The organism is Rossellomorea sp. ABR4_012 (assembly GCF_056159545.1).
Genome location: NZ_JBSWVK010000003.1, coordinates 56,982 through 168,492 on the forward strand (window position 1 = coordinate 56,982; position 111,511 = coordinate 168,492).

154 protein-coding genes (2 of these 154 only partly in view) are annotated in these 111,511 nt (G+C 34.2%); 101 read left to right on the top strand and 53 right to left on the bottom strand.

Features of this window, described 5'->3' with window-relative positions:
- Together ACXAFV_RS12980 and ACXAFV_RS12985 are read left to right on the top strand one after the other, a co-directional pair.
- On the top strand, positions 1-835 hold the 3' portion of the coding sequence (locus ACXAFV_RS12980) for an undecaprenyldiphospho-muramoylpentapeptide beta-N-acetylglucosaminyltransferase (RefSeq protein WP_475127039.1). Its footprint begins 239 nt before the window's first position; the window shows 835 of its 1,074 coding nt (coding positions 240-1,074); the start codon falls outside the window, past its left edge; it ends in the stop codon at positions 833-835.
- Positions 836-891: 56 nt separating this feature from the next.
- Positions 892-1,041 (top strand): DUF2639 domain-containing protein, encoded by a 150-nt coding sequence (locus ACXAFV_RS12985; RefSeq protein ID WP_175991323.1) that lies wholly within the window; start codon positions 892-894, stop codon positions 1,039-1,041.
- Positions 1,042-1,186: 145 nt separating this feature from the next.
- Here ACXAFV_RS12985 and ACXAFV_RS12990 read toward each other — a convergent pair whose 3' ends face one another.
- From ACXAFV_RS12990 to ACXAFV_RS13005, 4 genes are all read right to left on the bottom strand, one after another.
- On the bottom strand, positions 1,187-1,741 hold the full coding sequence (locus tag ACXAFV_RS12990; protein ID WP_475127040.1) for a GNAT family N-acetyltransferase: 555 nt from the start codon (positions 1,739-1,741) through the stop codon (positions 1,187-1,189).
- 282 nt (positions 1,742-2,023) lie between these two features.
- Positions 2,024-3,154 (bottom strand): amidohydrolase, encoded by a 1,131-nt coding sequence (locus ACXAFV_RS12995; RefSeq protein ID WP_475127042.1) that lies wholly within the window; start codon positions 3,152-3,154, stop codon positions 2,024-2,026.
- A 69-nt stretch (positions 3,155-3,223) separates the two neighbouring features.
- A complete protein-coding gene (gene uptA, locus ACXAFV_RS13000; protein WP_475127044.1) occupies positions 3,224-3,823 on the bottom strand; it encodes an undecaprenyl phosphate transporter UptA in 600 nt (199 codons plus the stop codon).
- Positions 3,824-3,833: 10 nt separating this feature from the next.
- Positions 3,834-4,613, bottom strand: coding sequence for an undecaprenyl-diphosphate phosphatase (locus tag ACXAFV_RS13005; protein WP_475127045.1), 780 nt, complete (start codon positions 4,611-4,613; stop codon positions 3,834-3,836).
- A 188-nt stretch (positions 4,614-4,801) separates the two neighbouring features.
- Here ACXAFV_RS13005 and ACXAFV_RS13010 point away from each other — a divergent pair, with 188 nt between their 5' ends.
- The 9 genes from ACXAFV_RS13010 (at position 4,802) to ACXAFV_RS13050 (ending at position 11,448) form a co-directional block, all read left to right on the top strand.
- Positions 4,802-5,125: a DUF4870 domain-containing protein gene (locus tag ACXAFV_RS13010; protein WP_475127047.1), complete on the top strand. Its 324-nt coding sequence runs from the start codon at positions 4,802-4,804 to the stop codon at positions 5,123-5,125.
- Between the two features lie 593 nt (positions 5,126-5,718).
- Positions 5,719-6,711, top strand: coding sequence for a helix-turn-helix transcriptional regulator (locus ACXAFV_RS13015; RefSeq protein ID WP_475127049.1), 993 nt, complete (start codon positions 5,719-5,721; stop codon positions 6,709-6,711).
- 193 nt (positions 6,712-6,904) lie between these two features.
- On the top strand, positions 6,905-7,120 hold the full coding sequence (locus ACXAFV_RS13020; RefSeq protein WP_475127050.1) for a PLDc N-terminal domain-containing protein: 216 nt from the start codon (positions 6,905-6,907) through the stop codon (positions 7,118-7,120).
- A complete protein-coding gene (locus tag ACXAFV_RS13025) occupies positions 7,117-8,016 on the top strand; it encodes an ABC transporter ATP-binding protein (RefSeq protein ID WP_475127052.1) in 900 nt (299 codons plus the stop codon). Before ACXAFV_RS13020 ends, ACXAFV_RS13025 begins: the two co-directional genes overlap by 4 nt.
- Positions 8,017-8,793: an ABC transporter permease gene (locus ACXAFV_RS13030; protein WP_475127053.1), complete on the top strand. Its 777-nt coding sequence runs from the start codon at positions 8,017-8,019 to the stop codon at positions 8,791-8,793. It abuts the gene before it with no gap.
- Positions 8,794-8,982: 189 nt separating this feature from the next.
- A complete protein-coding gene (locus tag ACXAFV_RS13035) occupies positions 8,983-9,390 on the top strand; it encodes an NUDIX domain-containing protein (RefSeq protein ID WP_475127055.1) in 408 nt (135 codons plus the stop codon).
- Complete coding sequence (locus ACXAFV_RS13040) at positions 9,383-10,264, top strand: patatin-like phospholipase family protein (protein ID WP_475127917.1); 882 nt, start codon at positions 9,383-9,385, stop codon at positions 10,262-10,264. The genes ACXAFV_RS13035 and ACXAFV_RS13040 overlap by 8 nt, the downstream gene beginning before the upstream one ends.
- Before the next feature lie 116 nt (positions 10,265-10,380).
- Positions 10,381-11,079: a hypothetical protein gene (locus ACXAFV_RS13045; protein WP_475127056.1), complete on the top strand. Its 699-nt coding sequence runs from the start codon at positions 10,381-10,383 to the stop codon at positions 11,077-11,079.
- Positions 11,080-11,130: 51 nt separating this feature from the next.
- Positions 11,131-11,448 carry a four-helix bundle copper-binding protein gene (locus tag ACXAFV_RS13050; RefSeq protein ID WP_475127057.1) on the top strand — a complete coding sequence of 106 codons (318 nt, stop codon included), beginning with the start codon at positions 11,131-11,133 and terminating at the stop codon, positions 11,446-11,448.
- Positions 11,449-11,806: 358 nt separating this feature from the next.
- Here the strand turns inward: ACXAFV_RS13050 and ACXAFV_RS13055 are convergent, their stop codons facing one another.
- Together ACXAFV_RS13055 and ACXAFV_RS13060 are read right to left on the bottom strand one after the other, a co-directional pair.
- Positions 11,807-12,913 (bottom strand): site-specific integrase, encoded by a 1,107-nt coding sequence (locus ACXAFV_RS13055; RefSeq protein WP_475127059.1) that lies wholly within the window; start codon positions 12,911-12,913, stop codon positions 11,807-11,809.
- Positions 12,913-13,122 (bottom strand): helix-turn-helix domain-containing protein, encoded by a 210-nt coding sequence (locus ACXAFV_RS13060; RefSeq protein WP_475127060.1) that lies wholly within the window; start codon positions 13,120-13,122, stop codon positions 12,913-12,915. Before ACXAFV_RS13060 ends, ACXAFV_RS13055 begins: the two co-directional genes overlap by 1 nt.
- A gap of 125 nt (positions 13,123-13,247) precedes the next feature.
- Here ACXAFV_RS13060 and ACXAFV_RS13065 point away from each other — a divergent pair, with 125 nt between their 5' ends.
- Entirely contained in the window at positions 13,248-13,559 is a 312-nt protein-coding gene (locus tag ACXAFV_RS13065) for a recombinase zinc ribbon domain-containing protein (RefSeq protein ID WP_475127061.1), read from the top strand.
- Between the two features lie 37 nt (positions 13,560-13,596).
- A complete protein-coding gene (locus ACXAFV_RS13070) occupies positions 13,597-13,740 on the top strand; it encodes a hypothetical protein (protein WP_475127062.1) in 144 nt (47 codons plus the stop codon).
- A 127-nt stretch (positions 13,741-13,867) separates the two neighbouring features.
- On the opposite strand, the gene ACXAFV_RS13075 is transcribed toward ACXAFV_RS13070, so the two are convergent.
- From ACXAFV_RS13075 to ACXAFV_RS13280, 42 genes are all read right to left on the bottom strand, one after another.
- On the bottom strand, positions 13,868-14,953 hold the full coding sequence (locus ACXAFV_RS13075) for a hypothetical protein (protein WP_475127064.1): 1,086 nt from the start codon (positions 14,951-14,953) through the stop codon (positions 13,868-13,870).
- Between the two features lie 34 nt (positions 14,954-14,987).
- Positions 14,988-15,185, bottom strand: coding sequence for a DUF5659 domain-containing protein (locus ACXAFV_RS13080; RefSeq protein ID WP_475127065.1), 198 nt, complete (start codon positions 15,183-15,185; stop codon positions 14,988-14,990).
- A gap of 347 nt (positions 15,186-15,532) precedes the next feature.
- Positions 15,533-17,350: a hypothetical protein gene (locus ACXAFV_RS13085; protein ID WP_475127067.1), complete on the bottom strand. Its 1,818-nt coding sequence runs from the start codon at positions 17,348-17,350 to the stop codon at positions 15,533-15,535.
- Between the two features lie 40 nt (positions 17,351-17,390).
- The gene (locus ACXAFV_RS13090) at positions 17,391-17,651 is read right to left on the bottom strand and encodes a hypothetical protein (RefSeq protein WP_475127068.1); all 261 of its coding nucleotides are present in this window, start codon (positions 17,649-17,651) and stop codon (positions 17,391-17,393) included.
- Positions 17,652-18,028: 377 nt separating this feature from the next.
- Positions 18,029-18,361 carry a phage holin, LLH family gene (locus ACXAFV_RS13095; protein ID WP_475127069.1) on the bottom strand — a complete coding sequence of 111 codons (333 nt, stop codon included), beginning with the start codon at positions 18,359-18,361 and terminating at the stop codon, positions 18,029-18,031.
- Between the two features lie 20 nt (positions 18,362-18,381).
- A complete protein-coding gene (locus ACXAFV_RS13100) occupies positions 18,382-19,662 on the bottom strand; it encodes a peptidoglycan recognition protein family protein (protein ID WP_475127070.1) in 1,281 nt (426 codons plus the stop codon).
- 25 nt (positions 19,663-19,687) lie between these two features.
- Positions 19,688-20,071 (bottom strand): hypothetical protein, encoded by a 384-nt coding sequence (locus ACXAFV_RS13105; RefSeq protein WP_475127071.1) that lies wholly within the window; start codon positions 20,069-20,071, stop codon positions 19,688-19,690.
- Between the two features lie 337 nt (positions 20,072-20,408).
- A complete protein-coding gene (locus ACXAFV_RS13110) occupies positions 20,409-21,944 on the bottom strand; it encodes a GDSL-type esterase/lipase family protein (protein ID WP_475127072.1) in 1,536 nt (511 codons plus the stop codon).
- Between the two features lie 77 nt (positions 21,945-22,021).
- Positions 22,022-24,595 carry a right-handed parallel beta-helix repeat-containing protein gene (locus tag ACXAFV_RS13115; protein WP_475127074.1) on the bottom strand — a complete coding sequence of 858 codons (2,574 nt, stop codon included), beginning with the start codon at positions 24,593-24,595 and terminating at the stop codon, positions 22,022-22,024.
- A gap of 42 nt (positions 24,596-24,637) precedes the next feature.
- Positions 24,638-24,817, bottom strand: a complete 180-nt coding sequence (locus tag ACXAFV_RS13120; RefSeq protein ID WP_475127075.1) for a hypothetical protein — start codon at positions 24,815-24,817, stop codon at positions 24,638-24,640.
- 9 nt (positions 24,818-24,826) lie between these two features.
- Positions 24,827-28,006 (bottom strand): phage tail protein, encoded by a 3,180-nt coding sequence (locus ACXAFV_RS13125; RefSeq protein ID WP_475127077.1) that lies wholly within the window; start codon positions 28,004-28,006, stop codon positions 24,827-24,829.
- 18 nt (positions 28,007-28,024) lie between these two features.
- Positions 28,025-28,789: a phage distal tail protein gene (locus ACXAFV_RS13130; RefSeq protein WP_475127078.1), complete on the bottom strand. Its 765-nt coding sequence runs from the start codon at positions 28,787-28,789 to the stop codon at positions 28,025-28,027.
- Positions 28,786-33,837 carry a glucosaminidase domain-containing protein gene (locus ACXAFV_RS13135; RefSeq protein ID WP_475127079.1) on the bottom strand — a complete coding sequence of 1,684 codons (5,052 nt, stop codon included), beginning with the start codon at positions 33,835-33,837 and terminating at the stop codon, positions 28,786-28,788. Before ACXAFV_RS13135 ends, ACXAFV_RS13130 begins: the two co-directional genes overlap by 4 nt.
- Before the next feature lie 251 nt (positions 33,838-34,088).
- On the bottom strand, positions 34,089-35,585 hold the full coding sequence (locus ACXAFV_RS13140) for a phage tail tape measure protein (RefSeq protein WP_475127080.1): 1,497 nt from the start codon (positions 35,583-35,585) through the stop codon (positions 34,089-34,091).
- Between the two features lie 49 nt (positions 35,586-35,634).
- Complete coding sequence (locus tag ACXAFV_RS13145; protein WP_475127081.1) at positions 35,635-36,321, bottom strand: hypothetical protein; 687 nt, start codon at positions 36,319-36,321, stop codon at positions 35,635-35,637.
- 64 nt (positions 36,322-36,385) lie between these two features.
- The gene (locus ACXAFV_RS13150) at positions 36,386-37,642 is read right to left on the bottom strand and encodes a PDDEXK family nuclease (protein ID WP_475127083.1); all 1,257 of its coding nucleotides are present in this window, start codon (positions 37,640-37,642) and stop codon (positions 36,386-36,388) included.
- Positions 37,643-37,876: 234 nt separating this feature from the next.
- On the bottom strand, positions 37,877-38,905 hold the full coding sequence (locus tag ACXAFV_RS13155) for a tyrosine-type recombinase/integrase (protein WP_475127084.1): 1,029 nt from the start codon (positions 38,903-38,905) through the stop codon (positions 37,877-37,879).
- A gap of 17 nt (positions 38,906-38,922) precedes the next feature.
- A complete protein-coding gene (locus ACXAFV_RS13160) occupies positions 38,923-39,369 on the bottom strand; it encodes a hypothetical protein (protein WP_475127085.1) in 447 nt (148 codons plus the stop codon).
- A 17-nt stretch (positions 39,370-39,386) separates the two neighbouring features.
- Positions 39,387-39,929 carry a hypothetical protein gene (locus ACXAFV_RS13165; protein ID WP_475127087.1) on the bottom strand — a complete coding sequence of 181 codons (543 nt, stop codon included), beginning with the start codon at positions 39,927-39,929 and terminating at the stop codon, positions 39,387-39,389.
- A gap of 89 nt (positions 39,930-40,018) precedes the next feature.
- Entirely contained in the window at positions 40,019-40,255 is a 237-nt protein-coding gene (locus tag ACXAFV_RS13170; protein WP_475127088.1) for a hypothetical protein, read from the bottom strand.
- 21 nt (positions 40,256-40,276) lie between these two features.
- Positions 40,277-40,927, bottom strand: a complete 651-nt coding sequence (locus ACXAFV_RS13175) for a hypothetical protein (protein ID WP_475127089.1) — start codon at positions 40,925-40,927, stop codon at positions 40,277-40,279.
- Positions 40,928-41,156: 229 nt separating this feature from the next.
- The gene (locus tag ACXAFV_RS13180; protein ID WP_475127091.1) at positions 41,157-41,315 is read right to left on the bottom strand and encodes a hypothetical protein; all 159 of its coding nucleotides are present in this window, start codon (positions 41,313-41,315) and stop codon (positions 41,157-41,159) included.
- Positions 41,316-41,334: 19 nt separating this feature from the next.
- Entirely contained in the window at positions 41,335-42,066 is a 732-nt protein-coding gene (locus tag ACXAFV_RS13185) for a hypothetical protein (RefSeq protein ID WP_475127092.1), read from the bottom strand.
- A 12-nt stretch (positions 42,067-42,078) separates the two neighbouring features.
- Positions 42,079-42,591, bottom strand: a complete 513-nt coding sequence (locus ACXAFV_RS13190) for a hypothetical protein (RefSeq protein WP_475127094.1) — start codon at positions 42,589-42,591, stop codon at positions 42,079-42,081.
- Positions 42,588-43,223 carry a hypothetical protein gene (locus ACXAFV_RS13195; RefSeq protein ID WP_475127095.1) on the bottom strand — a complete coding sequence of 212 codons (636 nt, stop codon included), beginning with the start codon at positions 43,221-43,223 and terminating at the stop codon, positions 42,588-42,590. Before ACXAFV_RS13195 ends, ACXAFV_RS13190 begins: the two co-directional genes overlap by 4 nt.
- Entirely contained in the window at positions 43,210-43,458 is a 249-nt protein-coding gene (locus ACXAFV_RS13200) for a hypothetical protein (protein ID WP_475127096.1), read from the bottom strand. Before ACXAFV_RS13200 ends, ACXAFV_RS13195 begins: the two co-directional genes overlap by 14 nt.
- The gene (locus ACXAFV_RS13205; RefSeq protein WP_475127098.1) at positions 43,455-43,850 is read right to left on the bottom strand and encodes a hypothetical protein; all 396 of its coding nucleotides are present in this window, start codon (positions 43,848-43,850) and stop codon (positions 43,455-43,457) included. The genes ACXAFV_RS13200 and ACXAFV_RS13205 overlap by 4 nt, the downstream gene beginning before the upstream one ends.
- Positions 43,851-43,861: 11 nt before the next feature.
- Positions 43,862-44,326, bottom strand: coding sequence for a hypothetical protein (locus ACXAFV_RS13210; protein WP_475127099.1), 465 nt, complete (start codon positions 44,324-44,326; stop codon positions 43,862-43,864).
- Between the two features lie 74 nt (positions 44,327-44,400).
- Positions 44,401-45,417: a hypothetical protein gene (locus tag ACXAFV_RS13215; protein WP_475127100.1), complete on the bottom strand. Its 1,017-nt coding sequence runs from the start codon at positions 45,415-45,417 to the stop codon at positions 44,401-44,403.
- A gap of 46 nt (positions 45,418-45,463) precedes the next feature.
- Positions 45,464-45,994, bottom strand: coding sequence for a hypothetical protein (locus tag ACXAFV_RS13220; RefSeq protein ID WP_475127102.1), 531 nt, complete (start codon positions 45,992-45,994; stop codon positions 45,464-45,466).
- A gap of 31 nt (positions 45,995-46,025) precedes the next feature.
- A complete protein-coding gene (locus ACXAFV_RS13225) occupies positions 46,026-47,495 on the bottom strand; it encodes a hypothetical protein (protein WP_475127103.1) in 1,470 nt (489 codons plus the stop codon).
- A 34-nt stretch (positions 47,496-47,529) separates the two neighbouring features.
- Complete coding sequence (locus ACXAFV_RS13230; protein ID WP_475127918.1) at positions 47,530-49,002, bottom strand: hypothetical protein; 1,473 nt, start codon at positions 49,000-49,002, stop codon at positions 47,530-47,532.
- Positions 49,003-49,081: 79 nt separating this feature from the next.
- Positions 49,082-50,866, bottom strand: a complete 1,785-nt coding sequence (locus ACXAFV_RS13235) for a terminase large subunit domain-containing protein (protein ID WP_475127105.1) — start codon at positions 50,864-50,866, stop codon at positions 49,082-49,084.
- A 2-nt stretch (positions 50,867-50,868) separates the two neighbouring features.
- Positions 50,869-51,714 (bottom strand): hypothetical protein, encoded by an 846-nt coding sequence (locus tag ACXAFV_RS13240; protein ID WP_475127107.1) that lies wholly within the window; start codon positions 51,712-51,714, stop codon positions 50,869-50,871.
- A 112-nt stretch (positions 51,715-51,826) separates the two neighbouring features.
- Positions 51,827-52,405, bottom strand: coding sequence for an ATP-dependent Clp protease proteolytic subunit (locus tag ACXAFV_RS13245; RefSeq protein WP_475127108.1), 579 nt, complete (start codon positions 52,403-52,405; stop codon positions 51,827-51,829).
- 96 nt (positions 52,406-52,501) lie between these two features.
- Positions 52,502-53,719 carry a hypothetical protein gene (locus ACXAFV_RS13250; protein WP_475127110.1) on the bottom strand — a complete coding sequence of 406 codons (1,218 nt, stop codon included), beginning with the start codon at positions 53,717-53,719 and terminating at the stop codon, positions 52,502-52,504.
- A 3-nt stretch (positions 53,720-53,722) separates the two neighbouring features.
- Entirely contained in the window at positions 53,723-53,929 is a 207-nt protein-coding gene (locus ACXAFV_RS13255) for a hypothetical protein (RefSeq protein ID WP_475127111.1), read from the bottom strand.
- 89 nt (positions 53,930-54,018) lie between these two features.
- Positions 54,019-55,314: a PhoH family protein gene (locus ACXAFV_RS13260; protein ID WP_475127112.1), complete on the bottom strand. Its 1,296-nt coding sequence runs from the start codon at positions 55,312-55,314 to the stop codon at positions 54,019-54,021.
- Positions 55,315-55,468: 154 nt separating this feature from the next.
- A complete protein-coding gene (locus ACXAFV_RS13265; RefSeq protein WP_475127114.1) occupies positions 55,469-55,756 on the bottom strand; it encodes an HU family DNA-binding protein in 288 nt (95 codons plus the stop codon).
- Between the two features lie 132 nt (positions 55,757-55,888).
- Complete coding sequence (locus tag ACXAFV_RS13270) at positions 55,889-58,498, bottom strand: RNA dependent RNA polymerase (protein WP_475127115.1); 2,610 nt, start codon at positions 58,496-58,498, stop codon at positions 55,889-55,891.
- Positions 58,488-59,564, bottom strand: coding sequence for a zinc-ribbon domain-containing protein (locus ACXAFV_RS13275; RefSeq protein ID WP_475127117.1), 1,077 nt, complete (start codon positions 59,562-59,564; stop codon positions 58,488-58,490). Before ACXAFV_RS13275 ends, ACXAFV_RS13270 begins: the two co-directional genes overlap by 11 nt.
- A 44-nt stretch (positions 59,565-59,608) precedes the next feature.
- Positions 59,609-59,782, bottom strand: a complete 174-nt coding sequence (locus tag ACXAFV_RS13280; protein WP_475127118.1) for a hypothetical protein — start codon at positions 59,780-59,782, stop codon at positions 59,609-59,611.
- Positions 59,783-60,048: 266 nt separating this feature from the next.
- On the opposite strand from ACXAFV_RS13280, the gene ACXAFV_RS13285 reads away from it, so the two are divergent.
- A complete protein-coding gene (locus ACXAFV_RS13285) occupies positions 60,049-60,318 on the top strand; it encodes a hypothetical protein (protein ID WP_475127120.1) in 270 nt (89 codons plus the stop codon).
- A complete protein-coding gene (locus tag ACXAFV_RS13290) occupies positions 60,319-61,398 on the top strand; it encodes an FtsZ/tubulin family protein (RefSeq protein ID WP_475127121.1) in 1,080 nt (359 codons plus the stop codon).
- A 188-nt stretch (positions 61,399-61,586) separates the two neighbouring features.
- Here ACXAFV_RS13290 and ACXAFV_RS13295 read toward each other — a convergent pair whose 3' ends face one another.
- Entirely contained in the window at positions 61,587-62,972 is a 1,386-nt protein-coding gene (locus tag ACXAFV_RS13295; RefSeq protein ID WP_475127123.1) for a zinc-ribbon domain-containing protein, read from the bottom strand.
- A gap of 18 nt (positions 62,973-62,990) precedes the next feature.
- The gene (locus tag ACXAFV_RS13300; protein WP_475127124.1) at positions 62,991-63,191 is read right to left on the bottom strand and encodes a helix-turn-helix transcriptional regulator; all 201 of its coding nucleotides are present in this window, start codon (positions 63,189-63,191) and stop codon (positions 62,991-62,993) included.
- Positions 63,192-63,331: 140 nt separating this feature from the next.
- Here ACXAFV_RS13300 and ACXAFV_RS13305 point away from each other — a divergent pair, with 140 nt between their 5' ends.
- The 46 genes from ACXAFV_RS13305 to ACXAFV_RS13530 all read left to right on the top strand — a co-directional run bounded on the left by ACXAFV_RS13305 (position 63,332) and on the right by ACXAFV_RS13530 (position 91,198).
- Positions 63,332-63,910: a M23 family metallopeptidase gene (locus ACXAFV_RS13305; protein WP_475127125.1), complete on the top strand. Its 579-nt coding sequence runs from the start codon at positions 63,332-63,334 to the stop codon at positions 63,908-63,910.
- 225 nt (positions 63,911-64,135) lie between these two features.
- Entirely contained in the window at positions 64,136-64,570 is a 435-nt protein-coding gene (locus ACXAFV_RS13310) for a helix-turn-helix domain-containing protein (protein ID WP_475127126.1), read from the top strand.
- A gap of 101 nt (positions 64,571-64,671) precedes the next feature.
- Entirely contained in the window at positions 64,672-64,839 is a 168-nt protein-coding gene (locus ACXAFV_RS13315; RefSeq protein WP_475127128.1) for a DUF7394 family protein, read from the top strand.
- Positions 64,787-65,311: a hypothetical protein gene (locus tag ACXAFV_RS13320; protein ID WP_475127130.1), complete on the top strand. Its 525-nt coding sequence runs from the start codon at positions 64,787-64,789 to the stop codon at positions 65,309-65,311. Before ACXAFV_RS13315 ends, ACXAFV_RS13320 begins: the two co-directional genes overlap by 53 nt.
- A gap of 179 nt (positions 65,312-65,490) precedes the next feature.
- On the top strand, positions 65,491-66,423 hold the full coding sequence (locus ACXAFV_RS13325; RefSeq protein ID WP_475127132.1) for a hypothetical protein: 933 nt from the start codon (positions 65,491-65,493) through the stop codon (positions 66,421-66,423).
- Between the two features lie 12 nt (positions 66,424-66,435).
- Entirely contained in the window at positions 66,436-68,718 is a 2,283-nt protein-coding gene (locus ACXAFV_RS13330; protein ID WP_475127133.1) for an FtsK/SpoIIIE domain-containing protein, read from the top strand.
- The gene (locus ACXAFV_RS13335; RefSeq protein WP_475127135.1) at positions 68,711-68,860 is read left to right on the top strand and encodes a hypothetical protein; all 150 of its coding nucleotides are present in this window, start codon (positions 68,711-68,713) and stop codon (positions 68,858-68,860) included. Before ACXAFV_RS13330 ends, ACXAFV_RS13335 begins: the two co-directional genes overlap by 8 nt.
- 232 nt (positions 68,861-69,092) lie before the next feature.
- On the top strand, positions 69,093-69,266 hold the full coding sequence (locus ACXAFV_RS13340; RefSeq protein WP_475127137.1) for a helix-turn-helix domain-containing protein: 174 nt from the start codon (positions 69,093-69,095) through the stop codon (positions 69,264-69,266).
- A 27-nt stretch (positions 69,267-69,293) separates the two neighbouring features.
- Positions 69,294-71,528: an AAA family ATPase gene (locus ACXAFV_RS13345; protein WP_475127138.1), complete on the top strand. Its 2,235-nt coding sequence runs from the start codon at positions 69,294-69,296 to the stop codon at positions 71,526-71,528.
- Entirely contained in the window at positions 71,525-72,307 is a 783-nt protein-coding gene (locus ACXAFV_RS13350; RefSeq protein WP_475127139.1) for a hypothetical protein, read from the top strand. Before ACXAFV_RS13345 ends, ACXAFV_RS13350 begins: the two co-directional genes overlap by 4 nt.
- 149 nt (positions 72,308-72,456) lie before the next feature.
- Positions 72,457-73,419, top strand: a complete 963-nt coding sequence (locus tag ACXAFV_RS13355) for a hypothetical protein (protein WP_475127141.1) — start codon at positions 72,457-72,459, stop codon at positions 73,417-73,419.
- Between the two features lie 1,366 nt (positions 73,420-74,785).
- A complete protein-coding gene (locus ACXAFV_RS13360; RefSeq protein ID WP_475127142.1) occupies positions 74,786-75,016 on the top strand; it encodes a hypothetical protein in 231 nt (76 codons plus the stop codon).
- Positions 75,017-75,296: 280 nt separating this feature from the next.
- The gene (locus ACXAFV_RS13365; protein WP_475127144.1) at positions 75,297-75,536 is read left to right on the top strand and encodes a hypothetical protein; all 240 of its coding nucleotides are present in this window, start codon (positions 75,297-75,299) and stop codon (positions 75,534-75,536) included.
- A 418-nt stretch (positions 75,537-75,954) separates the two neighbouring features.
- Entirely contained in the window at positions 75,955-76,161 is a 207-nt protein-coding gene (locus ACXAFV_RS13370; protein WP_475127146.1) for a hypothetical protein, read from the top strand.
- Positions 76,162-76,321: 160 nt separating this feature from the next.
- Positions 76,322-76,633: a hypothetical protein gene (locus tag ACXAFV_RS13375; protein WP_475127147.1), complete on the top strand. Its 312-nt coding sequence runs from the start codon at positions 76,322-76,324 to the stop codon at positions 76,631-76,633.
- Positions 76,634-76,794: 161 nt separating this feature from the next.
- Positions 76,795-76,980 carry a hypothetical protein gene (locus ACXAFV_RS13380; RefSeq protein WP_475127148.1) on the top strand — a complete coding sequence of 62 codons (186 nt, stop codon included), beginning with the start codon at positions 76,795-76,797 and terminating at the stop codon, positions 76,978-76,980.
- 35 nt (positions 76,981-77,015) lie between these two features.
- Positions 77,016-78,128: a hypothetical protein gene (locus ACXAFV_RS13385; protein WP_475127149.1), complete on the top strand. Its 1,113-nt coding sequence runs from the start codon at positions 77,016-77,018 to the stop codon at positions 78,126-78,128.
- A gap of 410 nt (positions 78,129-78,538) precedes the next feature.
- Positions 78,539-78,853 carry a hypothetical protein gene (locus ACXAFV_RS13390; RefSeq protein ID WP_475127150.1) on the top strand — a complete coding sequence of 105 codons (315 nt, stop codon included), beginning with the start codon at positions 78,539-78,541 and terminating at the stop codon, positions 78,851-78,853.
- 212 nt (positions 78,854-79,065) lie between these two features.
- Entirely contained in the window at positions 79,066-79,371 is a 306-nt protein-coding gene (locus ACXAFV_RS13395) for a hypothetical protein (protein WP_475127151.1), read from the top strand.
- A 230-nt stretch (positions 79,372-79,601) separates the two neighbouring features.
- Positions 79,602-79,898, top strand: a complete 297-nt coding sequence (locus ACXAFV_RS13400; protein WP_475127153.1) for a hypothetical protein — start codon at positions 79,602-79,604, stop codon at positions 79,896-79,898.
- Positions 79,899-79,958: 60 nt separating this feature from the next.
- On the top strand, positions 79,959-80,234 hold the full coding sequence (locus ACXAFV_RS13405) for a hypothetical protein (protein WP_475127155.1): 276 nt from the start codon (positions 79,959-79,961) through the stop codon (positions 80,232-80,234).
- A gap of 135 nt (positions 80,235-80,369) precedes the next feature.
- A complete protein-coding gene (locus ACXAFV_RS13410; protein ID WP_475127157.1) occupies positions 80,370-80,615 on the top strand; it encodes a hypothetical protein in 246 nt (81 codons plus the stop codon).
- A 29-nt stretch (positions 80,616-80,644) separates the two neighbouring features.
- Positions 80,645-80,899, top strand: a complete 255-nt coding sequence (locus ACXAFV_RS13415) for a hypothetical protein (RefSeq protein ID WP_475127158.1) — start codon at positions 80,645-80,647, stop codon at positions 80,897-80,899.
- A gap of 139 nt (positions 80,900-81,038) precedes the next feature.
- Entirely contained in the window at positions 81,039-82,922 is a 1,884-nt protein-coding gene (locus tag ACXAFV_RS13420; protein ID WP_475127160.1) for an LPD29 domain-containing protein, read from the top strand.
- Positions 82,923-83,009: 87 nt separating this feature from the next.
- A complete protein-coding gene (locus tag ACXAFV_RS13425; RefSeq protein ID WP_475127162.1) occupies positions 83,010-84,611 on the top strand; it encodes a DUF4942 domain-containing protein in 1,602 nt (533 codons plus the stop codon).
- 486 nt (positions 84,612-85,097) lie between these two features.
- Positions 85,098-85,301: a hypothetical protein gene (locus ACXAFV_RS13430; RefSeq protein ID WP_475127164.1), complete on the top strand. Its 204-nt coding sequence runs from the start codon at positions 85,098-85,100 to the stop codon at positions 85,299-85,301.
- Between the two features lie 85 nt (positions 85,302-85,386).
- Positions 85,387-85,821: a YopX family protein gene (locus ACXAFV_RS13435; RefSeq protein WP_475127165.1), complete on the top strand. Its 435-nt coding sequence runs from the start codon at positions 85,387-85,389 to the stop codon at positions 85,819-85,821.
- A gap of 21 nt (positions 85,822-85,842) precedes the next feature.
- Positions 85,843-86,064 (top strand): hypothetical protein, encoded by a 222-nt coding sequence (locus ACXAFV_RS13440; protein ID WP_475127167.1) that lies wholly within the window; start codon positions 85,843-85,845, stop codon positions 86,062-86,064.
- A gap of 64 nt (positions 86,065-86,128) precedes the next feature.
- Positions 86,129-86,359: a hypothetical protein gene (locus tag ACXAFV_RS13445; RefSeq protein WP_475127169.1), complete on the top strand. Its 231-nt coding sequence runs from the start codon at positions 86,129-86,131 to the stop codon at positions 86,357-86,359.
- 127 nt (positions 86,360-86,486) lie between these two features.
- Positions 86,487-86,720 carry a hypothetical protein gene (locus tag ACXAFV_RS13450; RefSeq protein WP_475127171.1) on the top strand — a complete coding sequence of 78 codons (234 nt, stop codon included), beginning with the start codon at positions 86,487-86,489 and terminating at the stop codon, positions 86,718-86,720.
- A gap of 188 nt (positions 86,721-86,908) precedes the next feature.
- Positions 86,909-87,172 carry a hypothetical protein gene (locus tag ACXAFV_RS13455; protein ID WP_475127172.1) on the top strand — a complete coding sequence of 88 codons (264 nt, stop codon included), beginning with the start codon at positions 86,909-86,911 and terminating at the stop codon, positions 87,170-87,172.
- A 34-nt stretch (positions 87,173-87,206) separates the two neighbouring features.
- Positions 87,207-87,434 (top strand): hypothetical protein, encoded by a 228-nt coding sequence (locus tag ACXAFV_RS13460; RefSeq protein ID WP_475127174.1) that lies wholly within the window; start codon positions 87,207-87,209, stop codon positions 87,432-87,434.
- 29 nt (positions 87,435-87,463) lie between these two features.
- Entirely contained in the window at positions 87,464-87,679 is a 216-nt protein-coding gene (locus ACXAFV_RS13465; protein ID WP_475127176.1) for a hypothetical protein, read from the top strand.
- A gap of 10 nt (positions 87,680-87,689) precedes the next feature.
- Positions 87,690-87,830: a hypothetical protein gene (locus tag ACXAFV_RS13470; RefSeq protein ID WP_475127178.1), complete on the top strand. Its 141-nt coding sequence runs from the start codon at positions 87,690-87,692 to the stop codon at positions 87,828-87,830.
- A gap of 29 nt (positions 87,831-87,859) precedes the next feature.
- Complete coding sequence (locus ACXAFV_RS13475) at positions 87,860-88,135, top strand: hypothetical protein (RefSeq protein WP_475127179.1); 276 nt, start codon at positions 87,860-87,862, stop codon at positions 88,133-88,135.
- A gap of 30 nt (positions 88,136-88,165) precedes the next feature.
- Positions 88,166-88,375: a hypothetical protein gene (locus ACXAFV_RS13480; RefSeq protein ID WP_475127181.1), complete on the top strand. Its 210-nt coding sequence runs from the start codon at positions 88,166-88,168 to the stop codon at positions 88,373-88,375.
- Positions 88,376-88,401: 26 nt separating this feature from the next.
- A complete protein-coding gene (locus ACXAFV_RS13485) occupies positions 88,402-88,560 on the top strand; it encodes an LIM domain-containing protein (RefSeq protein ID WP_475127183.1) in 159 nt (52 codons plus the stop codon).
- Positions 88,561-88,621: 61 nt separating this feature from the next.
- Positions 88,622-88,759, top strand: coding sequence for a hypothetical protein (locus tag ACXAFV_RS13490; RefSeq protein ID WP_475127184.1), 138 nt, complete (start codon positions 88,622-88,624; stop codon positions 88,757-88,759).
- Between the two features lie 27 nt (positions 88,760-88,786).
- Positions 88,787-88,984: a hypothetical protein gene (locus tag ACXAFV_RS13495; protein ID WP_475127186.1), complete on the top strand. Its 198-nt coding sequence runs from the start codon at positions 88,787-88,789 to the stop codon at positions 88,982-88,984.
- Positions 88,985-89,052: 68 nt separating this feature from the next.
- The gene (locus ACXAFV_RS13500; RefSeq protein WP_475127188.1) at positions 89,053-89,403 is read left to right on the top strand and encodes a hypothetical protein; all 351 of its coding nucleotides are present in this window, start codon (positions 89,053-89,055) and stop codon (positions 89,401-89,403) included.
- A gap of 43 nt (positions 89,404-89,446) precedes the next feature.
- Positions 89,447-89,599, top strand: coding sequence for a hypothetical protein (locus ACXAFV_RS13505; protein WP_475127189.1), 153 nt, complete (start codon positions 89,447-89,449; stop codon positions 89,597-89,599).
- A 40-nt stretch (positions 89,600-89,639) separates the two neighbouring features.
- The gene (locus ACXAFV_RS13510) at positions 89,640-89,828 is read left to right on the top strand and encodes a hypothetical protein (RefSeq protein ID WP_475127191.1); all 189 of its coding nucleotides are present in this window, start codon (positions 89,640-89,642) and stop codon (positions 89,826-89,828) included.
- A gap of 135 nt (positions 89,829-89,963) precedes the next feature.
- The gene (locus tag ACXAFV_RS13515; protein ID WP_475127193.1) at positions 89,964-90,179 is read left to right on the top strand and encodes a hypothetical protein; all 216 of its coding nucleotides are present in this window, start codon (positions 89,964-89,966) and stop codon (positions 90,177-90,179) included.
- 85 nt (positions 90,180-90,264) lie between these two features.
- Positions 90,265-90,432, top strand: coding sequence for a hypothetical protein (locus ACXAFV_RS13520; RefSeq protein ID WP_475127194.1), 168 nt, complete (start codon positions 90,265-90,267; stop codon positions 90,430-90,432).
- 67 nt (positions 90,433-90,499) lie between these two features.
- Positions 90,500-90,883: a hypothetical protein gene (locus ACXAFV_RS13525; RefSeq protein WP_475127196.1), complete on the top strand. Its 384-nt coding sequence runs from the start codon at positions 90,500-90,502 to the stop codon at positions 90,881-90,883.
- A 9-nt stretch (positions 90,884-90,892) separates the two neighbouring features.
- Complete coding sequence (locus tag ACXAFV_RS13530; RefSeq protein ID WP_475127920.1) at positions 90,893-91,198, top strand: HNH endonuclease; 306 nt, start codon at positions 90,893-90,895, stop codon at positions 91,196-91,198.
- 37 nt (positions 91,199-91,235) lie between these two features.
- Here the strand turns inward: ACXAFV_RS13530 and ACXAFV_RS13535 are convergent, their stop codons facing one another.
- Positions 91,236-91,433, bottom strand: a complete 198-nt coding sequence (locus ACXAFV_RS13535; RefSeq protein WP_475127198.1) for a hypothetical protein — start codon at positions 91,431-91,433, stop codon at positions 91,236-91,238.
- 144 nt (positions 91,434-91,577) lie between these two features.
- Between ACXAFV_RS13535 and ACXAFV_RS13540 the strand changes: the two genes are divergently transcribed.
- The 17 genes from ACXAFV_RS13540 (at position 91,578) to ACXAFV_RS13620 (ending at position 98,698) form a co-directional block, all read left to right on the top strand.
- On the top strand, positions 91,578-92,213 hold the full coding sequence (locus ACXAFV_RS13540; protein WP_475127199.1) for a helix-turn-helix domain-containing protein: 636 nt from the start codon (positions 91,578-91,580) through the stop codon (positions 92,211-92,213).
- Positions 92,214-92,298: 85 nt separating this feature from the next.
- The gene (locus ACXAFV_RS13545; RefSeq protein ID WP_475127200.1) at positions 92,299-92,460 is read left to right on the top strand and encodes a hypothetical protein; all 162 of its coding nucleotides are present in this window, start codon (positions 92,299-92,301) and stop codon (positions 92,458-92,460) included.
- A 119-nt stretch (positions 92,461-92,579) separates the two neighbouring features.
- Complete coding sequence (locus ACXAFV_RS13550; protein WP_475127202.1) at positions 92,580-93,755, top strand: AimR family lysis-lysogeny pheromone receptor; 1,176 nt, start codon at positions 92,580-92,582, stop codon at positions 93,753-93,755.
- A 28-nt stretch (positions 93,756-93,783) separates the two neighbouring features.
- Positions 93,784-93,939, top strand: a complete 156-nt coding sequence (locus tag ACXAFV_RS13555; protein ID WP_475127203.1) for a hypothetical protein — start codon at positions 93,784-93,786, stop codon at positions 93,937-93,939.
- 231 nt (positions 93,940-94,170) lie between these two features.
- Complete coding sequence (locus ACXAFV_RS13560) at positions 94,171-94,344, top strand: hypothetical protein (protein WP_475127205.1); 174 nt, start codon at positions 94,171-94,173, stop codon at positions 94,342-94,344.
- A 517-nt stretch (positions 94,345-94,861) separates the two neighbouring features.
- Positions 94,862-95,029 carry a hypothetical protein gene (locus ACXAFV_RS13565; RefSeq protein WP_475127207.1) on the top strand — a complete coding sequence of 56 codons (168 nt, stop codon included), beginning with the start codon at positions 94,862-94,864 and terminating at the stop codon, positions 95,027-95,029.
- 51 nt (positions 95,030-95,080) lie between these two features.
- The gene (locus tag ACXAFV_RS13570; protein ID WP_475127210.1) at positions 95,081-95,272 is read left to right on the top strand and encodes a hypothetical protein; all 192 of its coding nucleotides are present in this window, start codon (positions 95,081-95,083) and stop codon (positions 95,270-95,272) included.
- A 5-nt stretch (positions 95,273-95,277) separates the two neighbouring features.
- Positions 95,278-95,436, top strand: coding sequence for a hypothetical protein (locus ACXAFV_RS13575; protein ID WP_475127211.1), 159 nt, complete (start codon positions 95,278-95,280; stop codon positions 95,434-95,436).
- A gap of 43 nt (positions 95,437-95,479) precedes the next feature.
- On the top strand, positions 95,480-95,635 hold the full coding sequence (locus ACXAFV_RS13580; protein ID WP_475127213.1) for a hypothetical protein: 156 nt from the start codon (positions 95,480-95,482) through the stop codon (positions 95,633-95,635).
- 25 nt (positions 95,636-95,660) lie between these two features.
- Positions 95,661-95,840: a hypothetical protein gene (locus tag ACXAFV_RS13585; RefSeq protein WP_475127214.1), complete on the top strand. Its 180-nt coding sequence runs from the start codon at positions 95,661-95,663 to the stop codon at positions 95,838-95,840.
- 103 nt (positions 95,841-95,943) lie between these two features.
- Positions 95,944-96,492: a hypothetical protein gene (locus ACXAFV_RS13590; RefSeq protein ID WP_475127215.1), complete on the top strand. Its 549-nt coding sequence runs from the start codon at positions 95,944-95,946 to the stop codon at positions 96,490-96,492.
- 32 nt (positions 96,493-96,524) lie between these two features.
- Complete coding sequence (locus ACXAFV_RS13595; protein WP_475127217.1) at positions 96,525-96,752, top strand: hypothetical protein; 228 nt, start codon at positions 96,525-96,527, stop codon at positions 96,750-96,752.
- 217 nt (positions 96,753-96,969) lie between these two features.
- The gene (locus tag ACXAFV_RS13600; RefSeq protein ID WP_475127219.1) at positions 96,970-97,335 is read left to right on the top strand and encodes a YopX family protein; all 366 of its coding nucleotides are present in this window, start codon (positions 96,970-96,972) and stop codon (positions 97,333-97,335) included.
- Between the two features lie 34 nt (positions 97,336-97,369).
- On the top strand, positions 97,370-97,642 hold the full coding sequence (locus ACXAFV_RS13605; protein ID WP_475127221.1) for a hypothetical protein: 273 nt from the start codon (positions 97,370-97,372) through the stop codon (positions 97,640-97,642).
- A gap of 36 nt (positions 97,643-97,678) precedes the next feature.
- Positions 97,679-98,140 (top strand): hypothetical protein, encoded by a 462-nt coding sequence (locus ACXAFV_RS13610; protein WP_475127223.1) that lies wholly within the window; start codon positions 97,679-97,681, stop codon positions 98,138-98,140.
- 16 nt (positions 98,141-98,156) lie between these two features.
- Positions 98,157-98,429 carry a hypothetical protein gene (locus tag ACXAFV_RS13615; RefSeq protein WP_475127225.1) on the top strand — a complete coding sequence of 91 codons (273 nt, stop codon included), beginning with the start codon at positions 98,157-98,159 and terminating at the stop codon, positions 98,427-98,429.
- Positions 98,426-98,698: a hypothetical protein gene (locus tag ACXAFV_RS13620; RefSeq protein WP_475127226.1), complete on the top strand. Its 273-nt coding sequence runs from the start codon at positions 98,426-98,428 to the stop codon at positions 98,696-98,698. The genes ACXAFV_RS13615 and ACXAFV_RS13620 overlap by 4 nt, the downstream gene beginning before the upstream one ends.
- 32 nt (positions 98,699-98,730) lie before the next feature.
- Here the strand turns inward: ACXAFV_RS13620 and ACXAFV_RS13625 are convergent, their stop codons facing one another.
- Positions 98,731-98,976 carry an alpha/beta-type small acid-soluble spore protein gene (locus ACXAFV_RS13625; protein WP_475127227.1) on the bottom strand — a complete coding sequence of 82 codons (246 nt, stop codon included), beginning with the start codon at positions 98,974-98,976 and terminating at the stop codon, positions 98,731-98,733.
- Between the two features lie 328 nt (positions 98,977-99,304).
- Here ACXAFV_RS13625 and ACXAFV_RS13630 point away from each other — a divergent pair, with 328 nt between their 5' ends.
- The 7 genes from ACXAFV_RS13630 (at position 99,305) to ACXAFV_RS13660 (ending at position 104,313) form a co-directional block, all read left to right on the top strand.
- Entirely contained in the window at positions 99,305-99,490 is a 186-nt protein-coding gene (locus ACXAFV_RS13630) for a hypothetical protein (RefSeq protein WP_475127228.1), read from the top strand.
- 38 nt (positions 99,491-99,528) lie between these two features.
- Positions 99,529-99,825, top strand: coding sequence for a hypothetical protein (locus tag ACXAFV_RS13635; protein ID WP_475127229.1), 297 nt, complete (start codon positions 99,529-99,531; stop codon positions 99,823-99,825).
- Between the two features lie 71 nt (positions 99,826-99,896).
- Positions 99,897-100,106 carry a hypothetical protein gene (locus tag ACXAFV_RS13640; RefSeq protein WP_475127230.1) on the top strand — a complete coding sequence of 70 codons (210 nt, stop codon included), beginning with the start codon at positions 99,897-99,899 and terminating at the stop codon, positions 100,104-100,106.
- A 556-nt stretch (positions 100,107-100,662) separates the two neighbouring features.
- A complete protein-coding gene (locus ACXAFV_RS13645) occupies positions 100,663-100,809 on the top strand; it encodes a hypothetical protein (protein WP_475127232.1) in 147 nt (48 codons plus the stop codon).
- A complete protein-coding gene (locus tag ACXAFV_RS13650; protein WP_475127234.1) occupies positions 100,799-101,830 on the top strand; it encodes a tyrosine-type recombinase/integrase in 1,032 nt (343 codons plus the stop codon). Before ACXAFV_RS13645 ends, ACXAFV_RS13650 begins: the two co-directional genes overlap by 11 nt.
- 135 nt (positions 101,831-101,965) lie before the next feature.
- Complete coding sequence (locus ACXAFV_RS13655) at positions 101,966-103,318, top strand: DNA sulfur modification protein DndB (protein WP_475127236.1); 1,353 nt, start codon at positions 101,966-101,968, stop codon at positions 103,316-103,318.
- A 2-nt stretch (positions 103,319-103,320) separates the two neighbouring features.
- Positions 103,321-104,313, top strand: coding sequence for a phage lytic cycle repressor MrpR family protein (locus ACXAFV_RS13660; protein ID WP_475127237.1), 993 nt, complete (start codon positions 103,321-103,323; stop codon positions 104,311-104,313).
- 327 nt (positions 104,314-104,640) lie between these two features.
- Here the strand turns inward: ACXAFV_RS13660 and ACXAFV_RS13665 are convergent, their stop codons facing one another.
- On the bottom strand, positions 104,641-104,850 hold the full coding sequence (locus ACXAFV_RS13665; protein WP_475127238.1) for a helix-turn-helix transcriptional regulator: 210 nt from the start codon (positions 104,848-104,850) through the stop codon (positions 104,641-104,643).
- Between the two features lie 227 nt (positions 104,851-105,077).
- On the opposite strand from ACXAFV_RS13665, the gene ACXAFV_RS13670 reads away from it, so the two are divergent.
- From ACXAFV_RS13670 to ACXAFV_RS13745, 16 genes are all read left to right on the top strand, one after another.
- The gene (locus ACXAFV_RS13670) at positions 105,078-105,287 is read left to right on the top strand and encodes a hypothetical protein (RefSeq protein ID WP_475127240.1); all 210 of its coding nucleotides are present in this window, start codon (positions 105,078-105,080) and stop codon (positions 105,285-105,287) included.
- A gap of 293 nt (positions 105,288-105,580) precedes the next feature.
- The gene (locus ACXAFV_RS13675; protein ID WP_475127241.1) at positions 105,581-105,763 is read left to right on the top strand and encodes a hypothetical protein; all 183 of its coding nucleotides are present in this window, start codon (positions 105,581-105,583) and stop codon (positions 105,761-105,763) included.
- A gap of 1 nt (position 105,764) precedes the next feature.
- Positions 105,765-106,172, top strand: coding sequence for a hypothetical protein (locus tag ACXAFV_RS13680; RefSeq protein ID WP_475127242.1), 408 nt, complete (start codon positions 105,765-105,767; stop codon positions 106,170-106,172).
- Complete coding sequence (locus ACXAFV_RS13685; protein WP_475127243.1) at positions 106,169-106,855, top strand: DUF3603 family protein; 687 nt, start codon at positions 106,169-106,171, stop codon at positions 106,853-106,855. The genes ACXAFV_RS13680 and ACXAFV_RS13685 overlap by 4 nt, the downstream gene beginning before the upstream one ends.
- Positions 106,856-107,065: 210 nt before the next feature.
- Positions 107,066-107,272, top strand: a complete 207-nt coding sequence (locus tag ACXAFV_RS13690; RefSeq protein ID WP_475127245.1) for a hypothetical protein — start codon at positions 107,066-107,068, stop codon at positions 107,270-107,272.
- 12 nt (positions 107,273-107,284) lie between these two features.
- Positions 107,285-107,470: a hypothetical protein gene (locus ACXAFV_RS13695; RefSeq protein WP_475127247.1), complete on the top strand. Its 186-nt coding sequence runs from the start codon at positions 107,285-107,287 to the stop codon at positions 107,468-107,470.
- Positions 107,471-107,735: 265 nt separating this feature from the next.
- Entirely contained in the window at positions 107,736-108,047 is a 312-nt protein-coding gene (locus ACXAFV_RS13700) for a hypothetical protein (protein WP_475127249.1), read from the top strand.
- Between the two features lie 48 nt (positions 108,048-108,095).
- Positions 108,096-108,788 carry a hypothetical protein gene (locus ACXAFV_RS13705; protein ID WP_475127250.1) on the top strand — a complete coding sequence of 231 codons (693 nt, stop codon included), beginning with the start codon at positions 108,096-108,098 and terminating at the stop codon, positions 108,786-108,788.
- Between the two features lie 83 nt (positions 108,789-108,871).
- Entirely contained in the window at positions 108,872-109,282 is a 411-nt protein-coding gene (locus ACXAFV_RS13710) for a hypothetical protein (protein WP_475127251.1), read from the top strand.
- Entirely contained in the window at positions 109,279-109,830 is a 552-nt protein-coding gene (locus tag ACXAFV_RS13715; RefSeq protein WP_475127252.1) for a hypothetical protein, read from the top strand. Before ACXAFV_RS13710 ends, ACXAFV_RS13715 begins: the two co-directional genes overlap by 4 nt.
- Before the next feature lies 1 nt (position 109,831).
- Positions 109,832-110,092: a helix-turn-helix domain-containing protein gene (locus tag ACXAFV_RS13720; protein ID WP_475127253.1), complete on the top strand. Its 261-nt coding sequence runs from the start codon at positions 109,832-109,834 to the stop codon at positions 110,090-110,092.
- Between the two features lie 36 nt (positions 110,093-110,128).
- The gene (locus tag ACXAFV_RS13725) at positions 110,129-110,311 is read left to right on the top strand and encodes a hypothetical protein (protein ID WP_475127254.1); all 183 of its coding nucleotides are present in this window, start codon (positions 110,129-110,131) and stop codon (positions 110,309-110,311) included.
- 30 nt (positions 110,312-110,341) lie between these two features.
- A complete protein-coding gene (locus ACXAFV_RS13730) occupies positions 110,342-110,728 on the top strand; it encodes a hypothetical protein (RefSeq protein ID WP_475127256.1) in 387 nt (128 codons plus the stop codon).
- A 23-nt stretch (positions 110,729-110,751) separates the two neighbouring features.
- A complete protein-coding gene (locus tag ACXAFV_RS13735) occupies positions 110,752-110,973 on the top strand; it encodes a hypothetical protein (protein WP_475127258.1) in 222 nt (73 codons plus the stop codon).
- A 16-nt stretch (positions 110,974-110,989) separates the two neighbouring features.
- Positions 110,990-111,322, top strand: coding sequence for a hypothetical protein (locus ACXAFV_RS13740; RefSeq protein WP_475127260.1), 333 nt, complete (start codon positions 110,990-110,992; stop codon positions 111,320-111,322).
- 169 nt (positions 111,323-111,491) lie between these two features.
- A protein-coding gene (locus tag ACXAFV_RS13745) for a hypothetical protein (protein ID WP_475127261.1) crosses the window boundary here: on the top strand, positions 111,492-111,511 show its start. Its footprint extends 124 nt past the window's final position; only the first 20 of its 144 coding nucleotides appear in the window; the start codon lies at positions 111,492-111,494; its stop codon lies off the right edge, out of view.

A 111,511-nucleotide genomic window follows, 5' to 3' on the forward strand; every position in this document is an offset into this window, starting at 1 on the left:
GAAAGGAGTAATCGAGGCTTTATCCGTTATCCGTAAGACAAAACCGGATATAATATTTTCTAAAGGCGGTTTTGTATCTGTGCCTGTCGTGATGGCTGCTAAAATGGCGAAAGTGCCTGTTGCAATCCATGAATCGGATGTCACACCAGGTTTAGCCAATAAATTGGCAGTTCCTTTCGCAACCAAAATATTTACGACCTTCCCTGAAACAGTAAAGACACTTCCGGAAGAAAAATCTCTTTGTGCCGGGGCCATCATTCGTGAAGAATTATTCAAAGGTGATGCGTCAGAAGGAAAAAGACTGTCAGGGTTTTACGAAGAGAAGCCTGTCCTAATGATCATGGGAGGAAGTCTTGGGGCAAGAAAGATCAATGAAGCTGTAAGAGGAAACCTTGATGATCTTTTAGCACTATTCCAAATCATCCATATTTGCGGTAAAGGGAATATAGAAGATCGATATACGCAAAAAGGATATAAGCAATATGAATTTATAAAAGCGGATCTCCCTCATTTTCTAGCTATGACCAATTATGTCATTTCACGTGCGGGGTCAAACTCCATTTTCGAATTTCTGGCATTGAAGAAGCCTATGCTGCTCATCCCGCTTTCAAGAGAAGCAAGCAGGGGCGATCAAATCTTGAATGCCGACTCTTTTGTAAAGCATGGGTATGCAATAAAACTGGAAGAGGAAGAACTAACGAAGGAAAGCTTCCTGAATAAAGTGAATGAGCTGAAAGGAAGCGGGGAGACGATTCTTTCAAACATGAGAAATGGTCAAAAGGCGTATACTATAAAGGATATGTATCAAGAGCTTGCGGCCATGGCAAAAGAATAACTGAATATCCCCTTCGCCGCATATAGTGTAGAAACAGGTGAAGGGGAGAGGATCGGATGGCTTATCAATATTCAAAAGGATGGTATATTCAAGAGCTGAAAAAAATGGGATTCAATTATCATCCAGTAGAGAAACGCAAGCTTGAAAACTACAAAACCTTTGTTGTAAGAAATCTTTACTTTGAAAAATTAAATAAAAAGAAATAGTGAAAAATCCGGCTTGTATGGTTGCAGTGAGATCATAGAGCCGGATTTTTTATAATGGACGCTGTAACCGAATGGCCCTCTCCAATAAAAAATCGACTGCCGAAAATGGCAATCGATTGATGGGCTTATCTTATTTAGAGCCGTTTTAAGCTTCCATTGCCTGCTCTTCCTGTTCCTCGGCTGTCTGATACAGATAAAGCGTGTATAAATCCTTCGGAATTTCGTAAAGATCATATACTTCCTCTACAGCATTTAACTGCTCATAAATCGCTTTTCTTGTTTCATTGGCACATACGACGTATGGCAATTTCTGTGCTGCTTTCAGAGAACGTGTGTTGATTTTACGAATCCTCATGAAAATGGTTTCCATGCCAAGTTCATAAAAAAGTTCATGGAAAAATGCATCTTTAGCCGGCTTATTATATCCTTTGCCATGAAAAGGTTTACCGATCCAGGTGCCTAGAAAGCCTGCATTTTCCTGGATATCGAATAAATTGATGGTACCTATGGCGTTACCCCATTCATCAATAATGGTACGGGAGATCAGCTCTCCTCTTTCTTCTGCTTCGATCGTTTGCTTTGTTAGGAAAAGAAACTCATCGTACGAGTTTGCTTTTTGACGCACAAAAGGGAAGACATCCGGGTGCACCATCAGGTCATAAAGAGTATGACACTCATGTAAATCACGTTTCTTGATCATAGTAGACCCTCCTTGAGGGCAGTCTTCATGCGTACGAATCCACCCTCGAAATTTTTAAAAGTTAACTAAAAAATTTCGGGGTGGGAATCGAACCCACTAAGACCAGTCAAGAAACTGGTGGCGCACCTTTTGCCTTCCCTCCATTACAATCGCTCTATTATAAATAGATCGCGCGTAAGAACAATGTAATCGGAAATATATATCCTTCTGTATCATATATGAATTTTTATAAAAAGGGAATAGGGAAAAAGATTAATTTCGCTAAAATTTTATACCAAATTTCTACAAATTCTGATAGACGATCTCACCATTTACAAACGTTATGGAAGGCTTGGCCATAAAGTGGAATGGATGATGGCTCCATAAGACCAAGTCCGCATCTTTCCCTGCTTCGAGAGAGCCGATTCGATCGTCCACTCCAAGGTTTCTGGCTGGCAGAATCGTAATTCCTTCCAATGCCTTCTGCTCTTCAAGACCTTCACGGACGGCAATTGCAGCACACATATTCAGATACTGAATCGGAGTGTATGGGTGATCGGTGGTAATAGACACTTCCACGCCTGCTTCTGTCAATTTTTGATAGGTGATCCAGCTTTTGTTTTTCAGTTCTACTTTTGAACGGCGAGTAAACGTCGGGCCGACGGATACCATTAATTTCTTCCCATTAAATTCATTGGCAATAAGATGCCCTTCTGTACAATGCTCGATTCGCAAATCCAGATTGAACTCTTCTGCAAAGCGGATGGCTGAAAGGATATCATCTGCACGGTGAGCGTGAATCCTTACCGGAATCTCCCTTTTCAAAGCGGAAACCAATGGAGCTACTCTCAATTCTTCAGGCTGGTCACAATACTTAGCTGAGAAAAATGCTTCGCGCAGCATTCCCATGATTCCCATCCTTGTAATCGAGTCATTATTTCCATTGCTGTGAATGCGTTTGGGGTTCTCTCCCAATGCCAATTTCAACCCGGATGTTTCCTTGATCATCATGGAGCGGATGGAGGAGCCATGGGTCTTGATGACGGATGTGGTCCCCCCGATCACATTGGCACTTCCCGGCATTACATTCACTGCAGTCACCCCATATTTAAGTGAATCAGTAAAACCGGGGTCAAGAGGATAAACCCCGTCGAACGCACGGATATGAGGGGTCATCGGTTCAATCGTTTCGTTTGCATCATTCCCGGCCCAGCCCGTTCCTTCATCATATAATCCCAAGTGGGTGTGAGCATCGATGAATCCAGGGAAAAGATACTTACCACGGCAATCAATCACTCTGATATTAGGCGGAGCATCGACTTTATGGTTATAAATTTGCTTGATCTTCCCGTCTGTAATAAAGACTGAACCATTTGGGATAGGTGGTGAAGTGATCGGATAGATGGCGGCATTTATTAGAAGTATCGAATTCATAGTAAATCCTTTCATTTTACTCGTTAGTTTATTACTTCTATTTTAATCATTTTCCTGTAAAAAAAGAAGTCAAGCTTGCTTTTTATTTCGAAAATAAGAGAACATCAGAAACATACAAGTTGCAGAAATCGCAATGATGCTTAGAGGCTTTATGTATCTGACCGCGATGACCTCTATATGTTCCCAATGGGTTCCAAGCTCCATCCCGATGACCATGAATAACAGTGTCCATGGTAGCATGGCTGCAAACGTATAAAGTGTGAACGCAGTAAAGGACATTCGGCTGATCCCCGCCGGGATACTGATGGCGTGACGTACGATCGGTATGAATCGTGCCGTGAAAACGACGATCGTACCGTACCGGTCAAACCAAGATTCTGCTGATTCGATATGTTTTTCAGAAATGAATAAATACTTCCCGTATTTCTTGAAAAAAGGCCGCCCTCCATAATATCCAAGCCAATATAGAAAAAGTTGAGCGGCAGTGCCGCCAATTACTCCTCCAAGAAAAGCCCCGATAAAGGAGAGTTTCCCCGAGCTGACCATGAAACCGGCATAGCTTAACACCAGCTCGCTTGGAATGATCTCGATCATCAGTGCCAGGGCTATACCTATATACCCCAAATCCGTCAGTACCGTCAATATTGTGACTAACCATTCGTGATTCATTTGTGTCCTCCTACATTGCGCCTGAATATTGAAGGATAAGGATCAAAATCCCCAGAGCCCAAACATAATAAGAAAATAGTTTCAACGAGTGTTTCTTTAGGAAATTCACCATCGAGACAATCGCCAAGTATCCAAAGACAGCTGCTGTGACGGTCCCGACTGCCATACTGGAAAAAGAGATCGCTTCGACATGTCCGCTGATCATTTCTTTTCCCTGAAAGACAATTCCCCCAAGAATGGCTGGTGTAGAGAGGAGAAAGGAAAAATATGCAGCTGTTTCCCTATCGAGTTTCCTGAAAAGCCCTGCTGCAATGGTCAAACCTGACCGCGAGAGAGCGGGGAAAATAGCGGCAGCCTGAAAGCTTCCGATAACAAGGGCATCTGTATATTTGATATCCTCCAATTTCTTGTGACCATTTTTTACCCCATCTGCCATGAACATAATCAATCCTGTAGCCAGAAACTCCCAACCTATTGTAGATCCGGTTTTGGAAATCGAATCAAAAAAATCCTCAAATAACAATCCGATGATAACTGCAGGGATCGTACCGATCACCAATATCCATGAAAGTCTACTGAATGGATGTTTGATCATGTAGAGAAGTTCTTTTTGGTAATAAACTAACACGGCAACGAGTGTACCGATATGCAGCATTGTATCAAGAAATAAACCGGCTTCTTGAAGTCCAAAGGCAAATCTCCCCAGGAATAAGTGACCTGTACTTGAAATGGGAAGGAACTCGGTCAACCCCTGAATGATTCCCAGAATAAAAGCTTCAAATTTATCCATTTTGCATCGAACCTTTCATTTAGAATACTTCGGACAAACCTCCTCACTTAACGTATATTCATCCTTGCTGCATTTCATGAAAAAGTTCACTGATTGGAATTTATTTTTCAAGGAAGTTGAAACTTTATCAGCTGTATAACGTAATAATAGAAGAGGTGTTTTAAAAAGGTTGTATGAGGAGGAAGAATATGCCGACGAAAGATGAAAAATTCATGGCTGCACTTATTTATGTATTAAGCTTTTTTACCGCTTTTATCGGACCGATCATCATCTGGCTTCTGAAAAAAGATGAATCCGAATTTGTGGATTATCACGGTAAGGAATATCTTAACTTTTTGATTTCATATACCATTTATGGAATCGTCAGTTCAATCCTCATGATTGTACTAATTGGATTCATCATAGCTCCAATCGTAGGTCTCCTGGCTTTGATCTTTACAATCCTTGCCGCCATCAAAGCGTACGAGGGAGAACATTATCGCATCCCGACCGTGATTCGTTTTTTTAGATAAAGCCGTAAATAATCCTAATCGAAGGCTGTATTCTATTAGAGGTTAGCATAAAAGTGTATACTCTATTTAAAGCCCGAACTAATTCTCCCTCTAGGTGGAAAATCAGTTCGGGTTTTTAGTTTTGTTTGAAAATGTAGAATTAGATGATAAATCTTTTCAGCGGTTGATTGGAGTGCAAGATGAAGACTCCTGCGGGAAAAGCGTGTTAGGTGAGACCTGTCCAGCTCTGGCGGTTAGAGGCTCGAGACATAAGCCATGTCATCCAAAAAGGCAAAAAGCGCCTTTGTGGCTGCCCTGTCTTATGCTAGTCGCCTCTGAGCAAGCCGCCTCCGCTTTTCTTCCCGCAGGGAGGTACGACTGAGGAGGCTCACCAACCGCCCGCGGAAAGCGAAGTCTTGCACGGAAATCATTAGCGGTATATTGAGTCTATTCTCAAATTTTGCATCTATATTTTTTAGTTTTTTCCAGCCAATTACTTTTTTATTTGGAATTCTATTGACAATCGTCTCTTAAACTTGATAGTTTATATAAAAATAACTTCTCAAATACATAAATTGATAGATGCCATGATGGAGGAAGAGGGGAAACAAAAAATGACGAGGATTGATAATAAAGAAAGACTGCTTAGATTAATGACCATCTTCACTCAAGAAACAGATGAAGATCATGAACTGAGTTTAGATGATATCATAACTCGTTTTAAACAGATTTACGGACCTGACGTAAAACTCAATAAGAATTCATTGAAAGATGATATCGATCATTTAATCAATCATTCATTTGACGTCACCATCAATCAGGAAAAAGACGGGCTTCCTAAGTTTTACAGCCATCAGTACCGACTCTTTGAATTATATGAACTCCGTATGCTGGTCGACGTAGTCGTATCGGCGAAATTCATTACGAAACAAGAAACCCGTCAATTGATCGGGAAAATCAGAAAACTGACGAGTACCCATCAAGGGAAAAAACTTCAGAATGAGATTCAGGTGGATTCATCCATAAAGAGTGAAAGCCCTTTTATCAGATTAGCGATTCACGACCTTCATCAGGCGATATCTGAACGCCGGATCATAACCTTTCAATATGGACGATATGATATCAATAAGAATTTCAATCTCAGCCACGATGGCAGCCTGTACAAAGTGAAACCGTACGCTCTGACATGGGCAAATGATTTCTACTATCTGATTGCCTACTATTATGAGGCTGGTGAAATCCGTCATTACCGGGTTGATCGGCTGCGCAATGTATCCATGTTGGATGAATCATTTCCGTATGAATCGTTTGATGTCTCTAAATACGTTCAGTCCACCTTCCATATGTTTGCCGGCGATGAAGAGTGGATCAAAGTTAAATTCCATAATCAATTGATCAATGTCATCATCGACAAATTTGGTAAGGATGTAGATATCCGAAAGCATGACGAGAATCATTTCATCTTATCTACCAAAGCACGGATCAGCGGGGGATTGGTCAATTGGATCCTCAATTTTGGATCCAAAGCCAAAGTGATATCACCCGTTTCGTTATTGGATACGGTTAAAGAAGAAGTCTCAAATATGAACAAACTATATGAGTCATGAAGAATGAGCTGGGACATAATTATCTTTGTCTAAATATACCCGAACTGATTTGCCTTCTAGAGCAAATCAGTTCGGGTTTTTAGTTTTGCCGCAGCCTCTTTTATGTTGAAAATATAAATATTTTCATAAAAATTTTGAACGTTTTTTGATCTTCTGCGTCTTATCTATAGAAAATCAAAGGAGGAAAAACAACATGCAGGAATTACAACAAGTTTTGCAATCAATAAACTGGGGGCTGATCGCCCCGCTTATCCTCATCCAATTGATTCTGACGGTGATTGCAGTCATTGACCTCATAAGGATAAAACATACAAATGGCCCTAAGTGGGTTTGGTTATTGGTTGTTTTATTACTCAATGTAATCGGTCCGATCATTTACTTTATTTTCGGAAGGAGACAAAATGGATGAATGTCTTGGAAGTTACTTCTCTGGAAAAGAAATATAAAGAAAAGCATGCGGTCAAAGAGGTTTCTTTCCACTTGGAAAGAGGAAAGTGTACAGCACTGATTGGTCCGAATGGAGCTGGGAAAACGACCACATTGAACATGCTCGCGGGTTTGATAACACCGACAAACGGCAGTATCGAAACACCAGGACATATCGGGGATATCCGCTCGATTATAGGATATCTTCCTCAATATCCATCGTTCTTTGAATGGATGACCGGGATGGAATATTTAATCTTCTCAGGGGAGATTACCGGTTTATCAAGAAATGAATCAAGAAAACGCGCTGAGGAATTGATCGAGCTTGTCAACTTATCTGAGGGTAAGGCCAGGAGGATTCATCAATACTCAGGTGGCATGAAGCAGAGATTGGGGATTGCCCAGGCTTTGATCCATAAGCCTAAGCTTGTCATTCTGGATGAGCCTGTTTCTGCACTTGATCCTTTCGGGCGCAGAGAGGTACTCAATCTCCTGAATAAATTGAAAGAACATACGACGATCCTTTTTTCGACTCATATTTTGAATGATGCAGAACAAGTCTGTGATGATGTCCTTTTCCTTTATCACGGTAAATTGATCGAACAAGGGTCTTTGGCTGACATCAAGGCAAGGCATCACACTTCCTCATTAAAACTAACTTTCGAAGTGGATTCGCTGCCTTATAGAGAAGTCCTGGAGGGATTATCATGGATAAAACAGTTGAAAGCGGATAAAGAGGCACTGTCTCTTGAAGTAGAAGAGATAAAAAGGGATAGAAGCCGGTTGTTCAAGCTTATATCAGAGGGAGACTGGCCGGTTTCAAAACTTGAAAGCAGTGAAAAAAGTTTAGAGGATCTTTTTATGAAGGTGATGAGATAAATGAAAATAGCATGGGTGCTAGTTAAAAAAGAACTGTTGGAATCAGCCCGTAATTTTAAGTGGCTATGGATGCCTATTGTCTTTATATTGTTTGGATTAACTGAACCTCTGACAGCCTATTATCTGCCTGATATCTTGAAATCTGTAGGTGATTTACCAGAAGGCGCGGTAATAGAAATTCCTCCTCCGTCGTCAGAAGAGGTGCTTATGTCCACAATCAGTCAGTTTAATATGTTAGGGGTGCTCGTGATCGTCCTTGGCTTCATGGGGATCGTTTCAGGGGAAAGGAAAAGCGGTACGGCAGCGATGGTACTTGTCAAACAGGTATCGTATAACGCTTATATTTACTCGAAATGGGCAGCGGCCCTCATTCTTATATGGACTTCATATATTCTGGGCATGCTTTCAAGCTGGTATTATATAAATTTATTATTTGATAATATATCCCCTTCCGTATTCTTTCAGACATTGGCCGTCTACGGAATGTGGCTAACTTTCCTATTGACGCTGCTGTTGTTTTTCAGCTCGCTCGTTAAAGCATCCGGGGTTGCTGCTTTTTCTACCATCGCCGTCTCGATTGTCCTTAGTTTTATTTCAGGATCATTGCCGGAAAAGCTGAAGTGGTCTCCCTCACGGCTTTCATCTTATATTACTGAAATTTTAAGCGGACAGGGATGGAGCAGTGACCTTACCTTCGCCATATTGTTCACTGCAATGATATGCTTGCTTCTGCTGATCACTACACCTTATCTATTTAGGAAAAAAGAACTTACTTAATTAACAAAAAAGCTGATTGGCAAACATCAGCTTTTTTGTTTTTAGCAAGTTTTGTTATCGCAAAAAATGTGACAGGGTTTATGGGGCTCTATGTCGAATTATACATAGATATAAGTATTTCAAGTCTTAGCATGAGTTCAGATTAAGTGATTAAAGAATACGAATTAGGGAACAAAAGGAGATTGCCTGATGAGGAATCGAGCAGGAATTCTCATAATAGAAGACAATAAATTAGCAGTCATTAAAAGGATAAAAGATGGACATGAGTATTATGTCATTCCTGGCGGTGGAGTTGAAAAAGGTGAGTCTTTTCAAGAAGCTGCTGAACGTGAAGCAAAAGAGGAGCTTGGAATCGGAGTAGAGAAACTTAAATTGGGAATCGAATTTGAGCAAAAAGGTACACAACGATATTATTTTGCGGGAAAATATAGCGGTAGAGTGGGCGAAGGGACGGGAGAAGAATATCGGTCAGGTGAAGGAGTCTATCTTCCTGACTGGATTGATCTGCACGAGCTTTACGATAAGGAACTCTATCCAGAAGAAGTAAAATCAATGTTGCTACAACTGATGTTAGGAGGCAGTATTCATGATGAATGATCGTACAGGGCTTGTCCTTGAAGGCGGAGGGATGAGAGGCATATATACTGCCGGTGTCCTTGAATATTTTCTGGAAAATGATATACATTTTCCATACGTAGTTGGCGTTTCTGCAGGGGCGTGCAACGCAGCTTCCTACATTTCGAGGCAGACGGGGAGAAATAAAAAGGTGAATATCGATTTCATACGTGATCCCAAATATTTGAGCTGGCGGAATTATTGGAAGACCGGGGAATTATTCGGTATGGATTATGTATTTGACGAAATCCCAAATAAACTGGTGCCCTACGATTATAAAGCCTTTCAATCAAGCGAAACCGAGTTTGTCATCGGGACGACCGATTGTCACAGCGGGAAGCCCCGTTACTTTTCCAGGAAAGATTACGGCGAAGATATATTGACGATCATTAGGGCGTCCAGTTCGCTTCCATTTTTTGCACCGATCGTGGAATACGGATCGAATCATCTACTTGATGGAGGGATAAGCGATCCGATACCAATTGAAAAAGCGGTAAGAGACGGTTTGAAAAAGAATGTTGTGGTTCTGACCAGAAATAGGGGATATTTCAAAAAACCATCCCGTTTCTCGTTCTTTATTAAAAGAAAATATCCTCACTATCCAGAGCTGCACAAAACCTTGATGAACCGATATCTGGTTTACAACCAGACGGTGAAAGAGCTCGAGGAAAGAGAAAAAGAAGGAAGAGTCATCATCATCCAGCCTCAGCAGCCTTTAAAGGTAGGCCGAATTGAAAAGAACCCTGAAAAGCTTGATGATCTTTATAAACAGGGATACGACGATGCAAAGAGCAGGCATGAAGAAATTATGGAATGGGCAAGTGCAGGCCAAATTGCCTCAGGTATGGAATCTTGATTATAGGAAAGTAGTAGTTTTTTACTCAGTTTTCCGAGAGATCCTTTTGTAAAGGGTCTTTTTTTTATATTCCAAACATAGATATGATAATGATTCGTGGAAAGGACGAGCATTTCATGAACCTATATCATATCTATAGAAACGAACAACATACATTGCTTTATCATGGTATCATGTATCTCTTGATGGGAGTCGGGATGCTGCTTGTTGTGAAAGCACTCTATTATTTCCCCCTTCTATTATTCATACCTGCTGTGTCCAATCTCTATCTAAGCCATTGCATCAAAAAAGAAATCAGGAAAGCAACTCGCTTATTTTATGAAAATATTCCAGTTTCAAGCCATTCATTGATAGGCGTCAAGACAAAAGAAGGCTTTTTTTACTTGAAATCGAATGGCTGGGCCAGCTATTCGCTTCAAAGGACTTCATTAATCAATAATCCAAAGCATTATGTCTTTCATCGAAAAGACAAATTGCCGCTCACATTATGTAAGTGGAGCAGTCGGATTGTCATAGCACATGAAAAAACTAAATTTGAATATAAACTGAAATACCACAGCACGACTGCCATCGAATGGAGAAATGAAGAAAATGGTGATACGGTTCTTCTTTATAAAGGGAATAAGCGTTGGGTGTTGAATTATAAGGGAGTCAACCGGCTTTCCTTGCAAAAAGGATTCCTCCCGCAAAGCTTTCAAAATCTGTTCGATAGTCATCACAGCCATATTACTTTTTTTGAAGCCTACTCAGAGGCTGATGACTGGCTTCTCATTTTTTTATGGCTTGTCGATTCTGATTATTTTCTTACATCCTAGTCATCCTTTTTTGGGTATGGGGAACCCTAAAAAGGTACTGGAGGTGAGGAGATGAACGCAACGTATAAGGAATGCCTGGATGCATTGGAAAAATGTTTGGTGGCATGCAATATCTGCTACCATGCTTCATTGAAAGAAGAGCAGCGATTGATGCAGTGCATAGAGCTTGACCGGGAATGCGCCGATATTTGTTCTTATGCGATCAATGCCATTCAGAGAAGCAGCAAGTTTGTGCCCGGAATCCTTTCCCTTTGCGCTGACATATGCGATGCATGCGGGAAAGAGTGTGATTCACACGACCACAGGCACTGCAAAGATTGTGCAGAGGCATGCTTTCGATGTGCAGAGGAGTGCAGAAAGGTAATATGAAGAAGGGGAATGCTTCTTGGAGGGAGCATTCTTTTATTTATTCTATGAGTAAATGATAAAACACATATTTTAACATGATGAGTGTGTGTAAAAAGTATCCTGATAAAGGGAGCCATTTGGTCCAAACGGTTCAAATTTTTTTTGAGCGAAAATCTTGCGTGAACTCTTTGGGAAAACTATGATAGAATAATAATAATCGAATAGGTTTCCTTCGGGGCAGTAAGCACCTTCAACTATAAAAAGAACCTCTTGAACGTTGATATAATAACATTCTTGAGGTTCTTTTATTTGTTTGGTAGGGATATTGGTAGGGAACTCAAGATAACGGTAGGGAATTAAAGAGTATTTGGTAGGGTTATCAGTTCAACAAACTCTCCAAAGTGTCTGCAGCTTCAGCTTGCATATTGGGCATTAGATGGCTATATTTATCCAATGTTACCCTAATACTTGAATGACCAAGTAACTCTTGAACAACTTTAGGGTGAACTCCTGCACTCAACAAGAGGGAAGCACATGTGTGCCTTAGATCATGAAAACGAATGTATCTCATGTCAGTATTCTTAATCACAGTTTTCCACATACGAGTAAAGTTTCCTACTGAAATATGTCTGCCATTTCTTTGACATATTACCAAATCGAAATCATCATAATCAGTAGCCATTTGCTTCTCTTCTTGTATCATTTCATAATGACGTTCTATTTCACTTTTTACATAGTCCGAGAAGGTGATTGACCGATAACCAGATGAAGTTTTCACACTGTTTGTTAGTTTCCGTTTTGGACGTAATGAATTACTCACATATATCTGTCTGCTCTCAAGGTCAATATCTTTCCATCTTAATCCTAAAATTTCCCCTCTACGCATTCCACAGTAAATTGCCAAAACAAATAATAATTTTTGTCTATGTTGCAACCGACTAAAGAATACCTTCACTTCTTCCCTAGTCCAATAATCAATTTTAGGTTTACTTACTCTTGGTTTATCTCCTGCATCCATCAAATCAAAAGGATTCTTAGCGATAATCTCTTTCCTCTGAGCAGTTTTAAAGCACGTTTGCATGAGATTGAATATCTTCCTGATGGTAGAGTCAGCAATTCCTTTAGTCTTTAATTTGCCTATAAATGCCTCTATATGACCGACATTAACATCCTGTAGCTTGATATTCCCCAACTCAGGTATGATATGATTTCTCAGATGTCCCTCATTAGTATGACGAGTTTCTGGTGTAATATCATTCTTATTCACTAACCATTGAGTAATATATTCACCAAACTTCATTTTAGAAGGATCTATATATAAACCGGATTCCCACTCAACTCTTCTTTCAGCTTCAGCAAGTCGAGCTTCTTTTTTAGTCTTGAATCCACGCTTCTTTAATGTCTTACGTTTACCATTCTTCTCCTTAACTTCAAAGGCATAATAATAATGAGTCTTACCACTCTTTTGATATTCGTATATAGGCATTACTCATCACTACCTTTCCATTCGATAATAGAAGAAGGTTGGACTTGAAAATGGTTACACAGTCTGTCCACAATCTGAAGTGAAACATATTGATCCTTACCCATTTTTGCAATAGTTGCAGGGGATAAACCTACAGTTTGCTTCAATTCTGATTTGGTTATATCCTTATCTAAAAGTAATTTCCATAAAGGCTTGTACGATATTGCCATATATTCACCTACTTGAATTTTATGACTCTATTCTAAAAGAAAATCTTCACGAATGCAAACATATATTTCGTGAGAGTGAATATAATGGTATGATGAACTTAGATAAATACATAAGGGAGAGTATTATGAGAAAGCCAAGTTTATTTAGAGGTAAAATTTTTTGCACTCACTGCTCAGGAGGATATAAGAAGCGTAAAAACAGAAATCAACCTGTCTATGTTTGTTCACGCACAGATAATTATGGTGATTGCAAAAGAGTAATTATTAATGAGAATAGATTACTGGAGATTATCCAAAACAGATATGATGAAGAATTAACAAATGATGAGTTAGCAGCTAAAGTTGTAAAGATGATAGTAGAAGAAGAATTACTTTTCACAATAGAGTTAGTTGATCAAGAACCAATTGTTTACAGTAGAAACAAGATTATCTTCTAGATTGTGGAATTTTATAGTTAGGGTAGCAGTAGAGTGAATGGGTAAATTTGAGGTAGGTTACTTGAAGGAGTCTGAAGTATTGTTATTGAGGAGTTTTATGGAATTGTTAGGGTGGCATGAAACAGCCAACAATGAAGACAATGGAAGGGGGTTTGGGGGAATGCCAATGCGTAAAGTTTAGAGTGGGTTTTGCTCTAAACTGTCGCTTCCCCCAAGGTATTATTTCAACATAAAAAACGACCATTCTCAAACATCCTATAGTATATAATATTATTAATATAGTAGGTTTGAAATTGGTCGTTTTTTAATTATCCAATTAGCTCTTCAAATGATGATATAAAATCAGGTTCATCAATAGCTAAATCTTTATTATCTACCTGCACCTTCTTAACTTCTTCAACAAAATTCCCAGTGTCTTTGTCAACTAGCAGTACAGACAATTTTCTAATATCGTCCACATAGTTGCTCTTGAATCTATATTGCCCCATCTTCTTTGAGTGGAATGCCTTATCCTGTCTCTTCTCAGCCTTGGACATTAGGTTAGTTAAGATTATTGAGTTTAATTCATTTTTATATTCTTGACGAGTCATTTTCTCTAATAGTAAATCACAAAGGTCTTTGCGTTCTTCATTTAAATATTTGTCATTAATAATAATGTCATAAGCAAGATAATAGTAGTCTATGTCCATATACTCATGAATTAAATTCTGCACTTTCTTTCTGAACAACTTCCAATTCTTTGAGCATCTAACTTGAGATATTTGTTTGTAATTCATTTCTTCAAGGACTTCCTTTTCGTAGTCCATGATTAAGGCTTTTTCCATATCGTCAGCTAGTCTATGCACAAATGATCCTTTTTCTTTAACTTTAGTTACTTTATCAAACCAAATGACACGCTTATCCATTAGATTATCTAATGCCGTCTCTACATTTCCCTTGAAACTACTATTGCTTGTATTATAAAAATCATAAATAATCGCTTCTTCAATGTCAGTATACTGAGACAGTTTCTTTATTTGTTCTCCAAGAGGACTGTAATTAGTATTAACCATATTGATTGTCAACAATAGTTTTGATCTGCTGATAGATATTTTTCCATTGTCACATTGAGCAAGTAAATCTAGAACGAGTAGTTGAATTAACTCACCATAAACACTATTATTGTTCCTGCTGCCTTCACTTTTTCCTCTGTTTTCAACTTTAGGAAGAGGGCTTCCATATACCTCATTGATAATTATTTTATGCCCACTTTTAGTAAAGTCACAGTATCTGGCAAGCTCTTTGAATTGAGCATTTTTACTATTAGTGTTACTCTTGACTTCTAAGCCCAACACACTACATAATTCCTTATAGTTTTTATATGATTGACCGTTTTCTAGCACTTGAATGTTCACTTTGTTTCCTCCTAGTATAAAATGTTGCATTAAATTATTTAGTTTTATTTTCGGTGTACATTGTCAGTGCTTGCATGACTTCTGGTGTTCTCTCGAATACCCAAAAGAACAGATTGTTTCTTGGATTCCTTTCTTTGAATAAATAATAAAATCCATTTGCTTTTAAAAAGTGAAACAGATTTAAGGAATAGCAATAAAACAGATCCTCTTTTTTGTAATTTTTAATTGACATGTAATTCCTCCTTGTAAAATTAATTTAAAGGGTAAAACAAAAAGAACCCTTCACTCAAGCCACCATATAGATGACTTGTAGAAAAGTTCTTGATAATAAATATACAAAATAACTGCATAAACAGTGTATATTATCTAATGTTACGCATAAACATACACAAAAATCACGATAAAAGGTACATTTCATTTGCGATAAAAGTTATATTTCATTCTGTATGAATATTCAAATCGTCAATAGGTTAAACTTATAATCAACTTGATTCAACTTAAAAAGGAGAGAGGGTTCTCAGTCCCTTCTCTCCTAATTTTTTGTTTAATGTTTGTTGCACAGTTTCATCCGATTGTGTACTATCCCATAAATCCTACAGAACGTAGTAAAGCCTTCAATTTATTCACTTCTGCTTCTAATGCCGTTATTGTTGCTCCAGAAGTATCCGTAATATTTGTTGGTCGTACAATAGGGGTAGCTCCCCAGAATCCCCATTTTTCTGACGGTGATCCACCAATTTTCACACCGTTTGTAATCCCGCCTTCTAAGTTCTTTCCGTCTTGAATCATTAATCCGGTTGAGCGAAATCTTGCAACTAACTGACTTTGCGATACGAATTGCATTTGACCTGCCGCTATTTTATAAAAACCTGTATTCGGCTCTGATTCAAACGCCATTCCCGGCTTTGTTTGTGATCCGTCAGGGGATAATCCTAGAATCGGGTCTTGTCCGGCACTTGCAGGAGTTCCTAGTTTTAGATTTCCACTAGCAACCGTACCATTCGTCTGTGTTTCCCAATAACCAGTTAGGACATTTCCACTTGGGTATACAACCCATGGCTGATAACCGTCATGCATACGAACGTCAACCACATTACCTCTTGCTGTAGGATGTGAGCCATCGGCAGTATTCACTTGATCGTCTGCACCAATGAGTAATCCTGTGCGGACACCTGTAGCATTCAGATTAAAATTGTTTCGGTTACTTCCTACTATCAAAAGTCCTGTGTTTGTTATATAAGGAGTGTGTTTGTCTGCAATTATCGTGACCTGTCCTGTGTTGTCATCACAACTTCCATCCCATTCAGTCGCTAATGATGTTCTGTTATCTAGGTAGACCCCAGCCCAAATATCACCTGAGATGTTAGCGTGAATATGGTTTCTGTGACATTGTTGGAATAACCATACCACCGCACCTTTTACTCCGTCAGGAACAGAACAGTCTTTTCCATATACCGTACCAATACAATCCCTTGTGCCCATTGCTAGGAATATCGCTGATTCGGCATTTTCGGCTGAAAAGTTAAATTGCCCAAATCGTGTTAAATCCCAACGAACAGGGTTTAAACTTGTGGAAGAACCTGTTGGAATCTTATTTCCGTCAAACTTAATTCCTGTTATTTTAGGGTAAAGAATCCCGATTGAAACAGGAGCAGTAGAAACACCTGTAATTGCGCTACGATCAAGCGTCACCGATGTACCAGAAACACTGATAACTTCTGCGATTAATCGCATAGCCACACCGATATTCACGCCACTAGCATGTGATGTAGGTGTAGTACCATATCTCCCGCGAGTAACACCACTTAACACACCATTGGATAATCCTGTGTATTCAATTATTTCTGATTCAACTACTAGAGAACCCGATGAAGCAAATCCTGCTGGATTGGCTAAGGTTATTCCCGTTGTTTGTGTGCTCGTAATGGCAGAAGCTAGGGTGGTAAATTGAAGAGGAGATATACCTCCAGCACCTTTTACAGCTATTACAGAACCTTCCTCAATCTTTGAAGCATCTGTGACTGTAAGAGTAGATGAATCGGTTGAGATCGAGCCATCTGTCATATTTGTTCTTGAACGGATGATATCCAATGTACTTCCGTCAGGATGTACTAACTTTGCACCTTCCCCGAAAATTTCTACTCTTGAATCTTGGTAAACCCCTTTTGCTGTATATGTTCCGGGTGGAATTAATACACGACCTCCACCTAAAGAAGCTACCTCATCATTTGCTTGCTGAAGGGCGTTTCTGTTTACATTCCAAGTCGCTGATTCACTCAATCCGTATTTTTTTGCGTTTATCGCTATCTCCGCCAACTGCGTACTAATCTCAGGTATCTTATTTAAGTCTTGTTGAACATTATCATCCAACATTTGTTTCTGTATTCTATTTAACATATACTTTCCTCCTTGTATTTTAATGCGTTTTGATCAATTATTATTGAAATAATTCAACTACAACTTTAGTTCCAGCCTTTAAGCCTTCAGCTAAAGTAAAACTACTTGAACTTGTCTCAGTAAAGTTGGTAGGAGAATATTGAGGAACACCTTCGACATTTACACTAATTCTGTTTTTGTTCATTTTGTATGTACTGTTTAAGGTAAATACAGTCTGTCCCTCAGTGGCTGTAAACTCTTCACGATAGATGTTAAATTCATTAACCGAATAATTTAGTGGATTACCAATGAAAAATCCCATTACATTCCCTCCTTAAAAAGCAGCCACATAGTTATATAAGACATTTGCTTCTTTGATTTTAAAACTGTAGATAGGTGCATCAATACTGGACATGGAGAAACCTTGATTAGCTTTGAGGAAAATTGGTTTATCATCTTGGTGGTTAATGACTACTGTGCAATCGTCATTGTTAATAAAACTGAAAGAATAAAAATTGTAACCTCTACTCCAATGCTCAGGGGATGATGGTACGATTTCCTCATTGGGTGCTGATGTAGTCTGGAGATAAGGCGATCCGATATATCCACTTCCTAACCTATACATAACTCACCATTCCTTTTTAATTTATTTAATAAAAAAGAGAGCAGGAATTAACCCACTCTCAGATACAATGAAACTTACTTTTTATCTGCATTCAGTTTACGAACACCATTCTCAATGCCTGCCACAACTTCTTCTTTTGAAACTTTAATGCCTTTTTCTTCAAGCATCTTAATTGCATGTCGAATAGCATAATCACGTTTTTGAATTCCTGCTTTACCTTTTAATTCTTTCTCTGCATAGTCAACAGCAGTGTCAGTGACTAGATCAATAATACCTAACTCATCTTTCTTCTTTAGAGTGTTTATGTATACTTTTACTTTATGTAAGGCTACTGAAAGTAGAGTACCTACAATAATCACAAGTAATTCCACTGCAGCTTCAGTTAATGAATTAAATAATTGTTCCATAATATCTCCTCCATATAAATTTATTTTTCAGGTGTTTCTACAACTACATATCCAGATTCTTGCAGCTTTTTAACCAATTCTTTATTCTTCGTATCTACTAATTTTGCAAGACGATACATTTCTTCATTCTTCTCAGGTAGTTTGACTGCTTCAATTTTTTCTTTCTTGAGTGCGATTGCTTCAATCATTACTTTACCAACGGCAGAAGTGTATATGGCATCTTGCTTTAATCCATGATCCTTTTGAAAAGCTTTCAGTGCTGCTTCAGTATATTGATCAAATAGGTCATCAGTCTTCTTTGTGTATTCTAGTGTGTTTAGCATTTGATTAAGAAGCTTAACATTACTTCCTTTTTCGCCACGAGTTAGTTTACCGTCTGCAGAGTCTTCTTGTTTGGTTGGTTGGGGAGGAGTTGGTTTGACTTCACCTTTAATAATCTTAGCCCCAGTTTCAGAACCAATGTAAATCCAACCTTCACCTCTTTGTTGAGATTTAATTTTAACTACATTTGGATATTTAGGGTGCTCACCAAGAATCTCATATTTTAACCCATTGTATTTGTAAGGATTTAATTCTAATAAGATATTTGATTCAGGTGTTCTCTTAGGTTCTCTATCTAGCTTATACATTGCCCAACTTTCATTTTTCTGACCGCTTGTAGTAGGAGGTAGGTAGAGTACATCTGCATCTCTATTTGGTTTATTTGGAGTTTGGGAAATGACTTCTGATGATTTAACTATTTCAGATTTTACAACCGGATTAACTTTTTTATTGAGAAGGTCATTAATTTGCTTTTTAAATGCAGCCCACTCATTTTGATTGTTAACAAACCATCTATGACAATCTTTCCATCCCACAACTTCTTGATGTAACCATAGATCATTAACCGTTAAATTATGCCTTTTCATAATATCAATAGTTAACTCAATTAGAGAGAAGTATGTAGCATCCGTCATTCTTCCTTGCCAATCAACATGAGCACACTCAATATGAAGAGTACAGTTGTTAGGATAAGATGAGAGTTCTTTTAAGGCTTTTTGAGTGTAAGTCTTTGAACCAACAGCGTATCCCATCTCATTTTCCGGTAAACTCTGTACGATTTCTCCTTGAAGACCGATATTATATTGTGCCGAACCATATCCTGATTTACCTTTTTTTCTGTTTTCAAAAAAGTTTCTTACAGCCATTGCACTAGCCATTGGGTCAGCGTACCAGTGTATAACCAATCCTTTGACTTTATTAAGTGGTTTTTGAGGTCTAGAATATTCATTTGGCGTGATATACATCTTTTGTATTTTCATCAATATTCCTCCTATATTTAATTATTTATTTTAAACCTAACTTCCACATGATAAATCCAATAAAAATTATCCAAGCTGCGTTTTTAATCCATTTCACAACATCAATCTTATTAGAATCCAAAGTTTCCTCAACGTCTGTTAACCTCGAATTTAATTGTTGGGAGCTGGTATTTAGTTCAGTTAAGTTTGTATTCACGTTATTGAGTGTCTTAGACATCTCTTTCATCTGAATATTTTGCTCTTTATTAACTTCCATTTGCATTTTTAAGATTGTTTTAAATTCAATCATTGATTCATTTTTCGATTCTAAGTTTGTGATCCGTTCGTTATGATTACTAATGTCTTCTTTGTTGTTTGCTGCCAACTCTTCGAATTTAGCCAACCTTTCGGCAATAGTTTCCAAAGACAAAATTAACACCTCAAACTTTCCGATAATTACATTCAATTATCTATTGTATTAACTCACCTCCTACTGTATAATAAAGGTAAGTCATGATCCTATTTATGACGAAAAAGCAGACTGCCTTTTGCCTAATTTGGTCAGTCTGCTTTTTCATATTATTAAACTCTGTTTTTCTTCGATTTACTCCATAATGCTCACGTTTTCAACTATTATTTCACGATAAAAGATAGTTTTTATTCTGTCTTATTTTTTTGAGCTTAGTAGTGTCCATGTAGGATGGATAAAAAAAGAGAGTCATGTAGACTCTCAGATTGCTTGTGGCACAGTTTCATCCGATAGTTCATTAATCTAATTGATTACTTCTGTATTTAGCCTTCAACTGACTGCCGATATAAGAAGCAATCACCTCATAGCCATCACGATTACAATGGATTCCGTCTAATGGTTGATAAACGGAACGAGTATATTTGGATATGCCACTCTCATACATAATGTTGACTGTTGGCAAACTGTACTTTTGTCCAAGTTGATTAATAACATTGTAAATTGTTACTAAACTTGCATCAGTTCGGTTAGATGTTGTTGGAGGGTGAACTAAGAAGATAGGCACTAATCCTCCTGTCTGTTCTAAGCAGTATTCAATTATTTTTGCGTATGATCCAGTATAAGTTGTAGCGTAATTCTCATACGTTTGACCTTCTGTTATGGTTGTATCGGCAGTAAGGGTATCGGTTAAACCTCCGTTTGTGCCTAGCATAATAACAATAACTTCAGCTGTAGAGAAATCAATTGTTTTCAACTTTATATCCCAATAACTTGTAGTTGTATAACCAGATTTGCCATGATTCACAGTGGTGCAACTTAAAAACTGTTGCAGGAAATATGGATAGTTTTCAACTTTTATGTTTTTTGTCCCAGGAGGATTTGAACCATAATCACCTTCAGTTAAACTGTCGCCTAAACAGAAAATTGTCTTGCCGAATAGCTTATTATCAGACGTATTACTTACATCAGTCTTTAAAGCGTAATCCACCATCATTTCATCGGTCATAATTTTATATGGATATGCTTTAGAGGAATATTCATTTGCGACATTACTGACAGCAGAACCGTCATAAGGTTGAATCGTCAAAGGTGTTCCATTGATCGAAACCTTCACATCGTAAATGAACATTTCAAAATTTAGTCCGCTAGTAGATAAAGAAGAAGTACAAACAATATCCAGATTTTCATTGGTCAATGCAATTCCAATAACACCCTCATACTTAAAGTTAGATTCAGTATGGTCAGCGAATTCATTTGGTAACTGATTGGCTTTCGCTGTGCTAAATGTAGAATCTATGGACTTTTTGAAGAAACTTTTCAATGCGGTTACTGTACTTGCACTAGGATATTTTGTTTTATATTCAATTTTTATAGTGTCGGTTGTCGCTGTTGTTACATTCAACGCTTTAAAAATCGGTTGAAGGTTAGAACTTGAGTTTAATTGTTTGTACCAAATTCCGATAGTTGGATCGTTCACATGATTAATCGAAATCGCTCTCGGTTTGATTTTCGAACCTAAAACCGATTTACCTTTTAGGTTTTCAGCTCCGACAGCATCTATACCAACCACAGCAACACTACCGCCTGTCATAGCTGTTTTTACTTCTGTGTGTAATTCAGACAGCATTATAGGATTTGTTCCTGTTTCGAGTCTGACTTCTGTTTTAGACGCTTTTTGAGCCAACTGTGCAGCAGTATCATTCACCGCATTTACTAAACTGTCTTTCTGGGACGTATTCAGTTCAGATAAATTTCCTATTTTATTGGAAGAATCCTGTATGTCATCAATAACTTCTTGATCCAACATGTGTTTTTTTATTCTTTTTAATGGCATTTATTTTCCTCCTTTGAAGAAATAATTAAAAAAATACACACTCGAATTTATCAAGTGTGTATCGAAATCTATTCATCTTATATGAAGTCTTCTGTGCTCCATGAAGTATAGTCATTACCTCTGTTCCCAGATCCTTTGTTTGTAGTAGTAGATGCATTATTAAGTCCTGCGTAAAATCCTGAAGCAGCTAAATCATTATTCATCACTAAGTTATTATCACAGTCTGAAGTAATATACATTCCATATTGTGCTTTTATAGTTAAATCCTCATGTCGAGCAGTGTTGTTTTGTATGTTGTTCTTATGGGAGCTAAATAGTGAGAATTGATCATATGTAACGTCTGCTTCTTGACTATTTCCATTAGCAAAATTTGAAGTTATTTCATTAGATTCACAATAACCGAGCATAAAACCATGACGTTTATTATTTAGTGATTTATTGCCAACAATACTATTATAGTGGCTTTCCATCCAAACAAATCCGTTCTCTTCATTTTCAAAAGACTGATTATTGACGTAGGTATTTTTATCTGCCTTGTTAAAGTAGAATCCACTTGCCTTATTATAGCGTGCAAAGTTTCCATCCACAATACAGTTTTTAGCACTTCTAGTAGCATCCTGTAATGAAGCCATGAGAAGTCCATGAGCATTGTTACCTAAGAAGTGATTACCTTGTAGAATTACTCCATCAACAACTCTTCCGGGGTTAGGCTCAATATCTAAACCACTCTCAGGCAACCATCCGTTCGTTTCTCTGAATACGTTATTTAGAATTTTTCCACCGTATAATCCGGTAATGGAAGCACCGTTTCTTCTATTGTTGTGAGCTAAACACTTATTAATTGTTACATTTGCACTTAGAAGACCAGTTGAGTCTGCTCCAATATAGAAGCCATCTCCTGTGAAATCTTTAGCTGTAACATCCTCTATTACCACATTTGAAGAGCCTACAACTGCTACACCATAACCCCATTGATCACCAAAATCACCGTATGTAGGGCTATTTGTGTGACTGTCACGATCACCGACAAGTGTACCTCCATAAACTTTTACATTGTCACAATTACTGACATTTAAGCACGTATAATGGTCTTTATCATTTGGGATTACTTTTAAAGTTGCTCCATGCATAAATATAGTGATATTGCTTTTCAGTTTCACTCCTGCTGTCGGGAAGTCTGGTTCAGAGTCACTTGCCCACCCTCTTACCATGAATGTATATCCATAAGGAATGACCACAACTCCACCTTCATCACCTAGAGACTCTATACATAAGTTGAGTATATCTGTCTCATCTGTTCCATCCCCTTTTCCTCCGTGGAATAAGGGTGATGTTCCGTTCTTTATGATGTTCTGAATATCAATGGAATGATTGCTTAATTCACTGGAATGAGTATTTAGAGTTGCTTCCACATCAGTCGCTATTGGCAATCTTTTACCAAAATATTTCACTCTTACTTCAGTACCTGCAGGAACACCCTCAGATAATGTAATTTGATTATTAGCACTTTCAATATAGTTCTCGCCTGAATCTTGTGGAACTCCATCAACGTACACTTCTATTTTGTCTTGAAGCTGGTCATATGATGTTTGTAGTGTGAAAACAGTTTGATTTTCACTTGCTGTGAATTTCTCAGCATAGATGCTTTGATTATTAAATTTGTTTATTTCATCCGTATGGTTATCAACTGTAGTTTGGATATCCGATTGTAGAGGTAGGGCTTGACCATAATATTTAACCTCAACTATAGTGCCTGCTGCTACTCCATCATTCAAAACAATCGTTTCATTGGTTGCTTCCTCATAGTTTTCAGGTGTTCTTTGAGGTACGCCACCAACAATTACACTTGTTCTATTTTGATATTGATCATAAAGGTGGTTAAGTGTAAATATTGTTTGCCCTTCAATTGCAACAAATGTGTCTTTGTATACATGTACAGTACCGTTACCGTCAGCACCTTTACGGGAAATTACTGCCCAATATGCAGTATTTTGGTCTTCAATTGGGTCATTACCTTGTGTATCTTGTTTGGCAATGAATGATGAACCGTTAAAGTTTACAATATTGTTTTTTTTGTACTGTGTAGAAGAGTTGTAAGTTTCAATATAAGTTGTTTCTTCAACAACTGCGTCAACTCTGTCCAGTGCTTCTAGTGTATTTTGCTGCCGATTATCTTCTTGCTGTTGTCGAACAGTTTCATTATCTTGTCTTGCCTGTTCATTGATTTCAGCAGTATCATTAGTTTGAATTACATTATCTCTAACTTCGATCATACCATTTGTAAGACCTTCTAATGTTTCAATTACGTTTCCATTTGCGTCCACATTAGTAGAAACCCTATTGGCAGGAACATATATATTTCCTTTACCATAAAAAGAAACGGTGATATTTTCTCCATCAATTATATCGTGGAATAGTAACTCTGAATTCTTCCAATCAATAATTACTGTATCTGAATCAGGAAAGCCATTGTCAGAATAATTTAGTACTGTTCCATCACTCTTAGAAATAACTAATCCCTGAAATTTATCAGGGATTTCTTTTAAGATTATGCGATTATTTCTAACTTTGTCAGTTTGTTCGTACTCAATATAAGGATCATCGGAGTCTCCCTTTCTCATACGATATAAAAATGAATCGTTTGAAGACATTCTATTACCTCCTTATAATATTAATATATTTTATATTTAGTGCTAAATCGGTTGAATTTCATTGTTTACAACCCTATAATTATTTGCATTTTTAAATATCTCTTCATCAACTTCAAAAACATATAAAGCCTCTTGCTCTTTGGATTCAACAGCGATTTTGCCACCATACCATCCTTTGATGTTTCCGTTGTCATATAACTCTACTATGAATAATTTGTACATTTTCCTCACCTACAAGAAGTCCGTTTGCTTCATACGAATGATGTTTACATATGCTTTATTTGAGGAGCTGGAAGATCGTATTTTTGTATATATGGCGTATTCAGAGCCATCAGGTGTACCTAAGTCTAGGGTAATCCAATGTTGAGAAGGATCATCAACGTAAGAAGTGGATGAAGCAGAGCCTAACCATGTATTTTGATCTGCCGTTGAAGTGACATAGAATTGTACTTGCTGTCCTGCATTTTCTGAACCTAATGCAACCTGTATTTTTAAATACCTTGCTTTACGGTCAAATGTGTGCCTGTTACAAATGCCATCTATCATACCTGTTTTTAATGCATAGAATCTCGATCCGACTTGCACTTCAGTGTCAACCATAAATGCAGGTTCAGAGCCGAAAATATCAAATGATTGATTAAGTTTACCTCCTATAATGGTAGGAAAACCATCTTCACGCTCAACATAAATCATCCCTTTTCTTGCTTCAAGTCCACCACTTGTCAAGATTGTGTATCTACTGGAATCATTTGGGTCAATCGCTTTAAGTCCATTGGAGTCCCAAAAAAACTTTGAATCTCTTCGAATAGTGTTCTTAGCTACATCTACATTCCCTTGAAGGGCAGTGGTTAATAAATTTCCATTATTGTCTACTGCATCACTTTTTGCAGCTCTTGACCAACCTTGCCACTGAGCATTTGTACCATCCCATGTTTGTCTTGTGAAAATTGGACTTTTAGTTGTGTCAACATGTGGCTTATAAGTTTGAGTAATTGCACTACCAGCTTTTTCAACAATAAGAACACCATAACCATATGCTCCACTAGGGAAATTTGGAGGATAAGACGAGGAAAATGAGGCTCGATAAGATCCGGCTTCTTTAATATTGTTCAAATCTGTAGACACACTGAGTTCTCCTCTATCTAACTCAATGTTATTGGCTTTGATCTTTCCTACAACTGTTGCAAACTTCGAGAAATCAATGGTTTTTGTGTCTCCATTGATTAATGCTTCTGTACCGTCATTTGATTTAATCACCAAGCCATTTGCATTTACCACACCATTAGTGTCTGCATAAAAAGCATCAATCCAAGAAGTCCCACTTTTACGCTTGATTTTGATTCCTTCTGTTGCATTTAGAAACGTCTGTATTTTACCGTCATTTCTATTAACCACAATGCCGTTTTCTTGACTGATAACTACTCCGTTGTACGCTTTACCTTCACCAACTGCATTATTCCATACTTCCAATAAGTTGTTACCATCTTCATCAGTTACCTTAAATGAAGCACCTTCAATAGTTGCCCCATCTTTATCAAAACGGAATTTACCATCTGCATTTTCAATATATAAATTTACACCAGCAATGATCTTACCCATTAGGGTTTCTGCAAAGACACCATTAGCATTACTCACATTAGTCCATGTGTCTCCGTTGTCTTTGGAGATTGCCATAACTCCTGCTTGGAAGATAATAATTTCATTAGGGAAATCAGGATTCCGAATAATGATACCTCGATCAGAAATCTCAACGGATTCATTCACACCTGCTGAAATCCTTCTTTTCGTAGCATCCCAAGTGTTATTGATGATATCATTGATTTCACCTAAGTCTTCATATGTTTCATTCCATTTATACTTAGACATTTCCAAGGACAGCGAAGATGAATAGGATTTATTTAATTTATCTAATAAGGCACCATCTTTATATATCTCCTGAAAATCAGAAATAGTCAGGTTTAAGCTATCGTCTGTAATTTCCATATCAGTAAGGAAAACTTCATAGTTTACATTAATCATAGGGTGCTTTACTAAGACTACATCACCAAGATACATCTTATCCCAATTTCTTTGTTCAGTGACCATTTGAAAGAAGTTTACAGAACCAATTGTGATATTAATTTTAGGTTTTCTTACATCATCAAACTTCACTTTAGCATCATCGTATAATTCTTGATCATCAATATAATACTCATCTGACCATTTCTTAGTAATGATATAGCGATTCTGCTCAATAATTTGCTCAGGAGTGAAATTGTTTTCAATAGCTAATTCAGTTTTAATGGAGTCAATTGAAGAATATATAGATTCAATTTCCCCATTGATAATATTGATTTCAGCTTTCTTTGAATCAACTTCTTGTTGCTTTGCGACTCTTTCTGACTCTTGAGTGGAGTAGTCTTGTTTAGCAGCCTTCAAAACATAAATCTCATCTTCAATTATTTTCAAGTCAGTTTCTAAAGTAAATAACTCATCCTCTTTAGTTGATTTGATTTCTTGTTTAGAAGTCAACTGATCAAGTAAAGAAGAGAACTCACCCTTTTTAGATTCAACTAAATCCTCATAATCTAAAATCGCATGGCACAAATTATCACTCATAAAATCACTAGATGAAATGACGTTTTTATTGGAATCTCGTTTGAATGGATACATGAAGTATGAAAAGGATTCTATATAGTTAGCACCAGTAGGATTGATTCGATTAATGCTTAAGCCATCTTTTCCTGTGACGATTAATCGAGTAGTCATTTCATCAGAGTTTGATGTTTTGTTTAGAGACTTCAAATATTGACCGTATGTAATCTTAAATCCTCTATTAATTTTATAGTTGTCAGGATGAACCAAACTAACTTTCTGATTTTCAGTATCAAAAACCACTAATGCCCCAAATGTGGTTGCCACATTATAAATGTAATCAAGTAAAGTAGCTTCTGGAATTTCAAATGTTCGATACTTATTGATAATCTTCGGATCAATTGTACCAACAGTCCAAGTTGTTAAGGATAGCCCCTTGTTCAATGCTTGTTCAGGAGTAATTGATACTTCATTTAAATCAGTGATTAACTTGTCAGCCAGTTCATGCCCTAAAGAGAAAGCATGAACACTTAATCCATCAGTATCCCCAACACTATCTGATATTTCATTTATTACAAACCATTCTGTGACATGATTCCATTTTACCTTTAATAAGAAACGGTTTTTGATTATGTCACAGATAGGATTTTTTACTAATTCATGATCTTTCTCTATTTGATAGGGAACAGTAAAAGAAACTTCATTTAATCTACCTAAAGATAATTTTAATGAAGGTTCGTGAAAATGGCTTATTGGTTTAATGACTTCCTTATTAGGCTTCGCAAGTTTTATGGACATTTTTGAAGGCTTTAAATCTAGGTTTACTTTTCTAAGCAAAATATCACTCCCCTTACATTAAATTAATTTACATTCATATAGAATATTGAGTTTACATTTACCGAAAACCTTTAAATGGTTGACTCCTCTTTTTAACTCAATAAACACATCATTTGAGTCATCGTATCTATATACACCGACTATATCTGTATCAATTTCTTCAGTTTGGCAATCAATATTTAACTTTTCTCCGTTTAATAAAGAAGAAATTTTCATTTCTTTTCCACCATTGTTTAAATGAACAATAGAGAAGTCTCCATTTTCTACCTTTTCTAATTCTATAACTGGAGAAATAGAATAATCTCCGTTGTTAGTGATTTTTACTACAGTGCCTGTAGTAGTATTATTTGAAAGGTCAACAAACTCTTCATAAACAGGGGAGTAGGCATGAGGTGCATTACATCTCATTTCTAACGTTGCGTAACCTTGTCTACACCCGTTATGAAGTATTCTTGGGTTTCCAACGAACTTTGCATAATATATTTTGTGTGGATTTGTGCTGAAAATTAAAGGTTTATAATAATCCTGTGTAAACCATCTGCCAACTTTTCTTGCTTCTTCATCTGTCAATTCATTCTCAAAATAAATAGAGAGAGGAAACTCAATCGGTTTCCTCTCCGTTCTAATATAATATGGAATATCATTTCCTGAAACATATTCCTCAACAATCTGTGAGTCTGGGAGAAAATGTTCATCCAAAAGACCATTTCCAATAGAGATTTGAAATACCTTCATATCTCTACTGTCTATTCCATCATATGTAAAGTGCAATGATTCGATCATATTCTAGTATTCAAACCCTTTCCTGAAAATGTATTGTTGATTTCTTTAAAGAAGTCATTTACTCCCTGTTTTCCACCTGCAACATGAAGATTCTGAATCGTTAAAGCAATAGGACTTGAACCCGCAGATTGCTGTGTATTTAACTTTGGTAATGATGGGAGTTTAACTAGGTTTGCAAGTGGACGCAATAATTTAATGGATGAAAGTAAATTCTTCGTATCATCTTTATTTAAAACTAACTCTTTCTCATGAAGAATCGCTAATCCATTACTATTGCCTGTGTATCCACCGGAAGCAAATCCAAGTAATTTATTCCCACTAGTCGAAATGTTGACACCTTTGATGTTAGACAAAGTTGCACCTGCAGAAGCTAATTTATCTAATAAATTTTCTGAGATTGATTTTCCAATGTCAGACATATTACTCTCAACGAATGAGGCGAAATTGGTTAGGTCACTTTGTAACTTTGTCACATGACCACTCATTAGATTTTCTCTTAACTTAGCCCACTCACGCTCATTGTTAATTAACTCATCATAGCGTTTATTCACTGCTTCTTTTTCCTTTTCATAAGCAGTTTCTTTATCTGACAACTCTTCCTCTAGGGCTTTCTTTCTGTCTTCTGTTTGCTTATTCTTGAGGAATTCAGACAGTTCTTCTTGCTGTTGTTTTTGTTGGTCGAGCAATTCAGATAATTTAGCTTTAGCAGAACGAGAATCATCTAATCTTAACTTATCAATTTCTTTCTGCAAGTCTTGAAGTGACTGTTTTCTTTCTACTAAATCCTTGTTGAAATTGTCTTTCTCCTGTTGTTCACTAATCATGTCAAGCTTTTCTTGATTAGCTTTACGGTAAGCATCCATTTCATCATCAAGATTTTTTTGAGCCATATCACGCTGTTTTTCATACATTTCTTTATATAGGTCTACGATGTCATCAACGGATTTCTTTCTTAGTTCAACAAGATCTTTTTCTAGATTCCACAATCCTGATCTTCTTGAGATCAATTCCTGATTCAATCTCTCACGTTGAGCATCATCTAAATCCTTATTATATTTAATCTGATCCTCTAAGAAGTCAATTGCTTGCTTATGATATTTTCGTTGATATTCTAAGTCTTCGATGTGCTCTCTCTCTAAATCTAGCCATTCTCTAGAGGATTCATCAACTAAGCTCTTTTGATACTCAATCCTAGCCGAGTCATCAGAATAGGAATTAATTTTCACATCAAACCCTTTGAGTCTACTATCAATGAGAGCATTTTCAGCTTCTGCTATTTGCTTTTCAATAGCATATAAGGCAGAGTTTCTTGTATCAACTTCAACTTTCAATCTTGTCTTCTGTGCTTCAGATAGGTTCTTATTATAAAGAATTTGTTCCTTGAGATAGGCAATAGTTTGACGTTGATACTTTTGCTGGTACTCTAAGTCAACTTTGTGTTCTTCTTGAAGCTCTCTCCAAGCATTTGAATATTCTTCAACCCAACTTTGACGTAAATCAATTCTAGCAGCATCATCACTGTAGGATTCAATTTTTCTGTCTTGATCACTTAGGAAACTGTCAATAAAACTCATTTCCATTTCTTGAATTTCACGCTTAAGATTCCACAGTGCTTCAGTTCTGTCATTGATTTCTTCAACAAGTCCATGTTTCTGCTCAGAAGTGAGCTTACTATTGTAATGATATTGTTGCTTCAGATAGTCGATTGTCTGTTGTTGGTACTTAGCTTGATATTGCAAGTCGTCTTGATGTTCATTTTGTAACTCTCGCCACTCTTTTGAACCTTCAAACAGTTGAGCCTGTTGATATTCTACTCGTGCAAAATCATCCCTGTATGAATTGATTTTTCTATCTTGGTCAGCAACTGTACTCATTACAACATCTAAGTTTAACTGGTTGATTTGTTGGTCAATATCCATTAAATCTGTTTGAAGTTGGAGTAGTTCTGATTTAGCTTGATCTACTCCTTGTAAACGCTCAGCGTTATCTTTGGATAGGTTGGTACTAGTTGGTGATGCAGAGCCTGAAATTTTACCAAGGCTTGCACCTGTCATTCCTGAACCACTCATAATTGAAGCGATTTTATCTGCCCATCTAGGATCTGTTGCATATTGATGAACACCATTGTTAAATCTCATCTTAGAGAGTGTGTCTTGACCATATCTACCGTTAGCGTAATTCTTTGAAATCCACTTAGCGCCTTCAACAATACCAGCAGTAGCACCGTTATATCCGTATGCAGAAGCGTATGGAGAAGAGTCAAATGCACCAATACCAAAGAAGTTGTTTTTGCTCTTAGCAATACGTGAAGTTCCCCAACCAGTTTCATGTGCAGCATGGGCTACTAAATATAATGGATCTAAACCAGATTCCATTGCTGCTTGCATAAAAGCATCTCCACTGTTGTACATAAGGGAAGACTTGCCAACTTTAGAGTTTATCCATTTATTTAAATCAGAAGCCGTGACATTTGATTGTTGAGTTAGTGGGCGATTTAGAAGAGAGCCTGAATACGATGAACCTCCACTAAAACTTGAACCTGTTGCCGTTGATTTATTTGTGACAATACCAGTTTGAGCAATTTTACCAGTGTTGATTTGATTCTGGAGTGCTTTAGTTTGATCTTGGATTAACTTTTTCTTTTGCTCAAGAAGTTTTAACTCTTTGGAAATTGAATCTCTATATTGCTTAGAGTGACTTGGATATTTACCTTGAAGAGTATTTTGCTTCTCAATTTCTAGGTTAAGTTTCTCCAATGCTGCTTTGAACTTATCTGAAACATAGGTTGCGTTTTCGTATTCCTTACTTCCTTTTTTAGTTGCAGATTCTAATCCTTCAAATGCAATTGACCCGCCTGTGAAATCTTTAGTTACATTTCTCAAAGAATCAGAAAGATTTCTCATTGCAACTTGATAATCACCGATTGCTTTCAACTGAGGTGAATTAATAGCCTCTTGGTAAGACATTGTTTCCAACATCTTTCGACCAGCTTCGGTGAATGCCATTGTCTGAGCATCGTAGTAGTCTGCCCACTCAGAGCCGAGTTTTTGCATTAGTTTGGAGTTAATTTGGGCTTTGAGTTGAGCCATTGACTTAGTATTCTTGATGTCGATTTGATAAGCATCAGCAAGATTATTGATTAATACTTCGTTACCTTTTAGAACGGCATTGAAATATTGCTCATTGCCGTCAAGTTTGGTAGTCATTGCATCTAGAGCAACAGATTCTTCTTCTTGAATCTTCTTGGTGATTTGCTCACGTAATGCAGATTCATCATTGATGTAGCCTAGAAGGTCAGGATATTTCTCGATGAGTAGACCCATAGAATCGGCTGAAAGACCATAGCCATCTCCGTCATTGAGTTCGTTTAGTAGTCCATTAAGAGAAGATATGTTATCAACTGCATCTTCGTAGGATTTTAGTAATTTGTCTGCAGAATCGCTTACACCATCAATAGATTCACTCATACCATCCATTGCTTCTGTGCCATTATAAGTAGCAGAAGCAACAGCGTCAGTTTTCTTTTTGACACTATCGTATGATAAATCTAATTCACCTAGTGATACATCCGTAGCTCCAACTGAACTCATAAATTCACTAAAATCATTTAATGCCTTTTCATACGAATTATTATCTCCACTTTCGTATGCTTTTTGAAGGTTATCTGTTAACTCGGCAATTTTTATTGAAACACCTTCAATTTCACTTGCATCCATATCAGAGAAATCCATAGAGTCAACTAAAGAGTCTACTGATTTTTGAACAATTGGGTTAACTTCAAGCTTGTTATAAGCATCTGATACTTTGAGAATTTGATCATTGATCTTCTGAGAAGCACCTGATATTTTGATTTCTGTGCTAACCATTTGAGTTTCGACACTTTTAATTCTCTTTTCTAATTCTTGATCATTTGCTCCTATGCTACCCTTGTGATCCTTGAAGCTCTCACGTTGCTTTTTAAGGTCTTCTAATTCTTCTTTTAACTCTTTTTGTTTATCAATTTCCTTTTGGATTTCATCTTGAGCTTTGACTTTGAGTTCTTCTTTTTTAGCTTCGATTAATTTATTTGTTAAATCAATCTCTTTTTGGATTTCATCAGAAGTTCGAAGATGTGCCTGTCCGGTTGAATCAATGTGATCAATAAGTGCAGGATACACAGAAGCTATTTCGGATTGTACCCTTAGATATTCTTTTTCGTTCTCAGTGTCCCAGTTTCCAGCTTTCTTTTGCTTGGACAACTTATTATATTCTTTAATTAATTCTTCAGTTTTTTCTTTATTCTTAGTTAGTGCATCAATGTTCTTTTGCTGTGATTCTTCAAACTCTTCTTGCTCACGTTTGGCGTTGGCATATGAACTAATTAGTTTTTCAATTGCAAACCCTAAAGCTACAAATATACCGCCAATTATTGAAGCAGATAATAATCCTCTTAGTGCTCCTGTGAGTCCAATAGTTGCAATTGTTCCAGCCCTCATACTTGTTGTTAGCCCTGCAGTAGCCAATGCTTGTTGAGAGACTGCTTGAGTCCCAAATAATGCAGCAGTTGTTAAAGTTCTTAGATTTCCGCTTAATGCAAATACAACAATTCCTGCTGTACCAAAAACTCCTGAAAGAACACCAACTTTATCTATAACTGCGGAAGAAATATTGGCAATGTCACCAAGAATCTCAACTGCAGAAATTAAACCATCAGTAAGAAAGGCATCACCTGTAGATAAAGTTAATTTATTCCATGCAGTGTCAAGACGATTTATGCGACCTTGCAAACTATCAGCAAACTTTGCTTGCTCTTCCATACTTGAATTAGTACTATTTAAACTTGATTCTGTTGCTTCTTGGCTTATGGAGAAGTTGTTCATTAAAGCAAGGAAGCGGCTGAGTTGATAGCGTCCTGCCAGTGTTACGCCTAAGTTTTGACGTTGCTCATCACTTAAATTTCCCCACTGTCCTGCTAATTCTCCTAGAATGTCACTAACAGGTCTTACGTTACCAGTCATGTCCTTAATAGAAATATTAACTCCATTTAAAGCAGTTTCTGCTTCAGACATTGTTGTTATTCTAGACATTATTGTTTTTAATCCGTTCTATTCTGTTACTTTCACCATAGTAGGTTACTGACCAATATTTTATTGGCGGTAAGGCACTTCAACCTTACTCTCTATGTTTCCATAGATGTTCAGACTGTCGCTTCATCATATTGATGTCTTTCCACTCAGTCGTTCAGGCTGTATTTAAACTTGCCCCCTGTCACCCTCGTCTATACGTTAGGGTTTCCAAGTCAATCAGGAAAGATTTTATATCAGCAACGTTGTTTACCGATAATTGCTCCAGATTCCCTCGTTGTAGAGCCGATTGCAGCAATGTAGCCAAGTAGGGTGTCAATTTCCACCCCAAATGTTTTTGCGGTTGAGGCTGACTTCCTCAAGCCATCAGATAAGTCTTTTGTTGAAACTGCGAAGTTGTTATCAATTTCATTTAATTTATCAGCAATTGTAACTGAGTCTTCTGCAGCAATATTGAAGTTAAGCATGGCACTAGTTAAAGTATCTACTGAATCTTTAGCATCTAAGTCAGAAATGTTTTGGAGCACAGTGGCAGTTTTGGAGATGTCCATTAATTGATCTTCTTGGAATCCCATACGCCCAAAGTCACCCATTACTCCAAGAAAATCTGTTAATTTAGAAGATAGTTGATCACTCGCAACTACAGCTTGGTCTAACATCTCAACAAACTTATAATCAGGTGCATCCATTACACGTTGCAGGTCAACCATTAAAGTGTCGATTTCTACCAATCTAGCAGTCATATCTTGCATTGCTCTAAGAGGAGCATAGAAGACCGTAGCCGAAATCATCCAGATGGGGAACTTGACCATTGCCTGTGACATCATATTTCCAAATGTCATTGAAGACCTAGCAGCCTCACTTGCATTTGCCTTGATTTTCTTTAGCCACATGTCGGATTCTTTTAATGATTGCTTGTATCCATCTAGAGCAGGATCTAATTTCTTAATGGCTGCCAACCAATCATCTAAATCTTTGTGATTAACGGTTCTCCTGTGTGTACTCTTTAATTTGTCATATTCAATTTGTGCATTCTTTTGGTGATTAGCAACATCCTGAGTCATTTTCTTTGTGGACTTCTCATGTGATAGTTCTTGCTCTTTAAGATTTTTAAGCCACCAATTTTCGTATTCAGACTCTAGCTTCTTTCTTGCTTCAATTTCTTTTTTCTTTAACTCTATTTCCCTTCCGGGGTTAAGAGTTTCAGTCAACTTAGTAGTGTCTCCATTAGTATCAATTTTTAGAGTGTTATTACCATTTTTGAAAACTCTACTGTCGCCAATCTGTTCAAGTTGCTCGTTGTATTTCTTAGTTTCTCTGGATAGTTGCTTATATTTATCAGTTAATTTATTTATATCTGAAGACTGATTATTTAATACTTTACTAGTCGTATTACCTAAATCTTGAACTGATTCTTTGGACTTTTTAGCTTCCTCAACTACCTGTGAAAACTCACCTTTCATACCATCGAAGAAAGTTCTCTTTACTTTAGTTCCATCTGGAAGGATAGTTTGCTCAATAATCTTTCCAGTCTTAGTTGACAATTGTTCGATCTTTTTAAATTGCTCATTCATGGTTTTAACCAATTTAAGAGCTTCTTTATCAAGATTTATATTAACATTTAGTTTGTTTATTTTTTTCTCAATACCTTTTAATGCGGTATTGATCTCACTTATTGATTTTCCTGTATTTAGTTTACCGACAATGCTAATCTTGAGATCGTTATTTGCCATATAAACACTCCTTTCTAAAAAATAAAAAGAAGTGTCTAATTGACACTTCCTAGATTGATTTCATATTTAGTTCTTTTCTATTTATGATTATTGATAATGCCTTGTGCCACTTTGTAGCTGCTCTTTCTGTTTCTCTGTAGATGTGGTGACTTTTATCTAATGGATTCAATGCGGTTAAAAAATTTATTTCATGAATAGGGGAGGATAGGTCATCTACAACTATTTGCAGATTTATTTTATTCACTTTATCTCTTGAAGTTTTATTTCCACCTAAGCCACCAATTATTGCTCCAGTAGAACCTGCTAATGCTCCACCGATTATAGCACCACCAACCTGTGAACCTCTAGAAGTTTTTATTAGTGTTTCACCATCTTCATTTAAAGACGATTCAATAATGTCATTGAAATTGAGGATATTAACTTTAAACTCTTCATCAAGTTTATTTCTCTTTAAAACAGCTATTTTATTTGTTTCTTCGTCCAAAGCGATTGCTGATAATTGATTGTCGCCTAGATGAGAGTCAGTTGGTGTGAAATCATTTTCTTTAAGTGAAGATTGAAATTTGAGTAATGAATCACTTATCTGCTGCTGACCTTTATTCTTATTGCTTAAAATAAGAAGGAAAACAAATAAGAAACTTATCATCATGACAATTAGACTTTCGAAATATATACCTAGACTGAATACCAATAAGAATCCAAAAATATATAAAACTGGTTTTCCCATCCCTTGCATAATTTTCACCTCGGATATTAGTTTATATCCATTATATGCAAGAATTGGTTAAATTAAAAGTTGTTTATTTCTTTTGGCTAATATTTTTACAATCATAACTACAAAAATGGGATTTTGCTTTTTTATACCTTGAGATTAGTTGTTCAGTCTCATTTCCACATTGATCACAATTAAAAGTTATCCATTTATCAACTTGCTTGTAGCTTTTCTTCTTCCCATCCGCTGGTATGAATAATTGTTTGATTTCATCAATATCTAAATCCATATATGGAGTTATCTTATTATCACAAACTAATGTGTCATTTTCATCCATAGTGTAATTAAATGAGTCGCTTGCTTCAATTATTCCATTATTAGATATATAATGATATATTAGATTTTTGCAAAGTGATGGATTGTTGAGAATATCGTCTTCCCATAAATATAAAATATTAATATTGTAATTATTTTTTATAAGTTCTCGTTTTCTCTTATCGTGAACTACTCTGTCATATTGAGCCTGATATTTAATATGGTTATAAAATCTTGGGTCAACATGCCAATAACTTCCCATCACTTCTATCATAAGGTGATGGTGTATTAGGTAATTATCAATAGAAACATAAGTACAGTTATATTCATTGACATATTCTATGCGAATATCATCAAGTATTTCATTCAATCTAATCTGGGCAGCAGATTCTGTTTTACTTACAACTCCAGATTCTAAATTTGAGACTGCTCTTTTTCTACTTTCTTCTCTCCACTCATCGGTTTGTGACCAGACTTCCGCATACCACTTCTTCTTGCATTTCATAGAGCAAAAATGCTTTCTACTTTCTTCTTTGACTTGCTTTAAGACATAGGGAGATCTCGCTCTGAAATTTTCACCACATTGCTCACAGGAAATCATTCTATCATCTTCAGTAATTCCTTTGTTATAATTGTTAGCATTTTCACCAACCAATGTACTTGATTGCCACTTAGCCTGACATGTTGTTGAGCATAGAATTCTATTCATACCGCTAGGTTTAACCCAAAAATCTTTATTACACATCAAACAATTCTTTTTAGTCATCTGGCACTTCTTATCTTCATATGAGCACTTTAATGAGCAATAAATTTTTTCTTGATTAGAAATATATGAATATCTTTTACTAAATTCATTTTCACAAAAATCACATTCGCATTTGACTTTTACAGAAGAACCCTTAGTTAAATCTTCTACTCTAACATCAAATTCTTCACTATAGGCGGTAAATTTATATCCTTTGGATTCATAGTGTTCTCTTGTGTGACCAGTCCACTTCAGCCTATATGTCAACCCTTCAACAATAGCCATACCAACACACCCTTCCCATGTTTCCCTTCCACTTTTTAAAAATACGACTTGCGAATGAACGAAGGGAAAGGGTCTTCTAACCAGAGGTAGCTACTCCTCTAGTCTCATTCACAAGTTCTACACTTATAATTATATTAGTTTATTTATAGTAAATCAAGAGCTATTTCCAATTATTTTCAAGTTGTTAGCCGAATTTGATCAGCTAACTAATTCAAAATAATTAACACAAGAGTTTTATATATCATTAAGTCCTTTATTCTCAACTTTCTTAACTCCGTCAGCAGTAAAGAACTTAGCGAAATCATCCTCAGCTTCATTGTCATCATAAATTTCAATCATATCAATGGACTCCCATCCAAAGAAATCTTTAATGATTTTATCTGGAATGTTGTTTGCACGTAGTTTTGTAGTTAAATAGTGTCGCAGACTGTGGAAGTAAAAGTCAGTATCAAGAATCTTGGTAAACTTAGTCTTCCAACTTTGCAACGTTCTATCTGTTGCTAATTCCCATTGTTCTCCTCGTCTTGTTACGAATAAGTCATCAGTATCAATACCTAGTCGTTCACGCTCTTCCATCCACATATCAAAATATTCTTTAAATCCAACTTTAAGAATAAATTTGTGTTTTGATGCTCCGTCACGACCACGACCCTTAATTTTTATCTTGGTTGGTGTTTTATAGTAAGCATTGTTGATCAAATTATCTTCATTAAAGAAACTAACTTTAAATCTAACCAGCTCACTTAGTCGAGCACCTGAATTAGCAGCTAGAGCAAAAACACATGCTTTTTGATACTGCTTAGTTTCAACCAATTCATCAAGAACCTTCTGCACTTGTTCATTTGTAAGTACAGTCTTTTCTCGAACAGGTTTCTTACTTGGCGACTCAATTTTATTTACAACGTTTCTGAAGTCGGGGTAGAGATCGTCCATGATATTCTCAACATAGTTACAGAGACTGCTAAGACATGATTTAAGCCTTCTAACTCGATTGGAGCTATGACCCCATTCGTTGATTGAATACCCTTGAAATGAGATAATATCACGTTTATTCAAGTCGATTACAAACTTGTTCTGAGCCATACGGAGCAAGAAAATAAAGAGAATTCTCATATCGTTTTCGTACTGTTTAATTGTTCCATTTGATTTGTCTGTACTCATCAAGTAAGTTTTCCATTCAAGAAGTAATTGCTTATTTTTAGGGTTTACTTGTTGCCATTCTTCTTCATTAAATATTCGATTATATACGGTTTTCCTTCCCATTTAATTTCACCTTCCTTCTATTCAATATCTAAACCTTTACTTTTCAAACTCTTCTTCAATTCATCCACATGTACATTATCCCTAGAAATTTCATCCTTCGTGTTCTGAATAAACGGTCTTGCTTGAATAAAGTTTTCGCCTTGAGGATAATAAGCAGGATACTCATAACCTTGCCTTGAATCATCATGACCATATTCAATGATCTCAGCGATTTCCCTGCTACCATCTCTACGTGTATTTTCAATCTCGATCCCATTCGCAATAGAGGTTGACTCAAAGCTCTCTTTTAGTTCACCAGTTCTAACATATTCTTTTGGATTTTTGTATACATCATATACGTCTGTTTGAACATGCCTCTCGGCAATATCTATGACCTTCTTGGATACATCTTTTTCTAAAGAATCTTGAATTTGTTGATTAATATATTTTTCTAAATCCTTCATGCTGGAAAATTCTTTTCCCATGCTATATTCAACTCGCTTTAATTAACGACTTCATTTTCAACTTTAAGTTTTTGCTTTGCTACATATTGTTCGAATACTTCCTGATTCTTCAACTGTAAATTCTTAAATTTATCCTGTGCCTGAACCATTACATCATTGATTGCTTGAGATGTGCTCAATACGTCAGTCACTTTATCAAAAATTTTGTTTATCTGATCTGGAAGGAATACACTCTCTGTGATTTCTTTAAAATATCCAGAATCAACAATTACCTCTAGAAATTCTAGTTGGTATTCAATGTTATTCTTCATGCTACTACCTAAGTGAGTAAATTGCTTAATCGCACCTAACAGGATTAAATAGTATGTCATCTTATCAGATAGGTCGATTTCTTTTTCTTTCGCTTCTTCGATTAATTGTTGGTAGTCCTCTAGCAGTTGTACAATTTTAGTATCTGAGAAAACTGGCTGGAATTTTAGTGTTGCCCCATCCTCTAACTCATAAGTTTCCCACTCGTTAACAGACTTTGCCTTCTGCCTGATTTGACCAATTTTAAGTGATTTATCCTGTTTCTTTGGCATGTATTTCTCCTCCTTTTACTCCTAAAAACTATTGATATTAAAAACTAAAAAAATAGAGTAGGGGAGTTATCCCTACTCTTAAGATTAATTTATTTTATTCTTTCAAATTTTAATTCATGTGGATTAGAAAGTTTTCCTTGATGCTTAACTTTAAGAACTTTACCAACATGAAAATCAGACTTACCTACACCTTTATCAAAATAGATACGCATTCTCCAGCCTTCTACTTTGACAATTACTGCTGTATCTTCAACCTCAAGAACTTCAATTTCTGATTCTAAGGTTTCAACTTTGGAGGATGTAAGTTTAATATCTTTTTTCTCCATTGTTACACCACCTTATAAAAATTATACGATATCTGCTTCGTTAAATACTACCATTTCCCACATTGTATTTGTGAGAGGGTCTTTCAAGCACTCTAGAGGCATTTCAAGTGTAGCTGGATCAGAATCTACACTTAGGTTCATACTGAAATTCTCCTCGAACTTGGCTCTAGGTACGATTAACTGTGCAGCATAGTCTTTACCATCTGCAGCATCACGAACAAGAAGGTCAACAATAACTCGGAATGTCCCACCAAAAGCGTCTGAAGACACACGAAGAGTCTTCGCATCTACGGCTGTTTCTACTTTATAATAAACTCGGAATACAGTTCCGTTAGTTACTGCAGTGTTGAAAGTCAATTCCTTAGCAGTGATTGAATACTCTTTTGGATTAGTAGCTGGAGTACCAAGAGTGTACTCTTCACCATTAGTGCCATCCATTGTATTAACTTTATATACTGAAATAATAGCACCTTTAGGAGTTTTAGAAAGAGTTGCTTTTGCTGAAGTGATAGTAACATTTTCATGGTAATCAATTGTTTTAACGCCTTCAGAAAGAGCATTACCTGTAAGCATCGCAAGTGCATGTTTGTCGAATAGGGCATCAGAAAGATTTAATTTTGCTTCTTTATTGCTAGAGAAACCTACTAGTTTAGTGTTCAGTATGTTATCCATAAGGCTTTTTATCCCCATGTTCTTATAGTTTCCTATAAGCTCAGCATATATTTTCTACTCAATGAGTAGTCGGAGACTCGTGGGAGTATTTTTGCTATCATGTCGCTCAACTCCTATGCGTTACAAAGACTATTGATCATAGCCCTCTCGGTATTAGCATATTAATGTCAACGTAGCTTTCACCGATTTTCCCCGATTTTCACTTACATGTCGCCATGTAAGGTGGCAACTATTTACCAAATCCACCTCTAGCATAACTAACTTCTCCGCTTGTTTCAATTCCACTTGTTTTCAGTGTGTTTAGTGTTACAATTGCTTTTCCAGATTGTAAGTTAAAGAATGTGGCTTCTCCTGCATCCCTTATGGCAAAACGATTAGGTGTTGACATATTAATAACATCTCCTTAGTTAATTTAATTTTATATTGTTAGCCCAATTGATTTCGGGTAACTTAATCTTTGATCCATCAACATTTCCTGAATAAATTCCAGTCAATGTATAATGGTAGTTATCTATCATCCCAAGACGATTAAATCCGTCATAAAGTTGATAGATATTGAGTTTATGGACATCAAAAAAACTGTCGGATTTCCATCCCACAGCAGAGATCATACTTTGAAGAGTTATAGCATCTTTCTTTTTTGCCTTTTCTAGCAACTCTTTTTTCTTTCTTAGCTTTTCCATAAACTTTCTTGCTCTCTCATTTCCAGCCTGATATTCCTCTTCCTTCTTAGGTTCTTTTAAGTTATTTGAAATAGTTATCAGTTTCTTAATAAAATGGAATTTATCATTATCCAGAACACTATCTTCACTTAGTTCCCCAAAATAAATAAAACCTTCTTCATGAAGTATTGGGACGGAATCAAAATGGAATTCAATTGCTTGTAGCAGCAATTCTTTAAAACTTTGATCATGATGAACATATGTGTAAAGTATCTGAATATCAGTAAAGTCACTTAAGTCTTCTTTTGATTCTAGATTATCTTTACTGAACATCAGTGCAGAGAGATAATTGTTATACTTCTCTTCTCCAATTTTAGCTATTTCTACGATGTTTGCAGATTTGAAATTTCCTACCCCATCCACATATACAGGTAAATCTAATTGGAATTTAAGATGGATATCAGACTCTTTGAGCATTTCAATCACATCCTAATAGTTCTCACTTGAGAAATAATACACAAGTTTGAATCCGTAGAAATCCTTAATTGCGTTAATTGGATGACGATTCTTAAAAAGAAGCTTCCCAACACCTGTAATATGCTTATTGAATAAAAGTTCATTTACTCTATCATGGATTTTCTCCATGCGGAAATCTAGGATCTCACTATCTGCATGAACAAAGATATCAATCTCATACTCTTGATTTGAGAATAGATAATTATTGTTTGTCCCACGCCCTTGTCCAGCATAAACTAATAATCTAGACTTTTGAGTATCCACAAGATCAGACACTTTAGGTGCAGGAATAATTACATCATCAATTATCTCCCAAAGAGAATCAGCATCCTTATCAAGAATGTTTTCTTTATTTGCATCCAATGGATTATCCATTCTTGATGTAGGAATATAATATAGATACCTGAGCAGCACTTCATCATTTATGAGAACCTTATATATATCTTTAGAATACTTTTCTAATTTCTTATCCTGTTCTTGAATCATCCACTAATCACCCTTTCAGCAGATATAATCAATACACCCTTATCATCAATAACCTTTGAATAGTCAATATTCTTAATCTTGTATGTACCGTCACGCATCTCAAACTCAGCATCAAGTTTAAGACTTTCGCTCTCAACATACTTAATCATAATTTCTATTCGATTGTCAGGTAGGGTAATTTGTTGATCAGAACGGGTGAAGGAATAGCGTGATTCAATAATACATGGGGTAGGGATTGAGTTTTCTTGGTATTCGTATATGGGTCTGCCAAAATCATCATGACCGATTAAAACCTTCGTTTTATCTGAAATGATAGGGAAGGTGGCGTTGCAAATTCTCATCTCAGCTTTACGATAAACTTTATTATCTTCTGGAAAACTGATAACTAACCAATCTTTCCCGTCATGCTTGACTGAATTACCTCTTTCAATGTCAGCCGGATAACCAATAATGGACTTAGACTCACTTTCTGCACCATACTTATTATAAATCATAAGTTTGGTTTCAATAGTGTCATTGATAACTACATCGTATCCTTCAAAGCCATTTAGAGAATGTTCAAGCATCAGATTCCCATCGTGCAAGATCCTGTCATTTGGATTAGCATTATGATAATTACTATAATCCTTCATCTTCATCACCTAATTTCAGGTTGTCATGAAGTTTAGAAATATCGGCACTAACTGTTAAGATAATGTCACGAATTTCAGCAAGTTCTCCATTATCAAGTAATCTTTGGTCGAGATAATTCTCCAACTTATAAAGAATTGAATTATTTTTCTTACTTAACCTAGCACAATAACTATATAGAGTTTCCTCATGGACTTCTCCATTCTGCAGACGGATTATCACCTTTACTTCACTCATAGGAAATCAACCTCCATATTCCGAATAAGCATATCAATTTCATGCTTTTCACTTTCAACAGAGGCTTCAAGTGATTTAATTTGAGATGAAAAGTTTTTCAAGCCAACATCTTTTTGAAACGGCTGCCATAAATTTTCAAAATATGTTTTTTGATTAATTAAGAAAATAAGTCGAATGAAATGTGCCAAGATTAGAAGATGGTCATTATCCAATTCCTCACTCAGAGTTTCAGTTAAGTCATCACAAGCAACTTCGGTTCTGAGTTTGTTGTTAAAGTGCATGACACCGTTCTTAATTTTCTTGTATATACCTTCATCTGTCTGAGGTAAATCGAAATCAGTTGTTTTACAGTTTTCTAGGAATGTTTCCCATACTTGATCATAGGTGGTCATTTAACTCACTCCTAGTCGAAAAGGATGTTTGAATCTACACCCATCCAATCGGATAAGAAGTCAATTTTCCCTTTAGTAAGATCGTCTTTCATTTCAGAAGCAACTTCAATTACGAAGTTCTTTTCAGAGTCAACAGTGATTTTTGCAAGTGCGGATTTCATTTTCATGAAGTTTCCATTAATAAGTTTTTCGATTTCTTCTTTTGAGTGAGTGTTATTCTCATATGTCTCAATCTCAACAATTCCATCTTTAACTTCTTTTGTTTCCTCATTATCATCTACAATTACAAGCTCACCTTTATCAAAACAAATACTGTTCATTTGTAGCCATTCAACTACTTCTCTTGGTACTTCTTTAACATCGACTTTACCGTTGCGACTGCCAGCCCAAGTGTACTGTTTATTAGATCCATCAGCGTCATATTTTAAGAAATATGAAGTGTTTCTATAACGTGCTAATTTGATTTTATCTGCCATTTTTAATATTCCTCCTAGTTATCCTAAATAGGGGATACCGAAATATCCCCTTAAATTTAATTATTTATTATAAATTACAAAGTTACAGCAGCTTGCTCTTCGATGATTCCAATTGCCTCGCCAAATACTAGGTTGATAGAAGCATCTTGAGTGATTTTAACTTTGATTCTTTCGTCTTCGATGTCTTGCTCAACCATTTGACGAAGACCACCATACTCAACGATAGTGAATGGTTTTTGCTCAACTCCACCAGCAAACATGTAACCTTTGTTAACCGGAAGTTCAACTTTAGAGTTAGACTCATCAGTGAATGGGTTTACAAGGTTAACTGCAGTTGTACGAGCAATACGTTGTGGGTTAAGAGCAGTAAGCAACTCTTCTTTAATTCCATCAGTTAAAAGATTAGAGAATGCAGAATCAGAAGCTTGTTGCATAGCAAAGTAATCAATTAGTAAAGAATCACCAACGAATACTGGGCGACCACCATAACGTTGAAGTACAGAAGCAACTTTGTTGTACTCTTGAAGAGTGATGTTTGAACCAGTTTTAACGTTAGCAGCAGGGATTTTTCCACTTGCTACAGCTTGAGCAGTAAGTTTGTTTACTTCATCAAGGTACAAACGAACTTTAGCATTAGCAACATCGTTTACAAGCTTACGGAAGTAAACTTCAGAATCTTGAACTAGATCAAGTGGCTCATAGTAGAAACCAGTAGATAGGTGAGCAGGAGTAGCGAAGATTGACTTGCGTCCTTCTACACGTACTAAATCTACGCCTGAACCAGTAGCAGACCATACGATCTTAGCTTTGTTCTTTTGTGGGATTTTAAGTTCTTTGATATTTCCACGAGTTTCATTATCAACGTTTGCAAATAGACCAAGAAGATTAGTAACCATTGGTTTTGCAATCTCGTCAGCAGTTTCAACTACTAGTTGGTTAAATTGGTGAAGCATAGATGGATCTGGGTTTTGTCCTCCGTTACCAAATACTTTAGTGATGTAAGCTTTGATATCAGATGAATCAGTTTCCTCAGTTTTGCTATTGTATACACGGCTGAATAAGCCTTTTAATTTTGCGTTATCAAGTTTCATAATTTTTATAAACTCCTTTACATTAAGTTATTTTATTTTTTAATTATTAAGCTTCAATTACTTCTAGGCGAACCATAGGTTGACCTTGAGTGTATTCCATATCTTCTTCGTTATTTACTACTAGGAACTTAGCTTTAGCTCCAGCATAATCAAGGTGAGCACCAGCATGAATTACAAACTTTTTAGATGCTACATCAAAGTGAGCAACTTGACCTTTTTCAACTTCTGTAACTGCAGCATCAAGTGCAAATGCAGATGTGTCAAAACGAGTGTAACCTTCTTCAAGGATTACGATACGAGCACGTTCTCCAATAGCATTGTAGAAATCTGTAACTGCTTCTCCTAGGTAGCGAGTTTCAGGAGATGCAATAAGATATCCTTTTTTAGTAGCGTCTGAAAGTTGCTTTGCAGTACGTTCTCCATCTGCATTGAAGCCCAACTCGACCATCGTGAAATTGTCTACGTCAGCACCTTCGATTAATGCACCGTGTGCTAGAGTTTTAACCTTTAATGAATTTAGATTTCCAGTAGAATGATTTCCTACTTCTTGCATTGCTTTAAGTAAACGACTTGCCATGATTATATTCCTCCTAATATTAATTTAATTTTTATAAGCTAAATCTGCTTTCAAAGTCATTACTAGCAGGGATTAAGTTTTCACGCTTACTAGCAATTTCTCTGACTACAGGTGCTTCAGATTCTTTTTCTTGCTTAAGTACAACCATATCAACCAACATTGAATTTAATTGAAGAGTAGCTTTAGTACCTTCTTCAGTATCAGATACGGCTTTTCTAACTAATTCTTGAATTTCATCTTCACCAAATTTTTCATCAGCATTTAATGCTTTAAATTTAGCAGCGTAAAATTCTTTCTTCTCATTAAGAGCTTTTTCAAACTTCTCAGTTTCAACTTGCTCTTTGAAAGGAGTCAATTCTTCTACTTTTGAGTTAAGTTGAGTTAACTGTTCAGATGCCTCATTGAACTTTGTTGCAAGACCATCCTTTTCAGTTGTTAGTTCTGCCACTTTCTCATTCACAGAGTTTAATTGAATTTCCATTTCTTCAATTTTAGCAGTCTTCTCTTCAAGAGAATTTTGCATCTGTTGAACTTCAGTTACTTCAACCCAATCACGTTTGATCTTAACTTCTGATTTAGAATCCAAATCAACTTCAATATCTTCGTTTTCTGCTTTTGAATAATCAAACTTGAAGTATTTATCAAACTCATTTCCTTCTTCAAAACTGTAAATATTTGCTACAAAATATGTCTCATATACATCTGAAATCCAAGAATATTCATTTTCTCCTAGACTTGCATCTAGTTTAGAATATAAAAGGGAACGGATGTCTTGGTGAGACAATTCACATACCTTTTTAAATAATTCAGGCATTGTTTCATCCTCCTTTTGAACATTTGGTTGATCAATTGCCTGTGCAACTAATCTATTAAATTGATTTATTTCATTAAAACTTAATAATCTTGAAGATTCATAAGAAGGTAAAACTTCTTTTTGATTTCCTCGATCTTCTGAGGCAAGAATTGCATGTCCTTCAAAGTAGATAGGTGAGTTATGATATTCAACTCCGTCATTAAACGAAAAGTTGGAATAGAGGTATTCGCAACTAGTATTAATAGTTACACCATTGTCATACCATTCTTGTAATAAGTCACATGCGTCAGAAAACCTAGATTTCCACAATACTGCATCTGCAGCCATTACCTCTTTACTCTCACCGTCAATTGTTACAGTCATTTCATATCCTTCAGTAGTAAATACACCGATTGGAACTGTATCAGTTTTTACTGTTAAATTCCCGTATCTATCTTCCCCAAGATATTGCTCATGACTGCCAAAGTTGTCCGTGTCGGTATTGGCTTCTTCAACTTCATTATATTTTGCAACAATTGGTTTATTAATTAACGTCTTGCCACCCTCTAAAGCAACATCTTTTTCAACAATTACATTGTTACCAGACTTATCATAATCAAGTACAATAAATGTACATTTTAAAATCGTGGGATCATTTGATTGTTGAATTTCATTTAGGACAAGATTTAATGTATGCTTTTTTGTCAAATTCTCACCTCCTTTAAAGGCGACTGATCGTTAATTATGGCGTATTGTTGCTATCAGAAGTCTTAGACTTAATTGTGTTATCATTATCTGAGTTGTCGTTGACAGGTCTTCCAGCATCTTCATCGGACATTGTATGAGATGTTTTGTAAGGTTTAATCTTGTCTTGGAGTTTAAGTACATCAGTTTCGTGTAGAGTTTGCTCCAAATAGCTTTCCCAACTGACTCCTGCAATGTGATCAATTACATGTTTAATAGACCAACCTTTATCATTAAGCTTGGATAGAATATCAATTTTCTCTTTTAAAGTAAGTGGGGCTTCTTTGTCAAACTCAAGATAATAATTGTCTTTCATATTATTAGGTAATATTAGGTTAATTAACTTTTGTATTACTTCTTGTTCAACATCTTCAAGAAGAACCCCAATTCTCTTGTAAAGAGTGTCTAGATTTAATCTCGCTGAAGCAAAGTTTCCACCACTACCATTTAAGACTGACCCAGATAGCCCGTAAGCAGATTGGATATCTCCATTGATATGTTCAAATTTCTTACCATCTAAACCATCAGATTTAACATCAGGAAAATCTAATGCAGCAAAGTCGGGAATTGCCACAACCGATACGCCATTTTGCTCATTCTTTTCTAAAGCAGTTTTAACACCTGAATGGATTTTCTTTTTAATTCCTTTATTTAGCTTTAAGTTTGAATATTCTCCATTATTATCTTTGCTACCAATAGTCAGCACTGCAACTGCATTGATAATCTTATTTGCAATTGATCGCTCAACATCTTTTAATTTTTTCTTATGCAACACATCATATAGACCGGAAGTAACCCAAGACGTACCCATTCCTTGATTCCTTTTTAGTGTCCCAGTCCTAAGAATAAATGTCCTGTCTTGAGGTAAGTACTTATACTGATACTTTGTAGGGTCTTTAAGAAAATTCTTATAATCCTCTTCAGTGATGAAAGGTGAGAGATTTTTAAGCTGCATTTCTCTTAAATCATCAGACATATTCTTAAACCAGTTCATGTCCATTACACAAACCCATTCACCATTCTCGTATCGGTTTGATGGAAAAATGTGTTTCATATCGTCAAATACGAAAGGGTAGGGGCTTGACTTAGAGCCTAGCCATATGCCAATAGTATTACCTGCTGTAGTTGTCTGTTTTAAAAGGTCACGAGTCAAACGCTTATACTTAATTTTCCTCATTATTTTATTAATGTTGCCAATGTGCTTATCCGTATTTTTATCTTTTTCATGAGATTCAATTTTATAGTTAAGAGTAGGTAAAGCTTCAATTAATTCATAGAGTTGATGCACTTCTGCTGTTGTAATGTAATAGTACTGAGCCAAATTCTCAATCTCTTTTTGAAACATATCTGGACTGGAAAAATACTTTTTAAGGTCTTCTGCATTTACCTCATTAATAATGTCTTTTGAGAATAAATTTGATATAAAACTATCAACATATGTGGAGACATAATCTTGATAATCATTGACCATTCTTTGATATTCTTCCTGATCAATTTCGATTTCTTTAATATTATCTGCCACTGTATCACCTCCTGTGTATTAAGTTATTTTAAAAATAAACGAGGTCGTCATCGTCATCATATTGATCTTCAACTTGTAAATTTTCACCTTCAAGTATTTTTGCTAAATAGTTACAGTACGCAAGGCTACTGTATCTATCTTTACGCTTTCCTGATTTTTCTTTAATCTTAATGTACCCACCGACAATATCATGCTCTAAGTTTACTAACTCATTCACTAATAAAGTTGCTTGGACATATGGTTGAACTAGCATTGCTCTATCTTCTGGTGAGGCATTTTGAAATGATTTTTTTTCTGCTAAGAGTTCTTTTGCTTCTATCTCATTGATAAGTAATTCTATATTTGAGTTTTGTAGATTTACACGCAAAGCAGAAGCTATTTCATGGTTTATCTTGCTTCCAGCCTTAATAGAAAATACTACAGGAAGTGGATTTGGAGATTTTGCTCGTTTCTTCATCTCATCATCATTGAAAGAACACCATGCTTCGTACTCTACATCTCGCTCTTCGTCATACAGAACCTTGACCAGTGCATCATATATTGACATACCGTTACCATGACAATCTAGTGCAACATAACTAGCTTGGAAGTCTTCAAATAACTGCTTAATTCTAATTGCCTGATTGTCTGTATGAGATCCTTCCATTGTCTCTATGTACGAAACTTTCCTGAGATATTTGTCACCATTGGGAATAAGTCTTACACATGTAAATACGGTTGCATCATTCTCATTACCGCCCATTAAGGCAACGTCCACACCAATTACCCTTATTTCACCATCTCTTAATTTTTCCTTCTTCTTATTTTTCACAGAAGAGTAGTCAAGGTTATTGATAGGAATGAATGAGTTTTTAAGCTTCCTATTTTTAGTAATATCCTCTAATTTAAAAATGGCATTGGAATTTTGACCATACATCAAGTTTTCATACTCCATAAGAAATGATATCTCATCAAAATTTGAGCTTTCACGCTCTTTCTTTATCCTTTTCTCACTCAATAAACCATGATGTAAGGAGGTCAAGTAATCCATTGAGAATATCATTGTGTCCTTACCTTTTAGCATCATATCTCTCGCACTCTGCATTGACTTCCACATCCAGTGTGAGGTGTACCATGCACTTGAAATGTATAACTCTATGTTTTCTTCACGTAGATGACTGTACTTTTCTTTCTTTAAGAAAGGTGGTTGTCGATATACGTTTAGGAAAGGTTTAAGAACGGTATTTAAGATATTTTCATCAATCATCCTGAATTCTTCCAAAATCAAAATATTTCCCCTGTAACCCCTTGAGTTTTCACTTGAAGTTACAGCTTCAATTGTTGATCCATTATGAAAGATAACTGTGGCATCGTTTGAGGATGACTTTATTTGCTTAATTTCTCTAGCTAAATTAGGATTCTGCATTAATTCTTTTTCAATTTTCTCGGTTATAATTAACTTGGCTTGTTTTTTCACGCCTGATGCAACTATGACCTTTGAATTCGGGTATAACACACAGCGAGCACAAGCAAAGATTGCAATCATAAACGATTTTGAGAGACCCCTTGCTGCCACAAGCATGAAAAAGGCGTTAAGATTCATAAAAAATAACAATACCTTTTGGAAGAAGAATAACTCTATTCCAAAGTAATGCTCAATAAATCTATGGATATTCAATCTATAAAATGATGTCCATTTTCTTATCTGAAGTCTCATGTTTTCATCTTTACTTAAATTGTCTTTTACTTTGCTTACATTTTGAACTTTATCAAGTTGGTTCTGACCTTTTGAGTTTTTATTCCTATCTACTTGAAATTTATTATATGATCCCATAATCAATCATCCTTAACGTCAAAGTTCTTATCAATGTTAAAGATGTTTTTGAAAGGTCTAACAAACCACTTGTCTATGTACTTTTTAAATCCGTCAAAATCTTCGTAAGCAGGTTTATCTTTAAAATATTCACAAGGTTCATCTTGCTCGATTGTTTTAATCCAAAGTCCATAAGTGGATAGCCCACGATCATCATTAGCACCAGTTGACTGAATAGGTTTGATGTTACCATCATTGTGTAACTTAGACGATAACTCCATTAACTCTTTGAATACTTTAGTTTGTCCTTCTGCTAATTCTTTTTCGGCTTGAAGATGAACTTTAGCTATATTCTTGTACAAATTTATTTGTACTGGAGTATCAGTGGCATAACTGTGTCTATACTCATCGTAAAAATTGGAGAGGTATTCATACTCAGTTTTCTTGTAGCCACGACCCCACATCTTTATCATCTCTTTGTCAATGACTACATCATCAACTTCATTCTCAATATCTGAATCATCATCAACGTCCTGATGATTAACGTGACCTTTGAATTCACTATCAGCCCACGTCAATGTTCTGTTCTGGCGAAGCCCCAAGTTCTTCATAACCATTCCCACCATAGATTTACCATTGGCTTCAGCTTCTTCTTGTGAGCTTTTTAATATTTCAGTAGAGAACGGTCTATCTATCATTCTCAATGCATCTTTTAATTTATCTATATCTTCATTCACATATTCTAAAAAACAGCTTTTGCATACATGCATACGTCCAGTATTCTTATGAAAAGGGGAGTGTGATGAGTAATAGTCTCTAGTAGCATCTTTTCCTTTTCCACAACTGGAACAAATAATCTTTTGAGCCATTGACTCACCTTCTTTCCAATAAAAATAAGACACCTAAGTCTGCTCACCAGATTATCTAACCGGATGAGCAGAGTAGAAGTCTTACGTTAAAATATGTATTTCATTAATTTATTTAAATCAATTCATCATACATCTTATATTTGGTAGATTCCTCTAGACCAATGTACCAATCTGATACTCGTTCTTGATGGTCATCTAGGATTTCCTGAGTTACTGCAGTTTTAGAAATAATGTAATCATCATAAATCTTCTGCAACCTATCGTATTCCTTATCAAGACGCTTAACTTCTTGACGAGTTCCACTAGCTCCACCACGCAACTCATGATAGAGGAGGCTTGCATATTTACCTAAGATACGTTTGTGACCAGCCAAGTAAATAGGAAGCCCCATACTCATTGCATATCCTTCGACATATGTATAAACAGGTGTTTTACTGTTTTCAATTACAGATACTAATTGCCAACCGTCATAAGCTGATCCACCATACGATGTGACATGTAGGTGAATTGGTTTCCGATTTTCCACAGGAACTTCTTCATCTTCTTTATTAATCTTATGGATGAGAGGAACAATATTTGAAATAGTGTAAGATGAAATATCTTCATTAAGATAAATGACCCGATCTTTAAATAAATCTTTTTCAACTTGATCCAGTAAAGTTGTTTTTGCTTCTTCTAAAAACATATCCATTTTTAAAACCTCCACTTAATTTAGAATTGGGGAGGCATCGGATCATAAATAAAATATGATCATACCTGAAATATATGTATTGATTTATTTATTATTTTAGTTTAAAGTTATATTATATTGAATTGTTCTCCCTTTACCTTTTTCATAGATAGAGAGATTTGCACCAGCTTTAGCACCAGTCATTAATGAGTCACTGTACTCATCAGATCCCATTACCGAAGGCATTTGAATAACTTCAATATTATTAGATTCTGATTCACCAACTGTCAATGTGCTACCATGATGGAAGTGTGCAATATAAAGGTAATCAAAGAATTTACGCTTCATCATAGAGATATCTTTTAATGCATTTTTTTTACCTTTAAGTTGATGACCATGACATGCAGCAAAATTAAATCCTAACATTTCAAAGTCAATAATACCTTCTTCAAATAACTCAACTTCGACACGCTCATTATCTTTAAGCATGTCATGTATGTATACAGCAATTACACGTTCTACATCTTCTTTAGGCATCTCACCACGACTTGAACCATGTAAGCGAAGTTCTGTATGGTTTGCGGAAGGGATGTGCTTATATTTAACTTTTACATATTTAGAAAGTTCTTTTAGCCACTCAACTTTATAACGAGCATACTTGATGACCTGATCAATGAATCCGTGTTGTAGAGCAGTAATTTGACTAACACGCAGAGCCATTCCTTCAACGGAATCAGCACCGTTGATTACAGTCAACTCATTCAAGTCTTCTTTGTTCACAATGTTAACAGTATCAGTAAGCAATTTACTCATTCTTTCCAAGTAAATCTTCTCATTGTACTCATTGTTATTGCTCACAAACTGTTTACCAAAGTGTTCATCACCATATGCTAGAATTGAACCACGTTCAGATTTATTTAATTGAAGTAATTTGAATTCAGGTATAGGTGATTTACCAACTTCTTCAATCTTTTCAGAAACATGCTCAAAGATTAATTCTTTACGAGATTTTTCACGAGCAATCTTATTATATTCAACTCGAATAGCTTGAAGTTTTTTACGTTCCTCTAATAATTCAAGTTTCTTTAACTCTAATTCATCTAATACTTCATTAGATTCAAGGTTTTGCTTCTTAGAGAATTCCATTCCTTGAAAGAATGAGTACCACCATTTGCGATATACTGATTCACCGTTGCTTTCACCAGTCTCATCATTGATAAGGTCTTTAATATCTTCCCAAGTTAGGTTATATTTCTCCTTATTATCACAAATTCTAATCTTCCAATCCAAGACACTTTCATCATCTCGTCTTTTTAATAGAATGTTATCTATCATCTATTAACCCTCAGACCCTTCAATATCTTCAATAGTATCTTCCTGTTTAAGGGAAACAGAGATTTCAAGTCCGTCTTTAGCTAGTAGAGATAGAATTTCTAATAGATTAGTTTCTTCGCCATCTTTAGAACCCGTGATTACATTTGTATGTGGATTATAGAAACCTTTCTCAGTGAAACCTTTAATATTCTTAGTAAACTTCTTACCCATTGTAAAACTCCTCCTTGTATATCCTCATATTAATTTATTTTTGTGAGAGTAGTGTGTCGCCAAGCATAGTTTAAGCCATGCTAATCAATCTATAAAATATCCGCACATAATTGAGCAAGGTCTGAACGTTCACCTTTTACTAATGAAATATGACCAGCAATCTTCTGATCTTTCATTTTCTCAATTACATATGTAAGACCATTAGAGAATGCATCCAAGTATGGATGATCAATTTGTTGGGGATCACCTAAAAGAACAATTTTTCCTTTTTCTCCGACACGAGTTAAGATGGTCTTGACTTCATGCTGTGTTAAGTTTTGAGCCTCATCAATAATGATGAATTGTTCAGGAATACTTCGACCACGAATATAGGTCAATGCTTCAATTTGAATAATGTCTTCATATCCCATAAGGATATTATCTAACTCTGAACTCGTCTTAGCATTGAATAGAAACTCTAGATTGTCATAAATAGGTTGCATCCAAGGTCTTAGTTTTTCCTCTTTTTCTCCGGGTAAATATCCGATATCTTTACCCATAGGCACTACAGGTCTTGCTGCTAATACCTTTTTATATTTATTTAAATCAACTGCTTGCTTAAGAGCTGCTGCTAGAGCTAGTAAAGTTTTCCCAGTTCCTGCTTTCGCTGACATTGTCACCAATGGGATGTCTGGATTAAGAAGTAGCTCTAATGCAAACTTTTGCTCAACATTTTTTGCAAATAAACCAAACGTGCTTTCCTTTTCATCATAATTATATAGAGGATGTAAATAACCATCTCTAAACATTGTCATTGCACTTTTGTTTCCACTCTTTAGTAAGACAAAGTGGTTAGGATGAAATTTCTCAGGTGAAATTAATTTCTTCTCACTATAGAAAACATCAATGTCCTCAGAATCAACCTCTAAATGTGTCAATCCTTTATATCCTTCTTCGGATGTGCTAATTACCTTATCATTCAAGTAATCCTCTGCTTTAAGGAACATATCTGCTTTTACACGTACCAGAACATCTTTAGAAACAAGTACAACATCTTTATCTTTATTAAATTCTTGCACCGATAGTGCAGTTGCAATAATTTTAGAATCATTTGAATCATCATTGAAAGTTGTGTAGACTTCTGATGTAAGTGGAGCTTGAGTGGTTGAAATTATGCCGCCAGTCACCAATTCAATTCCTTTATGAAGCTTACCTTTTTCACGCAACTTATCAATCTGTCTACTTATATATCTAGCATTACGACCAACTTCATCCATTAATTTTTTCTTTGAGTCCAATTCTTGAAGTACGACTGTAGGAATTAAGATATCATTGTCTCCAAATGAGTAAATTGCATTTGGATCTGACAGTAGAATGTTTGTGTCTAATACATAGATTTTTTTCATCGACATGCCCCTTAATTTATTAGATTTGATAAAACGCAAGACAGGGGGAGAGTGAGGGGGTGTAGAACCTGTCTTTAAGTATTGATAATAAAAAAGAACAGAGCAGGGGAGAGTCTGCTCTGTTATTAAACATTAGTTTATTTTATATAAAAAATTAGAATTGATCCTTCAGTGCTTTTGCTGGCTTGAAGGCAGGAGATTTGCTTGCAGGAATTTCAATTTCGTCACCTGTTTGTGGGTTGCGACCTTTACGGGCTGCACGCTCTCGAACCTCATAGTTACCAAACCCCTGAAGGGCTACTTTATCATCTCTATGTAATAATTCAATAACTGTTTCTTCATAAGAATCAGCCACTAAGTTAATCTCATCTTTGTTTAGTTTTAAACCTTTAACTTCAAGCTTTGATTTTAATGCTTTCTTTAAGTCATTTCTGTTTGCCAATTTAAAGATCCTCCTTTTCATCCTTTGTATCATATGTAAATTTATAATGGTTTATTTAATTTAAAAAGACTGACATATCAAGCCTTTCCAATTGCACACCGCAGAAATCCTTATGTATCAAGGGTTCAAGGCTTACTCATCTGACAAAAAGTGCTCAAAATCCCCATTTTTAAAGGTTTTTAGTAGGCTTTCTTTATGTTCTTTGTGAATAATACTTAAAAGCCTCATGAGTAAATTATGATGATCTTTGATGAAATATTGTATTAAGGCGTTGATTGTATCTTCATTTAATTTAAGTCTACCAATTTGTTCAGTTACTTCTTTAAGTGACTCTTCAATAATAACATATTTCTCGCTCTTATCTAAGTTAGATGCATTCTCGCTCTTAATTTTTTTATCAAGTGCAATTAACTTGGCTTTAATCTTATCTATTTGCTTATAATTTACTTTATTAGGAGTATAATCATTAACGAAACTCTCAATAAAGATTTTATCTTGGGGGAGAGCAGGAGTGATACTTTCTAAATCTTCAATAAGATAATCCATTGGGCAGTCATAGTGCTTTATTCTATTCAAAATTGTCTTACTTTGACTAACATACTTCCAAAAGTTAGGCTTCTTTTTTCTTGATTTTAAATACTCCAACTTCTCCACATTTCTTATTTCCTGATCTATATCTATATCGTAGAATTTTTTCGCCATATCAATAGATATTCCACTTAGCACAGTCATCACATCTACTTTTTTAAGTAACTCGTTTGAGATATCAGATTTTCCATTATTATTTAATTCATCCCAATAGGCAGACATACAGAATTGCCCCAAGTTAACAACTTTTCCTATGTTTCTTTGACTAGTTGAGAGTTGATTGTCGATATCAAACATGCATTCTTTATTAAGTTTATATTTCTTCTTCTGGCTCTCAACCTTATTTGTACATACATCATATCGTCCATAGCATCTCTTTCCAAGCTCTAAAAGTTTCTCATCGTCAAAAAGGACTACTGTGTCAGAATCATAGTCGCAACCACTCAGCATATCCTGCAATTCAAAATCACATGCATTCACGCAGACTATATTGTCTGTTAAGTTGAAATATTTATCTATTTCAGGGATATATTTATTCTTTGCAATTAATACATTCGATGGGCTGGTGTTTGGATTTCTGAAACCAACCAACTCCTTGCCGTCTTGAAACAACTTGGTGTAGACCTCATTATCCTTAAGTTTTAATTTAAAATTATTGGGATTAAATTTACCTATTGAATGATAGAGAAATTCTAGGGGATTTCCTAGCATCACACAATAGTCTCCAACTAACTTAACCTTGCCTTTTTTGGAATGATTAATGTGATTTCGGATAAAACCTTTGCGAAATTCCTTGAATAGCTTAGTATGTATGAAATTCTTATTCAATGTGTAAAGATCAAAAAGCATTTCATTACTGTTTATCAAGGTCTTACTTTCTTTGACCTTTTCCATGAAAAAGACATTATCATTCTTTAGTCTTGAGATATACTCCTTCTCAACTTGCGTTAATTTGTTAATATCATCTCTCTGAATAGGTAAACAGTTAATCATTTGATATGAAGTTTGCTGCATGATGTTTCCATTTTCATCATATCCAAGCTTAGATTTTTTATCATGTTTGCAAACACCGAAAAGATTTCCATCATTGGTCACTACTTTTTTCCAATACTCCCACATTTGTTTATTGTCACCTAAAACACTGCTAAATTTTAGAGCTTTTAGGCTGCTCGGTGTGCAAATTAATTCGATTTTCGAAGCCAATAATGAATTCCCGAACATATCTGATATTTCCCAATCCTCAAAACAAACATCTTTAGGTTTGTTGTCAATGAGGAATTCTTGAATATTACAATTAAAAGCAGCAGATTTAAACATGTGATTTCTCAGGAGTTTCATTGAGACTCCATCTTCAAAGTATTTGCTATCTAAAAGCGATTCACCGTCAAATAGTGAATTACTTATTTCCACTTTTTCTTTAAAACTATCTAAAAAACCATCTCCACCAGTTCTAACAACATTACTAACTCTCATGAACTTACTATTCACATCATCGACCATGAGTATGTTATCAGGGTTAATCTTTATAACATTTTCAAGTGAAGATCCGACAAGTGACTCATACGCAAGTAGCCCTGCAAGATCTATCTCCATATTTTTTCTCAAGGGGAGGTTCATCCTTGACCACTTGATCATCTTATTATAGAGGCTCTTTTTTATAAATAGACATTGACCAGTTCTACTTTTCGATGAACTTCTTTTATATACAACATAGTCAACAGGAGTGGTCTTTTCCGTCTTCTTGTTGTAGTAGTTAATTGTAAAACCCTCTAAATAGAGATTTTCACGTAGCTTATCTGGGCTAATTTCACTCCATTTTGTATCGTCAATATTTATAAGGTTAACAAAAGATTTGAGTTTATTAGTATATTTCTCATTTTCACTACCTTCAATTTTTTTATTCACTAACTTTTTTAGCTCTAAACCGGACTTAACTTTTTGATTAAATTTAACATTGATGATATCATTACTAATTTCTTTGTCTCGACTTTTTATGTATTTTACTTTCAAGCCTTCTTTTCTTAGTTTCAACAACTCAAGACTATATGGAATCATTCCGCAATAATCATAATTAATTGATGTTTCTCTATGCATATGACTGTAAATATCACTGGCTTCTAGGCTGAGTATGTATACTTGCTTATTATCGGTCATTAAGAGCCTCCCTTAGAATAGATTCAATGTTTTCAAAATCTTGATACCAAATTTCTAGCAATGTTATATTATTTAACTCTGCGTAAAGACGCTTTCGTTTATCATGTTCAACCTGTATTGAGTGCTCTTCCTTGGTTTGATACGAGACAGTCCCATCATGGAATTGTCCTTGGTATTCAATCAACAAGTTTTTATTAGGAATGTAAAAATCATAAGAAAGAGGGAAGCCACCTACTCCATATAGAGATTTGAACGTTTTTTGATGTTCGAAAGAGATTAGTTGACTCTCTAGCCATCTCCTAATTCGCTTCTCTCCCTTTGATTCTGAGCACACAGAGCATCCAGACTTCGTTATTGTTCTACTATAAATAGGAGTACTCCACTCATTCCCACACTTACCACATTTCCACCAAGCTAATTTATGTGATGAGTATGTAACCTCATGTGGTGAAAGTACATTAAGAGTAGAGTGCCATTCATTCACTAACTCTGGATGGCGAAGAGATAACCTGTTATTGTCACTTGGAAGTCTACCGTGGCAGTAAGGACATCCACTCCCATTTGTTCTATCAGAAATCTTTGCTCCCCATTCATTCCCACAATCAACTTTTGAGCATTTCCATAATACTGCCTGATTGCTCTTAGGACTTACCATTTCAGGAGTGTAATTTTCGTATCCTTCTGAAAGACATTTGATCCACTCGATACTTAACTCTGGATAATTATCTTTAAGTGAATTAGACTTAGATTTTATTAATTCTCGATGCCTAATTGAACATTTTATACAAACATCTTTCCCATTGTTGTTTTTTCGTTGTTTTAAAAGTGCTGTATATGGCATTTTTTCTACTTTTCTTCCACAATAGTCACATATTTTTGTAACTTCGTAACTTGAGCCTTTTGGTAAGTGGTTTATATCAATTATCAAATCGCTACCCATAGTAACTCTGAGCTTTCCCCTTTTATCAATATGAGTAGGAAGTGCATAGCCAAGTTTCTGATAATGCTTATAATTATTCCTTATTTTAATAGTGTATGTCTGTTCTAAAATCGCTAATTTAATCACATCCTGTCTTAATCAATTTATTTACTTTAATATGTATGTATCAATCAATACTCTTCATCTTCCTCATACTCATCATAACTATCCCAACCATCATCTTGCTTATATGTAAACTTAGTGCCAGTTTCTTCACAGAAACCTTGATACCTCGGATCAATCTCTCCATCAAAGTAAGCATCTTCCCATGTCATTCGTGATGCACCTTTTCTTCTTCGTTGCATTGTAATCACCTCCTATCAATCTTCTTACTTAGGATTATATCAATTTATTTTATATAATACAATAGCTAATATTAAAATATTTAAAATAAATGCCTAACATAAGTTGAAATATCACAACTTTTATTATTATTTGGTATCAAGACAATCCTTATCTACATATAGTGTCATCAAGTAAGCACAAACTCGTGCGAGCAAGTGCAAACTCACACATGTATTCACAAACTTGCACATGTTCGCACATACTCGCACAGAAAGAGGTGTTAAGGTTGTTTCAAGAATTAGTGAGTAGATTGCAACCAGAGGAAATTGTGATTCTTAATTCAATGAATGAAAAGGAGGCAACTAATCAGTTTTCTTCAGTCGATAAAAGTGACATTTTAACCGATTTAAACCTTACGGAATCAGCATTTAGGAAGTCAATTAACCGTCTGGAAGCCACATGCTTTATTAATGTGTCAACCGGAAAACGAAAACTTTCTTATTATCTAAGTCAATATGGGCAGCAAGTTATCAAAGACATAAAGGGAGTGGAGTAAATGATTGGAGTTATTGGATTGGGGCAGGGTGGATCAAACATCACGAATATTTTCGCCAAACATAACTATCCCTCACTAGCCATCAACTATTCTCAAAGTGATTTGCAGAGTTGTGAGCATATTCAAAGTAAGCATCATTTATTGGGTAGCGAGGGAGTAGGGAAGGAAAGGGAATTAGCCACTAAACTTATGCAGAACAATTGGGAAACTACAGTCAATGTTGTAAAAGAGCAATTTAACCACTCATCAATAAAAATAATCTTCGTAGTATTTTCAACTGGTGGTGGAAGTGGATCAGGTATTGCACCAATGATTATTGAGCTTCTAAATAGTGAATTAGAGGATAAAACTGTAGTTGCAGTACCAATTCTCCCTCACCACTCAGAAAGCACTATTTCACATCTAAATACGCTTGAATGTATCAAAGAGTTAAGCGAAGTCGATGTCTGCTTACTTCCTATTGATAATAACCATTCAACATCTCAAAATAAGCTCTCACTATATAAAGAAGTAAACGAATCGTTTTTCACAACCATTAATGAAATAATTTCTCAAACTTCTTTAAATAGTCCATATTCCAATCTTGATCAGACTGATTTACTCAAACTATTCTCAACTGTTGGATGGTCTACAATCACTTCAATGAATCTCACCAACTTGAATTCTCAGGTCAATCTAACTAACCTACCTAAATCAATATCCAACTCTCACTCAATATTCATGAAACCAACTACAAACAAAATTATCCGTCTAGGCTCAGTGTTCTACGGTCAGGAATCATTAATGAAAATGATCGACCTGCAGCAAGTAATTAATCAATTCAACAATCAACCAATGGATATTTTCGAAGGATGGTATCCGAATGATACACAAGGTATCTTACGTCTAATATTTACAGGATTATCATTCAATATGAGCAGATTAAAAGAGATTGAGGGTAAAACCATTGCTGATTCTGAATCGCTTAAAAACGTACTAAATGAAAGCCACAGAGTAAGTGTGAAATCACAAGTTAATTTGAACAAACCAAATAAGCAACGGAAAGCCTTGTCTAGTATTCTTGCAAAATATAAAAAGTGATATATTAATATATTAAATTTTCATTACTGGTATGAAGATTTTCATTACTCGAAGTTTGGTCTTCTCATTACTCAGTAATTACTGAGCGTATTTTCATAGTCTGAGTAATTACTGAGCTTATGAGTAATGAAAAATATGAACCTTTTTTCTGAGTAATGAAAAGTATTATGTATAATTGTAAAATAATATTAGATTAAGTTTAACTTATTTAACTCTTTAGTTATTAACTTATTTATATCATTGGATCTCCAATATGGAATTCTTAATAAATTTAATTGATTTGTTTTGCAGTATTCATTTTTTATTTCATCATGTTTTACAAGTATTTCGTGGCTGTCATTTTCAAACACCTTGAAATAGTGAAACTCACCGTCATATTCAATGAGTAATATTGGTTTATTTATTTTATTCAAGATGGCAAAGTCGAACCTTAGATTTCCTCCCCTCAATCCTACTAGTCCGTCAAATTCAAACTCACGTTGGTAATTAATGCTGTGTTTGCCAAGTAGCTTTGCTATTTTAGTTTCTCCTTTAGACGATTTGCAAGACGGACATCCAGAATTTAGGAGTGTCCTAGCTTTTACTTGAGTTTCCCATTCATGACTACAATCTTTACACTTCCACCAGTACTTCTTTTCAGTAGAAGTTGATACGAATTCCAAATCAATAGAATTTTTTAAAGTATCCCACTCTTTCAACAAATGAGGGTGAGTGTCCTTCATAAGAGACTTACTGTTTCCACTAATTTTTTGGCGATTGTTACAGTTTGGGCAGCCGGAATTAAAAATTGAGCGAGAATTAATTTTACATCTCCATTCATGCTCACACTTAAAACATTTCCACCATGCTCTCTCTGTAGATGTATTAAGAAGTACTTTTAAATCAAATTCTAAATTTTTCTTAAAATCCCATTCATTTAGTATATGTACAGATTTGTATATGAATAGATCATGAGGATCGGTTTCACACAACGGACATCCTTTTCCCGACACTCTTTTATTAATACTCTCACTCCAATTATTATTACACTTACTACAAATCCACCAAACATTATCTGATGAGCTTTGCTTGAAATCCTCTGGGAATAAATGTAGTTCAGTGTTCCTTTTGAAATCCCACTCCAGTAACAAATCCTTATTATGATGAACTATTTTCTTCCCTCTAAATTGTTTTTTGTTTTTACAACGTGGACACTTGCTATGATCCCTCACCCTACTTACAACTGATTTCTTCCATTTATTCTTGCATTCTAAACATTCCCAACTGACTACCCTTTCGTCATACTTAAATAGTTCAGTAATTTGTAGTTCATTAGCTTCTTTGTCGTATTCATTAAGTAGAACTTCATTTTTAATATCAATGAACATCGCTTTCTTTCTACAGACTGGGCAACCTGAATCTAATACAGCCCTGCTTTTTATTTTACTTTGCCATTCATGGGAACATCTTTTGCATATCCACCACGCATAATCGGTTGTGTTTCTATGACACTCATTAAATATTAATTCATTTTTACTATTGTGCCATTCCTCCAACAAATGTGGATGGGTTTCATTTAAAGACGGTTTCTTCACTATGTATTTTCACTCCTCTCAATCATCACATAGACAAAATAATTCATCAATCTTACATCCTAGCAGCTTAGAAATCTTAAATGCTAATTCTAAAGGCGGTGTTGATTTGTTATTTGACCATAGGCTTATTGTTTGGTTAGTAACTCCTAATTCAATTGCTAATTCTCGTTGTTTCATATCTAATTCTGCTAATCTTACTTTTAATCTGCATTTTATCATTATCATCACCTCCTACACATAATATAATATCCATTTATTTATAATAATTCAATACCGAAATTAAATAAATGGAAAATTTTTTTAATTTAGTAACATAATATTTTATAGATTAATATATTTAACAAAAAAGGAGTGATTTAATGAAGTACACCATTACAAGTAGGTTTGGAGATAGGGAGAGTTTTAGGGATCAAATCCAAGGTCACACAGGAATAGATTTTTACATGAAAGAGAATACACCTTTGAAAGCTGTTGAAAATGGAATTTGTCATTTGAAAAATTTCGGAAATGAAAATGCTGGTCGCACAATTATAATTGAAACTGAGGATGGTCGAAGATTGATTTATGGTCACTTGTCAAAATTTAATGTATCTGAAGGTCAGCACATATCGGAAGGAGATTTAATTGGATATTCCGGTCACTCAGGTTTCACAGTAGGTCAAACAGGAGATCATCTACATTTTGGCATGAAAAAGGGAGGGGAATTTTTAGATCCCTCCCAATATATAGATAAAATTCAACATATGAACGATACAGTAACTCACCAAGTAGCCGATAAAATAAACTTCTTTGATTCCATGCAGCAACATATGAATGTATTAACTGATATGGCGAAACATTCCACAATCAATCTTATCCATTTCTTCTCATCAACGGATTACACGCCATTCATAAAGTTTTTCCAAAATGTTCTCCAGTTTATCTTTTTCAATATTTAATTCCTTAAAATCAACACTGTTTAATTTATCAAATTCAACTTGCCATGCTTTTCTTTCGTCTGTAAACCATGCCATATGTTGTCACTCCTTAGTCTCTGTCAGATTTGTCAAATATCTCTTCAATTGATTCAATTATTTCTGAGTCGTCTTTTTTGAAAAGTGTCATGTCTATTCCTCCGTATATTAGATTATTTTTAGTATTAACCAAAGGAGATGAGATTATACGTGAAGAATTATAAAAAAGTTGAACTGTATTTATCAGAGCAAACAATTAACCGATTAGAAAAAGTCACCGCAATTGAAAACCAAAAGAATTCTCTTTGGAAACAGGATAGGGATTCTTACAGGCAACTATCAGATTTCATTAAAGGATTGGTGATTAACTATTTTGATCAGATTGAAAATGAATCTCAAATATCAGGCTATGACGATCTTGGTAAGCCATTTAGATTGATGAACCGTTTTAAGGAAATATCAAGCAAGAAAGGTATTAGTCAAAAACAAATGTCAGACTTAACTGGTATTGATCCAAGTAACATCAGTTATATATGGAGAAATAGGAATCAACCTTCCTTGGATTACTTTCTCCGTATATGGATAGCTTTGGGTTATCCTTCGTTGAATAAGTGCTTATATAGAGAAGACGAAGATGAAAAATAACAATTTTATTCTAATATGTCATAGGACAATTCACCATTTTAATACAATGTCAATATGATATACAAAGAAATGAAAAATAACTATTATGAGGTGAAATGACAATGATTACAAGTGTAATGGGTATTATTGGTGTCTGTGCTTTAGGAATAGGAACATCTTCAGCTCTTAATTTCTTCCACGACTTTGAATTCAAATTTAAACAAAAGGGTGATAAAAATGTCAGTAATGCAGGTCAATCTTTGCGTGAAAGAGCAAAAGGATTATCTTAATTATAACCTGTCATCCTTCAAGGTAAATGCAATAAATTTTCCAATCAAAATATGGGAAGAGGAGGTGAAACTACTTTCCCCCAAGGAAAGGAAAGCAAATCTAAAGTTGGTAAAATCATTCATAGCAAGCACGATCAGTTTTCTGAGCCTATCATCAAAATCAATGGCTGCACCATCAACTCAAGGAGCAATCAATCCAATGTCAATAGGAGGAATACCACCGGAAATTTTAGAGCCTCTTGTTCAACTATTAGCAACAGCATTGGGACTGTCAGTAGCTTTAGCAATGATACTTATGATGAGTGCAGGGGTAATGAGGATGTTCAGGCAGAAGGAAAAAGCAGTAAAGTGGAATACAGACATTATCAAAGGGCTTCTGCAAACGCTCATCAGCATTCCAGTGATTTATTTGCTGTACTTCGCAGTAGTCTCAATTCTCGGAAACTTTTCGATTTTCAGCAAACCATTCTAGCCTTCTTCAAGAAAATAAGAATACCATTTACTGCAGTCTCATCTAGTTTCCTATTTGCTAACATATCACATGCACAGTCGTTCATTGAAAGGGGTGATGTATCAAAGGGTAAATTTTCAAGTGAGCAATATGGTGATCAGAGCACATGGGAGAAATTAAGTAATGCTGCAGACTCTTTCATGGAGATTATCAATTGGTTTAAGAACTTTGGTGAGAACATTGCAGAGTTATCCGTAGAACTATTCAGCAAAGTGTTCGAGTTAATCACATTCTTAATGCTACAAACACCTTCAGTCATTTTCAGTGGAGAGTATGTATCCAAAATTATCCCATCTTTCTCACTAATCTCAGTATCTATAATTATTCTAGCCACTATCTATGAAAGCATTATGATGATGCTCAGAAAGAAGCATACGAAGGGAGAGGATATTCTAAAAAGGATTCCAATAGCAGTAGGAGTAGCGGGGATCGCACCATTCTTATTTGAAAAAGGATTTAAAATGCTAAATAAACTAACAGTTGGTATCACGAAAATCTCAGGGGGTGTATTTGATCCTAACTTCCTTAAAGGAATAGCGAATGCAGGATTCATTGACTCACTCGGACTGTTAGCTTTTGATGTGGCACTAGTTGTATTAGCAGTACCTCTAATAATGCAGAACGCTAGGAGATGGTGGGATTTATTTGTACTATGTTGTGTTAGCCCCCTAGCCCTCTCAGCATTCATATTTGACCGTCACAGACATCTTTATGATTCTTGGGTTACAGCAATTAAGAAGAAAGCAACCGTTCAACTAGTGTATGCAACCTTTATCTCTCTTTTGGGATTATTCATCTTTTCAACCAGACTAATAGCACCTGATATGTGGGCAATTAAATTATTGCTCGTGCTCGGAAGCCTTAATTCATTAGCTAACCCGCCCCAACTAGTAAAATCTTACATGAGGGGAGAGAATTTAGACGATAACTTTGAGAAGGTTTACAAAAAGAAGATTCCTAGTTTATCAAAATTAAACCTAATCACACATTATAAAACACACAAGAATTTAAGTCAGAAGAAAGCAGAGTTAAGACAAAAGAAAGGTAGAAGATTTGTAGATGATCTATTGTAGGGAGGAAGTGAGATGACATTAAGTAGAATTATCAATAAGACACCATTGAAGAATGAGTTAAACAACTCTTACGAAGTTGAAAACATTTCAGCAGACATTTTAAAAAACATTCTTCAATCAAGGTTTATCTCAGAGGGAGTGTATTCATTAGAACAATTACACCTAACTGATTACAGTGAATACAGTTTACACACTCCTTCATTTGATAAATTTAACTTTATTCAAAGAAACACTGATCTCACATTCACAGGGGAAGAAGTCAGAGAGATGCAAGTATTAGAATTGGAACTAGTCAAACCATCATTCATGCCACTGGATGTAAAACAACATGTAAATTTACTTGAAGCAATTGAATCTTATACTCATTGTCCGATTTTTACTCAGGTGTTAATCTCTAAGCGTCAAGACAATTGGAGAGAAAATGCTATTGATATGTATGAGCAGTATTTAAGGGGTGATGATTTACCATCAGATATTCAGAGTGTGCGAAAAGTTCAGGATAAAATCCTTGGGGTGCTCAATAAGATAGGTAGATTTGAAATGAATAGAGATAAGATTACAGAAATGGAACAGAAGATATTGCAGCCAAACTTTAGAGTGGAGATACGATTTATTGTGTATTATGGTAAATTTCTTCAAGATTTTAGTGATTTTTTAAGAAAAAAAGTCAAAAACTTAACATTTTTTAATGAAATTACGATAAATAGGTGCAATAAAAGGGAAGTTTTGAAGCTAATTAAGGATAGGGAGTTTAAAACTTCATCTGTTAATCAATTGTTTTCTGATCAAGAGTTATTCTCTTTGCTTACAAATAAGACGATTCAACCTACTCAAGAGGTAATTGTACCAACAGTCAAGTCAGTATCTCAAAATAAACCCACTTCATCTACATTTACTAATACTTCTCACACTCTACTTCAAGCAATCCAGCACATGCCTCAATCCAATCAAACAGATAAAGTAATTGATGAAACCATTCCAACTAAAATCAACAAAGTGTTTCAACGTGTCAATATTACAAAGAAACCACTTAAAGTATCGGAAGTCTTGCAAGGCAGCACTCTTCACAAAACACAACTAATGATTCCATCTGATATTGTCTACACTCAATTTACTAAGAAGTTAAAGGATATCCAGTCAGCTCTAGGAAGTGAAAGCGTCAGTATTGAAATGGGAGATAAACCGGATACGATTAATGTCTTTACACCACTTCAAGAAAGAGAAGTCCTATATTTCCGTAGCGTACTTGAATCAGAGGAGTTTAAAGTTTTCGCTGAAAATAACCCCCTCCCCTTTGTGATAGGTGAGAAAGCAACAGGTGGATATCAGTTTGCTTGTTTAAGTAAGTTGAGACATTTGATGATTGCTGGTGCTACCGGATCGGGAAAGAGCGTATCAGTAAACTTAATGATTATTTCCTTTATCCTAACTGTATCGCCTGATGAATTGATGCTATATCTCATTGATCCTAAAATGGTTGAGTTTTCACAGTTTGATGGATTCCCACAAGTCAAAGACATTGTTACTGATATGAGTAAGGCAGCATTAAAACTTGAGTCATTAGTGAAAGAAATGGAGAAGAGATATAAACAACTAGCATCTGCAGGTGTGAAAAATATTCAAACTTACAATGAAAAGAATCCTGATAATAAAATGCCATACATTGTGACAGTCATAGATGAGTATGCTGACTTGGTTATGGTAAATGGCTCAGTTGAGGATCACATAGTCAGACTAGGGCAGAAAGCGAGGGCTGCAGGTATACATTTGATATTGGCTACTCAAAGACCATCATCCGATATAGTAACCGGAGTAATAAAAGCAAACTTACCGTCCACTATCTGTTTTAGATTAAAGAGCCATGTAGATTATAAAACTGTATTCGGTAAAACTGTACCGTATCAATTATTAGGAAGAGGGGATGGAGTTGCTGTAATAGAAGGTCAGCATAGAGAGTTTGAACGATTCCAGTCACCGACATTGACTATTGATGAGACTGAGGAAGAACAAATATATGAAAATCTAAAACAATTATTTAAAGATGTGGAGGTGAATCATAATGAGTTGGAAGAGATTAAAACGGAAAAACCTGTTGAGAAACTTAAGAGGATACTTGCTACAAATGGAATTATGCCTATAAGCGAGATACAGAAGGAGATGGGGATTGGAATTAATGTGGTAAGTGAGTTGATGAGGGATCTTGTAGATGAGGAGTGGTTGGGTCGAGAAGGTAGGAAGTATGTGATTACTGCAGAAGAAGATGAATTAAATAAATGGAGGGATATAGATGAGTAAAGAATGGATCATGAATACATGGGAACAAGACTGGGATAATGAGCATATGTATTATAAAGTCCGTAGGGATGGGACGTTGGTTAAGATTAATTTAGAGACAGGTGATATATTTAAATATCGAGTTGAGGAAGTAGTGCATTGATATGTGCTGCTTTTCTTTTTTGTTTGGATATGGTTATTTATTAAATAGGATAGCAAATTAAGCGATTGGAGGAGTTTCGAGTATAAAGTGTAAGGGAAGGGCTAGATGCGATAATTTTACGTTTAAATTTAAGAATAGGAAAATATAAAATAAATTAAAATTAGGTATTGTATTATTATAAATAAGTTGATATGATAATAATTGTAAACTGAATTACAAAGGAGGTGTGGAGTTGGATAAAGGAATGGAGTTGAAGATTAAGAGAATTATGTTAGGTATTGAAGCAAGAGCAATAGCAAAATATCTAGGCGTATCAAAAACGTATATTTCTCTTATGGAAAGTGGTAAGCGAAGAATATCAGATGATCTTTTACATAGATGGAGTGAGTACTTAGGTGTCAATTAAAGTAAATTAAAAATGAGGAGTGAAGGAATGGAAGATAATCAAATTGAAATCAATGTCACTGTAAATATGGAAATGTACTATGACGAGTCGAGTATGTTCGGAGTATATTCTCTTGTAGCAAACAATAAAGAGGATACTATCTACAACAGAGTACCAAAGAACAAGTACGGCACATTTGTGGTTAATGGTAGCATACCAAAATTAATGAAGGGTAAAGACTACGATATTATCATTGAACCTTCTGAACATAAAAAGTACGGGAGAGGTTTCTCATTTGTTGCAGTAAAAGGTAGTAAGCCAGAAACTATTGAAGAGCAGCAGTCTTACATTAGAGCTATGCTCACTGAACGCCAAGCAGAATCCATTCTTGAAGTTTATCCTAACCATAAGATCCTTGACATGATGAAGAATGATGAGTTTGATTATTCTAAGGTAAAAGGTATTGCAGAGAAGACTTACAATAATATTAAATCTTACCTCATGAAGAATATGGATATTCAAGAAGCCATTGTGGAACTGAGTAAGCTTGGAGTTAAATTTAAGGCAATGAAGAAATTAATTGATAATTTTGGTTCTGCAAGTTTAGTAGTCCAGAAGATTAAAGACAATATATACAATCTATGTCACGCTGACGGGTTCGGCTTCAAGAAGGTTGATGAATACGCTCTTAATCGTGGAGATAGTAAAACGAATAAAAATAGGATTCAGGCATCAATCAAATACATACTTGAGCAAGATGCAGTATCCGGTCACTCTTGGATGACTATTAATGCATTGGAGAATGAAATGTTTGAATTATTGCAGATTGAATCAAAGCATATTGAAGAAGGGCTTGACTTAGCCAAAGAAGATTCCATGTTTTACTTTGACGAAGAAAGAGTAGCGTTGAAGAAAAACTATAACATTGAAAAGAATGTGTTAAAAAAGTTAAATAAACTAATCAGTCACGATGTTAAAACAAAAGAGGTCAATCCAACTAAGGCAATAGCAGACTTAGAGGAAGAATTATCTGTTTCTTACACAGATGAGCAAAAGAATGCTATCAAGATGGCTATTGAAAATAATGTATTAATCCTCAATGGTAAAGGTGGTACGGGAAAATCATTTACAGTTAAGGCTATCCTTAATGCATTGAGTGATTACAAGTATTGTTGTTGTGCTCTATCAGGTAAAGCGAGTAAGATTCTTGCTGATCATGGATTAGTATCAATGACGATCCATCGTATGCTTGGGATTGATAAAGATGGATTCAAGTACAATGTGAAGAATCGTTTACCTTATGACATTATTATTCTTGATGAAGCATCAATGGTAAATGGAATGTTGTTCAATGCGTTACTCACAGCAATTAAAGATGATGGAAAGATTATTATCGTAGGGGATGTGGGTCAACTTTCACCTATTGGATGCAGTAATATTTTTTATGACTTACTCAAATCTCAAAAACTACCTCAACAAGAATTAACCATTGTTCACCGACAGGCTCAGAAATCAGGTATCCTTTCCACAGCAAATATGATTAGGGATGGGAAACAGGTTAACGGTAGATACAACTTTGAGAATCAGGTTTATGGTGAATTGAGAGATATGGTACTGATGCCTGTTCAGAATAAGGAAAACCTATTTGATTTGGTAGTTGAAATCTGTGAGAAGTACAAGGGGAAAAATTATTTGGATTTCCAAGTGATAACCGGATTGAAGGATAGAGGTGATGTATCTGTACAGAAATTGAATTTAGCCTTGCAGAAAATATTCAATCCTCATTACCATACTAAAGAAATGATTAAGATTGGAAGGTATGAATTCAAACTCGGAGACAAGGTAATCCAGAATGGGAATAATTACGAAGCTGGAGAGTTTGGAAATGTATCTGTATTCAATGGGACACTTGGAGTAATTAAGAAATTACAATTGGATAAGTCCGATAAGAAGCTACATAAAGTATGGATTGACTTTGATGGTATTGATGAACAAGTATTATACACCAAAGAGGATCTTGCTAAAACTGAATTGGCATATGCGATTACATGTCACAGATCTCAAGGAAGTACGATTCCTCACGTATTGTTTGTATTTGATTATGCGAGTTATATGTTGCTTTCAAAAGAATTTGTATATACGGGGATCACACGTAGTTCAAAAGGATGTGTAATGCTTTGTGAGAATGCTGCGTTACACCATGCAATCCAGACTAGTCATAGTGACAAGAGGAGAACATTCCTTTATGACATGATTATGAGTGGTGATAATGAGGAATCATGAGTGTGCTGAGTGAACAATTACAATATTATGAGAAAGAGAATAAAGTATTTATGCCGAATGAAATATTTAATGATCTGAAACCATTGCATAGTAAGGGCAGCTCACATGTTGCCTTTGCTTATTCTTTTTATTATTTGATCAGTTGGCTATTCAGATACTGTAAATATGACAAGGTAAATGCTGATATGGGATTCATTAAACAAGTGTTGGGATACAACAAGGATTATAAGAAACTGAATTACCTGACTAAGAAAAATGGATTGCTGGATGAGATGGGATATACATTAACCAGTACGGATTATCCGATTGCTTGGAATATGGAGGAAGGATTAGAGTTTATATATTTGAGTGAATTGGATTCTGATTCGCAGAAGATATTAAGAGATGCTAAAGGGAGAAACTTTAAGATTAAATATCCGGTTAAAGGATTATGGAGAAGTGGGGAGTCTGCAGATGTGGGGTATGAAGATGGAACATTCTTTGAAGTAGATCATACGCATATGATTCCATTTGAAGTGTTTATTAAATGTATGGAAAATGGATTAGGTGTGACAGGATTCTATTTATACAGTTATCTGAGTTATAGATGCCAGTGGTTTGAGGAGTTTAACTCTAGTGTGGAGAGATTGGGTGAGGATATAGGATTTAGTGTGAAGACAACTGAGAGAGTGGTAAGTAAGTTAATTGGGAGTGGATTGGTTGATTATAAGGTGAATGATTGCAGGAAGATTGATGGCAAATATATGAGGAAAGCTAATACATATTTAATGAAAAGTTAAACTGTAACCTTTTGACGGGATTAAAGAATATAATTATATATAACTAATAAATATAAAATAAAGTAATATTAATTATTAGTTAACTGTATTGTTATAATACCGTCAGAATATCACCTTTTACAAAATCTATATTTAAGGGGAGTTATATGATGCTAAAAAACATTTATCTCAAGGGAGACATTTCACCTAGAATGAATAATGAAGTTATAGATTCAATTTTTAATTGCAGAAGTATAAATAGTGCAGCTCAAAAAGTATTTGCTTACTGCTATTTAGGAGTTATTTCTTATTTACACACAAACAATAAATATATTCATCACGACATCAGCGTACAAGACATTAAAGGTTATTTGGGTTACGCTCCATTATACAAAAAGGTTGACTATATCATAAAAAAGAATGGAGTGCTTTATAATTTAGGATATGTAGAAGACGTTGTAAACCCAACTCACAATAGGAAAAACAGAATAAAAATTTCTCAATGTTTGGACGAGATAAAAGAGTGTCACACATTTAACTTAAAACTGTACTTTAGATGTATTACTGACAGCGAATTAGGATTAACAGGATTTTTCATACTAAACTACATTAAAGAATTTACCAATGATTATGTTTATGGGGGATGGGGTTCTTTAATTGATCTATCTAAACTTACTGGTATCCCTAAAGAAACATTGAGAAGATATTTAGTTTTGCTTTCCGAGAAAGAATTATTAGAAAGTGAAGATTTAGGATCGAGAAATGTAAATGAATTAAACTTATATATTAGAGGTAAGTTAGGTGAGTGGAAGAACGACAGCCTTAAAAATCACAATCAAAAATGCTTCATATCAGGAGAGGAGGGTAATCTGTATGTGCACCATCCTTATTCATTTAGTGAAATAAGAGATCAGGTATTAAAGATATTGGATATTAAGGTAAAACCATTCCAAGAATATACAGAAGTAGAATTGAACTCAATTAACATGTTAATCTTAAATTATCATAAACTCATATCAGGAGTACCTTTAACGAAAACTATCCATAATGAACTACATCAACGATATGGAGATTCACCAACATTTTATGATTTAATTGAATATAAACATGAATATTTACAGGGTAGTTTATAATGAGCTGCCTTTTTTATTTTGGATGGAAAATATGCCCCTGTGGGTTAATAGGTAGTAAAGAATTGAGAAAAATAGGTTAAAAATGTGTGTGTCGTAAGTGAATGATCAAGTGTGAGGAATAGGATTATTATGGCTTAATCGCTTGATATGAGTGGATTAGAGGGTGATTAAGGGGTAAGTATAGGGAGAATAGTGGATTGGGTGATTTGTGCTGTCGTTGGATAGGTGGGAGATACGGGGGAATTGAGATTAGGAATGGATGGATGAGGGAGAAATGTAGATGTGGTAAGGGATTGAGGGTTGTTTGAGTTGGATTGGTTAGGGCTGAATAGGGTAGGATGTGAGTGATCAGAGTATATGGTGTCGTAGGAATGTTGATATAGAGGGATTTGTTTGGGAATGGAGAGGAAAATAGGATGAAAATATGGGTGATATGACCAGTTTTAGGGGAGGGTGATAGGTGAATGGGAAATGAGGAATGTAGTGATATCAAGGATTGTTATCGGATTGCTTCGATGACACTTTCGACAGCGTGAGAGGGAAAAACTATCGAATATAAGTGCTATCGCCAAAATTCAGTATTCGGTGCATCTCCCAATGTGCTACGGGTCATACAGAAAACCGTAATTTTTATGTGGATTTTAATCATCCCCCCACTCTTCATATACCTTCTTAACCTGTAAAGAAGATTCATTCGGTGGACGTTGTCAGATTAAGCCTATTATTCATCACATTTGCAGCCACAACCTACAATAAAAACAAGTTTTCATCCTGATCAATCCATATTCACCGTACAAGCAGCACCAGACGAGCCAATACCACTACTATCTAACTTGTATATACAAATCGCAATATATAACAGGCGACAAATATTGCAAGTGTTCTATTGTATTAGTACACATAATACAGTTATATCATAATTAAAACTTATCGTCACTCATAGTATTTTCTTATCACTCTGTACTAGTATTTATTCATCAATCTGTACCATAACTGTACTATTATTCCTGTATCAACTGTATTACTCACTTATCATCCAACTGTTATACTCTGTATCAATACATTAATTTATCTCATATTGTTCTCATACTCTACACTATCCACTGGATCACCTACATATTATCTGTACTATACTGTTATACTATAATTATATCTATCTGTATTAGTCTGTATTATACTGTACTAATCACCTTAGCTTTCCATTGTCCACTCAATCAATCTAACAGTAAAATTAGTCCTAAACTTTTTCATCTAATTTATTATAAATAACTTGATGTATATACTTAACCTATGTTATAATAAGTTATAAGCTAATAAAGGTTAAGCAATAAGCCAAACAAATACATCTGAAAGGTTGCTAGTCACTATGTCAACATTCAAACAAGATAACGATATGATGATCAAGAAGTATCAAAAGGAAATCCGAAAACATAAGAAACAAATTAAAGCTAACTTGCATACTGTATCTGTATTATCTAACTTCCCTGATGAATTCAGCAAAGAAGACTTAATGAAGTATAGAAACGATAATAAGTTGCTACAAGATAGAATAGAAGATGTGACCATTCTAATTAATGGACTTAAACGTCTAGCATAATCCCAATTTGAAAGGATCTGATAACCATGATCAAAACTCAATCATCAACCCATAACCAAACTTTACAAACAATCTCAAACCTAATCAACCAACACCAACAACACGACATTATCCATGATCTACGCTACATTAAGCACCAATTAAGAAACCAATATATCACACCAGATAACGCTATAAACTCCACTCAAATCATCCTAGACGCTTACGGAATCAATCAAACGGTATCATATTAATATAAATAACTGAATTAATAAACTAAATCACAAAGGAGTTATCCAAAATGACAACTATCACACTTGATCTAAATTTATCTAAAATTCCTCATACTGGTACACATGAGCAGCGACAATATCAAGCCTTTAAGATTAACTATACAAAGGGTAAACGTGCATATATTACACTAATTAAAGACGGCTACAATCTCTGTACAGTAGCTAAACTAATGCAATTCAAAGAAGGTAACGTTTTATTGTCATTCGGTAAAGATAAAATTAATATTGGCTCATACACTGAGCAATAAAGGAGACTAAACCAATGAATCCATTAAACCTAAAATCCCTATTCATTCACCAGCTACCAACAGAATTACAATATCAAATTAAACACGATATTACCAACTCATTACAATCTCTAAGCCTTTCACCTTCTGAACTATCTGAACATATCCAACAGGCTCTATATTCACGCTTATCTGATCTAGATGACTTAATCAACGTTAATAAGTACCTAACTATCTAAACTTAATCTAATACCATCCAGCAACCTATAAACACTAAATAAACCAATAAAAGGAGCTTATACAATGACTTACAAACTAACTAACCTACTTCTATCTAATATCTACATAATCCTAGCAGCTATCTTGTTTTCACTCTTTCCGGTTGCTTTTGTCTTAATGTCCATTTAAACTATATCCATATACTCTAGGAGGCTTTCAAATGAATCAAACTAAAACTAACCTATCCACTGAACAAATCAACGCAATTAAAAAGGCGTACAAAGATTCTAATAACCGTATGCATGGGACAGCAGATCAAAATACTATATGTCAATCAATCGGACAATTAGAAACATTAGATTTTATGATTGAGTTACTGGGACTAGATAAGAAAGAAATTACAAAAGGTTTAACAAATCATTTTTAAGTCATCTTATAGATGGCTTTTCTTTTTGTCTTGATCAATTATAAAAACTTCCCACAATACAAAAATAATCCTTTACATTAACTTATTTATAATATATAATCTGTTTATAAGCTTCATACATTCAACAAAAAATAACTTTCCTAAAGGGGACTTGATCAAAATGAACAATATTCAAGCAGTTAAAACAAATATCATTAACCTATCCAATGAGCCTGTATACCACTTTCACACAAATCCATTATCCAGCCTTGACTATGCTCGCAACTTATCATCTGAATACTGGGCATCTTCAAAGGTAAATGATCGGTTTAACGCTTACCTTTCAAAATTAATCACTGCAGCCATTTTAACACCTGTTTATGACATTCAAGATAATAACTACCGTGAAGCTCTTTACAACTTCTCAGACGGTACACAAATTAGTTTTGATGGTATGGATCACATGAGTTTAAATATTGAATACTGTTATTAATCTTGATCACTAGTCATCCTCAATGGATGGCTTTTTATTTTAAATAATTTAATATCGACTATTGAAATTTAAGGGAATACTGTATATAATATATAAAGAGGGGATAAATCTGTCCTTTTCTGTAATAAACTATAATTATATTAGTCTGAAGGAGGTTACATATGATATCAAATAAAGATTTATTTTACTGTTATGATTTAGGTTTAGCGAATCATCTTAGAGACAGGAAACAACCTTTTCTAACCGTTGCAATGAATAAAGATACTAAAAGAGTATTTACTCAGTTTATCCGCACATCATCTATTGATCAACACATAAAAGAATATCAACGATCTAACCGCAAATAATAAGCAACCAATAATAAGCAAAGGAGAATATTCAAATGCATACATCTAATATTTCCACTGGACAAATATTTAAAAACTATAAAGAACTTTGTGCAGCTTTATCAGAACCTTTAAAAACAGGTAACGCAAAGAAAGCACAACTAAAAGAATGGGAAAGATATTTCAAGCATGAAAAGAACGGATATAAATTTATAATTACACATATCTATAATATTCCTTTACCTGAGAATCACAACAAGACAAAATATATTTCTACAATTGAAAAGCTGATTATAGATAAAATCATGAAATCTGATCAAGTGGGAAGAGTATTTATATCTAAGTCTGAATTACTTAAAGAATTGAAGATGATTAATCAAAATTATACAATTGCTAAATATAAACAATTAAGACTTGCAAAGCATATGAATATTACATTAGAAGAAATTGAAGATTTTTATTTAACATCTGACAGCCTATTGAAAAGGAATATAGAATCAGCTTTAAATAGTTTACGCAATCAGTCATTGATATTCTGGACAAATGCAATTACTCTTTGTATTGTAAATACTCATGCTCAAGTTAATATAAATAATCAAATTAAGGCTAATAAACATGAATCTATAAATGAATATGGGGAAGAAGAAGTTGATTTTTCTGTAACTCAACCAGTGGCATATAGAGAATACAGGAAAGCTAATAAAGATGAAGTTAGATTAATATTGAAGATTGAGCGGCAGACACTTGATAAATACGAATGTGAATCAATTACTGATATATTTAAAAGAGGATTATCTAAGCGATATTATAAAGATGTCAGGGATCAACTCTTTGACGTATCAAATATATTTTTCTATTTTAACTCTTATGAAATCCTAGCCAATGAAGAACATTTATTAGAAAAATGGGATGAACTTACTCATTTTCAAATGGAGCTAGATGAATGTGAAGAAGAAAAAGACAAATTAAATAAAGATGTTGTTAATAGGATTAATGAAAACACTGATAAACGTCACAATAGGTCAATTGATAGTTATATTATGGGTAATGATGATAAAAGGACTCTAATGAGATCAGATAAGAAATATATTATTAATAGTAACAAGTTAACTGAAACGTTAATATATAAAGATGCTGAATCAATCAGGGAATCATTAGAAAATATGTAATATAAAATGTTGTCCATATCTTTCAATATAATATAAATATACTAATATATAGAAACTTATGGACAACAAATTATAAATAACTAAATGTAATCATATTATTATAATTAAAGTTCAAAAGACAGGCTTGTCAGCCCACTTCCCAAGATCGGGGAAGTTCCTCGACCGTTTTTTCAAGAAGACCACTTGAAAAAAGCGATATATTATTCTTTATGTTCATTATTCACTCAAGCAGCCTAACCAATAAAGGTTGCTTTTTCTTTTCTCCTCATATTATTACTTTAGGATGGGGACAAAACTAATTTCAATAATCATCATTTATTTTCAATTTACCTATTTACATTAATTTATTTATAGTATATAATCTATATTATAGAAGTTAAACAAATACTAACTAATTGGAGTGATTGGGAATGAAAACATTAAACATTGATATCAGAAACGTTGTATCTTACATCCATCAACAATGGGACGGAGAAGGGACTTTTAATAAACACCTAAACAAGAAGAAAACAAAAGAATTTATTCTCACTACTATCCAAAACATTATGCAAGTATCTTTTGATAATGCAGATTGGAAGATCAGCAATAAGGATAGGGAATTAAAAATAATTATTGAATGGGACGAAAAGGAAAATGTAAACGTTTGGAACAAAGAAATGAATGATAAGCTTAAAGAAGCAACTCACAATCTAATACAGAAAGATATTATGGGATATGTTTCATAAAGATCAGTCTTCTGGCTGATCCTTTCTTTCTCTAATTCACAATAAAAGACATATTTCAATCCCATTTGAAAAAGTGTAAAATTTCACTAATAAATTATATAAAATAAGTTGATATTTATTGAGTATTAGCATATAATAGTAAATAAGAAGAGCAAGACAAAAACGGATCACTGACCTATAATAAGGTTAGCAAATAATGGGAGGAATCGGAAATGATTATTGAAAAAAATAAGGCTCTAGAATTGTTGGAAAAATTAGTTGGTTTAGAAAATGAAGAAATTGAATTTTGTATTTCAGGAGGCATTTCTTTTGATGTAGGCTGTAGAGTAAAAGAGGTTACGGCTATGGGCTTTGATAAAGAAACAATTAGCAGCTTTGATACTATTTTCTTTAAAACCGACAAAGGAGATTTTCAAATCACACCAGCAGATTTAACTGAAATTAACTATGAGTGTAAAGAAACAATGGCAAGTATAGTGCTTTCTTTTAATGATCATTATGTTCATATTTACGAATAATTTAATCCAGTTATTACTGGATTTTCTTTTGTATAAAAGGGAATAAATGTCTTCTTTCATTCCCATATGATCAAAACCAACAAACGGAACCTAAACGCAAAAAGTCCCAATTGTTTGCGAAAATTAATCAAGAATAAATTTACAAATAATACTTTACATTAAGTTATTTATAATATATACTTAGGATAGTTAATAAATAAGTTAAATAAATGAATTGGAGATGATCAAGAATGAAAACGATCACTGTAGATTTTAAAAATTTGGTAACTGAGCTAAAACAGAAAGAAATGAATCTTTGCTTCCTGAATAACGGTAAATTATTCATTGAAGATAATCAAAATAACCTATATCAAATGGAAGTATCTAAGCAAGGATCATATCTTGACAAATTGATCAAAGACGGTAACAAAATTAACTTTCAAAAGGTGGAAAAAACTATTAGTGATAAAATTGAAAGCTGGAGAAAAGAATTATGGAGTGTTTTAGAAGTTGAAAACTTCATGGAAAGGAATTCTATTTTCAGCTAATATCTAAATGAAATTACCATTTTGAACAAAAATAAATTAATCTAATTGGAGGAAAAGAAAATGAAATTAAAAGATACAAAAACACTTAGATTTAATGGTACAGAATTAACAAAGGAAACAATCCAAAAAACTTTAAAATGGTTTTATGATAATGCTCTAGGATGTATTGAAGAAGTTAAATCCGGTAAAGTAAAGGTCAATGATCCTGAGTCCTATTTTAAATGGAGGACTGAGCAGGCGAACGAATATAAAGAAGGAAATATTGATATTTCTGTAACTTTTCTACAACGTGCCTATTATATACAAACTGGTGAAAGTGTAGCGTTATTATCTTAAATATTTGAATAAATTCTCAATTTGATCGTGATTTAATCCTTACAAAGCTAGATAATTATAAATAAACTAATCATACTAAACATAAATGATTATCTAGCTCATGGAATGATTAAATAATCCTTTGGAGGTTTTAAGATGGAATTCATTAATTTTAATACTATTCCTTATTCAGAAAGACCGGAAACATATGTTAAACTTTCTTATTGTTTCGGATATGATCAGGAAGGAAATTACGGCAGAAGTAACACAGCTCATGCCTACATCATGCAGAATGGCGAATGTATAGAAAGTAAATTCAACTATGCTAATGAAACAAAAGAAACAGCAATTAAACAGGCTGAAAGGCTAGGATTAAATTTCATTTTAGTGAGTCATGAATAACCTAAATTAATTAACTGGAGGGTTTCACAATGAAAAGAATCGTAATTTATGAAAACAAAGTAAATAACCTGTTAGACATTCATTATAATGAGCTTAATAATGAGGATAGTTTTGAACAGTATGACGGTTTAAGATTTATGGAAGCTTCAAACAAAATTGATGAATTAATAAATAATCACAATATGCAGCCGGATCATCGTATAATTAATTATTATTTCGATAAAGACAGCAACCTAGAACAAATTGAGAAAATGACGATAAGCGAATATCTGGAATATCAATAACTGATCAACTTAGAGGAGATTATAAAAAAATCTTCTCTTTTTTCATTTATTTTATATTTTGGGGTTGCATTACATTAATTTATTTTATATAATAGTATCAGAAGCAACAAACAAAACAAATTAAAGGGAGATGTTTTAAATGACTGCAATCATGAAATTAAATGAAGAATTAAACGGGATCGAATTATACTTTGATGGTAAGCCACAACAATCTATTTTAACGGATCTAAAATCAAATGGTTTCCGCTGGTCTGGTTATAAAAAATGCTGGTATTCTAAACAGTCTGAGAAAGCCCACAAGATCGCTTTAAGCCTTGTAGAAGGTAAGGAAGTAGAAACGGTAACAAGTGAATCAGGATCAACTAAAAAGCAATCTAAAACGGTAAAGAAAGAGGCTCTAAGCCTTTGGAATGCTTGCCAATTTAATAACATTGAAGTAAGTCAAAAAGTAAAAGATCAGGACTGTAAGGAGATTGCAAAGGAAATCCGCTCACACATTAGAAAGAGGTTTCCACAATGCAAGTTTTCTGTAAGGGTTCCTTACTATGGAAGAATTAGTTTTGATATTAAATCTAGTCCATTTGAAAAAGGATCAACATACCTAAATCACATTTTAGGATATTGTAAAAACCTTTTAGACGCTTATAAACATTGTTACAGTCCTTCAGATTCTATGACTGACTATGCTGGAGTTTATAATTTTACTGGATGGGCTGAAATCTCATGGGAATATGAGCAAACAGAAGCAACAGAACAAGATAAAAAGGATATGAAAGAATTTGAAGTTAAATTATCTGAATGGAAAGCAGCAGAAGAGGAAAAAAAGGCTCAAGAATTCCAACAGTGGGAGTTAGAAAGAGAAATTCAAGCCAATGAATATAAGAAACAACAGGAAGAAGCAAAGCAACAAAAAGAAAGTATACTTAACAGCGTTACAGTAAATGAGTTAGAAGAAGATAACCAGTATTACGTTTTAGGCTCTGAATTTGCTAACTTAAACAAAAATAATACATTAGAAGAATATAAAGAAGAAGTTTTAAAAGGTAAATACTCTTTAGAAGATGTTAAAATAACTAAGGAAATTCATTTCAATGATCAAGAATCATTAACAAACTTCTCCAATATGCTTTTAACTGACTTTGACTTTTTAGCGGGTACTGGTGGCAGCTTTACAGAAGATAACCGTTTAAACTCAATGACTGACTTTCACAATATGGAAGAGGAAGAAAGAAACACGGTTAAATGGTATCTGAAAGGTGTAGCGGTTTATTTCAACGGTAAATTACAATTTATTGTTGATGCTCAAGGGCATAACTACGCAAGATATATCGGTCTTTGCTCCAATGCAAAAGTTGAAAAGTCTATAACAGTTGATCCAGTTTTAAGCGGGGAAGAATTAGAGGAATTACAGTATCAGGCAGCTATTTTGGAAGATACTTCTGCAGAAGTTATTGACGAGTTAAACATCCGTAAAACATGGAAAAATGAAAACTGGAACGATTATAAAAATGCCTTTAAAGATAAAATAAATCAATTTAACATTGTGATTAACAAGAAAGTTATTCAACAATTAGACATTGAAGAATTGAAAACGGCAATGTACAGACTTCTGCAGGAAGTTGACGGGATTCAGGATCAATTTGCAAAGGCAGACATTAAAGAAGGGGAAAAGGTTACACTATTCTATATTTCAGACTGGGGAAGCATTGTCACCAATAGAATAACGTTTAATAGTGCGGTTAATTCCTCCTATGCTCAATATGACAATGCGTTGAAAGTCACCTTTACACCTGAGAAGAAAAGGAAACTACATTATAAATATTTTTACTCTACATTGTTAGTGTTCAAGGGCTGGCACTCACTACCGGAAAACGTTTTACACCATGTAGAGGAAAGCAACGGAATGAGAGTAACAAGAAGTAAATTCCATTCATGCGACAATAGGCAATATGACGAGATTTTAAACTATTTCAATGATCAAGGGGTTTCACCTATTGTGAATACTTATAAACCTCAATTCTAATATAACAGCCATTTAACGGTATTGTGGGCAGTTTTAACAGGTTTCTGCATAACAAAAAACCTGAAATCTTTCTAGGAGGTTTTACAAATGTTTAAAGAGAATCCAGACTTTTACCCTACACCTAAAAACCTTATTCATAAAATGTTAAATAAAGTTGATCTAACTTCAGTAAAATCCATTCTTGAACCGTCTGCAGGTCGTGGGGATCTTGTAGAAGCTATAACAAGCAGACTGTATAACAGTAGATACCATCATAAACGGAAACAATATGACATAGACGCTATTGAGATAGACGAGAATTTACAAATGATCTTAAAAGGAAAAGGGCATAGACTAGTACACGACAATTATTTAAACTATTCTACATACAAAAAATATGATGCAATTGTCGCAAACTTCCCATTTAGTCAAGGTGAACACCATTTAAAAAAGGCTATTGAAATGCAGGAAGCTAATGGAGGGCAGTTGGTTTGTCTTGTTAATGCTGAGACAATCAGAAACCCATATACAAATGTAAGAAAAGAAATTATTCAGAAACTAGATAAATATAATGCTGATGTAGATTTTATTGATAATGCTTTTTCAAATTCAGAACGGTCTACAGGTGTAACAGTCGCATTAATTTATATATCTTTTCCTAAAATTGATCATAACAGCGTGATCATTAACGAGCTGAAACAAGATGAATCCCACAAAGTTAATGAAAACCATCATTGTCAGGCTCTTATTAATTCAGATTTCATAACCGGAATTGTTGAACAATACAATTATGAAGTTAAAGCAGGGTTAAAGCTCATAAATGAGTATAACAGCCTTAAGCCTCTCATGCTGAGAAGTTTTAAAGATGACGATAGACCAGTATTAAAATTAGGCTTAGAGTATGAAGACAAAGACGGAAGCAGCCTAGAAAACGCTTATATTAAACAGATCCGGTCAAAATATTGGAGTGCTCTATTCAGTAACGATCAGTTTATGGGGTTGTTTACAAGTAACCTAAAACAAAAATATATGCAGCACGTAGAAGAATTAAAGGACTATGACTTTTCTTTCTATAACATTTATACTTTACGAATTCAGTTAAATAAAGAAATGATCCAAGGGGTAGAGGATACTATTTTAAATTTATTCGAGGAATTCAGTTATAAACATTATTATGATGAATCCTCAAAGAATGTACACATGTACAACGGCTGGAAAACGAATAAAGCCTATAAGATCAATAAGAAAGTTATCATTCCTCTAGATGGGTTTAATGGCTGGTTTGATAAGCATTACAGACCAACAGAATATAAAGTATTAGATAAGTTAAAAGACATTGAAAAGGTATTTAATTACTTAGATGATGGATCAACGGAAAATATAGACATTGAACAAACTTTGAAAATGGCTGAACATTATCAGGAAAGCAGGAAGATAGATTTAAAATACTTCTATGTAACTTTTTATAAGAAGGGTACATGTCATATTGAGTTTAAGAATGAGGACATTTTGAAGAAGTTTAATCTGTTTGGCTCACAGCGTAAAGGATGGCTACCTCCTTCATATGGTAAAGCAGCCTATAATGACATGACACAGGAAGAAAAGGCAACAATAGACGAATTTGAAGGGGAAAAGTCTTACAATGAGACAATGAAAAATAAATCATACTTTATTATGGAAACTGAGCAACTTTTGAAATTAACATCTTAAAATTGTAAATAAGTTTATATGGGATAGATGAAAAGTGTCTATCTTATATAACAGCCGCCCATTTTTCGAGCTGGCTCTTTTTCTGAAATCTATAATAACAGCAACTCATTTTTAACACTGGACAAATTCATAACTCCATAATAACAGATCGACCAAAATATCACTGACAACTTTTTCAATGTCCAATTCTTATATAACAGCCGACTCAAATTATCACTAAACAATTTTCAGAATCCTACATAACAGTCGAGCCTAAAAATCGCCAACACATTTTCGCAATCTTATATAACAGCGACCATGAAATATCACTAAGGAGTTTTCAAATGTCATCCAAGCAGCAAACAAAACTAAGTAAACAATTAGACCAAATATACACACAAAAGAAACGTCTTATAGCTACTTTAATAGGTATCAATGCACTTTTCTATACAGTAGTTATTTTGGCTTTAATATTCGATAATTAAACTATAATTAGGAGGTAATACAATGAGGGACAATAAAGAATTAATCAAAAAGTACATCTCATTAAAGAAAGAATGTGATGAAATAGGCAAAGAAGCAGGTCTTATGATGACTCATAATCTAATTGGTACTGATAAATGGAAGCAATTAGAGATTAAACTTAAACATGTTAATGACAGTATGAATTCAACTGCTAAGAGATTTATCGAAAGTTTCATTATTGAATAACCCAATGAAAGTAGAATTTTATTGTAAATAACTAAATGAAAAACGGAGCATACGAGAGTATGAGGGAGAATGGAGGAGTTTTAAAATGAGAGAAATTAAGTTTCAAGCATGGTTAGGTCATACAATGGTACAAGTGGTAAAGATGGATTTTATGAAAGATTCGAATGGAGAATACTGTGCTCCTTGGCAAGGATATTTCTTGGATGGTGAGAATAAGGGAGTGCACACTGGATTTAGAATGTCAGATGCTTCTATAAGACAATATACCGGAGTCAAAGATAAAAATGATACCGAGATATATGAAGGTGACATCGTTCATTTTATCAGACCTGATCTTCCATATGTAATTAGAGGAAACGGATATTTCGATACAGAGATAGAAGAAGGATTTCAGCTTAAGGGTGAAGTTAAATTTCTTTACGGCTGCTGGTTCATTGATGAAGGTGAAGGGAAAGGCTGCCCATTAGAATTTGAAAAAGAACAGATTTTAGAAGTAATAGGGAACGTCTATCAGAAATAGTGATAATAAGGAGGCAAAGAAATGAAGATTTACCCACATGACAAAATTGAATTCGACTATGTTAATTGGAAAGGTGTTAAGGGTCGTAGGAGGGTAGAAGTAAATGATTTTCTATTCACTTCAAACCAATATCACCCAGATCCTCAATGGCTGCTCAGTGGTTATGATTTAGACAAAGAGCAATTCAGGAACTTTGCAATGAAAGATATGTCTAATGTAAAGTTGATCAATAGATTTATTTAAAGGGAATGAAAAACAAATTTTAACGTGATTTCTAGACGAAAAATACGCAGTAAGGAGGATGGGAATGAAAATACACACTTCTAGGTCGCTATACGATAAATGGGATGAATATTATAACAAGGAAAAGGAATGGATTGAAAAACTCAAAGAAAAACAAAAGCAGACTACTGTTCCAGAAGAACAAGATTCAATCGAGCTTCAACTGAATGAGTCGTTTGTAAAAACAAATATACTTCGGGAATTTTTAGCTGATGTTGGATTGATGGCTTACGTGGAAGAAAATCGTCATAAGTGACTGCACAGCACTAGAAAAGAGAAATCACCAAATAACAACTAAAATTACAATTTTTCAATTTGTACAGACATTTATTATAAATAACTACATATAATATACTATAACTAACAAAGGGGTTGCTTATAGTATGAACAAACAATATGTAATGTCTAACATTGAAATTGTGATCTATCTGGAAACTGGTTTTCATGAGTGTGATGCAGTGGAGATGTTAGAGCCTAAAGATTTATCAGACATCCAACAAATTGCAGCTTACTTCTATGTACCTTACATCGGATTAGAAAAGAATCAGTTAATTGAGAAATTAGTCACCAGAACAATTACAGTAAATAATCGAAAAAAGGGGAGAGGGGTTAGTTAAACTCCTCTTTTTCTATAGGTGATCATGGAGTATAATTAATTTAAAATAATTAGAAAAAGATGTTAATTTTTTGTTGACTTACATTAGATTATTTTATATAATAAAGACAGATAATAAATAGTGTTACCGAGTTTACGGATTTAAGATCAATGTTACCGTAATCACGGCGAACAAAGGAGATGATTGAAATGAAATTTAACATTAATTATTATGTTAAAGTGAAGCTAACAGAAAAAGGAAAAGAAATATTATTTAATGAACACAATCGAATTGATCGACAGTTAAGAGAATCGGGAGCTAAGGGGCTAGGGACATTCATTTTAAAGATAGATAAGGATGGGTACTACAAAGACCAGCTATGGCGTATTATGAGTGTGTTCGGAGGTCATATGCACATGGGTATAGACTTACCATTTGAAACTGAAATAGAAATTGTTGAAGAGTCACGATAAAACAAGACATTTATTCAATGGGAGGTAAGCATTAATGATTATTGATGTAGCAACAAAATTCAACGTAGGTGACACAGGATACATTGATTTCTTAGATCAATATGTTCCGATTGACATTACTGGAATTGAAGTACTTGTAGATGATAAATATAATATTATCATTCAATATAGCTTCAAGCCTTACTCGGATAAAAGTATTACAGAAACAATTAGAGAAGATCTTGTTTTTCATGAAGAAGAAATTGAAAAGTCAAAGTACTAAAATAACTTAACACTAAGGAGTTAACCAAAATGAACCTAAAACCATACGCTCAACTAATCCAACATAAAACACTAACCTATGGGATTGACATCTATTGTGCAGATAAAGGAAAGAAAGGTTACATTCAAGAATTACAACAGGAATATAAAACATTTATGCAGCGTATCTATAAGAGATTGAATAAACAACATGGATTTGATCAGCAGAAATTTAAAGCATTCGTAGAACAGTCCATGACATTTTAGGAGGTGTTTTATGAACAAACTCCTGACATTTGATGAGTGGTTAGAATATCAGGATGGAGATAAGACATTAGATGTACTTAGAGAAGAGTATAAGAGGTTGGATCATTGGAAGGATAAAAGATTAAATAAATTAATCAAGATAAAATTCTGAGTTCAACTTAAAAAGGAGATGGAGAAAAAATGAGTAGAACCGGATGGGAACACGCTGATTTAGAAAGTGAAATCAGTAATACAAACATGGCTCAACTACTGGAATTATTTAAGCGTGAAAATGAAAAGTTTGTAAATAAATGTAGTGAATATGTAGAATCCCTAAGTAAATTTTCAGAAGAAGGAAAAAAGAGAATTGAAGAGGAATGTAAACTGCAGGATGAAGCTAGAATGAAAGTTGCTTTAGTAATTGCAGAAAGAATGACTGATACCAATAGAGTGCAGTATGAGGTAAGACCAAGATAAAAATTTTCATTTATTAGTTGAGGTGAGATAATGGAATTTGTAATTCAATTACTTAAAGAAAAGAAAAAGGAAATTGAAAAGGACTTTGCCGGAACTACTGATTTTGTCAAAATTCATGCTTCCAATATGATGACTGATCAAATTGATAAAGCAATTAAAACATTAGATTATGAGTATTATTGGAAACATCTTAGCGAAAAGCAGGTTTGTGATAAGTTGGGAGTAAGTAAAGTAAGATAGATATTAACTTAAAGGAGTGTCCAAAAATGAGCGATTACAAAACAGGTAACTCAGGATCACTTTACAATTATGATGACAGTATTATCACGTACAAATGTGCAGAATGTAACCAGCAGCTAAGTGATAATGAAACGTATGAAGCATATGGGAAAATTTATTGTGGAACGTGTTATCAATCTCAGTAAATGGTAAAATATGAAAAGAGGTGGAGATTTGAAAAGGAGAGAAATCGAAGGTGAAGTAATAATGTCGGTGCATACTGATGAACGCACTTACTATGTAGATTATGCAGATGTAAGTAATGAATACAATAACCTTACTGAAATCTTAGATGATGAGTTTATGGGTAAAAAAGTAAGAGTCACCATTGAAGAAGTAGAATAAAAATTATATTTCAAAGGAAGTGTTATTTTGGATAAAGAGTTAAAAGAATATTTGCATACTCCTGATTATGAACTTCTTAGTAAGTTTAAGTGGGGCAGTGATGGATCATCAGAGTTTGCAAAGTTCATGAATCTTGTAAGAAAAGAACTTTCTCCAGCTCGCCACCAAATGAGCAGGGATGAGGCTGAAAAAATTATGGATGAAATTATAGACACCTATAGTTAGTATAAAATTTGCATTTCATTAGGTGAATATTTGACACAAACTGTGACACAAGAAAAGGAGAGGTTTAAATGACAAAAATCGAAAAGCAAAAAACAAATGTTAAACAATTACTTGAACTAATTAAAGCCAACCCTGATTTGGAAATTGTACCAATGGTTGATTATGAAGTTTGTGCTAGTGATGACTTTTCTTCTTGGATGGGAAGATGGAGTGAAGCAAAGGTAGAAGAGGTTTATCACGAGGACGAACGCATCTATTTCCGTTCAGAGGATGAGGATAAAGTTGCTGAAAATATCTATGACTCATTGGAATTAGGTGACCCTAGATGGACGCACGAACACATTTCAAAACTGACTGATGAAAAGATGAAAGAGATTCCTTGGGAAAAGGTAATTGTAGTAAAAATCGTAACACCGTAATGAACTATTCGACCAAAATATGACACAAAGGAGGAGAATTTAGTTGGAAGAGAAAATGAATGTCTTATGGGTTGATTTCCGATCCGGTAAAGTAAATGAAGAAATGCTTACTTTCCCTCAAATGAGTAAAATCATGAAGTTAGAAACAAATAATGACGCACAAATTCTAGCACATGAAAATATTTATTCAAAATAAAATGTGGAGTTTATTAAGACTCAGAAAAGGAGGGTATTAAATGGATTACGTTCAACCAGATAGAATGTTTAAATATTCATTAGCTGAAATTGAAAAAACAATAAAGGAAATTGAGGACATGGATAGAAAAGGAATTGATCGCTCTAAAATGAAAAGGAAAGCTGAACATATTGCTTTTATGTCAGGAAAACTAATCAAAGAACTTGATGAATATTATGGGATCAAATAAGTTATCATTCTCAATCAGGAGATACATAAAAGTATCTCTTTTTTATTTGAATTAATTTAATAAAACTATTTACATATATCAATTTATTTTATATAATATACTCAAGAACCAAATAATTCCTATGAGGTGATAATAATGTGTCAAGCAACTCTTATCGGTAGAACTCTAAGTCACTGTGGTTATCAAGATGATCCAACTGAAGCAAACCTGAAAGAATGTTTTCTGGACTATGTAGACGGTGGTATATTCGGTGATTTAGATGTAGAGGAAGCCAAGGAGATGCTTGAAGCAGGTGAAATTACAGTAGAAGTTATCTGTAAGAATTTACTCAAATTGAAAAATCACAATTAAAGTTGTTATTTAGCAATTAATACAGGCACTTTACCTAGCTGCAGGAATAGAATGTATTAAGAAACTAACAAAGGGGATATTTAAAATGATGAAAGTTAAATATGATATTGAGTTAGACTTATATGAAATTCCAGCAGGATCAATGGTGAAAGTGTTAGGAGAGGAGAATGGATTTACGGTTATAGAATGGGGAAATAAGCAGTATTATATAAATGAATTATACTTATGTAGGGAAGTTGCTGGAGTTATTTAAAACAGTCTCAGTGGCTCATATAGGGCTACTGAGAGTATGAAGGATAAAAAAGAAAGGAGTAAATTAAATGAGAGATAATTCCAAAGGGAGGACGATCCCATATGAAGAAAATCATAAATGGATAAATGAGATTGAACACAAAAAATGCAGTATGTGTTTAAACTGGTTTCCAATGACAGATGAGAACTTCTATAAGAATAAATGCAACAAGAAAGATGGATATAGCCCATACTGTAAAACTTGTACGAATAAAAAATCTTTGAAATGGCGTAGCGAAAATCGTGAAAGATCGTACCTTCTTGATAAGAGAAGAAGAGAACGTGTTCCAGATGTGATTAAGGCTAATAGAAAACGATCATATGATAAAAATAAAGAATATGAAAGGCAATATCAAATCGAATGGGTGAAAAATAATAAAGATAGATTAGCTAAATATAGGGAAAATCGTTGAGATCATGATATAACTGAAGTAGAGTGGTTTGATTGTCTAGAATTCTTTAATAACTCCTGTGCGTACTGTGGGTTGAGTGAAGAGGATCAGATTAATCGCTATAATCAGCAATTACACAAGGAGCACGTTATTCACGACGGAAGCAACTATATTGAAAACTGTGTGCCATCATGTACAAGATGTAATACAAGTAAACATGACAGTAATTTTAATGATTGGTATAATGAGAAAAATGAAACTTATTCGAAGCGAAGGTTGAACAAAATTATTAAGTGGATGACTGAGGAGTGTTTGAAAACTTTGAATATCAAGTAAAAAGCCTACTAATTAAAGCAGGCTCTCACATTACTCATCATTCTTCATCTTCTGACTCATCTTTGATATAATCATCTATATGGTAATCTCGAATATTGCCAGTGAATACATCTTTTAAAGTTTTAATGTTGATTGATCCAGAAACACCATTTATATCATTGATTGTGGTTGCCGCCTCTTCAACAGATTTGAATGGTGTTTCAACTAAAATAGACATCTCGATAAATACTCCCATTACAACAACTCCTAGTTTAATAGTATCGGTGTAAATTGTCACGATTGCTCATCTGTAATTAACTATACATGGAAATGTGGGTAACTTCAACCACAAAACATGGTATATTTTACGCCCGAAATGGGCTAAGTAGTGGGAGGATGTATGAAAATATTTGCTGATAGGCTTAAGGAAATTAGAAAAAGGTCGGGAATGGCTCAAAAAGAAGTTGCTGCTGAGCTTGGTTTATCCCTAAGTGGTTATCAAAATCTGGAATATGATCAACGTGATCCTAAACCAGATATACTAAGAAAAATATCCACTCTATTTAATGTTTCATCTGATTATTTGTTAGGACTCGAAAATATTCAAAATAGGCTACTAGAACAAGCATTTGATGTTGTCCTTGCTCAAAATGAGGTTTCTACTACTGGTATGATGTATGAAATAATGAAGAATAGAGAGGGAGAGTCCTCACCTTCAACACTTCAGGCATATGACAATCATTTAAGTGCACAGGGCTATTACAGAAGAGTATTCATGTCTTATGCTGTAGAGTTTTTTAAAACACCCAATACTAACCCTTACGAAGATATGGCACTTAAAAAGAAATATCCGTTCACATTCTCATATCAAAATGATCTATTCGGTGGATGCTTTGTAAATATGAAATTGGCTGATGGATATCTCATTGAAAGGGTTGCTTATTACTCAGGTGGATTTATGCAAGATCCTGAAGAAAGCAGACAAAAAGCACTTTCTTATATAGAGGAACACAAAAAACATTTTAAGTTAAAATAGGGAAGGAAAATTTTTCTTCTTTCCCTATTGAAATATTATAAATAACTCGATATTATATAATATGTAAGGAAAAGGAGAGGTGAAAATGGGTAAAATGAATATTTTTGGTTGTGAACCATATAATTCCATTAGTGAAAAGAACTATTTGATCAAGAAATTACGGAAAGAGTTCCAAGAAAAACTCCGATTCTGGGTAGAAAACGGCATTTTATACTACGAATCCTTTGGATATCGTGAGAATTATTAAGATATTAATAAAGTAAAAATAATTAAAATAAATAACTAAATGTAGTTGACTAAGCATGACAACCTGATGTAAAATAAAGTTAAGTTAGAAATTAACAATTTTACAAGGGGTTGGGTTACATGGGAAGACTTACTCTTAAACAAATGATCTTAAATAAATGCGAAGAAGTTAGAGGATTAGCTGGAGTTCTCGCAGAAGCAGGAGGGTACAGTTCCGGAAGTGCACTGCTAAAGATCCTCAAAGATGAAAAGAAAGAGTTTGCTAAGTTTTACGGCTTACTAAAAATTGTCCGCCACCTATTCCCAGATCAAGAAAAAGAAGTCATGGCTGAATACGCTTTAACCCTTGACCCCAATAAACAGACAGCTAGAGCAATGTTAGAGTATTTGGAAGTTAGTAAGCTACATGATACAAAAAGAGAATTAATTGAAAAAATGCTTGAATCAAGAAATCAAGAGTCGCTAGAATTTGCACAGGTTTATAATATTGACGATCAGTATTTAACTGGTAAAATTGATTACCTTCAAGCAATAAAGAAGTATGATGAATTAGTTATCAAAAAATCTGAAGAAATGAAAGCGGGAATTGTTCTTTTTAAAAATTACTGCTATATGGATAGACAGATGCATCATATGTCTTATGATCTTTCACAAGGACTTGAAGATGTTATCAATCAAATAACTGAGTCCTATATACAGGAAACTTATTATTCCAGACTAATCATATTTAAAGTAAGTTATCTTGTAAGAGTAGATAATCATGATGCTGCTAGAAATTTCTGTAATGAGCTAATCAACAGAGTAGATGACAGTTACTTCAAGTCATGGGCTATGCTTCATTTAGGTAACTCATATATTGTATCTGATTACAGAAAAGCAAATTTCTACTTATCTTCTGGATATAGATTATCTAATGGAAAGCATGAAATTGCTGAAACCAATATTAAGCGAAGTTTGAACTTCTTAAACACTCTATGGGATAAAGATGCAGAACACTTAAATCTTAAGAGTCAACATCCATCAGATATTCATGAAGTGGCATTTTATTTAATTAAAAAAGGTCAGTACACTCAAGCTACAAAAACATTAGATAAAATGGATAAAGAATGTATGACTAGCAGTCAATTAGCTTTTCACTATTATTACAGAGGACTGATTGACAGTAGTATTGAAAATTATTCATTATCAATTGAGTATTTCAAGAAAGCTAATGATGTATACTTTAGAAACCTCCCAATCATGGAACTTCAAAAATTAGGAATTCACGCTTCTCTATTGAAAGCTCTTGCAGTATAATATATATTAATGAAAGGAGGTGAAAAAAATGAAAAAAGTACTAGTCAAATTAACATTAGCAGTAGGTATTTTGTCAGCAGCATTTGTGCTTGCTCCACAACAAGAAAATGTAGAAGTAGCAAACACTGATCTTATTCAAACTCAATCCATCATTGGCGATCCCGGAGATGGAGGAAGAGGCTAAGATTACTCACCATCTTAGAAGATACAATACATGAGTTGTAATTGTATCTACATAATTTATTTAAAATAAATAGATAAAACGACATTAAAAACACACAATTTAACAACCTTTTTATAAATGGACATTGCCTTAACTGGTAATGTCCATTTATAGTTTAGGGGAAAAAGTACAAAAGTATAAAAATAGAAAAATTGGACTTAAACTAAAAAAAGGATAAAGGGGAAATGAAAAATGGAACTAAGATTAATGCAAATGGCTTATATTAATGCAATGGGAACAGATAAAAGCGAGAATTCATCTGAAACATGCTCATTATGCTGGTCTACAGGCTGCGATTGTGGAGGATATGATGTAGCTAACGATCCATTTATTAGCCTGACTGCCGAGGAAATTCACGCTTACTGATCAATATAAAACTAAATACCTCCAGATAAGCAGAGAGTGTTGGAAAATGTCCAATATTGTCTGCTTATTTTTATAAATAAATTGATACAAAAAGGTTTACTTTATGGTGAGATGTGGTATTATTAGACTATAAATATAAAATATATAGATATAGGAGTGTTATAGTCGTGGGGACGAATGTAGTAAACCTTCAAGAAAGACAGGTGAGTAAGCAATACAGTCAATTTTACAGTCAGAAATGTAGCAACTATGATGGATCATTAGATATTGTTGACAGACCAGTGAAGTCTAAAGTTACTAAGGAAAGCTTCACTAAAGACTACATAAGGCTGTTAACAAATTTTAATGCTAAAGGAGGTGATCAGTAAATGAATGCTATTAAAAGCACTGAGAATATTTTCTGGATGATGCTATGGGGAATGGGATTAGGGATCTTTACAATGTTGGGATTTGTAGTTAAGTATTTTGGATGATACATATTAGAAAATATATAGTGCAATAAGAAAGGGTGAATGAATTGTTTAAGGATGAGCATAGAGGTAGTCGTTTAAAATATCCTCATCTAGTCGGTAAGAGTAGTGAAGAACTAGAGGAATCAAAGAGTAAGAGAGAGTTGCACAATGCGATTAATAATATGAATTTAGAACAAATTAAGGCACTAGAAACAATTTTAGATTTGTCCTAGTACGAAAATATAAAACGCAATGAAACAGGAGATTTATTTGGAGGTGAAAACATGAAAGTTGGGGATAAACTTAAAGCTCAGTGGTCTGAAAAGATATCTGATCATGTAACTAAAGGAAAGATATATGAAGTTTCTGAAGTAACCAGTTCAGATTACGGCAGAACATTCTTTAAGATTATCAATGATAAAGGTAAGAGTGTAATGCCTGTATCTGTAATGTTTACTAAGATAAATGAGGAGTGATACATATGCAGCAAACCAAAATTGACTATAACACGTTCACTGAGGAATTGCTGGCTCGTTATAGACAAGTGATTGAGGATAATGGTGGAGTTGTATCCGGTGACTGTGAGAGGATCATAAAGGATGGTATAAGGATATTGGTTGAGGAAGTACATAGAGAATAGTTGAATTGACCTGTATTGTGGGAAAAGAGGGGAGTGAAAAGGAATGAATTACAAAGAATTGAATGAAGTCATCAAAGCGTATGACTCACTAACTAAAGAAGATTTGTTTGCTGCACTCGGAGAAGCAATAAAAGAAAATGAAGAACTAAGAAAAAGGCTTGAAAATACAGTAGAGTTTTATAACAGCAAAATAAAATAGAAATTTTAACTGGAGGTAAAATGAAATGATATTAAAGGGTTGGATAGCTGCAGATTACTCAGATAAGGAACTAATTGAAGAGTCTGGTGCAAAACTAGGAAATTACGATTACGATATGAGTGAGTTTATTGACTGTGAGGTATCCATTGAAGCATTAGGAAAATTAGATCAGTATTGGGGAAGAATTTATTGGGGACTTGAATAAAAAATCAGTTTTAACGAAATATTAGACGACAATCCTGACGAAAAATACACCGAACTGGCTAGATAATCTGACGATATTTTATAATAACTAAGAGGTGATTTAGGTGATAATTGGAGAACATGTAAAATTCAGATATGTGCAGCGAGTTATGGGTATGTCAGGGTATAGTAGGATAAGTAAATTTATAAAAGAAAATGAGTATCTAGTTATATATAAAGTTATGGAATTCTATAATGAATCTAAGTTATTGCACGAAAATTATGCACCTACCAGAAAAGAAACACTTGATTATTACACGAATGGAAACTTTTTAATTGTAGTGCACCCAAAAGATGATGAGATTGTCACTCTGTATAATATGACATTGGAATCTGAAGAAGACATTAATCAGAAATTAGTTAAAGAATATGTTAAAAAGATTAGACAGAATAATAATGAAATAAACAAAATTGAAATTATAAAGAAGAAGCAAGATATGTTATCTGGTCATTTAGAATATATGATCAATAGGTTGAAAGACGTTCAGGGTGTATCGGAGTATCAAATAGAATTTGCACAATCAATTGATATTTGTAAGCGATTTGCTGCAGAACAGAAGAAATTGAGAATGGAAAATCGTGATATGATGTCTCAATTGTTTAAGAAGATTTAAGGAAACATTTATTTAATAGGAGGAACTTAACGATGAAGTTATTTGTAGATGTAACATCAGGAAAGCTTGAAGACCATATCAAGGTATTAAATAAGTACAGTTTTCAAAAAACAAACAAGAATTATTTTGGAACAATCGAAGTGAAGTCTTTAGAAGAATTATTTGAGCTTCAGAAAGAAATTGAAAACGAAATCATCATCTCTTCGGACTGGGAAGATGGATCACAAAGAATAGAAATATATGATTATTACAGAGAGTAAACTAATGAAATGATCCTTTTATTGGAGGTGTCTAAATGAATCCACAGGAAAAACTGCTGCTTAACAGATATAAAACATTACAGTTTAAGAAGAAGGAAGCAATGAGAAACGGTAATATGCCTATGTATTGTAACTATAAGAATAAGATGAAGACAATTAGAAGTGTGCTAGGCACATTAAATATTCATATTGATGGGATAAATCGGGAGGTGAAATGATGACCAATAATAATTATAGGGCTTGGGATGTAGAAGAAGAGAGAATGTATTACAACAGAGCACCATACCTTTACATAACAAATGAAGGTGCTTTGAAGTTAGATCCTCAGTTAAAGCAGGATAGATATTATTTTATTGACAAAGAGTTGGTAATTACTCAATCTACAGGCATGTTGGATATGCTCGCAAGAGAGATTTTTGTTGGAGATGTAGTACAGGGTCAGAGTAGATTGCAAGAAGATTGGATAGTTAAACAAGAAGTTACTTTCCATAATGGATGCTATATGTTTGGTAATTGGAATGCTCATGAGTATTTTAATAAACATACAGAAATCAAAGTAGTTGGGAATATTTATGAGAACTAATAATTAATATCTTATATTAAAAGAGGGTGTAAAAATGGTTGATATAACTAGAAAAAGCGACATTGATAAATTAAGTGAAAAAGAACAGTTGGCATTTTATAAGAAGCATTTTGAATTTCAGCACTGTGAGTTCAATGATTGTGGACATGAGATAGATGACACTTGGGCTTTGTACAATGGAGAATTATACTGTGATGAATGTTTTGATCATTCTACTCAAAAAGACCGTGAGGATGCTGAAAAGGAAGTAAAGAGGTTAGAAATGGAACTGTCTAAAGCAAGAGAAACTTTAAATGAGTTTAGATAAAAACTAGATTTTAACTGAATTTAAGGAGGAGATATGATGAAAGAAACATTAGTAATCTCAGGTTTTCCGGGAACAGGTAAAAGTCATTTACATAAATTAAATGAGAAATTGACTATACTTGATTCAGATAGCAGCGAATTTTCATGGATTGAGGACGGTGTTAGACATCCAGATTTCCCAAACAACTATATGGAGCACATTAAAAGTAATATTGGGAAAGCTGATAACATCTTTGTGTCTTCTCATGACATTGTTAGAAAAGCACTAGAGGAGAATGGAATTAAATATTTGTTAGTTTATCCATCAATTGATTTGAAAGATGAATATATCCAAAGATATAGAGAAAGAGGAAGCAGTGAAGGGTTTATTGATTTCATAAGTTCCAATTGGGAGAAGTTTATCAAGGATATCGAGAACGAGACTTTCCCTGAACTGGTGAAATTATATGGTGGAGAATATTTAAGGGATGCTTTAGAGGATTATTATAAGTTTTCATAATAGAGGAGGGAACGAAATGAGAGATCATAATCGTATTGACCGAATACTATCACTAATTAAGCAAATATGGGTTAAACACACTGACATTCGATTCAATCAGCTAATACATAACCTGTCATGGGAATACAGTCGAGTTAACAATGATGTCTATAAGGAATGGGCTTACAGTAAATTTGAAAATGAAAGAGGAATTCAATTCACAAAAGATGAAGCATTTGTTGATTTATTTCATTTGGAAGATGATGACTTTGAAAAGTTTCTCAATGATAAATTGGAGGGATCATTATGAGTCAACAATTAGCAGCAACAATTAAAACTAATAAAGTACCCATCTCAGAAGCTCAGTCAGGTGACATAATTGTTTACTTATCTGATCTAGGCTACCCAAATACATTTGATGTAAAAGAAGTAAAACAGATTGATGGGAACATCTCTGAAAGGTTTGGAAAGATATTTTACAATTCATGCGGAGAATACATAACAGAACGTGTAGGAGATATTTACGGACATATTAATGATAGATCAGGATTTGCTATTAGAATTACTGTAAATATTTGAACATAGAAAAGAGGGCATATAGCCCTCAAGGATTAGTGTAATTCAGTTTGTGATTGTGTTTGATTTTGCTGGTACATATAAGAGTTAGTTGTTTGTTGATTAGCAATTTCTTGAAGCTTCTGCTCACCTAGTTCTATAAGTTTACGAGTGATACTTCCTCCTATGCGTCCTGCGTCACGAGAAGTCATATTTGGATTTATCTCAATACCCATCTCAGCAGCAATCTCATTACGCATTTGATCAAGTAATTGTTGAACTTCATTAGTGTGTTTTAACATATTGAATCACTCCAGATAGGTTATTCAAGCAAGTTGTTCTTTGCTTGTGAGTTAAGTATATTATTAATTTAAATAAATGTATATGGTGTAAATTTGGGTTAATTGGAAGGTGGTGAATCAATGGAGCATCTAAAGACAATAGCAACCGGATTCATAGCTATTTTGCTTGTTGTTTTCATGATTGGATTGTTGTTTCTATTTCCGAAAGTCTTAGTTGTCTTAGTATTGTTTATACTTTTTATTTTTGCATGTTGGATTGTTGGAACAGTGATTAAGGAAGATTTGTAATACGTTAAAACCAATAACTTATTGAGAGTGAGGTGAACATATGAGCACTTATTTAACTGAAGAGCAGGTTCAACAAATAATCAAATCATCGAGAGAAGTCATCAAAGAGTTAGGATATATGTCTGCAGATGAGCTAATCGAGAGATTGAGTAAAGCAACTATCAATATTAATGACATAATGGATGATGCTGATAAAATCGTTGAATTAATAAAAAGTAAATTTTAATAAGATGTTTCGTTTTATTTTGAAGGAGGGAGATATAAATGAAAAAGATAATTGCGTTAATGACACTATCTTCATTGATGTTAGTAGGATGTGAGGTATCAACCAAACAATTCAGCAGCATGAAATACACAGATAAACTCAATGTAGGTGACTTGGGTTTTATGTATGCTTTTGAAAATAATAATGGTGAAAAGTATGTATTCTTTATTGATCCAGAGAAGGATAACTTTAATTTGGAATTAGAAAGGGAATACGACTTGTCAATTTCAAAAGAGGGATTTATAAATAATCCTAATTTCATTATTAAGGCTAAATTAATTCAAGATAAAAACTAAGTTTTAAAAGGGAGTGAGTTATTATTAAGCAGCATATTACACCAAAACAAGCCAAAGAAGTTAGTAAGAGTATGTTCTATTCATTATTCGATGAATTAGTTGATCGTAATGATTGGGCGAATTTTCATCATAGAAAAGTAACCATTGGTAAAATGATTGAGTTTCTAGGTGGAGTAAATATAGATAAAGATTTAGTTAGTGGACACTGGAGAGTTGATGACAGTTATATAGAGAATGAATTAGTTGATGCTTTGTGGAAGGCAGTTAAAGATATAAATTAAGAGAAGAGGTGAGTTTAATGAAGTGCTTTGATATTGCTTGTAAGTGTGGTAGTAAAAATATCTACATATATGGGACTATCCATGAGGACATAGTTTTCAATTGCGAAGACTGTGGAGAAGAAGAATATTACAAAGAGGATTAACCAGATAAAAGATCCATTTCATTTTGTAAATAGCATGATATAATTAATAAACTAATACAACAGGAGAGATTACAACTTGAAGAAGGATTTTACTAAAAGAGCTGGTCAAATATATGCACTAGGAATTCAACATGGATTCACACCTGAAGAAATTATGAAGCACCTTAATGACTCGTTTCTGGTCTTATATAATGATAAGAAGCAAAAAGAGATCAAGAAGTTAATACATAATTGAGACTTGCCTATATTGGTGAGTCTTTTTATTTTCTAGAAAAGTCCGAAAAGTACTTTACAGAAAAATTGGACTGTAGTATAATTATCTTAAATAAATTAATAAAACATGTTTCAAAAGTAAAACTTCTGGTTATAATATAAATAATTAAACATATAATGAATGGAGGAGGAATAATATAATGGTACTTACAGATATGCTTGGATTCGTGAAGAGGCAATTGCCAAGAATGAACGCTCGTGACACACAGAAGTTACACAAAGAAATGAAAATTATCGTAAATATATTAGAAAAGAAAATGAAGGGAGATGGACAATATGTTGGCTAATGAGAAGGTAACTAAGTTACATGATGATGGCACTTATGATCAATTGGTTAAATTTTTGAAGAAAAAGTCATTTAAGAGTGAAGGAACTGCAATAGCTTATAAAAGAGATATCATTAAATTTTTCAAATTAGTTAAAGATAGAGATGTAGAATACTTAACTAAACAAGATTTAGATTTAACTTTAGATCACTTTGAAGAATTTCAAGCATATTTACATGATACTGAAAAGCTAAATAATAAAACAATCAACAGAAACATTTCTGCAGTTAGAGAATTTATTAAGTATCTTAGAGGTAAGAAGCATATTGAATTTGATACTGAATACTTAAACCTAATTGATTCTTTACCTGAAACTAAGAATGAGCATGGTGTATTGTCTATAGAAGAAATTGAAACAATGACAGAATTAATTATGACTCTGCCCAGAGTAAGAGACAGAGAAATTAAAAAATATTTGTTTCTATTCTCACTAGACACATGTGCTCGTATTGATGAATGCCTAAGTCTAAAGTGGTCAGATTTTAGAGAAAATGAAAACGATGTTGAAATTAGAATTATCGCTAAAGGAAATAGTGATTTTAGACCGAGGATATCTAAAGGTTTTTATAATGAGTTATTAAGTATTAAAGGTGACACTGAAAAGGTTTTCCCTGTTTCAACCAATGCAGTATCTGACATTATGAAGAAGTTAAGAGAAGCAATGAATATTAATGAAAATCGTAATATTGTCTTCCATAGTATCAGAAAAGCAGGCGGAACATTCCAGTATAGACTTCATGGTTCTATCACTGCTGCTCAGAAGGCTTTAGGACATTCAAATATTAATACTACAACTATCTATTTAGAAGATGAAGATTATGGTTTAACTGGTGCTGTATCGAGCAAGGGAAGAGTTAATGAGAAATATTATGAAGAAGTTGATCACAAAACCTTATTAGAAGCTATAAATAAATTACCAAAAAGCCAAAAACTACTACTAAATATCAAAATTGACGAATTAATCAAAAGTCAAAATAACTAATAATCAAAATAAATTAGTAAAAAATACGCAAATTGCGTTCTAAATGTTTACAAAAGTACACTTGCGTTATAGAATTAATTTGTATAATAAAAATGCTTAATTATGGTAATTATTTCAAAAGAGAGGTGTTGTAATTTGTTAGGTAATCGAAATGAATTAGAAGCTAACCTTGCAGAAGCTATCGAGACAATCAAGAAAAAGAAAAGAATTGTCAATGATATTAAAGAAGAACTGATCAATAAGTACGATATTATGGGTGGAACTGTATCAGAATGGCTCAGAAACCCAGAAGAAGTATTAAAGGAATTAGACATTCGTGAATTATATCTAATAAATGAACAGGTATTTTTAAAAACTGGAAATATGAACATTAATCCTGAAGATTATTTCACTGAAGTAGAAGTTAAAGAAGCTAGAAAATATAGTGCAGATGTAAAAAGAAAAGACATGGGATTCCCTATTACACTTAGTAATGCAACAGTAGTTGGCAATGCTGCCTTTACTGTTCCAATGAGCATACAAGTAATTAATGATTTATTAGCAAATAATTTACTAACATATGACTATGAGCTTCAGAGAGAGGCTAAATTTAAACGATCCAGAGACAATGCAATAAGAATTGAGCCGACTTTAAATAAGAAGAACGTAGATGAGATTGAAGAGCATCTATTACAAGGTACATTAGTGCCTACAACTTTGGTTTTCAATGCTATGACCCGATCTGCAGACTCAGGTGATGAGTTGACCTATGATGCCTCTTCTAGAGAGTTAACAATAAATAGCGGCACTGATTTAGCCATTGTAGATGGTTTCCACCGGACTAAGGCGGTTATTAAAGCCCTACAAAAACAATCGGATTTACAATTTAATTTCTCTGTTTTGATTACAAACTATAGTAAAAAACAAGCACAGCAGTATCAAGCCCAGCTTGCTAAAGCTACTCCGATTAGTAAGGTTAGGGTGCAAGAACTTGAAGCAAATAGACATTCAGACAGTGTAGTGAGACAACTTAGAGAAGAGAGTGATCTAAGAGGATTAATTTCTCAAACTAATCGAGTGCATTCATTGAATAAAGAATTAGTAGCATATAATGTTTTGGCAGATACTATTGATGAACAATTCATTATGAAAAATAAGGCAGACGCAATGGATGTTGGTGACTTCTTGGTTGATTATTTCAATGTATTACTTGGAAGTTTTTCAGAAGATTTCTTAGAGAATCCCGTTGAGTCTAAAAAGAATTCACTAATAGCAGAGAATAATTTATTTGTGGGATATATTGTATTAGCACGTAAAATGTTTGAGTCGAAAATCAAACCAAAAGAAGTAAGAAATATAATTAAAAATATTAATTTTGATAAAACAAATAAATTATGGCAGGAAATTGGAGTGTTAGACTCGAAATTAAGAATTGATGATACTAATAAAGCACGTAAAAATATTGCTAATTATTTTGATAATATTGACTTAGGAGAGCTGGTGAAGTGATAATGATAGCTAATCGAATTTACAATGAAGACATTAAACAAAAATTTCTTGAAACTTATGAGAATGAAGGCACTAGGCATACGATGAAGTATATCTTTTTTGCTGCATATGAGAATGAAATGCCACTCGAAAAGGATCTTTATAATTTTAATTTATCTGAAATCGGAAAATGTATTAGCTCAAGTAACCCCAAGTCAGTACCAGTTGCACTAAGTAGAGGGCGTTTTATATCTCAATATATTTCATGGGCTATTGAAAATAATTTAAGAACTAACACATTGAATCCATTACAAAATATAGATAAAAGTTGGTATGAACAATTTGTTGATCCTAAACTTAAAATGTTCATCTCTAAAAATGATGTAGAGGAATTCACAGCACACTTAGTTAATAATCAAGATATAGCTATCCTTCATCTAATTTTCAATGGTGTGTATGGTCATTCATCATCTGAGATAAGAAACCTTAAAATGACTGATTTGAATAGAGAAGAGAAATCAATTAGATTGTACGATGATAAAAAAGGTGAAAGATATATCTATAATGTAGACGAGAAACTTTTCGACATTCTTGAAAAAGCAAATGATGATACTGTGTATAAAAATCAAAATGGGAATAGTGAACGCCAAAAAGAATCTGAATTAATTCAAAACGAATACATTATCAGACCAGCAAGACGAGGTAGAGTAAGCGAAACTGACAGAGCCTCACAAATTACAATTATAAACAGAATTAAAGCAATTGCAGAAGAATTTGATACGGAAGATTTAACACCTAAAGGAATACAGCGTTCCGGTATGATTTATATGGCTTATAAGATGTTAAAAGAAGAGGGTAAAGAAGAATTAGATAAATCCCATTTTGAGACAATTGGAGATCATTTTAACTTAACTAAAATTACAAGTAATGATGGTAAATACAGTTATCACAATAGATCAACTATGAGCGAGTATATCAATACTGACAATATCAAAAAATTATATCCAGACTTCTAATAAGAAAAACAGCAATCCTCCATTCGGAGTGGTTGGCTGCTACATAATAATTAAAATAAACTAATGTAGTAATAAAAATAAAAATATTCCTACAGGCATAAAAATTCAATCCAATTTTTCAAAATAAAAAAATTGGAACGTTGTGGGCACTGAAATTTAAAAAGTCAAGAATTAAACTTCAGTTTCGACAAGATTCCAATCTTTTCGACAAATTATGATATATACATACGACATTAGGTATTGTAAAATGTAGACAAAGGTTGGAAAATATTCACCAACTAGTGAATCACTGGGTGGAAAGAAGTCCTAAGACCTCTTCCAAGATGCCTACGAATGCCACTCATAAAGATCCTCTATTTTGCAATTAAGGGTTGTGCTTAACTTTTTAGCACTGGACAATGACATAATTCTCTTATTTCTTATGTACGCATTGATCTGTCCCTTATTCATTCCGGTTCTAGCTGCGAGGTCTTCCTGAGTCATCCGTCTGTAGATCAATAGTTCACCTAGTAGGCATCTTCCGATAATAATGCCCATCGGAAGTCCTCCATCCTTTTACCTAATTTAGTAATACTAATTATACCAATGCCTACCAATGCAATACAAGATATTTTTACCAACAAACTTGTTTTTATGCTCTGTTCGGACTATAATAAATATAAATACGAACAGATGTTCTGATTTCAAAGGAGGTGTATCAAAAATCTGACAAGGTAGGTTGGTATAATAATTATATAATACAAGACTTAGAGAGGGGAAAGCAAATGAAAACAACTATGGGAACTGGAGAATTAGCGTTAACAATCTCTACATTATTTAAAGGAGCAAGTGAGGAATTTCAAGCTCGAATGAGTGATTCAGGTTTGAAAGGTGTAAAGGTAACTTTAGAAGGAAATGATGGATCACTACATAGTGTTGATGTCTTAGACTATTTCCTTAGCTGGGAAGAGATAAAAGAAAAAGCCACCAAGTAAATTAATACTTAGTGACTACAAGATTAGTAGAAGCATGTCAGGTTAGGAACATCCTTCCGAGAATATCATAACATATTTTTTTTAAAGTTCATATTACAAATGTGTAAAGACACCCACAAAAATTAGTCAGTCATCGAATTATATAAGTTTGGTGGCTGATTTTGGTTTATAGAGGAAATGAAACTTTGATTTTATTAAAATAGAAAAATATTGAAAATAAATTTAAAAAGTGCTTGCATTATTAAATGAAATAAATTAATATTAAGTTAACAAATATGAAAGGTGGTTAGTGGTTGAAGATGTTAGCAAGAGAAAAATTGTTAAAGGCAATCAACAGTTGCCAGCTCGCACTAAACAACTTAGATCAAGACAATAAACGATTGGCAATTGGGGATATGGACTTCGCAGAGGATTACCTCAAGGCAAGCAAGATGATACTTATATCAGAAATCAAATCAAAAGAGGGGAAGTTTTAATATGGAAATCTTACGTTTTAAGAAAGGTCTATTTGAATACTACAAGAAGAATGTTGCAGGAAATGATGAAATCACAAGAGATCAGGCTCAGAGGAAGATGACACGAAATATGGATATAGCAGCTAAAGCAAATTCAGAAGGATTCAAACATCAGAAATACATGTACGGCAATCTCCACTTCACAGTCAATGACAGAGGGGTAATTACATGGATGAGAAATAAATGTTACTCTCCTCAAGATTGGAAAGTTGATAAAGTAAAGTATGTGAAGTTGAGTAAAGAGTTAGGAATTGAAGATGCTGAGTCATATACTGGATTACATATGAGAAATCTGAAACATAAATTGAAGCATAAGTATAACTGGATGAAACGTGGAATGGTTAATAATAAGGAGGCTGAAGTGAAATGACTAATAGACTATTCGTTCACGATCTCTGGGTAAACTTTGTCAAAGAGGATAATTACTTTAATGTGCCTGAATTTCATGAGTGGAGAAAAGAAGGTGATGATATTGAACTAGTTGATCAAATCCCTTTATTGAAAGTAAGCGTTGATACTTTTAACTATGTTGCTTTTGGTGGTAATCAAGTTAAGGAGATTGCCAAAATGGTTGAGGATAATGCTTACTACAGGAAAAATCATGAGAGAATCCAAGTGAAATATATGTTTATCATGTCTGATGGGGAGAGGGTATTGACTGTAAAACTTGATGATGGCATGAGAGTGCTAGAGAAAAGCCATGTTATCCCTAGACAGTATCAATTAGTTATTGAAATGGTTACAGATGCAGGTAACCATATCGAGAGTGAGTATAAATATGAAATAAGCAAATATAAATATAGTGCTGGATTGACACGTAAGGAGAAGGAATCCTATAAGAAGTTAGATGAGTTTCTGCAGCATGTTAATGAAAACGATCTTCCATTGATTAAATACATGCTATCTGAGATTGATTATCCTACATATGTGAAAGTTAAGAATGGGACTTTGAGTGAATGTCTTGAAGCGATTGAGAATCTGCCTATTAGTCTTATTGTTAAAGAGTCTGCAAATATTGAGAAGTTGTTAGGGAAATTGAGTTTGGTTAAATAATATAATAAAAAGATTGTTTCATAGGGAGATGTGGAGAATTGTTTAAGAATAAAGTATATGAACTATGGATAAGCATGATTGTCGAAATTGAACTCTTTTTCACCCACACATTGAAGATTTTCATAAAAGAATACTGGCAGTTGTTTTTAGTGTTAACTATAGGATTTATGGTGTTAGCTTTAATATACTTATAAGGGAGAGTTGATGGAAATGAGCAAAGAAAAAGTTATTCAGATTTATGAAGGTGATGTATTCGAGACAGTAAGTAAGAGATCATTAGAATTTAAAACGTTTACCTTACAATATGAAGGGGATAAATTTCATAAGGTTGAATTTGGGGGACGAGATGAATTCAATCAGAGTATCTGGAATAAGACTGGTCAAGTGTTTACCTTGGGAGAGGTCAATAGATTATAGAGGGGGAGCAAAGTGAACAAAGCCATTTTGTTAGACGAATTAAATAAATGTGGACTGCCTGACGATACAGAGGTGAAAGTTTATTATCGTGACATGACTTACAATGCGAAGATTAAAGATCTATCCGTAGAAAAAGATGTTGGGATAAGTAATAAAACTATAATAATTATAAACTTAAAGGATAGTGGGGGATTATAATGAATAAAAGGATTAAGAAGATGAACAATCTTTGTAATGCCTGCTTATTTAATAAACTCTGCAAAGCAGCAGACCTAAATCATTGTAAAGGTAAAAGCCAAGTCAAATGTTAAATGTCATTATACCAATTGTTGTCTGTCTCATCTTAGGTAAGTGGGCTATTGACTCATTTGACCAAGGAAGCTATGGATTGTTTAGTGGATTTGCTTTATTGATAGTCATCAATGTAATACTAGCTATTTCATCTATTTTAGGAGGTTAAGAAGTGCAATATATTATTGATGCAAACTCTGATTATTATATCGAAGTTAAAAAGTCTTTAAATAATAGCTCAATGGATAATGAGTTGTATGTAGCCGTGTCAGCAACAATTTACCATAAAAAACTACCATACACTAAATTTAAACCAGTCCATTCAATTGAATTAGTGTATGAGAAGACTTTACGAAATTTAATTCTCAGGAGAAGTTGGGGAGAGAGGGTGGTTACAGCAGAGAAAAAACTAATAGATCGGGCAAAGAAAACCATTAAAAAGCTGCCTAATTTAGAGTCTGTTATAACAGGAAAGTTGGTATAAATCATGCATTTTATTGTAAATAAATTAATCGAAAAAGGAGATAATTGGATGAATTATTATGAAGAGGATTTCTACTATGAGCCAAGTGAGTTTGAAATGCAAATTGAGGAATTTAAAACTAGTCTGATGAGCAAGGTGAAGGAAGATTATATAAATGAAATGGAACGGTTGAAGAAGGAAAATGCTGAATTGCAAAACGTGAAGAAGAATTTTGAGGGCATTAAAAATGGCTATGAGAAAAAGAAACGAGAGTTGGAATATGAGAGAAGTAATCTCCTACATCAAGTAAGAAGAGAACGTTTGTCTGAACTTATGAAAGACTGTGAGATCGAGCTGTTTACAGTTGGGTCAAAAGGTAGGCGACAACCAAAATGCGATAAGTGTAATGAAGATAGAAGAATTCCTTACACTACTCCATTAGGAAAAGAAACGTATGAGACTTGTGATTGCGACAGCAAAATTCAAGTTTATGAGCCAATCCCTATTATGTTACACACTTTTTCAATTAGGAATGGAAATGGTATAGCATGGTATAAAGTACATAATGACAGACATGATGAGTGGTTTACTTATTATGATGATAGCATTTCTGGTAAGGACTTGATCATTGATGAAAGCCAGTTTGAAAGCATTGGATACTCTTATAAGACTTTGTTCAAAACAAAAGAATTAGCACAGCAATACAGTGATTATAAAAACTCACAAGTCAATAAAGTGAGTAAGTCACCAAGGAAAAAATAAGATAAAATATAGATTTTATCGTGAAATATAGTTTGAAAATAGGAGCATGAGCGAGCATACGGGAGAATAAAGGAGATTGAAAAATGGGATTTAAATTACCGGAGGAACATTATGAGAGACAGAAAGAATTATATGAGTTGAAGTACATTGACTTTAATGGCAAGCAAGTCCATGTGAGTAAGCTACAGGATAAATCTGTAACATCCGAAATGAAGGATCAAATGAGAATGAATTCCTATGCTCAGGATGACTTACCTCCTAAGCTCACAAATGAGGCATTAATTGAGACTGTGAAACATTATAAAAATAACTGTTCAAGACCACTGCACTTTCCTTGTTCTACATATGATGAGTCAATGATCCATGTCTTAGTTCCTGAGATGGTGAAGAGGTTAGAGGAAATGAGCATAGAAAATAAGAGATATCACGAGATAAATACAGGGCTACTAAATAAGGTCATGGAATTACAATGGATAGCAGGGGTGACGAAATGAAAGACAATCCTAAAGAAGATATCCAATTTTTAAAGGATCTACAGCAAGAACTAACTACGCAAGACAATGACTGTCAAGCTGCACCAAGATATTGGTCAATCATGGACTATAAAACAATTCCAACACATGAGGATTATAGCGATGAAACAATGTATTACTATCATGACGGGGATCATGTAGAGTTCAAAACAGTAAGTGATTTAAAGGACTTCTTGAAGGATTGGGATGAAGAAAATGATGAATTACAATCCCATCTTGACAATCCTGATATTACTTTTGAGGATTTATGGGAGTATGTAGAAAGTGATTTAAATGAAGATAATTATTTCAATGAAGTTCCAATTACTGAAGAGTCCTTTATCGTGCCCAATACCATGTTTCTAAGCAAAGCAGAAGCAAAAAGACATCTTGAGAAGAATCATTATCACTACACTTCAAAAGCTCATACATACGCAATGACATCTTGGAGAGCACCGAAGATGGAGCGACTAATTAAAATTCTAGAAACATTCAATTGGGATAAAATCCAAATAAATCAGGAGAAGTAAAATGAACCTAAAAAGAGGCTACAAGCAAGTAAGACAACTAACCAAAGAAGAATGTCTAGAATACGGAGAATTCTTTAAATCAATGAGGCAATCAATTGGACTAAACCTTGAGCAAATGGCAGCATTGCTAAGATCAAATGGATTAAATGTATTCCGTACAACTATCAGCAGATGGGAAAAGGGTGGCACTGTACCAAATGTTGAAATTGAGATACTTGAAGACGCTTATAGGAGTGCTGTTAAGGGGTTTAGGGTTGCTTAGAATGAAAGGATAGTATCATGAAAGTTGGAGTTAAATATGACTGACATTAAAGAATATAAAATAAATAAGATGAAGCGCAGACTTAATGAGTTAGGGAAGTCAACAAAAGAAGGAGGATATGCTTTCGCAGAGGCATGTTATGCATTAGCATATAAGGTCAGAGAATATGATTCACAAATGAAATCTAATGAAAAGAATGTTAATAAGTTGATAAAATGAATCCTTCATTTGGAAATGGAGATGAGTTAAATGGAAGTGAATGCAATTGCATATCTTGATTATAGAGATGGTGAAGAAATTTCTTCTGGTTGGGAAAGGCTGCGACTAATAGTCAAGTTTAAAGAAAAAGGAAAATTCTTTAAAGTAAGATTAGTAAAGAATTTAGCGAGTACATATTTTGTTGAAAATCCTCATCAAGATATCTGGGATAGGTACGGTGGATCATATGACAAATATTATGAGATTGTAGAAAGCTATATTGGAAATGAGAAGAAGTTAAAGGAAGTGGCTGAAAACTTGATACTGGATTACTTTAAGAACAATAAGAAAAATAATTTGATTAAGAGTAGATCAAAGGAAGTTGCTGATAAGGTGGCTAATAGTAATAAGATTGAAGTTAAAGTTACAATCAAATAATTCTTTTATTAGGAGATGGAGACATGACATATAGAAGTTACCAGTATCATGTATATAATGAACACTTAAGCCTTTTGGTTTCAGTACCTTTAGATAATCCTGAGTATGCGGAAGGTTTTGCTAAAAGGACTGCAATGGATTTTTATAACTACAGTGCTGATCAACTTGAAAATGTAGAGGTTGAATTTATTACAAGTTACCGTACTGAATCGGTAATTAACATTCAGATGTTGAATGAAAAATAATAAAGGAGTTGGAATGATGAATTACGAATTAATCACTGAAAGACCGAGAGCGTCTTATTATAAGTTCAGTAAGCTATTGCACAAAGACTCATGGGGAAGAGAAATTGAAATTCCAACACAATATGTTTGCGTATCAGATGCACACACTCACATTGAGAGATTAGTTTTTCCTGTTAGGTTTGCTGAAGGATTTGGAGAAGATGATTTGAGAAATGGAGTCAAAGCATGTCTAATTAAAGAATTAGTACAGATTGATGGTGAGTGGACAATGATGATTCATGGTGGAGATCCTAGTGCAGTATATGAGCATCAGTATTATTTAGATAGGCTGGTAGCTGCTAATACATAAATAATTGAATGAATAACTTAATTATAAATAGAGGTGAGAACATGTTAATCGGAATATTTTTGATCGTTACAATGGTCTGCATGTATAAACTGACAGATGCATTAGTTAAATATATTGATAGAAAATAATTGAATGAAATCTTTGTATCATTCAAACTGGAGGTGGAGAAGTGAATACGGAAGCTATGAT

Bases quoted from the DNA above. Each gene is read 5' to 3' on its own strand.
- ACXAFV_RS13325 (WP_475127132.1), top strand. From the start codon at position 65,491: ATGGAGATTATCAATTGGTTTAAGAACTTTGGTGAGAACATTGCAGAG.
- ACXAFV_RS13550 (WP_475127202.1), top strand. From the start codon at position 92,580: ATGGGAAGACTTACTCTTAAACAAATGATCTTAAATAAATGCGAAGAA.
- ACXAFV_RS13705 (WP_475127250.1), top strand. From the start codon at position 108,096: ATGAATTATTATGAAGAGGATTTCTACTATGAGCCAAGTGAGTTTGAA.
- ACXAFV_RS13740 (WP_475127260.1), top strand. From the start codon at position 110,990: ATGAATTACGAATTAATCACTGAAAGACCGAGAGCGTCTTATTATAAG.
- ACXAFV_RS13430 (WP_475127164.1), top strand. From the start codon at position 85,098: ATGAGGGACAATAAAGAATTAATCAAAAAGTACATCTCATTAAAGAAA.
- ACXAFV_RS13220 (WP_475127102.1), bottom strand. From the start codon at position 45,994: ATGGCAAGTCGTTTACTTAAAGCAATGCAAGAAGTAGGAAATCATTCT.
- ACXAFV_RS13410 (WP_475127157.1), top strand. From the start codon at position 80,370: ATGGAATTCATTAATTTTAATACTATTCCTTATTCAGAAAGACCGGAA.
- uptA (WP_475127044.1), bottom strand. From the start codon at position 3,823: ATGAATCACGAATGGTTAGTCACAATATTGACGGTACTGACGGATTTG.
- ACXAFV_RS13390 (WP_475127150.1), top strand. From the start codon at position 78,539: ATGAAAACATTAAACATTGATATCAGAAACGTTGTATCTTACATCCAT.
- ACXAFV_RS13605 (WP_475127221.1), top strand. From the start codon at position 97,370: ATGGTTGATATAACTAGAAAAAGCGACATTGATAAATTAAGTGAAAAA.
- ACXAFV_RS13175 (WP_475127089.1), bottom strand. From the start codon at position 40,927: ATGGATAACATACTGAACACTAAACTAGTAGGTTTCTCTAGCAATAAA.
- ACXAFV_RS13520 (WP_475127194.1), top strand. From the start codon at position 90,265: ATGATGAAAGTTAAATATGATATTGAGTTAGACTTATATGAAATTCCA.
- ACXAFV_RS13515 (WP_475127193.1), top strand. From the start codon at position 89,964: ATGTGTCAAGCAACTCTTATCGGTAGAACTCTAAGTCACTGTGGTTAT.
- ACXAFV_RS13215 (WP_475127100.1), bottom strand. From the start codon at position 45,417: ATGAAACTTGATAACGCAAAATTAAAAGGCTTATTCAGCCGTGTATAC.
- ACXAFV_RS13625 (WP_475127227.1), bottom strand. From the start codon at position 98,976: ATGTTAAAACACACTAATGAAGTTCAACAATTACTTGATCAAATGCGT.
- ACXAFV_RS13050 (WP_475127057.1), top strand. From the start codon at position 11,131: ATGAACGCAACGTATAAGGAATGCCTGGATGCATTGGAAAAATGTTTG.
- ACXAFV_RS13205 (WP_475127098.1), bottom strand. From the start codon at position 43,850: ATGACCACCTATGATCAAGTATGGGAAACATTCCTAGAAAACTGTAAA.
- ACXAFV_RS13670 (WP_475127240.1), top strand. From the start codon at position 105,078: ATGAAAACAACTATGGGAACTGGAGAATTAGCGTTAACAATCTCTACA.
- ACXAFV_RS13195 (WP_475127095.1), bottom strand. From the start codon at position 43,223: ATGAAGGATTATAGTAATTATCATAATGCTAATCCAAATGACAGGATC.
- ACXAFV_RS13570 (WP_475127210.1), top strand. From the start codon at position 95,081: ATGAAAGTTGGGGATAAACTTAAAGCTCAGTGGTCTGAAAAGATATCT.
- ACXAFV_RS13525 (WP_475127196.1), top strand. From the start codon at position 90,500: ATGAGAGATAATTCCAAAGGGAGGACGATCCCATATGAAGAAAATCAT.
- ACXAFV_RS13440 (WP_475127167.1), top strand. From the start codon at position 85,843: ATGAAGATTTACCCACATGACAAAATTGAATTCGACTATGTTAATTGG.
- ACXAFV_RS13110 (WP_475127072.1), bottom strand. From the start codon at position 21,944: ATGCCATTAAAAAGAATAAAAAAACACATGTTGGATCAAGAAGTTATT.
- ACXAFV_RS13305 (WP_475127125.1), top strand. From the start codon at position 63,332: ATGAAGTACACCATTACAAGTAGGTTTGGAGATAGGGAGAGTTTTAGG.
- ACXAFV_RS13165 (WP_475127087.1), bottom strand. From the start codon at position 39,929: ATGCCAAAGAAACAGGATAAATCACTTAAAATTGGTCAAATCAGGCAG.
- ACXAFV_RS13255 (WP_475127111.1), bottom strand. From the start codon at position 53,929: ATGGGTAAGAAGTTTACTAAGAATATTAAAGGTTTCACTGAGAAAGGT.
- ACXAFV_RS13245 (WP_475127108.1), bottom strand. From the start codon at position 52,405: ATGGATATGTTTTTAGAAGAAGCAAAAACAACTTTACTGGATCAAGTT.
- ACXAFV_RS13575 (WP_475127211.1), top strand. From the start codon at position 95,278: ATGCAGCAAACCAAAATTGACTATAACACGTTCACTGAGGAATTGCTG.
- ACXAFV_RS13060 (WP_475127060.1), bottom strand. From the start codon at position 13,122: ATGGCAATATCGTACAAGCCTTTATGGAAATTACTTTTAGATAAGGAT.
- ACXAFV_RS13270 (WP_475127115.1), bottom strand. From the start codon at position 58,498: ATGACCGATAATAAGCAAGTATACATACTCAGCCTAGAAGCCAGTGAT.
- ACXAFV_RS13180 (WP_475127091.1), bottom strand. From the start codon at position 41,315: ATGTCAACACCTAATCGTTTTGCCATAAGGGATGCAGGAGAAGCCACA.
- ACXAFV_RS13375 (WP_475127147.1), top strand. From the start codon at position 76,322: ATGAACAATATTCAAGCAGTTAAAACAAATATCATTAACCTATCCAAT.
- ACXAFV_RS13035 (WP_475127055.1), top strand. From the start codon at position 8,983: ATGAGGAATCGAGCAGGAATTCTCATAATAGAAGACAATAAATTAGCA.
- ACXAFV_RS13140 (WP_475127080.1), bottom strand. From the start codon at position 35,585: ATGGCAAATAACGATCTCAAGATTAGCATTGTCGGTAAACTAAATACA.
- ACXAFV_RS13020 (WP_475127050.1), top strand. From the start codon at position 6,905: ATGCAGGAATTACAACAAGTTTTGCAATCAATAAACTGGGGGCTGATC.
- ACXAFV_RS13300 (WP_475127124.1), bottom strand. From the start codon at position 63,191: ATGATAAAATGCAGATTAAAAGTAAGATTAGCAGAATTAGATATGAAA.
- ACXAFV_RS13445 (WP_475127169.1), top strand. From the start codon at position 86,129: ATGAAAATACACACTTCTAGGTCGCTATACGATAAATGGGATGAATAT.
- ACXAFV_RS13425 (WP_475127162.1), top strand. From the start codon at position 83,010: ATGTTTAAAGAGAATCCAGACTTTTACCCTACACCTAAAAACCTTATT.
- ACXAFV_RS13720 (WP_475127253.1), top strand. From the start codon at position 109,832: ATGAACCTAAAAAGAGGCTACAAGCAAGTAAGACAACTAACCAAAGAA.
- ACXAFV_RS13130 (WP_475127078.1), bottom strand. From the start codon at position 28,789: ATGATCGAATCATTGCACTTTACATATGATGGAATAGACAGTAGAGAT.
- ACXAFV_RS13485 (WP_475127183.1), top strand. From the start codon at position 88,402: ATGAGCGATTACAAAACAGGTAACTCAGGATCACTTTACAATTATGAT.
- ACXAFV_RS13360 (WP_475127142.1), top strand. From the start codon at position 74,786: ATGTCAACATTCAAACAAGATAACGATATGATGATCAAGAAGTATCAA.
- ACXAFV_RS12990 (WP_475127040.1), bottom strand. From the start codon at position 1,741: ATGATCAAGAAACGTGATTTACATGAGTGTCATACTCTTTATGACCTG.
- ACXAFV_RS13725 (WP_475127254.1), top strand. From the start codon at position 110,129: ATGACTGACATTAAAGAATATAAAATAAATAAGATGAAGCGCAGACTT.
- ACXAFV_RS13650 (WP_475127234.1), top strand. From the start codon at position 100,799: ATGTTGGCTAATGAGAAGGTAACTAAGTTACATGATGATGGCACTTAT.
- ACXAFV_RS13475 (WP_475127179.1), top strand. From the start codon at position 87,860: ATGAGTAGAACCGGATGGGAACACGCTGATTTAGAAAGTGAAATCAGT.
- ACXAFV_RS13555 (WP_475127203.1), top strand. From the start codon at position 93,784: ATGAAAAAAGTACTAGTCAAATTAACATTAGCAGTAGGTATTTTGTCA.
- ACXAFV_RS13030 (WP_475127053.1), top strand. From the start codon at position 8,017: ATGAAAATAGCATGGGTGCTAGTTAAAAAAGAACTGTTGGAATCAGCC.
- ACXAFV_RS13185 (WP_475127092.1), bottom strand. From the start codon at position 42,066: ATGCTCAAAGAGTCTGATATCCATCTTAAATTCCAATTAGATTTACCT.
- ACXAFV_RS13260 (WP_475127112.1), bottom strand. From the start codon at position 55,314: ATGAAAAAAATCTATGTATTAGACACAAACATTCTACTGTCAGATCCA.
- ACXAFV_RS13065 (WP_475127061.1), top strand. From the start codon at position 13,248: ATGAGAAAGCCAAGTTTATTTAGAGGTAAAATTTTTTGCACTCACTGC.
- ACXAFV_RS13460 (WP_475127174.1), top strand. From the start codon at position 87,207: ATGATTATTGATGTAGCAACAAAATTCAACGTAGGTGACACAGGATAC.
- ACXAFV_RS12985 (WP_175991323.1), top strand. From the start codon at position 892: ATGGCTTATCAATATTCAAAAGGATGGTATATTCAAGAGCTGAAAAAA.
- ACXAFV_RS13660 (WP_475127237.1), top strand. From the start codon at position 103,321: ATGATAGCTAATCGAATTTACAATGAAGACATTAAACAAAAATTTCTT.
- ACXAFV_RS13395 (WP_475127151.1), top strand. From the start codon at position 79,066: ATGATTATTGAAAAAAATAAGGCTCTAGAATTGTTGGAAAAATTAGTT.
- ACXAFV_RS13680 (WP_475127242.1), top strand. From the start codon at position 105,765: ATGGAAATCTTACGTTTTAAGAAAGGTCTATTTGAATACTACAAGAAG.
- ACXAFV_RS13070 (WP_475127062.1), top strand. From the start codon at position 13,597: ATGGGTAAATTTGAGGTAGGTTACTTGAAGGAGTCTGAAGTATTGTTA.
- ACXAFV_RS12995 (WP_475127042.1), bottom strand. From the start codon at position 3,154: ATGAATTCGATACTTCTAATAAATGCCGCCATCTATCCGATCACTTCA.
- ACXAFV_RS13045 (WP_475127056.1), top strand. From the start codon at position 10,381: ATGAACCTATATCATATCTATAGAAACGAACAACATACATTGCTTTAT.
- ACXAFV_RS13320 (WP_475127130.1), top strand. From the start codon at position 64,787: ATGTCAGTAATGCAGGTCAATCTTTGCGTGAAAGAGCAAAAGGATTAT.
- ACXAFV_RS13025 (WP_475127052.1), top strand. From the start codon at position 7,117: ATGAATGTCTTGGAAGTTACTTCTCTGGAAAAGAAATATAAAGAAAAG.
- ACXAFV_RS13095 (WP_475127069.1), bottom strand. From the start codon at position 18,361: ATGGAACAATTATTTAATTCATTAACTGAAGCTGCAGTGGAATTACTT.
- ACXAFV_RS13135 (WP_475127079.1), bottom strand. From the start codon at position 33,837: ATGTCTGAAGCAGAAACTGCTTTAAATGGAGTTAATATTTCTATTAAG.
- ACXAFV_RS13415 (WP_475127158.1), top strand. From the start codon at position 80,645: ATGAAAAGAATCGTAATTTATGAAAACAAAGTAAATAACCTGTTAGAC.
- ACXAFV_RS13150 (WP_475127083.1), bottom strand. From the start codon at position 37,642: ATGGCTATTGTTGAAGGGTTGACATATAGGCTGAAGTGGACTGGTCAC.
- ACXAFV_RS13290 (WP_475127121.1), top strand. From the start codon at position 60,319: ATGATTGGAGTTATTGGATTGGGGCAGGGTGGATCAAACATCACGAAT.
- ACXAFV_RS13160 (WP_475127085.1), bottom strand. From the start codon at position 39,369: ATGGGAAAAGAATTTTCCAGCATGAAGGATTTAGAAAAATATATTAAT.
- ACXAFV_RS13435 (WP_475127165.1), top strand. From the start codon at position 85,387: ATGAGAGAAATTAAGTTTCAAGCATGGTTAGGTCATACAATGGTACAA.
- ACXAFV_RS13335 (WP_475127135.1), top strand. From the start codon at position 68,711: ATGAGTAAAGAATGGATCATGAATACATGGGAACAAGACTGGGATAAT.
- ACXAFV_RS13170 (WP_475127088.1), bottom strand. From the start codon at position 40,255: ATGGAGAAAAAAGATATTAAACTTACATCCTCCAAAGTTGAAACCTTA.
- ACXAFV_RS13405 (WP_475127155.1), top strand. From the start codon at position 79,959: ATGAAATTAAAAGATACAAAAACACTTAGATTTAATGGTACAGAATTA.
- ACXAFV_RS13040 (WP_475127917.1), top strand. From the start codon at position 9,383: ATGAATGATCGTACAGGGCTTGTCCTTGAAGGCGGAGGGATGAGAGGC.
- ACXAFV_RS13005 (WP_475127045.1), bottom strand. From the start codon at position 4,613: ATGGATAAATTTGAAGCTTTTATTCTGGGAATCATTCAGGGGTTGACC.
- ACXAFV_RS13190 (WP_475127094.1), bottom strand. From the start codon at position 42,591: ATGATTCAAGAACAGGATAAGAAATTAGAAAAGTATTCTAAAGATATA.
- ACXAFV_RS13155 (WP_475127084.1), bottom strand. From the start codon at position 38,905: ATGGGAAGGAAAACCGTATATAATCGAATATTTAATGAAGAAGAATGG.
- ACXAFV_RS13535 (WP_475127198.1), bottom strand. From the start codon at position 91,433: ATGGGAGTATTTATCGAGATGTCTATTTTAGTTGAAACACCATTCAAA.
- ACXAFV_RS13690 (WP_475127245.1), top strand. From the start codon at position 107,066: ATGAGCAAAGAAAAAGTTATTCAGATTTATGAAGGTGATGTATTCGAG.
- ACXAFV_RS13085 (WP_475127067.1), bottom strand. From the start codon at position 17,350: ATGTTAAATAGAATACAGAAACAAATGTTGGATGATAATGTTCAACAA.
- ACXAFV_RS13540 (WP_475127199.1), top strand. From the start codon at position 91,578: ATGAAAATATTTGCTGATAGGCTTAAGGAAATTAGAAAAAGGTCGGGA.
- ACXAFV_RS13380 (WP_475127148.1), top strand. From the start codon at position 76,795: ATGATATCAAATAAAGATTTATTTTACTGTTATGATTTAGGTTTAGCG.
- ACXAFV_RS13015 (WP_475127049.1), top strand. From the start codon at position 5,719: ATGACGAGGATTGATAATAAAGAAAGACTGCTTAGATTAATGACCATC.
- ACXAFV_RS13645 (WP_475127232.1), top strand. From the start codon at position 100,663: ATGGTACTTACAGATATGCTTGGATTCGTGAAGAGGCAATTGCCAAGA.
- ACXAFV_RS13580 (WP_475127213.1), top strand. From the start codon at position 95,480: ATGAATTACAAAGAATTGAATGAAGTCATCAAAGCGTATGACTCACTA.
- ACXAFV_RS13210 (WP_475127099.1), bottom strand. From the start codon at position 44,326: ATGGCAGATAAAATCAAATTAGCACGTTATAGAAACACTTCATATTTC.
- ACXAFV_RS13735 (WP_475127258.1), top strand. From the start codon at position 110,752: ATGACATATAGAAGTTACCAGTATCATGTATATAATGAACACTTAAGC.
- ACXAFV_RS13100 (WP_475127070.1), bottom strand. From the start codon at position 19,662: ATGAAAATACAAAAGATGTATATCACGCCAAATGAATATTCTAGACCT.
- ACXAFV_RS13400 (WP_475127153.1), top strand. From the start codon at position 79,602: ATGAAAACGATCACTGTAGATTTTAAAAATTTGGTAACTGAGCTAAAA.
- ACXAFV_RS13480 (WP_475127181.1), top strand. From the start codon at position 88,166: ATGGAATTTGTAATTCAATTACTTAAAGAAAAGAAAAAGGAAATTGAA.
- ACXAFV_RS13315 (WP_475127128.1), top strand. From the start codon at position 64,672: ATGATTACAAGTGTAATGGGTATTATTGGTGTCTGTGCTTTAGGAATA.
- ACXAFV_RS13345 (WP_475127138.1), top strand. From the start codon at position 69,294: ATGGAAGATAATCAAATTGAAATCAATGTCACTGTAAATATGGAAATG.
- ACXAFV_RS13250 (WP_475127110.1), bottom strand. From the start codon at position 53,719: ATGATAGATAACATTCTATTAAAAAGACGAGATGATGAAAGTGTCTTG.
- ACXAFV_RS13120 (WP_475127075.1), bottom strand. From the start codon at position 24,817: ATGTACAAATTATTCATAGTAGAGTTATATGACAACGGAAACATCAAA.
- ACXAFV_RS13710 (WP_475127251.1), top strand. From the start codon at position 108,872: ATGGGATTTAAATTACCGGAGGAACATTATGAGAGACAGAAAGAATTA.
- ACXAFV_RS13355 (WP_475127141.1), top strand. From the start codon at position 72,457: ATGCTAAAAAACATTTATCTCAAGGGAGACATTTCACCTAGAATGAAT.
- ACXAFV_RS13280 (WP_475127118.1), bottom strand. From the start codon at position 59,782: ATGCAACGAAGAAGAAAAGGTGCATCACGAATGACATGGGAAGATGCT.
- ACXAFV_RS13500 (WP_475127188.1), top strand. From the start codon at position 89,053: ATGACAAAAATCGAAAAGCAAAAAACAAATGTTAAACAATTACTTGAA.
- ACXAFV_RS13230 (WP_475127918.1), bottom strand. From the start codon at position 49,002: ATGGTCAATGATTATCAAGATTATGTCTCCACATATGTTGATAGTTTT.
- ACXAFV_RS13685 (WP_475127243.1), top strand. From the start codon at position 106,169: ATGACTAATAGACTATTCGTTCACGATCTCTGGGTAAACTTTGTCAAA.
- ACXAFV_RS13350 (WP_475127139.1), top strand. From the start codon at position 71,525: ATGAGTGTGCTGAGTGAACAATTACAATATTATGAGAAAGAGAATAAA.
- ACXAFV_RS13730 (WP_475127256.1), top strand. From the start codon at position 110,342: ATGGAAGTGAATGCAATTGCATATCTTGATTATAGAGATGGTGAAGAA.
- ACXAFV_RS13090 (WP_475127068.1), bottom strand. From the start codon at position 17,651: ATGGGATTTTTCATTGGTAATCCACTAAATTATTCGGTTAATGAATTT.
- ACXAFV_RS13560 (WP_475127205.1), top strand. From the start codon at position 94,171: ATGGAACTAAGATTAATGCAAATGGCTTATATTAATGCAATGGGAACA.
- ACXAFV_RS13630 (WP_475127228.1), top strand. From the start codon at position 99,305: ATGAGCACTTATTTAACTGAAGAGCAGGTTCAACAAATAATCAAATCA.
- ACXAFV_RS13235 (WP_475127105.1), bottom strand. From the start codon at position 50,866: ATGGGATCATATAATAAATTTCAAGTAGATAGGAATAAAAACTCAAAA.
- ACXAFV_RS13490 (WP_475127184.1), top strand. From the start codon at position 88,622: ATGTCGGTGCATACTGATGAACGCACTTACTATGTAGATTATGCAGAT.
- ACXAFV_RS13370 (WP_475127146.1), top strand. From the start codon at position 75,955: ATGAATCAAACTAAAACTAACCTATCCACTGAACAAATCAACGCAATT.
- ACXAFV_RS13200 (WP_475127096.1), bottom strand. From the start codon at position 43,458: ATGAGTGAAGTAAAGGTGATAATCCGTCTGCAGAATGGAGAAGTCCAT.
- ACXAFV_RS13640 (WP_475127230.1), top strand. From the start codon at position 99,897: ATGTTCTATTCATTATTCGATGAATTAGTTGATCGTAATGATTGGGCG.
- ACXAFV_RS13330 (WP_475127133.1), top strand. From the start codon at position 66,436: ATGACATTAAGTAGAATTATCAATAAGACACCATTGAAGAATGAGTTA.
- ACXAFV_RS13470 (WP_475127178.1), top strand. From the start codon at position 87,690: ATGAACAAACTCCTGACATTTGATGAGTGGTTAGAATATCAGGATGGA.
- ACXAFV_RS13715 (WP_475127252.1), top strand. From the start codon at position 109,279: ATGAAAGACAATCCTAAAGAAGATATCCAATTTTTAAAGGATCTACAG.
- ACXAFV_RS13665 (WP_475127238.1), bottom strand. From the start codon at position 104,850: ATGGGCATTATTATCGGAAGATGCCTACTAGGTGAACTATTGATCTAC.
- ACXAFV_RS13115 (WP_475127074.1), bottom strand. From the start codon at position 24,595: ATGTCTTCAAACGATTCATTTTTATATCGTATGAGAAAGGGAGACTCC.
- ACXAFV_RS13455 (WP_475127172.1), top strand. From the start codon at position 86,909: ATGAAATTTAACATTAATTATTATGTTAAAGTGAAGCTAACAGAAAAA.
- ACXAFV_RS13610 (WP_475127223.1), top strand. From the start codon at position 97,679: ATGAAAGAAACATTAGTAATCTCAGGTTTTCCGGGAACAGGTAAAAGT.
- ACXAFV_RS13600 (WP_475127219.1), top strand. From the start codon at position 96,970: ATGACCAATAATAATTATAGGGCTTGGGATGTAGAAGAAGAGAGAATG.
- ACXAFV_RS13240 (WP_475127107.1), bottom strand. From the start codon at position 51,714: ATGGCTCAAAAGATTATTTGTTCCAGTTGTGGAAAAGGAAAAGATGCT.
- ACXAFV_RS13615 (WP_475127225.1), top strand. From the start codon at position 98,157: ATGAGAGATCATAATCGTATTGACCGAATACTATCACTAATTAAGCAA.
- ACXAFV_RS13080 (WP_475127065.1), bottom strand. From the start codon at position 15,185: ATGTCAATTAAAAATTACAAAAAAGAGGATCTGTTTTATTGCTATTCC.
- ACXAFV_RS13420 (WP_475127160.1), top strand. From the start codon at position 81,039: ATGACTGCAATCATGAAATTAAATGAAGAATTAAACGGGATCGAATTA.
- ACXAFV_RS13635 (WP_475127229.1), top strand. From the start codon at position 99,529: ATGAAAAAGATAATTGCGTTAATGACACTATCTTCATTGATGTTAGTA.
- ACXAFV_RS13585 (WP_475127214.1), top strand. From the start codon at position 95,661: ATGATATTAAAGGGTTGGATAGCTGCAGATTACTCAGATAAGGAACTA.
- ACXAFV_RS13510 (WP_475127191.1), top strand. From the start codon at position 89,640: ATGGATTACGTTCAACCAGATAGAATGTTTAAATATTCATTAGCTGAA.
- ACXAFV_RS13545 (WP_475127200.1), top strand. From the start codon at position 92,299: ATGGGTAAAATGAATATTTTTGGTTGTGAACCATATAATTCCATTAGT.
- ACXAFV_RS13145 (WP_475127081.1), bottom strand. From the start codon at position 36,321: ATGCAAGGGATGGGAAAACCAGTTTTATATATTTTTGGATTCTTATTG.
- ACXAFV_RS13620 (WP_475127226.1), top strand. From the start codon at position 98,426: ATGAGTCAACAATTAGCAGCAACAATTAAAACTAATAAAGTACCCATC.
- ACXAFV_RS13365 (WP_475127144.1), top strand. From the start codon at position 75,297: ATGACAACTATCACACTTGATCTAAATTTATCTAAAATTCCTCATACT.
- ACXAFV_RS13010 (WP_475127047.1), top strand. From the start codon at position 4,802: ATGCCGACGAAAGATGAAAAATTCATGGCTGCACTTATTTATGTATTA.
- ACXAFV_RS13465 (WP_475127176.1), top strand. From the start codon at position 87,464: ATGAACCTAAAACCATACGCTCAACTAATCCAACATAAAACACTAACC.
- ACXAFV_RS13385 (WP_475127149.1), top strand. From the start codon at position 77,016: ATGCATACATCTAATATTTCCACTGGACAAATATTTAAAAACTATAAA.
- ACXAFV_RS13450 (WP_475127171.1), top strand. From the start codon at position 86,487: ATGAACAAACAATATGTAATGTCTAACATTGAAATTGTGATCTATCTG.
- ACXAFV_RS13055 (WP_475127059.1), bottom strand. From the start codon at position 12,913: ATGCCTATATACGAATATCAAAAGAGTGGTAAGACTCATTATTATTAT.
- ACXAFV_RS13595 (WP_475127217.1), top strand. From the start codon at position 96,525: ATGAAGTTATTTGTAGATGTAACATCAGGAAAGCTTGAAGACCATATC.